The following is a 115,343-nucleotide window of genomic DNA, read 5'->3' as shown; positions in this document are numbered from 1 at the left end:
AATCGTTGGAGATGATTATTCAACAATTCGTTTAACGATCTTTAGAACTTATGGCATGATGGGTAAAGTTGATTTACTATATCGTCCAGGCCGTGCTTCTGGGGAGAAGGTAATTGCTACACCTAATGCTGAATTACATGATGCTAATTTAGAATTTGATTTTGGTGTTAGCCTTGAGGGAAATTCATTCAACGAATCAAAAATTGCTGAAGTTGCCAAAGAGTATAATACCGATCTTCAATTATATGAATATTCAGAATTCTTAAATGGTCGATTAATATTCTGCTTAGAAGAAGTTGAACGAGATCTTCCTCAAACTGATAGCTTCTTGTCAGTTACTGGTGATTTGATCGTTAGCACAATTAAAAAAGCTGAAAACCGCAGTGGTTATATCCTAAGATTGTATAACGCTAATCCAGATAAAGCTCTTAGTGAAAGTATTAAATTTAAAAATGTTCCAACGAGAGTCGAACTGGTAGACCTAAAAGAAGATAAAATTGCTGATCTTTCCATTGATAATAATCAAATTACAATTGAGAAAGTTGAACCAGCTAAAGTTGTTACAGTTTATTTTGAATAGCAATTAATTAGGACAAAGTAAGTAATTTAAAAATTATTTACTTTTTTTGTATTTTCAAAAAGATTATAAAATGTGTGATATTGGAGTTTAATCAAAGTCTTGCATTTAAAGGCTTTGAATGTCATACTTTTTTCGACGTTTATTCAAAATGTGGGGGTTAGCTTGTCATAATTTTGAAAAACGATAATAAATAGGAGGATAGAAAATGGTCGGAATTATTCTTGCAAGCCACGGAGAATTTGCGGCAGGCATAAAGCAATCCGGACAAATGATTTTCGGTGAGCAGGAAAAAGTTGAAGCTGTAACTTTTATGCCTAATGAAGGTCCAAATGATCTTCATCAACACTTAGAAGATGCAATTGCAAAATTTGATCCAGATGATGAAGTCTTATTTCTGATTGATCTTTGGGGCGGATCGCCATTTAATCAGGCAAATTCGATCTATGAAGAGCATAAAGATAAGTGGGCAATCGTAACTGGTTTAAATTTACCAATGTTAGTTGAGGCATATGGGGCAAGACTTTCAATGAATTCAGCACAAGAAATTGCAGCTCACATTGTTGAATCAGGTCGTGAAGGTGTCAAAATTAAGCCTGAGGACTTAGAACCGAAAGGTGATGGGAATTCATCAGAAGAACAGGAAGACACCGCAGTAAATGCAGGAGCTCCTGGAAAGATGACTTACGTTTTGGCTCGGATTGATTCAAGACTTTTACACGGTCAAGTAGCAACTACTTGGACTAAAACGTCAGGAGCTAATCGGATCATCGTTGTTTCTGATTCAGTAGCGAAAGATGATCTGCGTAAGAGCCTAATAAAAGAAGCAGCACCGGTTGGAGTAAAAGCTCACGTTGTACCGATTGATCAGATGATTAAGTTATCACAAGATGATCAGCATTTTGGGGGTACAAAGGCACTGCTTTTATTTGAAAATCCAGAAGATGCACTAAGAACCGTTGAAGGTGGAGTACCTTTAAAAGAGATTAATGTTGGATCAATGGCACATTCTGTTGGAAAAGTTCAGCCAAATAAAGTTTTAGCTTTTAACCAAGAAGATATCGATGCATTTAAGAAAATGGAATCAGATGGAATTAAGTTTGATGTTCGCAAAGTTCCTAATGATAACAAAGATAATCTTGATGCGATTATGAAAAAAGCAGAAAACTTATTAAATGAACAGAAATAGTTAGTTAGGGAAAAGGAGAGTGTGAAAACATGCATTTGAATCTAATTCAAATTGTTCTAGTCCTTGCAGTTTCATTTTTAGCAGGGATGGAAGGAATTTTAGATGAATTTCATTTTCATCAGCCAATTATAGCTTGTACATTAATTGGACTAGTAACAGGTGATTTAGTTCCATGTATTATTTTAGGTGGACAACTTGAAATGATCGCTTTAGGATGGGCTAATATTGGAGCTGCAGTTGCGCCGGATGCTGCATTAGCATCAGTTGCATCAGCTATTATTTTAGTTTTAGGCGGACAAGGCCGAGATGGAATTAATGCAGCAATTGCCATTGCAATTCCATTAGCTGTTGCTGGATTACTTTTAACAACGTTAGTTCGAACTATTGCTACCGTAATTGCTCATATTATGGATAAAGCTGCTGAAGAAGGAAACTTCCGAAAGATCGATATGTGGCAGTGGATTGCGATTTGTTTACAAGGGTTAAGAATTGCTTTACCGGCAGGAATGATTTTGGCTGTTGGTGCTGGTCCTGTTCAGAATTTATTAAAAATGATGCCGCAAAAATTAACTGATGGTTTAGGAATTGGCGGGGGCATGGTTGTTGCTGTTGGATATGCAATGGTTATTAATATGATGGCAACAAAAGAAGTTTGGCCATTTTTCGCAATTGGTTTCGTCTTGGCAACAGTTCAACAATTAACCCTGATTGGTCTCGGCGCAATCGGTATCTCGCTGGCTTTGATTTACTTAGTGTTATCTAAATCTGGGGGTGGAACCGGTACCGGAAAAGGTAATAACAACATGGGCGACCCTGTCGGCGATATTATTGATAATTACTGAGAAGGAGAATAGAAAATGGAAGATAAAATTCATTTAACAAAAAGAGATCGAATTAAAGTTTGGTGGCGTTCGACTTTCCTTCAAGGTTCGTGGAACTATGAAAGAATGCAAAACGGCGGTTGGGCTTATTCCTTAATTCCCGCTTTAAAAAAGCTTTATAAAAGTAAAGAAGATCGTTCTGCGGCATTAAAACGTCATTTAGAGTTTTTTAATACTCATCCATATTTAGCATCACCAGTTTTAGGTGTAACTTTAGCTTTAGAAGAAGAAAGAGCAAATGGAGCTCCGGTTGACGATGCAGCTATCCAAGGGGTTAAAGTCGGGATGATGGGACCTTTAGCTGGAATTGGTGATCCTGTTTTCTGGTTCACTGTAAAACCAATTATTGGTGCATTAGCTGCTTCTCTTGCATTGACTGGTAATATCTTAGGTCCAATTATTTACTTTGTGGCTTGGAATTTGATCAGAATGGCATTTATGTGGTATACCCAAGAATTCGGTTATCGTGCAGGTTCTAAAATTACTGATGATATGTCTGGCGGTTTATTGCAAGACGTGACTAAGACAGCTACAATTTTAGGGATGTTTATTTTAGGAGCGCTGGTTAACCGTTGGGTTTCAGTCAAATTCACGCCGATTGTTTCTAAAGTAAATCTATCAAAAGGTGCTTACATCGATTGGAATTCAATTCCTAGCGGTTCAGCTGGCATTAAAAAAGCTTTGACCTTACAAGGACAAGGCCTTGCACTAGACAAAGTTAAAGTTACAACATTACAGCAGAATTTGGACTTGTTAATTCCTGGTTTGATGGGTTTATTGCTGACATTGTTCTGTATGTGGCTTTTAAAGAAAAAGGTTAGTCCAATTGTGATTATCCTTGGACTATTTGTTGTCGGTGTACTTTTCCATTATATTAATTTGATGTAAAAAAGGATGATTAAAATTGGTTGAGTCAATTAATACTAAATCTGAGTTAGTCGAAAGAGGGACTTCATTACAGGGAATTCCTACTTATGGCAGCATAATGATTGGTGATAAAGGATTTGAATATTATAACGAAAAAAATGTGCGTGATTTCTATCAGATCCCTTGGACTGAAATTGAATATGTTTTAGTATCGGTAAATTTTGGCGGCAGGTGGATTCCTCGTTTTGCAATTCAAACTAAGAAGAATGGAACTTATTCCTTTGCTTCTAAAGATCCGAAAAGAGTTTTACGTCAAATTAGGGAACACATCCCAGCCGATCGGATTCGTAAATCTTTAACCTTTTTACAAGTATTAACTCGACCTTTTAGAAAAAAGAAACATTCTTAAAATGAAAAGCCAGTAATTCTAAGATGAATTACTGGCTTTTTTTCAACACTAATTTAAATTTATAGAAAAAGCGCTAACATTGTGTTAGTGTTGATTTAAAGAGGTGATGATTTTGTCGACGGTTGAACAAATTGAACAAACGATTAAGAGCAATTTTACACCAGATCAAAGATTTACTGCTCAAGAGATTGTAAAAATTACGAAGTTATCAAGAAGTATGGTCTCAGGTTACTTAAATCAATTATTTAAGCAGGGAAGTTTAGATAAAGAGAATACACGACCAACTCAGTTTTGGCTGCCTGATAAAGAACAAGTATTTAACGAAATAGTTGGGTTTGATGGAAGCCTTGCGCAAATTATTGAACAGTGTAAAGCAGCAGTAAATTATCCACCAGATGGGTTACCAGTCATTATTCGCGGGAACAGCGGAGTTGGAAAAAGTTTGCTGGCAAAGAAGATTTATCAGTATGCAGCTGCTCAGCGGGTAATTGAGCCGGATGCACCTTTTGTAACACTTAATTGCGCTGACTATGCGAACAATCCAGAGTTATTGTCTTCAGTACTATTTGGTTACGTAAAAGGGGCATTCACAGGAGCAAATAATGACAAAACCGGTCTGTTAGATGCAGCTAATGGTGGATATCTATTTTTAGATGAAGTGCACAATTTAACACAGGAAAATCAAGAAAAACTTTTCCTTTTAATTGACCAGAAAAAATTTCATCGATTAGGCGAAGATGAAAAGTGGCATCAAGCATCAATTCGCCTTGTTTTAGCAACAACAGAAGATACAAAAGCAGCACTTTTAGCAACATTTCGCCGTCGAATCCCACTAGAAGTTACGCTTCCTGATTTCAAAGATCGGACTCATCATGAAAAATTACAGTTAGTATGGTATTTTTTTCAAAAAGAAGCTAAACAAATTAATACCCCTTTATCTGTTGACGCACATTTTATAGAGAAATTAATTGAGGGAAGTTACGAAGGAAATGTTGGTGCATTACAAAATAAAATTAAGTTAAGCTGTGCGCAGGCTTATAGTCAACAAAGTTCAGAATCAATGGTCTATGTGCCGACAACTGGCTTGTCAGAGTACTTTAATATCTCATTTCGCCAATCTGATCGTTTTAACTCTTTGTCAGAAGATAAAATTGCAAAAATTTTGGAGCAAAACTTTTCTGTGTTGAGCGTTGAAGAAACAGTTAAACATTTAAACCGATTTTTGACATCTATCAAGCCGTATTGTTTGACCGATGATCTTGGTTATAAGATTATTTTGAATAATTTGCAGCACGGAATGGATGAATTATCTTTTTATGGATTAGAATTTTCAGATCAAAATTTGAACGATATTTCTTTATTAATTAACCTGCTATCAGACTACCATCAACCAGTAAAAATAAATCTTGATCAAAGGCATTTATTTAAGTATTTTCAAATCGTTAATGAAATCTTAGATTTAACGCATCAAAGCAGAGCAGATGAGCTATTAATATTATTTTTGATTGCTTATTTTAAAGCAAATTTACCGATTGTAACTAAACGTCATGCATTAATCATTATGCATGGTAAAAATTCGGCAACTAGCCTGGCAAGTGAAGCTAATCAATTAATTGGAGATTATTCTTTTAGTTCAATAGATATGCCGATTCAAGTAAAGACTCAAGAGATTGTAAAAAAGGTAAATGAATATGTGGAACAAGTTGACACGAAAGAAGGATTGATCTTATTGGTTGATATGGGGTCGTTGGAGAAAATGTATACGGAAATTAAAGATAATGTTCAAGGTGACTTTTTAATTTTGAATAATATTTCTACGGCTTTAGCTTTGGAAGTTGGTTTCGCATTGAAGCAAAATCAGCCAATGGAGTATTTTACAAAGTTAGATTATTCGCAATTTAGTGTTCAGAGCCAATATTTTGAAGGAATTGCCCAGACTCAAAATATTGTAATTTCTTGTATGTCGGGTCAAGGAGTAGCTGAAAAAATCCAAGAAATTTTCACTAAATTTAAATCTAACAATCCGGTAGAAATACTAACATTAGACTATGATAAATTACAAAAATTAAAGAATTTACATCACCAATCAACTTTTAAGAATACTTATTGTATTATTGCAACTTCTCAAATCACAATTCCGGGAGTTGAGTGCATTAACATCGAGAGAGTGGTTAATGGAACTCAGAGTCTTTCGTGTCTAAATAATTTATATTCAGATCAGCAGCTCGAACAGTTTACTAATGAGTTAATTAAATTATTCACCATTGAGGGTGCAAGCTCTAGGCTACAATTTTTGAATCCCGATAAGGTAATTAACGAAATCTCTGAAATAATTACCGCTTTGGAAAATCAATATCATGTGGTATTTAAAAATTTTATTCGAGTTAATTTATATTTACATTTGTCTTCAATGATTGAGCGAATTTTGACAGGTGATACAGAAGATGAACGTGTTAATACCAAGGGGAAAGAATTTAATTTGTTTGTAAAATCGTCTGAAATAATTTTTCGGCCTATAAAAAGCAAATATAATATAAAAATCCCATTGAGAGAGTATGAGTATGTATATCAAATTATCGAAACTCAGATAAATAATTAGTGTTTGTATAAGATAACTAGTGTTGGCATTAAATCCACACTAGTTATTTTTTTTACTGCTAATTTAAAGGGAATTTTGGATTTTCAATTGGCATAATTATTGCTTATACAATAGTGTAGGAAAAAAGGGAGGGAACAAGAATGCATGTTAATGATGTATTTAGCAGTTTTAAAATCATAAAATCAAAAAATTAAAATAATTTTTAAATTAGGAGAAATGATCGTTGAAAATATTTTTGGTAAGTCATGGAAAATTAGCGGATGGAATGAAAAATTCAATTGAAATGATTAGTGGCAAACACACTAATCTTCAATCTTTTTCTATGAGTGAAGGTGATAGTCCTGATATATTAGGTGAGCGGGTAAAAAAAGAAATTAACAAGTACAATAATGAACCAATATTACTAATTTCAGATTTTCCGGGAGGAAGTATCAATACAACTTTGACTAAGTTTATTAATGATCATGTCTTTTTAATTTCTGGAATGAATATAATGATGGTTTTGGAATTGATTCTAAATAAAAGTAATTCAAATGTCCAAGAATTAATCAATGCAGGGATTAAAGCAGCTCAAAAATCGATTGTTGTTATTAATTATATTAAAGAAGATAGTGAAACAGAATTAGGAGATGATTTTTTTGATTAGTTTAATGAGAATTGATGATCGGTTAATACATGGTCAAGTAGCCGTTGTATGGAGTAGATATTTAGGAGTAAACAGAATTGTAGTTGCTAATGATGAAGTAATTAATAATCAAATGCAAATGATGGCTTTAAAAATGTCTGTGCCAGATGGAATTAGACCCTTTTTTGTTAGTGTTAATAAATCTATTGATCTTTTGAATAACCCCAAATCTAAATCTTTAAAAATATTAGTTATTGTTGATAAACCCTTAGATGCATTAAAAATAGCTAAAAATGTTACAGATATACCTCTTATTAATTTAGGAAATTATGGGAGAGTAAATGGGGAAAAAATGAAAGAAAAAAAACAATTAAGTAAAAATGTTTTTATTAATAAAAACGATGAATTAATTTTGCACCAGCTTTTAGATGTTGGAATAAAAGTAAATGTCCAACCGATTCCAACGGATGCAGATATAAACTTAAAAGAAATTTTGTAGGGGGAATTTATGTTTGGAGCAGCGCTTAGTGTCGCATTTGTAATGTTTCTGGGAAATATTTCGGATAGCGGTTTGTCCGATCTTATGATTAGACGTCCTTTAGTAATGTCAACGATTGTAGGGTTACTTTTAGGTAATTTACAAAAGGGAATAGTTATGGGGGCATCCTTAGAGGTGATATTTTTAGGTATGAGTGGGATTGGCGGTGCGATGCCGTCTGATTATATGACTGGATCTATTTTTGGTACAGCATTTGCTATTTTAAATCATCAAGGTACTTCAGTAGCATTGTCTCTAGCAATTCCAATCAGTCTACTTGCTGTATTTGTTAATCAATTGGTTATCTTTATAAGAGGATTATTAGTGTCTAAATTTAATGATTTGGCCGATAAGGATAATATCAAAGGGATTGAATATCTCCATTATGCAAGTATATTTTTTGGCCCCATAATTTATGGAATAATTGGGTTTTTAGGTATTTTTTTAGGAAATTCTTCAATATCACTGTTAGTACATTCTATTCCTAATTTTTTCATGGAAGGATTAACAGTATTAGGAAAAATATTACCTGCTTTAGGAATTGCGTTGTTAATTAATATGATTCATGAAAAAGGAAATATGCTTTATTTACTTTTAGGATTTTTATTAGCAAGTTATTTGAAATTGCCTTTAATAGCAATAGCTTTATTTGGAGTTATTTTAGCTGTAATTATTGCTACAACAGATCGACAAATTTTAAATAATAAGAATTTAATCACAGATACGAATTTTCAAAATAAAGAATCAAATAGTAATTTACTTGAGGAGGATTTCTTTAATGAACAATAAAAAAATAGAAAAAAGCAATAAGAAGTTATTAAATCAAATGTTTTGGCGTTCATTTCTTCTTCAAGGTACTTGGAATTATATTAACGGTGCAGGTGTAGGTGCATGTTATATGTTAATTCCTTTTATTAAAAAAATTTATCCTAATCCAGAAGATAAATCTAAACGTACAGCGGCTCTAAAAAGGGAGCTAGGATATTTTAACATTACTCCTGCTCTTTCTACATTTCCTTTAAGTATAGCGGCAAGTATGGAAGAAAAAAATGCTAAATTGCCTGATTTCGATGCAACTTCTATTAATGCTGTAAAAGCAAGTTTAATGGGGCCGTTATCAGGTATTGGAGATTCTTTATTTTGGGGTACAATTCGAGTTATTGCAGCTGGTATAGGTATTGGGTTAGCAAAAACAGGGAATATTCTTGGTCCAATTTTATTCTTATTGATATACAATGTTGCTAACATAGGAACACGTTATTATTGTTTAAATTTAGGATATAACCTTGGTGGAGAATTTATAGAAAAAGCTTATAAAAATGGTTTAATTAAGATACTTACTAAATCAGCAGGGATACTAGGTATGATAATGGTTGGAGCAATGACATTTTCAACGGTAACCCTAGGAACACCATTAAAATTTAAAATGGGCTCTATGACATTTAAACTGCAATCCATTTTAGATCAAATTATGTTGGGGATTATTCCGCTTTCATTAACTTTAGGTTGTTTTTATCTAGTTAGAAAAAAAGTTAGCCCAAATAAAATAATTATTCTAATGGTAATAGCTGCATTTATTTTAAGTGCATTTCATATTGTTGGATAATTATTATGGAAAAATATTTATTTAGACCTGATAATTGTTTTTTTGGAGATTGTATGCCATTTTATAATTTTAAAAATGAGTCATATTATCTTTATTTTCAAAAAGATACAAGAAATCCTGTTCCTTTTGGAGAACCTTTTGGATGGCAATTAGTTATTACGAAAGATTTTGTAAATTATCAGTCATACGGGGAAGTTTTAAATAAAGGAAATGATAATGAACAAGATCAATTTATATATGCTGGAAGTGTTTTTTTAGATAAAGAAAAAAAACTAACTGCATATTATACAGGTTATAACCAAAATTGGATTAATAAAAAAAGACCATCACAGGTTTTGATGAAAGCACATAGTTTGGATGGTATTCATTGGACTAAAGAGGGCATTATAAAAAGCTTATCTCCTAGGACAGGATATGATAATGATGATTGGCGTGACCCAAATGTTGTTTGGGATGAAAAGTCACAAGAATACTTATTGATTTTAGGGACAAGATTAGAAGGTGATAAAAAATGTAAAACGGGAAGAATTGTTTACTTTACTTCTAAAGATTGTTCAAGTTGGAATTTTAAAGGAGATTTTTTTTCACCCAATATTTATACGATGATAGAAATGCCAGAACTAATAAAAATTGGTGATTGGTGGTATTTGATTTATTCTGAATATGATTTTAAAAAAACAACCCATTATTGCATGAGTAAGGATTTATATGGTCCTTGGATTATACCGTCTGTTGATACTTTTAGCGGAAGAGCCTATTATGCTGCACGTATTTGTAGTAATGGGAAAAAATTTTATTTGTGTGGATGGGTTCCATCTAAAGAAGCCGGTAAGGATACTAATAATTATTTATGGGGTGGTACTTTTTTGCCATTGGAAGTAGTATCCACAAGTAATGGCCTACTAGAAACAAGGTTGATAGACAGTATTACTGAAAGTGCAAAGCCGAAATTGTCAGCACCTAAAAAAATTATAAAATCTTTAAATAAAAGATCTGAATTTATGATTAATAGTAATTTGAAAAAAAATTATTTGTTTTCGATGGACTTTTTATTTAGAAAATCAAAAGGATATTTAGGAATTATTTTTTTTGAAAGTCAAGATACAAACGAGGGTTATGAGTTAATTATATCCATTGATGATCAAGAGATTTCTATTAATAGAACTCCAAATTTAAGATGGTTTCAGCTTTTAAATATTGGTTTAAATAGAAAAATTAATATCTGCAAAAATAAATGGTATCACTTGGATTTACTAATTGATGATACAGTTATTATTTTAAGTATTAATGGAACAGTTCTTAGTTGTAGGGTGGAAAAAACGAACAAAAGTTGTCTTGGAATTTCTGTAACTAATAGTATTTGTGAAATTAAATAAATAATTTACGTTATACACCTTAAAAAGCTTGTTTAAATGCAGCAAAAAATTTAAAGTTAAAATATAAATAATTTGCAAATGAGGGTAAAGACAAAATCGTTTGAAGGTTTTGTTTTTACCTTTATTGCTTCTCAATTTTCCAACCGTTTTCTTTCTGTAATAATTCATGATTTACTAGTGATTTTCTAATTTAATCTTTTTTATCAATTATTGATCCGATCCTCTGTAAATCGGTTACAATAAAGTTAGAAAGAAAATATAGCAGGTCTAATCATGGCATTAAAACAAAGTTATCAAATAAATCAGAAACAACTTCATAGATTAGCTTTGACTCAAAGCATGAAACAATCGATTTTAATCCTGCAGACTAATTTGTTGGACTTAACTGACTATGCGCAAGAATTAAGCATGGCTAATCCATTGTTTGATGTAAATCCTACTATTTCAAAGCAAGAAGTAGAGATGTCGACAGCAGCGGATATCGGTTCCAATGAACAGCAAACCGTCTACAGTTATCTTTTAGATCAAGTTCACTTAACGATGAGAGATACGCCATTACGTAATGTTGTTTTAGATTTGATCGATTGTTTAGATGAGCATGGGTACTTGATATTTTCCGATCATGAATTATTGAATAAATTATCAATTAACCGAATTACTCTAATGGATGCTAAAGAATTATTGTATAATTTAGATCCGCCAGGAGTTGGTGCCCAGTCGCTGCTTGAATGTTTGTCATTACAATTACAATTTAAAACTGCAACACCGGGAACTACTCTGGCTTTAGATATTTTGGAGCATTGTTACGATGAATTACTTGATCATAAATGGGATGAAATTGCTAGTAATTTAAATGTGTCGCATGATGAAGTAAAGTCTGCTTTTAAAATAATTCAAACTCTAACCCCATACCCATTTACCGAAGATTTCAATCAGAATAATTACATTATTCCTGAACTAATTTTAAAAATAGACGGCGATAAGTTATCGCTGGAGGTAACTAAGTATGGATACCCTAACATTGTTTTTGAAAAAGAGACTTATGATGAGTTAAAGAAAAGCACTGATCAAGAAGTGAAGTCCTATTTAAAACTCAAGTATGAGGAGTATCAAACTTTACAGCGAAATCTTAATCGAAGAGTTGAAACAATTGCAATGATTGGACGTTGTATTGTTGAAGCCCAAGCACAATTTTTGATGCAAAAGTCAAAAACTCTTAATCCTTTATTGTTAAGGGATGTTGCTCAAAAGTTAAATATTAACCAATCAACGGTTAGTCGCACAATAAACGGCAAATATTTACAGACAGATTTTGGCGTATTTGAGTTAAAATATTTCTTTACCAAGCGCAGTAATCCTGACTCCGGTCAATCAGTTGGGCAGGTTCAAGAAAAAATAAAGAAATTAATTGATCAAGAACAAAAAGCTCATCCTTTAAGTGATCAAAAAATTTCTGAAGCTTTAGCAGAACAAGGAATAAAAATTGCCCGTCGAACGGTAACAAAATATAGAGAACAATTAGGAATTAATAGTGCGAGTAAAAGAAAAACTCTTGAATAAATAATTTGAATTGAACTAAGACGTCGATTGAAATAATTTGACGTCTTTATTTATCTAAATTTTTGGAAAGGTTTATTGATGAAAATTTTGGTAACAGGATTTAACCCTTTTGGTGATGATAAAATTAATCCCGCAATTGAAACTGTAAAGAGGCTTCCGGAAGTCATTAAAGGTGTAGAAATTATTAAGTTGGAAATACCAACGGAATTTAATCATTGCGCCGAAGTAGTAAAAAAAGAAATCGAAAAAATAAAGCCAGATTACGTTTTAAATGTTGGTCAAGCTGGCGGAAGATACTCGATTACGCCTGAAAGAGTTGCGATTAATCTCGACGATGGTCGAATAAAAGATAACGCAGGGTATCAGCCTTTAAACCATCCAATCCATGAAGATGGGGCGCCAGCGTATTTTACTCAGCTTCCTATTAAAGCGATGACGCGGGCAATTAGAAATGTTGGATTACCTGCTGAAGTATCAAATACAGCAGGAACTTATGTTTGCAATCATATTTTTTATCAAGTTCAATATATGCGGGATAAATATTTTCCAAACATTAAAGCGGGTTTCATTCATATTCCTTTTTTACCGGAACAAGTTGTTAATCGCGCGCAGACTCCTTCATTATCATTAGATGACGATGTTAGAGGGATCACTGCAGCAATTGAAGCAATTGTTGAAAGACATGGAAGAAACGATATTGAAACAATTGAGGGAACTATCGCTTAACTTAACGGTATTAGCCGGTTTTTTTATTATCTCTTGACATCTAAAAGAAAATCATTTATATTTTACTTGAATACTTGAACAGTTGTTCAAATGAACAATTGTGAAATCAGAAAAGGAATATACATGATGAAACTTTCAAAGCCTGTAAAATTTTATATAGTCGGACTAATCATATTTTTCTTGGGACTTTTAATTCCCATAAATCAACTTTGGATCAGAAATACTCTTTTCTTAGGTGCAGTAATTTTATCGGGGTATCATGCAATTTGGGAAGGCATTGAAGATACAATTAAAACTTCCAAAAAGAAACATAAATTCATCCCTAACATTCACATTTTGATGTCTTTGGCAGCACTTGGGTCAATTATCATCGGAAGTTTTGAAGAAGCTGCTTTGTTGATTTTAATTTTTGCGGGAGCAGATTTCTTAGAAGAATATGCAGAAGACAAGAGCCGTAAGGAAATTACGTCACTGTTAGAGATGGCACCCGTTGAAGCTCAGAGATTTACAAATGATGGTGAATTAGAATCAGTACCAGTGAGCGAATTAAAAATTGGTGATGAACTGCAGGTGTTAAACGGAGCCCAAGTGCCAACTGACGGGAATATAACTAAGGGAAATGCAAGCATTAATGAATCGTCAGTTAGTGGAGAAAGTATTCCGCGAGAAAAACAAGCTGGGGATGAAGTTTTTGGCGGAACAATTAATGGTAATTCCACATTTGAAATGACGGTAACTAAGAACAGTTCAGATACAGTTTTTGCAAAAATCATTCAAATGGTTGAGACAGCGCAAGAAACTCCCACTAAAACTGCAACTAAAATTCAAAAATTAGAGCCAATCTATGTCAATACGGTTTTAATTTTATTACCTTTTGTTTTAATAGCAGGGCCACTTTTATTACAATGGAGTTGGTCGCTTAGTTTTTATCGAATGATCGGATTTTTAGTCGCAGCTTCTCCTTGTGCACTAGCTGCAAGTGCTATACCAGCCACTCTTTCTAGTATTTCTAATTTGGCTCGTAATGGAGTACTTTTTAAAGGCGGCGCATACTTAGCTAATTTATCAGGTTTAAAAGCTATTGCTTTTGACAAAACTGGAACATTAACTCAAGGCGAACCAACAGTCACGGATAGTTATTTTAGCTCAGAAATTAATCAAGAAGAGTTATCTAACATTATTGTTTCAATGGAAAAGCAAAGTAATCATCCACTTGCAAAAGCAATCGTAAGTGGTTTTGAATCGAATGAAAAATGTCGTGACTTGGTCTGCGAGAACAAAATTGGTCATGGATTATCAGCCGAATATCAAGGGCATCAATATTTAATTGGTAAAGAAGACAATTTTTCAGAAATTGGCTCGATTTATCAAGATAACTATCAGAAGTGGAGCAATGAAGGAAAAACTGTAGTTTATATTGGACGCGATAATCAAGTTGTTGGAATGATTGCGTTAATGGATTTGCCTAAAGAATCCGCTAAAGAGGCAATTCAATATTTCAACCAACATGGTGTAAAAACAGTAATGATTACAGGAGATGCTAAACAAACTGGAGAAGCGGTAGCAAAAAAATTAGCAATTAGTGAAGCTGCAACCAATGTCTTACCTGAACAAAAAGTTGAAGTAATCGATCGATTGAAGAATCAAAATGATGAAGTTGCCATGGTTGGTGATGGAGTTAACGATGCACCGGCGCTAGTTAATGCAGATATTGGGATTGCAATGGGTTCAGGAACTGATGTAGCAATTGATGTAGCCGATGTAGTTTTAGTTAAAAATGATTTGTCACGCTTGACCTTTGCCCATCGAATGTCTAAAAAAATGAATGCAATCGTGATGGAAAATATTATTTTTGCATTAGGTGTTGTGGTATTATTACTATTGCTTAATGTTTTACAAATCACGAATATTGCATGGGGAGTAGCGCTGCACGAAGGCAGTACGCTGATAGTGACTTTTAATGGCTTACGGCTGTTATTAGTTCGACGTCCAAAAAAGAAAACAAGCCTCAAAAAACCATTATTCGGTATGGAGGTAAAGGAAAATTACGGTAGTTGATTTAGATAGCAATGATTTTGATTTACCGTCAAAAGAAGAATTACAGCCTATTATTGAAGTGTTTAAGTCGATGAGTGATCCGACCCGGATGAGAATTATTTTAACAGTTGCGCAAGGACCGATTACAGTTTCTGATATTGCTAATAAATTAGATCTATCGGTATCAAATGTTTCTCATCAATTAAGACTTTTGAAACAAGAACGTTTAGTTACGGGTGAACGTTTGGATAAACAGATATTTTATCGTTTAATCGATGATCATGTAATCCAAATTTATTCGTTAACTAAAGCGCATATTGAAGAAAAGAATGATAAAAAGAGCCAATGAAAATTAAATTTCATTAGCTCTTTTTCATATGGAGAGATTTTAAACAACTAAACCGCGTTTATCACTATACTTCTCATAGCTCTTAGATGACATGATGTCTTCAAGGATTTCAACCATTTTGTAAACTTCTTGATAAGATGTATACAAAGCAATTGGTGCTAAACGAATTACATCAGGTTCACGAAAATCTGGAATCACACCTCGATCTTTTAAAGCAAGAGATATTTGATAGCCATTTGGATGTTCTAAGCAGACATGTCCGCCTCGTTTGTCATCTTCCCGCGGATTACCAACTGTACAGCCATACTTGGATAATTTCGTATCGATTAGATACATTAAGTAAGCAGTAATTTTTAAAGATTTAGTTCTAATTTTATCCATGCCAATACTGTTGATCAATTTTAAAGTACCTTCTAGGGGAGCCATTGAAAGCATTGTTGGAGTTCCAATTTGCCAGCCAGAAACATCTTGTTGATGCTGAAATTGATGCTTTAATTGAAATTGAGTATCATCGCGGTTTCCCCACCATCCGGCAAGTCCAGGTGTTTTATCAAAATGCTTCTTGTTTAAGTACAGGCCGGCAATTGATCCGGGACCACCTGATAAATACTTATAAGTACACCAAATTGCAAAATCTGGTTGTACTTTTTGAAAATCCATTTTAATAGCACCGATTGCGTGGCAAAGATCCCAACCAATGAAAATTCCCCGTTCATGAGCAGCTTTAGTAATTTTTTCCATGTCAAGAATTTGTGCTGAACGATACAAGACTGTTGGCAGCAAAATGAGTGCAACATCAGGAGTCATTGCTTCAATTACTGCGTCTTCATCAATATATTTGCCGTCAGGACTTTTTACAACTTTAACGGCTTCTTCAGGAGTATACCCTTTAAGACGGACATCGCTGTCAACAGCATAACGGTCAGTAGGAAAATTAAGATCATCAACTAAAATTTTGTAACGGTCTTTGGTTGGATGATATAAAGTAGTGACGCACTGATGAACATTGGAAGTTGTGCTGCCGGTAATTAGGACTTCATTTTTCTCAGCGTTGATTAATTTTGCACATTCATCACCCAATTTTTGACCATAATGAAAGTATTCATCCCACATGTTAATGCCTTCAGTTTTCCAAACATTCATCATCTTATTGAGGGATTCTTCGGCATCTTTTGAGGCTAGTCCTAATGAATTGCCATCCATATAAATTTGATTGGGTTGGATATAAAAATGATTACGGATATCTGATAATACGTCTTCCTGATCTAAAGTTTGAGCTTGTTTTAAATCATCTGAAAATTCATATTTCATTTTGTTTTTTCCTTTCTATTACTAAATATTATAAACATAAAAATGCATAATGTCCCTAGGAGGCAGATGCCTCCCAAAAGCCAACTTGCAGCATACCAGGATATTCCAATCATATCGGTAACGATTGGAGTTCCAATTATAATACCAATATAATATAAAAAGTTAACAAATGAAACAGCATAGCCAACTTGTTGAGGTGAATTTACTGTTTTAGGAGCTAAAACCATTACGCATGATGATGCCATCATGATGGTTGCAGATAAACAAAATACTTGAAAAATATAAGAGAAAGTTCCGTGAAGCATTAGCATTGGTAGACATGATACAGTCATTAAAATAAAAGAGATTAGAGTAATTATTTTTCCTTTGAGAGGAAATCTGTCCATTAAGTAGCCAGCTAGAAGGCCAAAAGGCACTCCGAAAAGTCCAAACAAACTGCTAAGAAAATTAGCCTGATTATCTCCAATATGGTAAAAATTAGTAAAAAGTAAAGGATACAGCGTGATAAATGAATAAAGCACAAACGCCATTGATCCTTGAGCAATTGCTAACATCCAAATTTTTTTACTTTTAATAATTGGTTTAATTTGCTTAATAATTGAGGTCGTGTTCTTTTGTTGATCGACCTGAATATCGTTTTCAAAATAAAAGATATATAGAATTAAAAGAATAATCCCTAAAAGACTAACTAAAATCCAAGGAGAACTTAATCCGAATTTAGCAGCTAGGGGCTTAAATAAATTCATGGCAATTAAGGAACCGGCTGCTGAAAATGTACCCCAGATACCGGTTGCTAATCCGCTATTTTTATCAGGGAACCATTTATTAATAAAAACAATTCCGACCATAATAATCATAGAAAAAGGAATTCCTTCGATAAAACGAGATAACAGCAGAACAAAATAATTAGGCGCAAAAAATCCTAATAAATTTCCAAAAATCAAACATCCCATCAGACCAATTAATAATTTTTTGGGGCCTAATTTACTGACAATTCCACCGCCAGGGAGAGCTAAAAAAACAGCAGAAAAGGTAAAAACTGACATTAACCAGGCAGAAGCAGTTAATGACATATCAAATTTTTCATTAATTTGAGTTAATATCGGAACAATTTTTAATTGACTTAAAGAGATGGTTACACCACCGAAATAAAGGAGAAAAAATTTAAACCATTGTCGTTTTTGCATTTTGACCTCGCTTTTTGACAATTACTATGTTAATTATACCTAAACTTTTAAGAAGAAGTATGTTTATAATTAAATGAAAAACTTTTAAGGGGAGTCTAAATGACATCTATTTTAGTAGCTAGTCACGGACATATGGCTAGCGGAATTCAAAGTTCAATTGATATTTTAACGGGAAGAGGAGATGAGATTAAAACAATCGATGCTTATGTTGATCAGCACGATTACATTCCAGAAATTAAGGAATTTATTGCTAAATCTTCAAAACCTTGTGTGATATTTACTGATCTAGAAGGGGGCAGTGTTAACCAAAAAGTAGTCATTGAAGCGGCTGAACGGGAAAATGTTTTTATTGTTACTCAGGCTAATTTAGCAGTAGTATTATCAGTGTTGTTGGATGGCGAAAAGTTAACCAGTGAACATCTGGATGAATTAATTAAAGAATCACAAGTTAAAAGAGTTCAGATTCAAGAATCAGATGATGAATCAGATGATGATTTTTTTTCGTAGAAAAAAGGGGGAATAGAAAATGATTGCACAATTAAGAATTGATGATCGGTTAATTCACGGCCAAGTGGCTTTAGTATGGACTAAAGAGCTCAATACGCCAGGAATTGTTGTAGCAAATGATAATGCAGCTAATAACGAAACGGTAAAAATGACGTTAAAAATGGCAACGCCGACGGGTAAAAAGTTATTAATTAGAACAGTTGATGACGCTATTAAAGTTTTTAATAACCCAAAGGGCAAAGATATGAGAATGTTTGCTTTGACTAATAACGTTAAAGATGCCTTGAAGATTGCCCGAAATGTTGAAGATATTGATGGAATCAATGTTGCTAACGTTGGAAGATTTGCCGAAAATGCAGATCAGTCAGTGCAGTTAAGTTCGACATTAATGCTTGATAAAGAAGAATTAACAGCTTTAAAAGAATTGGTTAAGCTAAGTATTCCAGTTTTTAATCAAGTAGTTCCGAGCAATAATAAAACGGAAATTAGTTCTTTATTAAAAAACGTTGAATAGTTAGAGGGGGAGAAATGTTAAAAACAGCAATTTTAGCTGCACTAAGTGTATTTATTTGTTTTGGCGGCAATTGGCTTTGGGGTCAGACTATGATCGAGCGTCCATTAGTTGTTGGTTTAGTCACAGGTTTAATTTTTGGTGATGTTAGAACTGGCGTAATGATGGGTGCATCCCTTGAAGCTATTTTTATGGGTGCAGTTGATATTGGAGGAGCCCTTTCAGCAGAGCCAGTTACAGCTACAGTATTAGCTACAACATTTGCGATTACGCTTAATGTTAATCAAAAAGCTGCTTTGGCGATTGCCGTTCCAATCGGTGTATTTGCAGCGTTTATATCAATGTTTATGAAAAACGTTGTGATGAATCTTTTTGCTCCGATTATTGATAAATTAGCGGCCGCCAATAACCAAAAAGGGTTAGTTTGGGCTCATTTTGGGATGTGGTTTTTAAATTATTTTGTTTTTTCTTTGGTAACATTCTTTTCTGTTTTAGCAGGGGCAAAACCAGTTCAACACTTAGTAAATTCTATTCCTAAAAATTTAATGGCTGGTTTATCAGCTGCAGGAGGATTATTACCAGCAGTTGGTTTTGCAATTTTAATGCGGATGCTCTGGAGTAAGAAACTTTCTCCTTACTATTTCTTAGGTTTTGTTTTAGCAGCTTATATGCAGCTTCCATCTATTGCTGTTGCAGCAATTGGAATTATTATTGTTGTTATCCAGTGGCAGCGGGATAAACAAATTATGGATCTTGAAAATAAACAAAATACTCAAGGGACATTAGCGACTGAAACTAATATTAGTACTGAAGATCAGGAAGAGGAGGACTTTTTCTCATGAAAATAACCAAGAATGTTTCTACTGAAGACCGAAAAATGTTAAATTCTATTTTTTGGCGTTCATTTACTGTTTTTGCTAGTCGTGCAGGGGCGACAAAGGCACATGCTCCAGGATTTATGTATTCCATTTTGCCGGCAATTGATAGATATTATAAAGACAATGATAAAGCTCAGGCTGATGCATTAACTCGCCATACAACTTGGTATAATATCACTCAAAATGTTGGAACATTTGTGATGGGTTTAGTTGCTTCAATGGAAAAGAAAAATTCTGAAGATCCTAATTTTGATACAGAATCAATTGTGGCTTTAAAGACCTCGTTAATGGGACCTTTATCAGGAATTGGAGATTCAATTTTCTGGGGTGTATTAAGAGTAATTGCGGCTGGTATTGGAATTAGTTTGGCTAGTCAAGGTTCAATTTTCGGACCAATTCTGTTTTTATTAATCTACAACATCCCAGCGATCTTGACTCGTTACTATCTTACATATATGGGATTTACTCTTGGTGATACTTTTATATCAGATATGTATAAAAGCGGCAGCATGCAGCTTCTTAACAAAGCAGCGTCCACCTTGGGTTTAATGATGATAGGCTGTATGACTGCAACAATGGTAACTTTTAAGAGCAAGTTGTCGATTCCAATCACTGGTGGAAAACCAATTTTAATTCAAACTTATCTCGATCAGTTATGGAAAGGTTTAGTTCCGCTGGCAGTAACCCTTGGATGTTATTGGCTTTTAAGTAAAAAAGTTAATGTCAACTGGATTTTATTAGGAGTTTTGGTATTAGCGATTGTCTTAGGATTAGTTGGTTTTGTCTAAAAGATGAGTTAAGCACTTTGCTGAATGGTGAAGTGCTTTTTTAATTTGAATTTTTATTTAAAATAAAAATTCTCTGCCGCCCCTATTAAATTAGCATCATTATAAAAATGAGCCGGAATTACTGCAGGCACGTAATCGATCAAATTAATTTCTTTGACCAATGTTTTTAATGCTGAATTTAATTGATCAAAGAAGTAGGAGTTTTTTGAAACGCCACCGCCAATCACAAATTTTTCAGGATCAAGAGTAAATTGTAAATTATAAATACCTTGGGCAAGACATTCAAACATCTCATCTGCTAACTTTTTAGCACTTGGTTCAGACTTTTTAGCCAGATCAAGAACTTCCTTGCCAGACAGATTAGTGTGGCTTAATTTATTATATTTACTAGCTAAGCTAACTACTGTTCCCACGCTGCTTAGAGCTTTACCTTTAACAAGCATCATTCCAAATTCTCCGCCATATAAATGATTACCGATAATTAAATGGCGGTTAAGCACAGCAGCTCCGCCAACACCTGTTCCAATTACTAAAAAAAGAACATTCTTAACGTCTTTGGCAGCGCCATCAGTAATTTCAGCAATAGCAGCGCAATTAGCATCATTTGCCATGGAAATTGGTAATTTAAATCTTTTCTCCAGTTCTTTTTTAATTGGAAAATTGTGAATATAAGGAACCGCACTGATTCCTTCAATAACACCTTTTTCTGAATTTACTGCACCGGGGAAACTAAATCCAATTCCTTCAACATTGGAGTCAGAAAATTTACTGACAATATCTTCAATGATTTGATAAAAGTCGGTTAATTTTTTGGGTGTATCGACTTGACCTTGTTGACTTAATTTTTTAGATTTTTGGTTCCATAATCCGTACTTAATAGACGTACCGCCAAGGTCAATTGTGATTAATGATTTCATTTGATTTCTCTCTTCTATGTTAAATCTTCACCATTAGAGTTTATTACTTTTTTAAGCCAATGGTAACTAGCTTTAGGAACCCTTTTTAAGTCTTTAAGATCGTGATTAGTTCGATTGACATAGATAACGCCATACCTTTTATCCATATTTCCCTGAGAGCTGGGAATATCAACAAGCCCCCAACCAAGATAACCAATAATGTTTGCGCCATCTTGGACCGCTTTTTTTAAAGCCATCAAATGATGACGATGATAATTGATTCGATATTGGTCATTAATTTCGTGTTTACCATCCCATGATTCACGAACTCCAATTCCGTTTTCAATTGGAAAAATCGGTAAATTAGTGCGATTATAAAGATCCATTAACACGCTGTAGAAACCCTGAGGATCAATTTGCCATTGCCATTCATTGGTAGCTAGATAAGGATTATGAACGGTACCTTTTTTAGCAAAATCATTAGGAATTGTTCCAATCGGGATTTTAGTGCTGTCAAGACAAGTGGTGCTGTAGTAACTAAAACTGATAAAATCACTGCGAATTTTGAAAATTTCCGCAAGATCTTGTGAATCTAAAATGTCATCTAAATGATGATGTTTCATGAATGAGATAACTTCATTAGAATATTTTCCCTTTGTAAAAATTCTTAAAAGATTATAATTGGTAAATTCTTTATATCTTCTAACAGCTTCAAGATCTTGAGGATTAGGACTAGCTGGGTAAACTTCTTGAAATGCCAGCATACCCCCAATCAACAAATCAGAGTAATTTTCATGAATATAATTAGCAACTTTTGCATGTGCTAAAGCAATATTATGTTGAATTTGGTATAAATCGCGAATGGTTTGTTTTCCGTTTAGATAACCGCTGCATTTAAAGGCTTCATTAATGCTGTAAAGATTCTGTTCATTAAACGTGATCCAATATTTAACTTGATTACCAAATTCTTCGACCATTTTTTTACTGAAATCAACAAAGTGTTCGACAACATCTTTGTTAATAAAACCGTTGTAGTGCTCAGCTTGATAAAGCGGCATATCAAAGTGATATAAACAAATCATAGGCTGAATTTTACTTTTCAAGAGTTCGTTTATTAGATCGTGATAAAATTGGATCCCTTCAGGATTAAATTCCCCTTCACCTTTTGGCTGGACACGACTCCATGAAATTTGAAAACGATAAAAGTTCATTCCTAAGTCTTTCATTAACGAGATATCTTCTGGATAGCGATGATATTCGTCAATTGCTACTTTCCAATCTGAAGAATTTTTTTCAGCAGGACGATTATCATAAACGGAAGGCCCCTTTCCGCCTTCATTATAAGCTCCTTCAGTTTGCATACTGGAAGTAGAATTCCCCCAAAAAAAATTTGGATTCAAAACAGTCATAATTTTCTCCTTGTTCAATTTACATATAAAAGAATATACATTTATAATAAAAAGTAAATACATTTAAAAGAAAACAAACGAAATTTCTTTTATAATAGATGTAAATTAAATTAAAAGTGATTATAAAAATGTTGAAATATCGCGAAATCGAAAATATTTTAAAGAAACGGATTCAAAATGAGACTTATCCAGCAGGATCCCTTTTTCCAAAACAAAATGATTTGGCTAAAGAGTTTAACACTAGCCGCGTGACCATCCGTAAAGCGCTGGATCATTTAATTCAAATCGGTTTAATTTATCCTCAAAGAGGAGCGGGTACTTTTGTGCGCTCTACGGCTAATGAACTTTCCCATTTTGAAACAGATGTGGATCAATATATTGGAACTACCAAACTCTTGGGAGATAAACACCTTGTTGAAAGTAAAGTTATCAATTTTGAAATTCGTTATCCTTCTGAAAAAGAAATTGCAGCTTTGACAATCGAAACTGGAGATCTAATTTACGATATTAAGCGGTTAAGAATCGTAGATCATGATCCTTATGCACTTGAATACACCATTATGCCAGTTAATATTATTCCTAAAATTGATAAAACAATTTTAGGAGGTTCGGTTTATGCTTATATTGAAGAGGTTTTACGGCAAAAAATCGGATCAGCTTATCGTCGAATTAGTGCAGCTAAACCAACTGAAGATGACAAAAAGTATTTATCATGTAAATCTGATGATCCTGTCCTAAAAGTAAATCAAATTGTTTCGTTAGAATCCAACATTCCGTTTGAGTTTTCAGAAACTCATCATCGATTTGATAAAGAAAGTATTTCCGTTTATCTTCCAGGAAATCGTCGTTAATTAAAAGAAAAGCTCTATTTGACAGCGCATTCAGGGTTTGTTATAGTGAAATACGTCTTAAGCAGGTGTTATCTATTTTGAGCATGACTGCCCGGATATTTTGAAATGATGGGCTAAATGATGCTAATTCAAAGAATATTGAATAATAATGCAGTGATTGCCCAGAAGCCACACAATCAGATTGTGTTGGTTTTAGGAGCTGGAACCGGTTACAGAAAGAGTATCGGTGAAGAAGTAGATGATAATCTAGTTGAAAAAGTGCTAGAAATTCACGATCCTGATACTTTTAATCGATTTACTGATCTAGTAATTAAAGTTCCGGAAGCGGAAATCACTGTTTCCGAAAAAGTTATTAATTTTGCCAAAATTAAGTTGGGTAAGAAATTAAGCGAAGTAATTTACGTTGATCTAACCGATCATATTCATTCGACCATCGAACGCCACAATGAAAATTTAGTTTTACGTAATTCTCTGAAATGGGATATTGCGCGTCTTTATCCAGATGAATATGAAGTTGGCCAAAAGGCTCTGCAGATTATTCAAAAGGATATAGGGATTAAGTTAGTTGATGATGAAGCAGCTTTTATTGCGTTGCATTTTATTAATGCGGAATCAGGTAATGATTTAGCTGATGATATTGTTAAAATTGTGCGGGAAGTTGAACAGATTGTTAAAGATTATTTTCACACAGAACTAGATGAAAATTCTTTAAGTTATTACCGCTTTGTTACTCACTTAAAATTTTTTGCGCAGCGTTGTTTATTAAAGCAACATTATGATGATGAAGATGAGGCATTGCTGGAAATTATCCAGCAGAAGTACGCTAAGTCGTATAGCTGTGCTCAAAAAATTCAGGCGTTTATTAGTAACAAATATCGTTATCGGATTAATAATACAGAAGTTTTATACTTGACTGTTCACATTAATCGATTAGTTAAAAATTTATACTAGGGTGTTATCAAAAGAGCATGACCTAAACAGAATTTCTGTTTAGGTTTTTTTAGTTGATAGGAGAAGAAATGGATTATAAAAAATCAGCACAAGAAATCTTTAAGGCAGTTGGGGAAGATTCCAATATTAGTTCGTTAACTCACTGTATGACAAGATTAAGATTTAGATTAAAAGATGAATCTAAAGTTAAAGATGATGAAGTAAAACAAATTCCTGGGGTTGTTGGGATCAATCATCAGTCAGGACAATACCAAATTATTATCGGAAATGATGTTTCCGAGTACTATAAAGAATTGAAAAAATTGACTAATTTAGATGAACAAGCATCAACGGACCCGGGGGCGAAAAAAGAAAACTGGTTTAATCGGTTTGCTAATTTTATTTCGTCTTGTATGTCACCGCTAATTCCTGCCTTAATCGGCGGCGGAATGATCAAAGTCATCTTAATATTATTACCGCTTTTGGGATGGCTGAGTGAAAAAAGTTCGACCTATGCGTTTTTAAATATCTTCGGAGATGCACCATTCTACTTTTTACCGGTTATGCTGGCGTTCACCAGTGCTAAGTATTTTAATGTTTCACCAATGTTAGCCGTAACGGTTGCAGGTATAATGATTCATCCTAATTTTTCAGCAATGGTTACAGCAGGGAAACCTGTATCTTTAATGGGATTGCCAGTCACATTAGCTACATATTCTTCGTCAGTTATTCCAATTCTTTTAATGGTTTGGCTGATGAAATATCTGGAAGCAGGAATTGACAAAATTTGTCCGGCATCAATGAAGAGTATCTTGAAGCCATTATTAATGGTTTTCATTTCAGGCACTTTAGCATTGGTTGTGGTTGGACCGATTGGAACTTATGCTGGAAAGCTTTTATCTGATATTATCTTATTCATTCAAAGTAAAGCTAGTTGGCTCGCAATGCCGTTGATGGCAGCATTCATGCCTTTAATCGTTATGACTGGAATGCATTGGGCATTTTCACCAATTTTCTTAGCAGCTTCCGTTGCAACACCTGATTCATTAATATTACCTGCAATGTTAGCAGCTAATATTGCTCAAGGGGCAGCTAGTTTAGCAGTTGCTTTTAAAACTAAGAACAAAAATACAAAACAAGTGGCAACAGCTGCAAGTATTTCGGCACTTGTGGCAGGAGTTACTGAACCATCTCTTTACGGTATAACTTTGAAATACAAAAGGCCGCTATATGCTGCAATGGTCTCGGGTGGTATTACGGGACTATTTATGGGAATTGTTAATTTAAAATCTTACGCCTTTGCGGTACCGTCGATTGTGTCCTTGCCACAGTTCGTTAGTAAAACTAATAGCAGCAATTTAATTAATGCAATAATTGTACTGGTTGCATCATTTATAATCACATTTGTTCTGACTCTTATTTTTGGTTTTGATGATGATCCAGAAAGTGCGTCAACTCCGACGGTTGATTCAAAAAAAGAAGCCTTACCAACGGCTACAACAAAAATTTATGCACCGCTTACAGGTGATTTAGTAAATTTAACGGAAGTTTCTGACCAAACTTTTTCAAAGAAACTTTTAGGTGACGGAGTTGCGATAGTTCCTAATAACGGAAAAGTCGTAGCACCTTTTGATGGTGAAGTCGTTACAGTTTTTCCTACGAAACATGCGATTGGGTTAAAAAGTGATACTGGCGTTGAGTTATTAATCCATATTGGACTTGATACAGTTAATTTAGAAGGAAAACCTTTTACATCTCATATTAAAGATGGAGATCGGGTGAAAAAGGGTCAGCTATTGATGGATGTAGATTTAGAGGCAATTAAAAAAGCAGGTTATGAGGTCACTACACCAATCGTTATCACAAATACAGGCGATTTTAGTGAAATAACACTGCTTGATGAGAAACCGGTCTCAGATGATATAGTATTAATGTATACAATTAAATAACTAACGGAGGTAAATAATGGGAAAAGAATTTCCTAAAGATTTTTTATGGGGTGGTGCGACAGCGGCAAATCAGTTGGAAGGCGCTTATCAAGAAGGCGGCAAAGGATTATCTTTGCCGGATGTTTTGCCTGGCGGTAAAGAAAGAATGGACGTCGTAAATAGTCCTGATTTTGATTTTAAAGTTCATGAAGACAAATATTTTTATCCAAATCATATTGGCATCGATCATTATCATCATTTTAAAGAAGATATCGCATTATTTGCAGAAATGGGATTTAAGTGCTATCGCTTTTCAATTGCGTGGTCTCGAATTTTTCCAAATGGTGATGAGGAACAGCCAAATGAAGCAGGATTGAAATTTTATGATGAGATGATTGATGAATGTATCAAACATCACATTGAGCCAGTTGTTACAATTTCACATTATGAATTACCTTTAAACTTGATTACTAAATACGGCAGTTGGAAAAGCAAGAAATTAATTGAATTTTTTGAAAGATATGCGCAAGTTGTTCTTAATCGTTATCATGATCGGGTTAAATATTGGATGACATTTAACGAAATTAATAGTGCTGCTCATTTTCCAATCATGAGTCAAGGACTGACCAATGCTAATGGCGGGGCAGATAAGAAGAATATCTATCAAGCATGGCATAATCAATTTGTTGCAAGTTCAAAAGCAGTTAAAATTGGACACGAAATTGATCCAAACTTACAAATTGGCTGTATGATTTTATATGCAACAACTTACAGCTATGACTCAAATCCAGTCAATCAAATGGCAGCTTTAAAAGCTAATCAAGAAAATAATTTCTTCTGTGCCGATGTTCAGGTTCGCGGTCATTATCCAGCTTACACAAAGAGTCTTCTTGCTAAATATAATATTAAGCCAGAAGACATCGACTACACGCAGGAAGAGCTAGATTTATTGGCTAAATATCCAGTTGATTACATTGGTTTTAGCTATTATATGTCGACAGTTGAAGAGGTTACCAGAAATGATCTTAATAGTTCTAAGGGAAATTTAATTGGCGGTGTCACTAATCCTTTCTTGAAATCAAGTGATTGGGGCTGGCAGATTGATCCTGAAGGATTAAGAATTGCTTTAAATGAATTATCAGATCGTTATCAAAAACCACTCTTTATTGTAGAGAATGGTTTAGGAGCTTTTGATAAGCCGGATGATAATCACTATGTAGCTGATGATTATCGAATTGATTATTTACGTGAACATATTAAAGCGATTAGTGAAGCTATCGATGATGGTGCTGATGTAATGGGATATACTCCTTGGGGCTGTATTGACCTTGTTAGTGCTTCAACCGGTGAAATGTCCAAGCGTTATGGATTTATCTATGTTGACGAAGACGATCATTGCGAAGGAACATTTAAGCGTTATAAGAAACAATCTTTTGATTGGTATAAGAAAGTCATCGCTTCAAACGGAGCTGATTTAGATTAAAAAATATTTTTGAGAAAGTCATCAACCTTTTTTAGGGGTTGGTGATTTTTTTTGCAAATTAATTTAACCGATGGTGTTGTTTTAAATTTTTTCAAAAAAATACCTCTGTTCTAATCAGAGAACAAAGGCATTTCCGTAGTAGGCTCCGTAGAGTATCTACCGCTCTTCTTTATGAATTCTAAATATTAGTTTTGTTTTAGTCAATAAATTTTACCATTTATTAAAACTGAGAGATTTTTAAGAGTTCAGTATTTTGTACTTTTTCTATAATTATCTATTTACAGGTGTTAAAATAGCTTCATTGTGTTTAAAGAGGATTGAAGTATGGATAAAAATAAAGCTGATTTATGGCAAGGCAAATGGATTAGTTCGCCTAAAGCAATAGTAAGTGAAGAGCCAGAATTTACACTTGAAGAAATGTTTTCTGGCCAGTTGAAACCGCAATTGCCTGTCGATGAACGGCTACACCCAGTTGTTTATTTCAAAAAAATATTTGAATTAACCCAACCGGTGAAAAAAGCAAATCTTGAAATTACAGCGCAAGGCATTTATCAAGCTTTTATTAACGGCAGAAAAGTGACTGAAGCAGTATTTACGCCGGATTATACCGACTATCATGACTTTTTACAGTATCAAACTTTCGATGTTAGAGATCAATTGATTGAAGGGAATAATAGTTTATGTGTGGAAGTTGCTGATGGTTGGTATGCAGGAAGAATTAGCGTTCAGGGAGGCAGCTGCCAATTTGGTAATCAACTTGCTCTATTAGCTGATTTAAAGATTGAGCTGCAGGACGGCAGTAAATTAGTGATCGGTACTGATAACACCTTTTCAACTGGCGATGGAAAACATCGATATGCAGATATTGACATTGGAGAAAAGCAAGATTTACGTTTAGATGATGAGTGGCTGAAAAACAATCAAGATTTTTCAGAATCAGCAGTTGAAATTACAGCTGATTATAGTCGTCTTTCTGCTCAAGAAGGTCCGTTAGTTTTTCGTAATCAAGCTCTCAGCAGCCAAAAAATCTGGGAGGAGGAAGCTGAATTAGTCGTTGACTTTGGACAAGTTATAGCTGGACGAGTTCGGCTAACTGCGGTTTTTCCACAAAATAAAGAAGTAGTCATTAAACATAGTGAAGTTTTGGATGAAAATGGAAAATTCTTCCAAAATATTATTGGCCGCAATAAAGATCAAACTGATATTTTTATTGGGAATGGGAAAGAAGAGACCGTTGAGCCTGATTTTACCTTCCACGGATTTCGCTATGTTAAAATTTCTGGTTTAAAAAGATCCAATTTAACAAAAATTGAGGCAATCCCAATTTATTCCAATATGTCAGAAACAGGGTGGATTGAAACAAGTAATTCTAAAATTAATCAGCTGTTATCTAACATTAAATGGAGTCAAAGGGGCAACATGCTTTCAATTCCGACTGATTGTCCTCAAAGAGAACGCGTTGGATGGACGGGAGATATGCAGGTGTTTGCTCCTGCTTCAACTTTCTACCTGAATACTAATCAGTTTATTAAACGCTGGTTAAAAAATGTTCGAATCGATCAAAGATCAAACGGTGAAATTATCGATTATTCACCGGCACCCAAAGATGCTGCTAAAAGCGTTGAATTTACAGGGTCATATTCTTCAGCTGGCTGGGGAGATGCAATTATTATGGTTCCTTGGACTCTTTATCAGCGTTTTGACGATAAAGAAGCTTTAGCAGAAAACTATGATTCAATGGTTAAGTGGTTTAACTTTTCTAAAGAGAGTGCTGCCGGGGATAAAACCGATGACCGCAAATATTTATGGGATACCAAATTTCATTATGGAGATTGGATGTTGCCAAGTTTGATGATGGAGTCCGGCGGTAATCCAATGGCGACTTCAAAAGCGACGAAAGAGTTAGTTGCAACAACTTTTTTAAAGCATAGTAGTGAGTTAATGGCTGAAATTTCTGATCTTTTGGGACATGACAGCACAGCGTACCGGCAATATGCAGACAAAGTAAAAGCAGCATTTATCAAATATTACATTACTGAGGATTCTAGACTAGTAAGTGATTATCAGGGCTGCTATGTCTTGGCACTTGCTTTTGATATGGTACCTGCTGAAAAAAAACCTGAATTGGTTGAGCGTTTGGTGCAAAAAATTCACGATAATGGTGATTGTCTTGATACAGGATTTCTTGCCACTCCATACTTGTTGGATGTTTTAACTGACAATGGCGAAACGGAGTTAGCTGCTGAACTATTTTTACAGGCAAAATGTCCATCATGGATGTATGAAGTTGATCAGGGAGCAACCACAATATGGGAAACGTGGTCAGGAATTCAGCCGGATGGAAAAGTTGGTCAGTTTTCGTTTAATCATTATTCAATGGGCTGTGTTTTAGATTGGTTTGTGCGCAAAGTTATTGGCATGAATTCTACTAAACCAGGATTTAAAGAAATTAAAATTTTTCCGCAAGTTCAAGTTTGCGATCAACTAAAAAGCATCTTTGATTCGCCAAATGGTTTAATTAAAGTTGAAATCAATTATCAAAATCGATTTGACCTGACAGTAAGTCTGCCTGAAAAAATGAAGGCAATTATTTGTTTACCTTACAAAAATGAAGAAATGAAAAAAGAAATCATGCACAAATATTCAATGGGCGTATTAAATTCTGCTTCTAAATGTGTAGAGGTTGCAGTTGAAGCAGGCAAGTATCATTTTGCATACTAAAATTTGATAACCGAAGCTAATAATAGTATTTTAAAAATTACTACTTTTGTGCGAATTATTAGTAATATGTTTTATTGGATGTATTTTTAACATATTTGACCTAAAATGAATGAGAACCTTTAGGGGGATATTTTATTTTGGAGGTAGAAAATGTTTTCTTTTTTAAAGCCGGCTGCTGATGCGAAGGAAAAAGTGCCGGCTGATAAGGTTAAAAGTACATATACGAAGTACCAAATTGGTGCTTTTATTGCAATTCTTGTTGGTTACAGCGGGTATTACGTTGTACGACAGGTTTTTACCGTTGAGCAGCAGGACATAATGCACGTTTATCATTTTTCAACATCTCAATTTGGGGTAATCCTTTCGTGTTTTGGAATTGGTTATGGGATTTCGAAGTTATTTATGGGTGCATTCAGTGATAAAAGCGATAGTAATCGTTATCTAGCAACTGGATTAATTGTTTCATCAATTTTAAATTTTCTTTTTGGGACAACACGTAACTTTTTCGTTATTTGTCTTCTAATGATAGTAATGGCAGCAGCTCAAGGAATGGGAGCAGCGGCTTGTCAAAGAATTATTCAATTATGGTGGGGTAAGACACGGCGTGGTTTCGTTTATGCGGTATGGAATACGTCAAAAAGTTTTGGATCGTTAATTTGTGTTTCGGCAATCCAGTTAGCTGCTTTTCTTTTTTCACATTCAATTTCGATGGTATTTTTTACTACAGGAATTATCGGAATTTTTATGGGAGTAATTGTTTTAATATTTGGTAATGATCGTCCGGCAGCTGTAGGGCTACCAAGTATTAGTGAATACACGGGGGATGAAGTCGTACTTGATAGTGGTAAAAAAACTAACGAAGAGTTAACCGATTTAAATGTAGTTCAAATTTTAGTGCGTTATATTTTAAAAGATAAATTAGTTTGGGCTGTAACTCTGACTTCAATGTTTTTGTATTTGGTTCATTATGGGGTTATTAGCTGGATTCCTAGTTATTTGATTCAATTTAAAGGATTTAGTCCAACATTTGCAAAATGGTTAGTGGGAATTTTTGATTTAGCAGCAATTCCAGGAATCATACTAGGTGGATTTTTGTCCGACATTTTTAAAAATCGACGGGCAGCCGTCTGTGCGGTCGGTGTTGTAGGTGTTATCTTATGCCTAATCTCATATCTGGTAAGCAATAATCACGCTGTATTGGTAGTGACGTTAATCCTTTTAAGTAACTTTATGGTGGCGCCAATTAATTTAGTTGGTTTAATTATCAATGAAGTAGTACCAAAATTTGCCGTTAGGACCTCTACTGGTTTTATGGGATTCTTTCAGTATATTGTTGGTGAAACAGCTGCAACAGCAATGATTGGTTTTTTAGTTGAAAAATTTGGCTGGGGGATGAACATCACAGTACTTTTCGTGGCAGCCGGTTTTGCTTTATTACTTTTGCTTTATATTATGTCTACAGAGAAGAAACTGGAAAAGGCATGATAATGGTTAATAATAAAAGGAATGGTGAATTAGTGATGTCAAAGAATAATGAATCCTTACAAGAGACTTTGAGAGTGATGACAAATTCTTATTTGTTTTCGAAAATAAAACGTGGTGACGAACAATTTAAATCAGGTAACTATAAAGTTCATGATTTAGAAGAAGAATGATTCAGCTCGCGATCATTATTAAAAAGCACTTTCTGGTGCTTTTTTATTTGATATGATTTAACTAAATAAGAAAAGGAGAGTTACCAATGTTATTGCTTAGTAAATCTGATATCCAAAAATTTTATAGCCTTAAAGAATGTATGAGTGCAGTAGAAAAGGCTTTTGAACTTTTTTCAGCTGGTGAAGTTGAAGTACCTTTGAGAACTCAAATAGTGAAGCATGATCAAAAAAGTAGTTTTTTGTGCATGCCAGCTTTTTGCGAGAAAAAAGAAGCATCTTGTGTAAAAATTTTAAACATGTTTCCGGATAATATTAAACAAAATCTTCCTTCGATTAATGCGCAAGTTTTAAATATTGATGCAAATACAGGGGTTATTAACTGTATTATGGACGGTAATTATGTCACCCAGCTAAGAACAGGAGCTGCAAGCGGTGTTGCTTTAAAATACTTAGCCAATGAGAATTGCCAGATTGGAGCATTAATTGGGACCGGTGGACAGGCTGCCGCGCAATTAGAAGCAATGCTAATCGCCAGAAAATTAGATGAAGTCAGAGTTAGTGATATCAATTATGATCGAGCGAAAGATTTTGCTGCCAAAATGAATGAACAATTGGCTGAATATGGCTCAAAAATTGTTGCAGCAAAAGATCCTAATGAAGCAATTGAAGATGCTGATGTGATTATTTCTGTTACTACTTCCAAAAATCCTGTTTACGATGGCAATAAAATTAAAGCTGGGGCTACGATTTGTGGGGTTGGATCATATCAGCCGCAAATGGAAGAGACGCCAGTAGAATTATTAAAGCGCTCTTCCAAAATTTATTTTGATTCAAAAAGTGCAGTCTTAGCCGAATCAGGTGATATCTTGATACCTTTAAAAAATAAAGAAATTAAAGAAGATCGTTTCACCGGTGAACTAGGTCAGGTAATTAACGGCAGTTTAAGAGGACGCGAATCCGAAGACGAAATCATCTTTTTTGAAACGGTAGGAATTGCCGCACAAGATTTAATGACAGCCAAGTCGATTTTTGAAAAATCACAAGCAAGTAATTTAGGTACGAATTGGTAACTTAAACTTAAAAAAATATTTCAAAATTTATAAATTTAATAAATTAAGCGATTCAATTTTTGAAAAGAATTATTACAAAAATTGAATCGCTTTTTTATAATGCCTGTGGTTACTGGATTTATACCGTACTGTTTAAATATACAGTAACAAGAAAAAAAAAAAAAAACAATCTTTTTTCGCCGTGATGATATAATCTCTTCAGAAGATAATTTTTATTAAATGAATGATTTTTTAGTTAAGGAGCTGTGAAGTGGATTTGAAATCAAAAAAAAGAAACCGCCGAATTAAGAAAATATTTCTTTGGCAAATTCTAATTTTAATGATTATTCTGTCTTTATTTGAAATTCATCAAAATATGAAAACTAAAGCAGACAATCCGAGCACAGATCTTAGTTCAACAAGCTTAACTGCCAAGTCATCTCCAGTTCAAAGTGAGAGCAAAGGGGTCTCAGATCAAGCAATAAGTCTTGATCAGAAGAACTATTATCCCGGCCAAAAAGTAATTACAGGAGCGATTAAAAATCCGTCTGCCCAGCACTTAACAATAACTTATCAAGATCAAAACGGACAAAAACACGACAATGTTCCTTTAACGATCCAGTTAAAAAGCAATTTAAATCAGCAGAGCTTAAGAACTCGTGATATTGATGAAACTGAATTTCAAGCTCAATTGCCAGCAGATCTGAAAGTTAGCAGTCAACCAGTTACGATTACAGCACAAGATCAAATCGGAGCAAAGAAAGAATTTATTCTCCAACCTCGTGATAGTTGGTGGGAAGTAGTTGGTGGAGTACTAACTATTCATCCACATGATTTAAATGCTGATAGAGATGCTTATATCTATAATTGGCCATGGACTAACAATTCGAGTATTAAGAAATTAGTAGTTGAACCAGGAGTTACTGGTTCTGGTTCAATTAAAAATGTATTTGGGGACTTGGTAAATATGACTTCAATTGAAGGATTAACTAATCTTGATACAAGTCAAGTTACTGATATGAGTCGGATGTTTAGATTTTGTCAAACATTAAATGCTACTCTTGACTTGAGTGGTTTTGACACAAGCAAAGTAACTGATATGAGTCAAATGTTTTATGGTGCACCATTGGGGGTGGTTTTATTGGTTTGGATCACTTCGATACAAGCAGAGTAATAACAATGAAAGAAATGTTTTATAATTGTTATGTGGCGAGTAGTATAGATGTTACACATTTTGATACCAGTAATGTTTATGATATGACCAGAATGTTTTACGGTTGTAGAAATCTTTCTATTTTGGACCCATCTAATTGGAATGTCAGTAATGTTCAAAATATGACTGAATTATTTCGAGATTGCGGTAATTTAACAAATTTAGATTTAAGTAACTGGGATACCAGTAAGGTAAGGGATATGTCCAAAATGTTTTTAGTTTACTATACCCTTCCTAGTAAAAACGTATTTGGTTCATTAACTAATCTTAACTTAGGCGGTAAATTTAGTACGGCTAATGTTCAAAATATGAGTGAGATGTTTTCTTTTCAAAGAAAATTGACAACTCTGAATCTGAATAATTTTGATACAAGTAGTGTTATAGATATGTCTAAAATGTTTTATGGCTGCTCATCAATACCAAGTATAGCTTTAAATACCTTTGATACCAGTAAGGTTACTGATATGAGTCATATGTTCGATTCTTGTACGTCATTAACTAGTCTTGATATTAGTAATTTTGATACTAGTAACGTGATCAATATGAGTTATATGTTTTCTAACTCGTCGCTATCAACGCTTGACCTTACTAGTTTTAATCCAGTTAAAGTTACTGATATGAGTTTTATGTTCAACTATTGTACATCATTAACTTCTGTAGATTTATCAACTTTTGATAATAGTTCTAGTCTTACTACGATGGAGTCGATGTTTAGTAATTGTGAAAAACTATCAAGCCTCGATTTTACTCACTTTAATACAAGTAACGTTATTAATATGCAAGAAACATTTTCTAATTGTAGTGCATTAACGAGTATTGATGTATCGCATTTTAATACAAGTAATGTTATTAATATGAAAAAAATGTTTTCTGGTTGTAGTTTGTTGCCAAGTCTTGATGTGACAAATTTCAATACAAGCAAAGTTACCGATATGACTCAGATGTTTGGCTATTGTTTATCGTTACCAAGTCTTGATGTTACTAATTTTGATACTAGTACTGTTACCAGTATGCGTGATATGTTTTCTGGTTGTAGTTTGTTACCAAGTCTCGATGTGACAAATTTTAATACCAGCAATGTTATTTATATGGCTGGTATGTTTTCTGGTTGTAGTTCTCTTTCTAATCTCGATGTAACAAGTTTTGACACCAACAAAGTAATTGATATGAGTTCCATGTTTGCTAATTGCTCATCAATACCGTCAATTGATTTATCTCACTTTAACACCACTCAAGTTTTAAACATGTCTTCAATGTTTTCGGGTTGTTCATCACTTTTAGCTCTTGATCTGACAAATTTCAATACTAGCAATATTGGAAAGGTGAGGTTACCAGGTTCTCAATTTGGAAATATGCGCGAAATGTTTAAATCTTGTACCAATTTAACAAAATTAAACATTAGTAGTTTCGATGCTTCAGCAATTTATAATAGTACTACGGGAATGTTATCTAATACTCCGAAACTTTGGCAGATAACAGTGGGACCTAAGAGCTTTAAAACTTATACTTCAACTGATTCTGGTTTAATTGATCCAACGCCAGGGAGAAGAATTAATGATATTGATAATCCATTAGGCGAATATTATTGTCGAAATGGAAAATGGCAAGAAGTTGTTGGCCTAGGTTCAGTCCATGATCCAACGGGAGTATCTAGAAGTGCGCAGGAACTTTTAGATGATTTAAGAATTAATGGTGGCACTCACACTTATGTTTGGGATCCAAATGGTAAGTTAGAATTTACGGTGCCAAGTGAAATTGATTTTGGCAGCCACGTTCCATCTGTAAATATTGAACAGTATTTGAGTACGAATCAAAGAATAACCGTGACTGATAGCCGTAACATAAGAACCGGAGCTAGATGGCAGGTAGATGTGGCTGCCAGCAGCCTAGCAAAAGATAATGATACTAGTATGGTAATTGCGGGAGATCCGCTTTATATTCAGGATAATAACAGTTTGCGTCATTTAGACACTTCATTTAAATTATTCGAAGGGACGAGCACTGGAGTTGGTTATCAGGATCAATCTGACTATGATTGGAAGCTCATGTATCAATCAGCACCTAGATCTGTCCCTGCAGTGGGGAACTATAAAGGACGTTTAACGTTCACTTTGATTGCTGATACCCCTTAAAGTTCACTAACTGTCCACACTTCCTATAGTGGACGCCTGACAATTACTAAATGTAATTTGTATCATTAAGATTTTCTGGCAAGTCTCATAAGAGGATAGCTTAATCATGTGTACCTTTAAAAATCAAAAATTAACAAGTTAGATGTTGGTTTATATTAAATTGTGATATAGGCATAATTATATTTAAAAGTATCTTTTATTTATTTCTTAAATTCTATTTTATAATTTTTAGGCATTTGATTTTTCATAAATTAAATTAAGTAATATTTCAGTGTAAATAATAGGAATTGATTGTAAATCTATTATTGATTTTTTTGAATTTATATTTCCCGGCAGCGTGATCGTATTTGAAAAATATTTTGATAATTCAGCTTGGGGATTTAAAGTAATTAAATAAGAATTTAAGGGCAGCTCATCGATAACACCTGACAAAAAATGAGCTGTATTTTTTTTTGCGCCGTCAATCGAATAAAACACTATTGTTGATGAATCACTCAAGTTTGTAGTTAAATGTTCGGCTTTCATAAAATCGTCAGCAAATAAAGAAATATATCCAAGGTCGATTAATCCATCACTTAAAAGTTTGGCGGGTAATGAAGAATAGTGAATTCCTAATATATAATTAACATTTTTATTAATTAGGTCATGAGCCAATTGTTCCATTATGTGAATATCACAATTTCGTAATTGGTTAAGTATCCGCTCATAAATATTTAAGTATTCATCAATAATATCGTCATTTCTTTTTGATTTTCCAATTGTATGAATGTAGTTAATCATGTTAAAGCGAAAATCTTTATAACCCTGGTATCCCAGAATTTTGCAGAATCTTAAAACAGCACCAGTAGAAGTGTGGGCTTCGTCAGCTAATTTAGTAATTGTAAAGAGTTCGACACTTTCAGGGTGTTCAATAATATAATTTTCTACTTTAACTTCAGATCTAGAGAAATCTTGATGATGATTTTTAATGCTTTCGATGATATTCATATAGAATCCTATTCATTTTATTACTAATAATTTTATCAAATTTTTAAAAAAAAATTTCAGAAATGTTGTTAGCGATTTCAAAAAATGATAGAATATTTTTTGTGAAAATTATCAAAAACATTTGATTAAATTATCAAAGATAAAATAGATGGGGGTATTTGATGGATTATGAGAAATTAGCTAAAGATGTTGTTAACGATGTTGGTGGTGTTGATAATATTGAGGTCGTAACTCACTGTATGACGAGGTTAAGATTTAATTTAAAAGATGTATCACTTGCAAATAAAAATGATTTAGAAAATTTGCCTGGTGTTTTAGGAGTAGTTTATGCCGGAGAACAGTATATGGTTATTTTGGGTAAAAATTTACTGCCAGTTTATGAACAAATAACTAAAGAATTTAATTTAAAAACTTCGGATCCGATTGATGAGAATTTAGATCATCCAAGGAAAGAACCTTTAACTTGGAAAAATGCAGGCAATAAAATTATAGGTTTCATATCATCATCTATTACACCTTTAATACCAGGGCTTATTGCTGGTGGCATGCTTAAGGTTGTTCTTCTGCTGATTGTTACATTCATCAATCAGCCATTTTCAAAAACCTCGGGTTATCAGTTAATCTCAGCAATTGCAGATGCGCCTTTTTACTTTATGCCAATAATTGTGGCCTACGGTGCTGCTACAAAACTTGGTGCTACTCCTGTTTATGCAATGGTAGCAACTGCCTCACTGTTGCATAATAATTTTCTAACATTGGTAAGTGCTGCAAAACCAATTACTTTATTTGGAATTAGTGTTCGTCCGTTGAGTTATGGTTCTACTCTTCTTCCAGCACTTCTTATTGCGTTAGTTTGTTATTATGTTGAAAAATGGCTAAACAAAATAATTCCCGGTATTTTTAAATCGATTTTCGTAGGAATGGGCACAATTTTTATTGCGGGATCTTTAGGGTTCTTAATTCTTGGACCAATCGGTAATATGCTAGGTCAGGTAATTGCGGCAGTATTTATGTTCCTTAATGCAACAGTTGGGCCGTTGGCAGTAGGTCTATTAGCAGCAGCTTTGCCATGGATGGTAATGGCTGGCATGCATACAGCCTTGATTCCATTTATGACCCAAATGATTTCAAAACCGGGATACGATCCCATTATTCGACCAGCTTTTATTCTTCATAATATGTCTGAAGGTGGCGCTAACATCGGCGTTGCATTACGTTCAAAAAACAAAGAATTCAAAAGTGAATGTTGGTCTTTAGCTATTGGGTGTATCGTTGCAGGAGTCACTGAACCGGCTATATATGGTGTCAATTTAAAATTAAAAAAGCCAATGTACGGGGTTATGGCTGGAGGATTTGCCGGCGGTCTAGTTGCAAGTCTTTTAGGAGCACGAGCTTACCTAATGGGATATTCAAATGTTCTTTCATTACCAATTTTTGAAAATACAATTTGGGCGATGGTTGTAGGAGTTATCGTTTCGATAGGAGTATCTGCAATCGTAACATTTATATTATATCGAGATGATGAAGAAACAAAATCTGTAACTAAACCGGTTAGTATTAATCATTCTGATGATGATATTGTCGCAGTTTCAGATGGAAGCTTAATGGATATTTCACAAGTTTCTGATGAAGCATTTGCTAGTAAGGCTTTAGGCGATGGAGTTGCTTTAAAATTAGCTAACGACTTTATTTGTTCTCCAGCAAATGGAACCTTGGTGACGCTTTTTCCGACTGGACATGCATTTGGCGTGGTAACCAAAGACGGAGTAGAATTACTCGTTCATATTGGAATTGATACGGTTAAAGCTCAAGGTAATGGGTTCAATGTTTTGATAAACCAAGGTGATGAAGTAAAAGCAGGGCAACCCGTTGTTAAAGTCGATCGAGATAAGTTGGAGAATGAAAATTATGATTTAACAACGATTTTAGTAATTACCGATGACAAAGATAAAAATATTGAATTAAAGAGGACAGGTTTTGTTAAATCTGGCGATAAAATAAATTAGGAAGGAACAAAAAATGTTAAATAAAAAATTACCAAAAGACTTTATGTGGGGCGGAGCGACCGCTGATTTTCAATATGAAGGAGGTTTTAATGAAGGAGGAAGAGGTCTTCTTTCACATGACTATGAGACAAATGGTTCAATTGAGCATCCTCGCCATCATACAATGAAAATGCCAGATGGCTCACTTATTAATCCTAGAAGTTCGTTTATTGATGCAGAAGACGTGCCGGATGAAGCAATGCCAATATTTATTGATGACCAATATTACCCAAGTCATCAAGCTGTAGATTTTTTTCATCGATATAAAGAAGATATAAAGTTAATGGCGGGAATGGGGTTCAACGTATTTCGCTTTTCAATCTGTTGGAGTCGTATTTTTCCAACAGGTGAAGAAGAAAAACCAAATGAAGAAGGTTTGAAATTCTATGATGATGTAATTGATGAACTAGCTAAATATAAGATGCAACCATTAATTACGATTTGTCATGATGAACTTCCAATGGAATTAGTGCTCAAGTATAATGGTTGGGCTTCACGTAAAGTCATTGATTATTATGTAAAATATGCAGAAACGCTTTTTGAAAGGTATGGAGACCGCTGTAAATATTGGTTAACTTTTAATGAAATAAATGCAATCAGGGGGTTTGGACCAACAGGTGTTAGAAAGTCTAATGGTCAAGATCGTTATCAAGCTGCTCACAACATGTTTGTTGCTTCTGCAAAAGCCGTTCAACTAGGACATAAAATGATGAAAGACAGTCAATTTGGAGCAATGTACGCGATGAGTGAAATTTATCCAGCAACATGTAAGCCAGAAGACATGTTCTTTCACCTACAAGAACATCGGGAAAATTGGTATTTTATCGATATAATGGGCAGAGGATATTATCCTAATTATGCACCAGAAGTTTGGTCTCATCATAATGTAAAAAATATTGAAATGGCTCCTAATGATAAAAAGGATCTCATGGATGGACAACTGGATTTTATTAGTTTTAGTTATTATCGTTCTAATACTGTAAAAGATGGTGATAAATGGTTTAACGTTGGAGGTTCCACTAATCCTTATTTAAAAGAAACGCCATGGGGCTGGCCTGTTGATCCACTTGGACTGCGTTATTGTATGAATGAAATTTATGATCGAATTCAAAAACCAATTTTTATTGTTGAGAATGGAATGGGTGCAATAGATCAGCCTGATGATAATTTATATGTTTGTGATGATTATCGAATTGATTATTTAAAAGAACATTTATCAGCAATGGCAGATGCAATAAACATCGATCATGTACCATGTCTTGGATATACTATGTGGGGTCCAATTGATCTGGTATCACTATCAACTGGTGAAATGAAAAAACGTTATGGTCTTGTTTATGTTGATATGGACGACTTAGGAAATGGTACGTTAAAAAGGGTTCCAAAGAAATCATATAATTGGATGAAACGCGTTATTGAAACTAATGGATTGGCTTTAGAAGAATAAAAATAAAAGCATCCCGTAATCGTTGGAATAAACGATTATGGGATGCTTTTTTGTAATTTATTTAGTTGTTTATCTGTTGATCCTGTTCAATTTTTAATCCGATTATCCACATTATTACTAAGACGTAATTTTCAATGGATCCAACTAAATTGCTATAGTTAGCATTATTCGCAAGAAATCCCAGTAAATGATTAGTTCCGAACCCGATTCCGCCGATAATTAAAGATAAAACAACGATTTTAATAAAGAAGTAATCGTATTTATAATTAACGCCAATTAATATTGGTAGAATAGCGAGATTCCAAAAGCCAATTTCTCTTTGCCAGTAAATAGATAATCCGTATTGAGAAGTTTCTCCCAGTAACTTTGGCATAAAAATTTGAATAATAGCGGCCCCGGCAATTCCAAGCATCGCTATGATAAATGTAAAACGTAAGAATTTGTTCATTCTATCCTCCTTGAATTTCTAACTTTTTTCTGAGGTGGATCTTATATTTTAACGGAGGATAGTTTCATTCTATCATAGTTAAGTTTAGTGCTTATTTTTTGCTGGATAATACAAAGCTGCTTGAGATACATAGGAAGGATTATTTTCAAATAACTTATATGCAGTCTCCATGTCATAGGTCTTTCCGTCTGATGAGAAAACGACTGCAAAACGATTTTTACTTGTATCGGTACCGTCAGTCATTTCTTTATCAGTTTGCCAATTCTTCTTTACTTTAATTCCTGCCGGAGCAATCAGCATACTGATGTGAGTTTTCGTCTGAGGGGAACTAAAGTTAATTACCAGACTGCCATCCGGATGGAGTAAAACCTTATCAAAATTATAGGTCTCTTTAGGACCTCCACCAGCTATGTTGAATGTAAATGTTTGCTTTTTGAAATCCAAAACATTTGGATTAGGATTGTCAGCGGCAGGCGAGTCAGTGTAAAGTCCGCTTAAATAGTCATAATGATTGATATTGGTAATTTCAACAGTTGTTTTTGGCAGCGAAGAATTAATTTTTTGAGATGAAGAGCTATTACTAGAACTTTTACTGCTCGTTGATGACTTAATATCCGGTTTACTTTCTGATTTTGCCGATTTTTTAATGACACTGGAAGATTGAATGTGGGACTTTTGTTGGGACAATTGTTTATGATCATTTTTCAATTTAAAGACAAGAAAAATAATCACAATTAATAGGACGATAATTGAGATAATTGCAATCGGAGTAAAATTTCTTTTCTGTTGTTTTTCGGGTCTTCTGTACATTTTATTGTTCTTCTTTAATTGCCTTTACCATTGTAAGTGAATATATGAGAACCATAGTTTTGTGAGGAATAACCATTTGTTTCAAAATCTTTATAAGCTGGAGTCATGTTAAATGTTTTCCCGTTATCATTTGATCCGGCAATTGAAAATCTGGCCACTGATTTATTAGTTACATCGTTTATTTCATCACCTGTTTGCCAATTTTTTCTAATTGTATTACCCGGAGGAGCCAGTAAAATGCTTTGATACATTTTCATGAACTTGTCTCCGTTTCCATCATATGCGTTGTAATGATAATCACCACTCACATTAATTACGATGCTTTGATCAGGATGACGCATTACTTTATCAAAATAATATACTTGTTGTTTGCCAGGAGATTCAGAAGTGAATCTTTTTTGGTCAAAATTTAAAGTGCATTCTGCGTTTTCTGCTGTTTTATAGATACCGTTCATATAATCGTACTGAGAGAGATCAGTTACTTCAACCGAGGTTGGAGTTTTAGCTGGATTAACTTTTTCTTCTTTAGGCTGAGAGCTGCTGCTTGCTGCTTGTGAACTGCTCGATGAGCTCTTTGAAGATGAAGATGACGAAGACTTAATTCGGCTTAAAGATTCTGCCGTTCTTGAACTAGAAGCTTCTTCAGCGTTTTGATGTTGAACTGTTTTCAATTTGATCGCAAGTAAAAGAACAATTACTGCGAGTGCAGCAATAATCGTGATAATAATAAAAGAATAATCATTTTTTTTCTTTTTTGGACGTTGATACATTGTTAAATAATCCCCAATATCTTTGATTTAAAAGAACTATATTAATAACGATAGCACTTTTAATGGAAAATATTCAATATGTAATGCAAAATAAAAAAGCCGCATTTTGACCTACGACTTCTCATTTTAAATGCGAGATTGCATATTCAATTTGCTGATCTGAAAATGGTTCTCTGTCATCCATCATCCATTTTTTTGTTTCTTTAGCTGAATGAGTTATATTTTGATATTCACGCGCTTTTTGTAAAGCTAATTTGTTCCAGTCCACTTTAACATGCTTTATGGCATAATTTGCCTGCGAAGAAGTAAATCCTTCATACTTTTTTGAACTTAAAAGATTGTAGAGCCCTTTTTCTGAATCAGAAAAGGAATCCAGCTTAACATAATTTTGGGCACACTTTAGAGCCATCTTATTCCAATCAGCCTTGATATGTTCAACTGCGTACTTTGCTTGGGATGACGTGAATTTAGATCCATCTTTAAAAGTCAGTAGTTTATAAATTCCATCCTTAGATTTTGCAGAAGTATCTCCCAGATAGTTATTCGCAGATTTTAATGCTACTTGATTCCAGTCAATATTAGCTTCCTTGATGGCTTTTTTAACAGTTTCCTTACGATAGTTAAAAGAATCTCCGGTTAAAAATTTATAGGTTTCGTGTTCGGACATTCCATCGTCAGCAAAATTTTTTACTTCTTTAATTACATCTTCCAATGAAGAATCATCTTTTGAAGAAGAATCGCTTTTAGAAGTTTTTGAACTGCCAAAACTCCAATTTAAATTTGTTTTTGACCCGATAGGAGCAACGCTTAATATGGCTAAAATTAAAATTATCCAGAATTCCCAATGGAGATAAAATCTTTTATGAGCTTTGGTATTTATTCTGCTGGTATCTTTGAAACGATAAAACTGAGAGTTATCGCTCGAGTTCTCTTGAGAGTAACCGTTCATTTTATCATTATAATTTGATGTTTCCTTTGTATTTGGTAATTTTATGTTGTTTATTTTATTCATAGTTCATACTATATTCTTGCTCTAATCGAAGGGTCAAATTTCTTAATATCCATTTTGCTGATGTCAATTAAATAATCAGCTAATTTGTTGGGATCTCGATAAGATAAACGGGCAGAGTACGCTTCAAGCAGCATTGAAAGATTCAAACCAGATAATAAAGAGCGATTCTTAGGATCTTCAATTACAATTTCTGCTGCAACATTATAAGGAGCTCCGCCAAAGATATCGGCCATGAAAAGGAATCCATTTGAATTTATCAAATTTTTAAGTTCATGTTCAAGTTTTTCTTTTAAATCAGATGGACCAATCTCGGGAGTATAACTTATCGTTACAACATCTTTTTCTTTGCCGAAAATAATGTCAGCAGCATTCTTAACTCCAGCAGCTAAATCACCGTGAGAGACTAAAATTAGACTTATCATTGATCCTCCTTTTTAACTAGATCATACTTGAACCAACAAAAAAGGGCAAGGAATTAAATTCCAATGCCCTTTAAAATTATTCTTCAGTAACTGGTTTTCTCAGCATTCCTAGAATTACACCAGAAATAACAGCACCAATTGCAATATATAATATGTATAGAAGTGGATTAGTAGTTAAAGCAATAACGAAAATTCCACCGTGCGGAGCCAAAAGTTTAATTCCTGACATTCCGACTAACCCACCAGTTACTGCAGATCCAATAACAAATGAAGGGATCGCTCTGGCAGGGTCACTAGCGGCAAATGGGATTGCTCCTTCGGTAATAAATGAAAGTCCCATAACGATATTTGTTAAACCAGCTTCACGTTCTTGTTTAGTAAATTTGTTTTTAAATAGAAGAGATGCAACAAAGATTGCAAGTGGGGGTGTCATCCCACCGGCCATGACAGAAGCCATTGCAACACTTCCACCACTGGCAACGGTACTAGCAAGTGTAGCGGTTCCGAAGACGTATGCAGCTTTGTTGAAAGGACCACCCATGTCGACTGCCATCATTCCACCGACGATTAGGCCAAGAATTGCTGCATTTGCGCCAGTTAAGCTTGTAAGGAATCCATTTATTCCTTGATTGATCCAGCCCATTGGAATGTTAATCACCAGCATAATAAATCCAGTTAGGATTACACCAAGAACTGGGTAAACTAAAATTGAGATAATTCCTTCAATTGAGCGGGGTGCGCCTTTGAACCATTTCTTTAAAAGGATCATTAATCCACCAGCAATAAAACCACCAACTAAAGCACCTAAGAAACCTGAAGGGATCGTCGCATGTTTTGGATCTAATCCAACGTTTGTTAAATTATAACCGCTAGCCGCTAGTGATCCAGCTACAAATCCGGCTACTAGCCCAGGCTTTTCTGCAATTGAATAGGCAATATAACCCGCCAGAACAGGTAACATAAAGTTAAAAGCAGAATTACCAATTTGTTTAAAGAAGGCAGCTAATGGATGATACGTACCCAATTGTGAAAGAGCATTTTGGGGAACTCCCATGGTCTGATCGATTAGAAAAGCAAGAGCAATTGCAATACCACCACCGATAACGAATGGCAGCATTGCTGAAACACCACTCATTAAATGCTGATAAAATGCACCTCCGACTGTTTTCTTTTCACCATCGTTAGCTGAATTATTGCCGCTATTATTAGCACCGTGAAAAATTGGAGCATTGCCGCTTAAAGCTTCAGCAATAAGGTTTTCGGGTTCCCGAATTCCAGCAGCTACTGGTTTTTGAACCAAATGTTTTCCGTCGAAACGATCCATCTCGACTTTTTTATCAGCTGCGACAATAACTCCGACTGCTTTTTTAATTTCAGCAGGAGTTAATCGATGTTCAACACCACTTGCACCATTGGTTTCAACTTTGATATCAATGTTTTCTTTGGCAGCTTCTTTTTTCAGAGCTTCTTCTGCCATATAAGTGTGAGCAATTCCAGTAGTACAAGCAGTAACAGCTACCAGATAAGGACGATTTTCGTCGCTGCTTGTTTCAATTGAAGGCTCTTCCTCTTCTTCTTCGTCATCGATTTTAGTGTTTTTAAATAAATCGATCACGTCTTGGGGAGTGTTAGTTTTACGAAGTTCACTAACAAAACCATCTTTCATTAAATAACGTGATAAGGATGCTAAAGCCTGCAAGTGAGTGTCATTAGCACCCTCAGGAGCTGCAATCATAAAGAAGACATAAACAGGCTGACCGTCTAAAGCTTCATAATCAATTCCATCATTACTTTTGGCAAAAAGCACAGTTGCTTTGTTAACGGCAGAATTTTTGGTGTGAGGCATTGCAATTCCTTCACCTAAACCAGTTGATGTTTGTTTTTCGCGCTTCCAAATTCCTTCCTTAAATTGCTCAACATTGTTGACAATCCCGCCTTTTTCCATTGAAGCGGCCATTTCGTCAATAGCTTCAGATTTATTTTTAGCTTTAAGATCCATAATCATTACATTCGGATCTAAAAGATCAATAATATTCATGAATTCCTCCTAAATTTCGTTTATTTCAGCTTTTTCAAGCATTTCTTTAATCAACGGAGCCTGTGCTAGATCCTCTGAAGCAGCGGTTGCAGATCCACAAGCAACACCTAACCTAAATGATTCAAGAGCATCATTAGTTTGATGATATTTACCTACAAAACCGGCGACCATTGAGTCTCCTGCACCAACTGAGTTTTTAATGGTAATTTTGATTGGAATCGAGTGGTAGACCTTGTCGGGGGTAATTAAAACTGCACCGTCGCCACCCATTGAGACAATCACGTGTTGAGCACCTTTGTTTAAAAGTTCTCTTCCGTAATGAACAATGTCATTTAGATTATCTAATTTAACGTTGAACATTTCTGAGAGTTCTTCACGATTGGGCTTTACTAGAAGAGGATGGTAGGGCAAAATATCGATTAATGCCTGTCCAGTAGTATCAACAACAAATTTAGCCTGATGATCACAGACCGTTTTGACAACTTCTTGGTAAAAGTCTTCGCCTAGTGCTGGTGGAACTGAACCAGCAGCAACGACAATGTCATCTGAAGTCAGCACTGCAAAATTACTCATAAATTCTTCTTTTTCTTCTTTAGTAATTTTGGGACCGAGACCATTAATTTCCGTTTCTTGTTGGGCTTTAATTTTAACGTTAATCCGGGTATCGTCTTTGATTCTGGTAAATTTATTGTTGAGAGCTGATTCGTTCATTTGATTTTCAATAAATTCACCAGCGGGGCCGCCAATAAATCCTAAGGCAACTGAGTCTAAATCAAGATTTCCTAAAATTCTTGAAACATTGATTCCCTTTCCGCCAGCAAACATATAAGTATTACCAGTGCGATTTATTTCTCCCAAATTTATTTGTTCAAGACTTAACACGTAATCCATTGAAGGATTAGCTGTAATAGTGTAGATCATTTCTACTCCTTTTTATTCATCTTGGAGGAATTCTCCGTAATTAATGGATAGGACGATAATTCAGCAACTTTAATTAAAAAAGATTTACCGGTTTTACTTTTATCAGCTAAAAAGTAAGACTGTTCGCTTTGCTTTAAGACCTGTTGTTTAATGTTGCTTTCTTCTGGATCAGGCGTAGTGTAACCAAATTTTTCGCTCACTCCATTGATTCCAATAAAAGAAAAATTGAAATGAAATTGTTTGATTTGGTTTAAAGTAATTGAACCAATCATTGCGTCAGTTGATTTCTTGATGTGTCCGCCTAACAAAATTGTTTTTAGGTTTTCTTCAAGACTTTTAAGAGCAATGTGAACTGAATTGGTAATTACTTCAACATTTTTGGGTAGAAAATCGATCATCTGCAGGGTAGTAGTCCCGGCATCGAGGTAAATCGAAGTTTGATTTTCTACAAATGATGCAGCAATTTGACCAATTTTTTTCTTACTTTTAATGTTATACGTTAGTTTGTCAGAAAAACTAAATTCTTCATTACTCATTTTTACAAGCTGGCATCCACCGTGAACTCGGACTATTTCTCCTTTATTTTCTAAATAGGAAAAATCACGTCTGACGGTCGCTACACTAGAATGAAGAAGATTGGCAACTTCGATGGTGCTAAGAATCTTTTTTTCTTTTAATAAAGAAATAATCTTTTTATGACGTTCTTCTTTTAACACTAGCGCTCCTTTCCGGAAAGAATTTTATCATTTAATAAGTGCAAAAGCAATCAAAAACGATCAAAAATAATCATTTAAGAAATTGTTGACTTTTATGTACAATGGGATTAATATACAGGCAGATATTAGGAAAGGAGGTGATCGATTGAACGACGAAAGTCAGATACGTTCAATGCGATCACCGCTTGGAAACTTTTAAGCGGTTGATCATAGATTGAGCGTGACCGGTATTCTTGTAAAAGGGGATATCGGTTTTTATTTTGCATTAATAATTAAACAAAAAAGATTGACCATTTTAGTCAATCTTAGTACAAGATACTTTTTAAAGTATCATCTGGATAAAACATTTCAGATACTTTGGGATTTATAAAAACTTCATACATATCCATAAAATCGCCACCGGCTAGTTTTTGTTGGGGGAGTTTTTTAGGTTCGAGCCAAAAGATTTTTCCTTCATCTGATGATTTGATCTCACCAGAAAACTTCTTAGTACGATACAGTAAAACAATGTATCTCTCATCACCTTGAAACCAGTCCTTAACCCCACAGAGCTTTGGTTCAAAAATCGTAAGTCCGGTTTCTTCTTTGATTTCTCGAATCATCGCATCATTTAAGGATTCACCCATTTCAACATGACCCCCCGGAAAAGTAATACCCGGCCATTCTGGGTTCAGCCGGTCTTCGACGAGAACCTCGCCCTTTTCATTAGTAATCATACACATGTTAGTTAATTCAATTGGTGTTGCGCGACTCATATTTTCTCCTTTTAGTAGTGAGAACCATTACCGTCAATTGTCAGACAAAACAGTTCAGAAAGCTCAGGATTTTTGAAAACTTGATAAATTTGGCTGAAGCCTTGAGTGATGTTTTGATTTAATAACTGATCTTCGTTAACCCAAAAGATTTTGCCTTCACTAGAAGATTTAATTTGACCAGAAAATTTAGAAGTTTCGTATAATAAAACAATTAGGCGTTCGTCACCGCGAAGATAGTTACAAACTCCACACAGTTTGGGCTCATAAATTGTAAGTACGGTTTCTTCTTTAATTTCTCGAATCATTGAGTCGTTTAAAGATTCTCCAGACTCCACGTGACCACCTGGAAAAGTAATTCCCGGCCAATCTTGTTTAACACGGTCCTCTACAAGAACTTCGCCGTGCTCATTAGTGATTCTGCACATATTAGTTAGCTCAATTAAACTTGTTCTTTTCATGGTTTTGATTTTACTCAATTTGTAGGGTGAAGACAATGATAATGTTTCATGATTAAAGGATAACAATGGTCTTTAGTTTGAGTTCGAAAGAAATAAATTTCTGAATGATGAAAAAAGTATTTGAATTTTCAATAAATGATCTTGTACTTTAACATAAAAAAGACCTCAGCACTTAACTGAGGTCACAATTTTATTCATTAGCTAAGCTTTCGATTGGATCAAGTCGTGCGGCTCGTCGACTTGGGAAGAACGCAGCTAAAAGCGAGATGATGATAGCAATGACAAAAGCGAATATTATATTGCCAGTAGTGATTGAAATAATTCCTCGGTATTTAATCATTCCATAAGTTGCATTGTTAACTAGTATTTGTAGAATGAATGACATTACGAGTCCTAGAATTGCTGCAAAAATTCCGATAAAAAGTGATTCGGAAGTGAAGAGGCGCCGGATGTCTTTCTTCCTTTGACCAATTGCACGTAAAATTCCAATCTCTTTGGTCCTCTCGGTAACTGACATATACATTGAAACAATAATCATTAATGCACTCACAAGAAGTGAAATTCCAGCAATCAGTGCCAGAACAAAGGTCACAATTGAAGTAATTTGCGTAATATTATCCAAAATCACCCCAACTCCGAGGAGATTATAAAGCCTTTTGCCTTTGCTGTTTTTCAGTTCGCGAATTTTATTCTTTACATTTTTAACGTTATTGACATTGTCAACGACAATTGTTGCGTAATTAGGTTCAAATTTCATTCCATTACTTTTGAACATCTCACCTATAGTATCGTAAGAAACTGAACTCATTGCTTGAGAAACACCGCTGACAGTTAAAGTTTTAGTAAGTACTTTCGGCTGACCGTGAGAATCAATTACATTTAAATGGAGAGTAACTGGTTTGCCGACGATTTTCTTCCAGTTCTTTTTACTCCAACCTTGAGCAATTGAACTTTTATCAACAACTATTTCATTTTTCCCCGGTAATTTACCAGGTTTAATGCTGTCACTGCGAAAACTACTGTTTTTACTTTGCAGGATTTGGCTGCTGTAGTTTTTTTGACCAATTTGAATTGAGAATGTTTCTACATAATAGCTTTTTTCGACTTTTTTAACGTGATCAAGTTTCTTAAGCGTATTTAATTGCTTATCGGTCAACTTCATATTTGCTAAATCGCTAGTATTATTATTGCTAAGATGTTTAGAGACTTGTAAAACGCGCGGATTAGCCAGCGAGTCAACGGTTTTATTCATATACTTAGTTGCACCGTGACCAAGACCTAAGAAAAACATGACTGAAAATAAACCTATCGCTGTTCCCAAGATAATTAGAAAATTACGTCCAAAATGGAACATCAAATGTTTAAAGGCATTTTTGTAACTATCAAGCCAAGGCAAACTTCTCGATTTAAAAGCTTTTTTATCGTCAACAACAGGGTAGGGGGCTTTAAGATGCTGATCTTGATCGATCTTACCATCAGTCAAGTGAACAATTCGTGTTCCAAACTTAGCAACAGTCTCACTGTGAGTTACCACAATAACTAATTTGCCATTTTTGGCAATACTTTGAAGAATATCAAGAACGTCCTGCGTGTTTTTAGAATCAAGGGCTCCGGTTGGTTCATCAGCAATAATGATTGAAGGATCACTGGCTAAAGCACGCGCAATTGCGACACGTTGCTTCTGTCCGCCGGATAATTGTCCTGGGAGTTTATGGATATGTTCAGATAGTCCCACTTCGTTTAAAAGTTCTTTGGCTCTGTTTTCCCGCTCACTGTGACTTAGTGAAGTCATATCGAGACTGCTTAAAACATTATCCAAAACTGAAAGATGACCAATCAGGTTAAAGTTTTGAAAAATAAAACCAATCGTATCACGCCGATACGCATCCATTTGGTTTTCGGTCGCATCTTTAAGTGACTTTCCATCAATTACTACATCTCCCTGATAGTTATGATCAAGGCCCCCAATAATATTCATCAGGGTTGATTTTCCACCGCCAGATTCACCGAGGATTGAAACAAATTCTCCGCGATCAAAATTGAGAGAGATACCTTTTAAAACTGGAAATTCCTCTTTAACTAAAAAATATGATTTATGAATGTCGTGTAATTCGAGATAGCTCATTGTTTTCTCCTTTGAATTACATAATCATATCATAATCATATTTTAAAAAGATGGTACTTAAGGTTTATTTTTATTATTTGTTTTTTAATAAACTTGCTGCCGCCTGGTCAATAATGACTGTTACATCATTATGATTTTGAAGAACTGAAGCTGGAACGTGGGTAGTAACACTGCCTTCAATAGTGTCTTTAATTGCTTGAGCCTTTGATTCGCCGTAAGCAAAAAGAATAATTTTCTTAGATTTCATGATGCTGCCGATTCCCATTGAGATTGCTTGACGAGGAACAGCATCCTTATTTTCAAAGAAACGAGCGTTTGCTTCAATGGTTGAAGGGGTGAGATCTACAACATGAGTGGTAATGTCGAATGGAGTACCCGGTTCATTGAATCCGATGTGTCCATTGCGGCCAATTCCTAAAATTTGAAGATCAATTGGATTGTCGTCAATGATCTGGTCATACCTTTTAGTTTCAGCAGCAAGATCTTTTGCCATTCCATTCGGTAAGTAGTTAACTTTAAAAGGTTTTTTATCAAATAAATTAGATTTCATAAAGTAAATGTAGCTTTGGTCATTATTGCCATCGAGCCCGACATATTCATCAAGGTTAATTGATGTAGCTTTAGTAAAGTCAATATCGCTATTGACAGCTGCTTCATAAAAAGCAATTGGTGAACTTCCAGTAGCTAATCCAAAAACTGAAGCATTATTTTTAGCAAGCTGGTCTTGAAAAATTTTTAATGCGATTTGTGCGCCTTCTTCTTGAGATGAAACAATTTTTACGTCCATTTGAGTACTCCTTGTTATTTAATTGGTATAGACCTATTTTAGCAAGTAAGCGTCTTTATTTCAAGGAATAATTATTTATGTTAAAATAGAACAAATGTTCTTTAGGAGGTAAAAAAGAATGTATGATGAATACTATTTAAAAAAGAAACCAATTAAAATTCAGCAGCAAGCAATTGATCATTTGATCGAGAGATATAAACCGATTTTGAATAATGATATTTATTCTGTTGATCCGGATCCCAGTAAATATTATGCTCAAAATTTTTATCGGCGAACTTTTGATAGTCTAGTTTCATCTTCGTATATGATTTCAAGAATTCCATCTGAGTATGAAACGATGATAAAAAAATGTGAGCCAGTAATTGAAGATTTAAATGAATTATTTGAAGGGGCATTCGTATTTAAAATGGCAGTAGAGAATAATTACTTAGTAATTAAAGACCGACGGCTAAAACATTTTGAAATAATTTAAGATCTTAAGGTGAATACGGTTACTTTAGCGGTATAATCAACTTAGTTATTGTAAATGTTGAGAGGGGTTTGATACTATGGCAGATAAAAATACACCTTTAAAATTAGGACAGAGACTTTGGATCATTATTCCTTGGGGATTCGAGCCTTATGAGTACGATCTTCTTAGTACTAAAATTACGGATATCAAGGAAACAGATGTTGGAGAACGATTAATTTATACAGAAGGGCAAAGTGAAGAAAATCGAGAATGGAGCAGTCAATATTTAGGAGCCAAGGGCATAGGAAATATCAAAATTTGTCTTAGCTTAGAAGATGCGATTGCAACTATTCGAGAGTATGAACGAGGTTACAAATAACTTAAGCGGTGTCATTCCGCTTTTTATTTTATTAAATTTCAGGAATGTTCATTGACTTAAATAATTATTTCTATGATACTGAATAACAACATTAATAAGCCATTATAAAGGAGCAATTTATGAAGAAGAAAAATGATGGTGTAATGGCAATTATTGCCAAAAACATTTTTACGTACTTTAATGCAATCTTTCTTGGTATTTCAGTTCTTTTGATCGTGGCTGGTTCATATCGAAATTTAACTTTTCTACCAATTGTTATTGCCAATACATTAATTGGAATTTATCAGCAGTTAAAAGCTAAGAGAATTCTTGATAAACTTTCACTAATTTCAGAAGCTAAATATCAGGTTTTACGAAATGGTAATAAAGAAGAAGTTGTAAGAGGTGAATTATTACGTGACGATGTAATTTTTCTTGCAAGTGGACAACAAATTCCCGCAGATGCTGAAGTAGTAGAAGGTAAAATTTCGGTTAATGAGGCTCTTTTAACAGGAGAATCAGATGAAATTGAAAAAATTCATGGTACTCACTTAATGTCAGGGAGCTTTGTTGTATCGGGAAATTGTCGAGCTCGTTTAACAGCCGTCGGAGAAGACTCTTACATTGCTAAACTGCAGGCTAAAGCAAAAGAAGTTAAAGAAAAGCCTTCCGAAATGGTCGGTGACATTAATTTAATCGTTAAAATTGCCGGAATTGCGATTATTCCAATCGGTTTAATTTTGTTCTTTGAAGGCATCTTCCTTAAACACGAGGCCTTTAACAACGTAATTGTTTCGATGGTCGGGGCTTTAATCGGGATGATTCCAGAAGGATTATATCTATTGGTAACGGTGGCATTGGCATTATCTGCAGCTAGACTTGCAAAACATCAAGTTCTTTTGCACGATATGCGCAGCACCGAAACTCTAGCTCGCGTTGACGTGCTTTGTGTCGATAAAACTGGAACCATTACTGATAATAAAATGAATGTAACTGAAATTTTTGATCCAGTGGGTGCAACTCCTGATGAAGTTAAAAATTCAAAAAATTTACTGGCATCATACGTTGCGACATCGCCGGATAATAATATTACAGCGCAAGCTTTAAAGAAATATTACCCGGATGGGCAGAAATTAGACACAGTTAATGTTATTCCTTTTTCTTCGAAACTTAAGTATTCAGAGATCGAAACTGCTGATGCACATTACTTTTTAGGTGCACCTGAATTTGTTTTAGGAGATCATCAAAATTCTAAAGATTTAGTTAATATTGATAATCATGCTGCCAAAGGTGAGCGAGTTTTAGTTTTTGCAAAAGAAGAAAACGAGAATAACAAAGCACTTCTTTTTATCAGTATTGCCAATGGAATTAGACCAAATGCGAAAGAAACATTTAAATATTTTGCCGAACAAGAAGTGAAAGTGATGGTCATTTCGGGAGATAATCCAATAACGGTTTCGAAGATAGCAAAAATGGTGGAAATTCCAGGTGCTGAGAAATATATCGATGCAACTACTTTGAAAACAAAAGAAGATTTGCGGGATGCAATTAATAATTACTCCGTCTTTGGTCGAGTAAAGCCCGATCAAAAGCGAGAAATTGTAAAGGCCATCAAAGCTAATGGTCAAAGAGTAGCAATGACTGGGGATGGGGTTAATGATATTTTAGCAATGAAAGAGGCTAATTGTTCAATTGCAATTGGTTCAGGAAGTGATGCGGCAAAACAATCTGCTCAAGTGGTTTTGCTAGACTCAGATTTTTCGCATATGAAGGAAATAATTTCTGAAGGACGAAGAGACATTAATAATTTGACGCGCTCGGCCACCTTATTCTTATATAAAAATATTTTCTCGATGCTTTTGGCAATTTTTGCAATTATTGGAGTGATTTCATATCCGCTCCAGCCTTCACAAATTTCTTTGATTTCAATGTTTAACATCGGAATTCCTGCATTTGCTTTAGCTTTTGAAGCAAATGATAAGAAGCAGCATGGACGTTTTATCCGGGTTACGTTTTTAAAATCGTTACCGGCTGCAATCACATCGTTTTTGGCAATCGCTTCTTTGGTGATTTTTGGAATGGTATTCTCGATTAAGTCAACTGATGTAAGTGTTGCAAGTACGTTTTTGCTTTCCCTAGCTGGTTTTATGCTTTTATTTGAAATTTGTAAACCGATGAATGGTTATCGAAACTTTGTATTCTACGGGTCAATTATCGGCTTAATTGCCTGCGCATATTTCTTCCATTATTTATTTGCAATTAATTCGATTTCTTATCAGTGTGTAATGTTAGCAGCAGTGTTTGCAGTTGCTCAAGAATCAGTGATGAGAAATCTGACATCTTTCTTTGGACGATTTCAAAAATAAAAATCGATTTAATTAAAAAAGGTAAAAACAAAATCTTTAGTGGTTTCGTTTTTACCTTTTTTGTCCTCTTAAAAATTATGCTGGTAGAATGTTTCGATCAACTAAGATGGTCAAGTATTTATGCGCTTCCTCCAACGATGTTTTATGACGTTCTAAAAAAATCCAACGTAAAATAATCAAAGCAGAGTTACTATATTGCTGAGCAAGAATTTCGATCGGAACTATTGTATTTTGTTTACCAATGGTCTCGTTTAGTACGTGTTCAAGAATTTTTGAAAAATGATTAATAAAATTTTGTACCAATCTGCTGTTTAGTGGATTGTTTTTTACAATGCCTAATAGAATTGTTTGGTATGAGGAAAAAAGTTCATAAATTTGATCGAAAACTTTGAAAAAAGAGTGTCGAACGTGATGTGAATCAATCTGATCTAAGTGAATATTTTGACTAATTGAATTCCAGCAATAGTCTAAAAGGTCGTATTTATCATCGAAGTAATTATAAAAAGTTGCTCGCGGATACATTGCTTCTTCACAAATTTCGCTAACTGAAATTTTTTCAAATGCTTCTTTACTGAGCAGCAAAAACATCGCATCTTCAAATGCTTTAAGGGTTCGTTGAACTCCCAAAGACTGACCTTTAGCTGAAGTATATTTCATTTTCCCTCCGAAATTTATACACTTTTTAATAATTTGTAAAAAGTTAGACTGTTATAGATAATTTGCCACTTGTATCTAAACCAAAACCATTTTAGGATATTCTTTGTAATTTTACAACTGTCAATTTTTTAACAGTTGATGAAACGCTTTCAATTCTTTTTTGGAGGAAAAAATGTCCAAGTTTATGAAGAAACATGTTCCAGCCTTAATTATCTGGATCATAATTGTGGCAGCAGCATTAATTATGATGCCTAATGTCTCACAGTTGACTCGTGAAAAAGGAGCAATCAAACTCCCAAGTAACGTCGAAAGTCAGCAAGCAGAACAAATTGAAAAAAAGTCGAACGGCAATAAATCTGTTCGTACTTATATTGCAGTTTTTAATCGCAATAAAAAAATAACAGCTGATCAAAGTGATCAGATTAAAGACAAATTATCTGATTTAAAGAGCAGTAAAGATATTTCGGTTACCAACATTATGGGTCCTAATGATAATGCTCAAACTAGAAAGCAGTTGATTTCTAAAGATAAAACAACTCAGTTAGCTCAAATTACTGTTAAGACGAATCAGTCTGTTACTAAACAAGTAGATAAATTACAGAACAAGCTTAAAATAACCGGTTTAGATAACTATGTTACTGGTATTGATGCAATTAATAGTGATTTTGATACGGTTGCTGAAAAAGGGATTCAAAAAACCGAAGTTATAGCAATTGTTTTTATCTTTATCGTTTTAGTAATTGTTTTCCATTCACCAATTGTTCCAATTATCTCATTACTTAATGTAGGGGTAGCGTTTATAACTTCATTAAGTATCGTCATGAATTTGGCAGAAAAATTTGATTTTCCAATTTCTAACTTTACGCAAGTATTTATGGTTGTTGTTCTATTTGGGATTGGGACTGATTACAATATTCTACTGTACAATTACTTTAAACAAGCACTGTCGGATGGATTATCGCCTGAGGAGTCAACTAGAGTTGCTTTGAAGCATGGAGGTAGAACTGTCCTTTATAGTGGAGTTTCAGTTTTAATTGGTTTCTCAGTTTTGGCTCTAGCTAAATTTTCATTCTATCGAAGCGCCGTTGGAGTTGCCGTTGGAGTTCTCGTTTTACTGGCAGTCTTGTTGACGTTGAATTTCTTCTTCATGACAACGCTCGGTGCCAAAATGTTTTGGCCAAGTAAGATTAAAAATGGAGTTAAAGAAAGTCCACTTTGGCATGGCTTATCTAAAGCAAGTCTTGCTCAACCAGTGATTATTCTTGGAGTTTTAATCATTGTTGCCTTACCTGGAATTGTGAATTTAAATACCCATTTAAATTTTAATAACGCTGATGAAGTTCCAAATGATTATCCAGCTAAAAAAGGGTATGTAGTGATTCAAGATCATTTCGGCAAAGGGATGTCTGCCCCGGCGACAATTTTTATTGAAAGTGATAAGAAGCTAAATACTCAGGCAAGTCTAGCAGCAATTGATGATTTAACTCAATATCTTCAAAAAGAACCTGGTATTAAATCAGTAAATTCTGCAACTCAGCCAGGTGGAAGTAAAGTAAAACAATTATATTTAAGAGATCAGTTAAAGACGATCAATGAGGGAATTGACACCTCTAAAAAGGGATTGAAGAAAATTCAATCAGGTCTTAATGATGCCAACAAACAAATGTCTGCAGTTGATATAAATGGAAGTATCGATAAAGTTCAACAACTAGCTGATGGAACAAGTCAGTTGGAATCAGGAACTAAACAACTTGCGAGTGGCGTTGATCAATATACGTCTGGTGTTTCGAGGGTTAATGATGGAGCACATACTTTAAGCAGTCAACTGCCAACTCTTTCAAGTGGTGTTGGACAATTAAGTTCAAGTTCACAACAGCTTGCTAATGGAATGGGACAGCTAAAACAGGGTGTTAATAACTTTGTTGGTCAAGCCAACAAATTATTAGATTCAGCTGGCAACTTAAACGCTGCTGAAATCAAGAAAAATTTGAACACTTTAAATAGTTCAGTAAATCAATTATCTACTGGATCGAGTCAGTTATCAGGCGGCATCGGTCAGCTGCAAGGTAATTTTCCAGCACTCACTACAGGAATTGACCAATTGAATACCAATTCTAAGCAATTAGCAGGGGGCATGGGCCAGTTAAAACAAGGTATTGATAGTTTAGTTCAACAGTTAACCCAGTTGTTGCCGCAGATTGAAGCCCAAGATCCTAAACAAGCAGCGACAATAAAAGAAGAACTTACTAAACTTCAAACTTCTACAGCACAGCTCAATCAAGGTTCTACGGGAATTGCAAATGGATTAGAGCAAGTTCAAAATAAGGTTCCGGCTTTAAATAACGGTGTCGGGCAGTTAAATACTAATTCTCAAAAATTAGCTCAAGGTATGAGCCAGCTTAAACAAGGTGTCAACACTTTCTCAAGTCAGGCCAATCAGATTTTAGCAGCAATTGGCGGTGAAAATCCGCAGCAAGCAGCTGTTATTAAGAATCAAATTAGTCAATTACAGAGTTCAGTTGAAAAGCTTTCTAATGGTTCATCAATGCTTTCTGGCGGTGTTGGACAGTTGGATAGTAAAGTTCCCGCACTTACTAGTGGAGTAAATCAGTTAAGTAATGGAACAAGTCAATTAGCATCTAATGGAAGTCAGCTTTCAAGTGGGGCTCAAACCGCGGCTAACGGAACTAATCAAGTTAATGATGGTGTTCAGACTTTAAATAACCAACTTAAAGGCATGGCTTCGAAGGTTACAGAATTACAAAATGGATTGACTTCTGCTAATAAAGGACTTGACCAACTAATCAAGGGAAGCGATCAAATGCAAGATTATTTGGTTCCACTGCAGAAATCTTATATGGGTAAATCTTTCTATATTCCAAAGAATATGATCAACGGTAAGGATTTTAAACCTGCTCTTGATGCTTATATGAGCGATGATCGAAAGATTACTAAAATGATGGTAATCTTTAAAGGAAATCCAACCTCTGAGAAAGCCTCACAACAGTTAATTGATCTACAGAAAGATCTCGATGCTAAGGTTAAGCATGGTGAATTGAAAGATGCTAAAATTGCGATCAGTGGTCAAACATCTCAAAATAACGATTTAAGAAATCTTGCTAACAGTGATTTTATTAGAACTGCAGCAATTATGATTATTGGAATTGGTCTTGCATTAATGGTAGTTACAGAATCAATTTTGCAGCCAATGACAATTATCACAACGTTGATCCTTACTTATGTATCTTCTCTGTGGCTGGCACGAGTTATTTCTAAAGCAGTTTTAGGCGATGCACTTTTAAGCTGGAATACACCATTCTTTAGTTTCATTATGTTAATTGCTCTTGGTGTAGATTATAGTATTTTCCTGATGATCCACTTTAAGGATGCAAAAGAAATTCCAGATCTCAAGGATCGAATGTTAGATTCAGCAAAGGTTATTGGACCGGTTGTCATTTCTGCAGCAATAATTTTAAGTGGAACGTTTGCAGCATTAATGCCGTCTGGTGTCACGACGTTGATTCAAGTTGCATTAGCAGTTATTATTGGTTTAGTTATTTTAGTAATTGCTTTGCCAATGTCGATGTCAGTGTTGATTAGTTTGACTGAATGGCATAACGAGCGAATGTATCAGAAATCAATGTCTGATAAAAAGTAAATTTAAGATCCAACGATTTATGTAATATCAAGTACTAGTTAATCATGACTAGTGCTTTTTTGTTTAATCATTTTTAGCTATATTTATTTATAACTTAATGTTTTTAACAATAATTAAATATATAATTCCTTTTAAAATCAATAAAATCCATTAATAATTGATAAACAAATTGATAGTTAATCTTTTCTATAAAAATATTATTTAAACTGAAATTGTTAAAACAATCTTTTTGATATACTTATTTCAACTCGGCAGAAACAGATCGATTTAGGGAAATGAGTTTATGAACAAGATAATTAAAAGGATAGGATATTTAATAGTAGCGATTGTAAGTATTGCTACTATTGGGGTTGTTTTAAACAATAAACAAGATAGCAAAGCAGCAGATTTTCCACATAGTGCTTCAATTGAAAGTAATGGGATCATTTCTGGAAAACGAGAAGATTCAAATAAGCAGATAAGCTCTAATTTCCTAGATTTAACTTTTCCTCAAAATGCTCCTTATAAGCAAAATGGTAATCTAGTCAGGCAAACTGCTCAAACCATAACTGCTCGTGATGCGGGTTCAGTTGTTCAAACGGGTGATTTTCGTTTGATTGCTGAAAGTCAGTTCAACAATGGGCAAAGTTTAGTGAACTTAAATTGGAGTGCTGTTTCAGGCGTTACTGACGGGTTCTTTGTCGAGCGGACACTTAATAATAATTTAACTCAATGGACAGTTCCGCCAACTAATTATGGTAAACATATTAAAATTTTAAACGTTTATCCCCCAAATGGTAACTTTTTACAAATATGGATGAATCAAGATAATGGTTCAGGTCAACCGGTATCAATGGGATTGATTGATGTTACTCCAGTAGCTTTAGAAACATTTAATGCTAATCCGGGTGCGTATTTAAAAGATAGTAGCGGAAAATATGTTTATGATGGAATTTATTTTGGATCGGCTGATGGTAATGGAGGATTATTTCCCCCTGAAACGTGTGACTTAACAGCATCTTCTTATGCAATGGTTGCTGACTTTGGAAATACAGGGCGATCTTTAATTTTCGGACACGATACTTTAAATTACTATGGACATCCCTATTTTAATAAGTTTGCTGATAAAGTAGGTTTTATTTTATCAAGTGTTAATCCATCATTGATGTTGCCTGGTTATCATGTTGATGCAGATCATTTTACAGGGTCAACTCAAGTAAAATTTTCTGTTGACGGATTTTTAAATCGATATCCTTATAATATGGATCCAAGTATTAACTATACAATTAAGGCTGCTCATACGAGTGGACAATATTTTAATTATACTTCAGGGGCAACTAGATGGATGCAGTTTGTTCCCCCTTTAACTCAATTTGGTGGTGGAGGTACGGCGTATGCTGCTGATTCGATGTTTGATCCTCAGAATAAAAAAGTAGGTGATAGTAACAGTTATTTAGTTACAAAGAATAACTACGCGATGATTCAAACTGGTCATTCAGTTGTAAATGGAATTGGGGCTTGTACTCCCGATGAAGCAAAAATAATTGCAAATATGACTTATTATACTAGTAATTTAAATATGACAACTCACGGTGAAGATCATACGGTAAAGGACAGTGCAGCACCTGATGTGCCGACAATAGATCCAACGAGTGCGACAGGGAATACATTGAACCTAAAATTTAATAGTAAGGATAATGCAACTGATCATTACTATCGAGTAAAAGCCAACGTTTCTTTATCAACTAAATATTCAGATACGTTAAAAGTACCAGTGATAAGCGGTTTTAAAGGATATGTTTATCAAATTGATGATAATCCGACAGGGAGCCCAACAGTTAACAAAGATCCAAGTTCAGGAACAGTGACTAATATCAACCTTAATCCAACATCGGCTACTGATAATCATGGCAATCTTAGTTTAAATCGGGTCAATGCAGCGGGGAAGTATTTACACATTGTAGCAGTTGATAATGCAAATAACGTATCTGCTGCAAAAACAGTTAACTTGTCTGACTACCTTTGGTGGAACGTTGATAGTAATAATGTATTGACGATTTATCCCCATGAGCTCAATTGGGATCGAGATCATGTTAATTATTATGATATACATAATATTTATCAGAGTGCATGGCCTTGGTATCAGAGCTATAACACTATTACAAAAGTAGTGGTTAGTCCTGGAGTCACTGCTCAAGGCTCGCTTTATCGATTGTTTTATAATCTATCATCAGCAACTGCAATTGAAGGATGTGAAAATTTGGTTACCACCCAAGTGACTAATATGTCTGAAATGTTTAATTCCTGCAGTAGATTAACAAGTGTAGATGTGTCAAAATTTAACACTAGTGCAGTGACTAACATGAGTTTCATGTTTTCTTATTGTGGATTTTTAAATAATTTAGATGTAACTCATTTTGATACTAGTAAGGTTAATAATATGAATTATATGTTTAACGGGTGTTCTAGATTAACAAGTCTTGACGTAACGAATTTTGTTACTAGTTCTGTGACTAATATGGGTTCCATGTTTAATAGGTGCAATCAGTTGACAAGTCTTGATGTAACCCGTTTTGATACTAGTAGGGTTTATGACATGAGTTATATGTTTAACTCTTGTTCCCGTTTAACGAGTCTTGACGTGACTCATTTTGTCACGAATGTCGTCATTAATATGAGTCATATGTTTTCAAATTGTTTTTCTTTACCCACTATCGATGTAACTCATTTTAATACCGGTATGGTTAATAATATGAATAGTATGTTTGCAAATTGTTCTCTTTTCACAGGTCTCAATGTGACTAACTTTGATACTAGTAAGGTTACAGATATGTCTTCCATGTTTTATAGCTGTTCGAAATTATTAAATCTTGATATTAATAATTTCGACACTAGTCAAGTTACTAATATGTCTTCCATGTTTTCTAATTGCAGCGCAATGACTGATTTGAAGTTTGATCTCGACAAATTTAAGACTAGTAATGTTACAAATATGTCAAATATGTTTTACAGTTGCAGTGTCTTAAAAAGTTTAGATGTAAGTAAATTTGATACTAGTAATGTAGTCGATATGAATGAATTATTTGCTTCGTGCTCGTCCTTAACTAAGCTTGATGTTAGTCATTTTAATACTGCTAATGTTTCTAATATGGTTAGAGTTTTTGCTGCTTGTGAGGGTTTAACATCGATTGATGTTAATGGTGCTGGTTGGAGTACTAATAATGTGACCAATATTTCTGGTTTATTTAATGGATGTAAGAAATTAACGAGTCTTAATTTAACTAAATTCAATACGAGAAACATCGTTAGTACTAATATAGTGGGCATATTTGCTAATACTAAATCACTTTGGAAAATCACCATGGGTCCTGACTTCGTATTTTTCGACAGTTATGTCTCTAATCAATTGAAAGATCCTGATTTAAAAGCACAAATCAATGATATCGACAATCCAACCCCAATTTACTATGTGACTAATCCACAATGGCGAGAAGTGGGAGCAGGAAATCCTCACGAGCCACAAGGGCCAGCGCTGACGGCACTTCAAATTATGAACGAGTCCAGTACTCGTCATGTTCTTCGGACTTACGTTTGGGATCAAGTTGGAACGCAGACATTAGCAGCAACTCCGGGAAGCATTAATTTTGGCACCTACGCAAGCTACTTAAGGAATAAGGAATACGTCAGTGCAGTACAGAACCTAAAAATTACGGATAACCGGAACGTGAGAACAGGTAAACGTTGGCATGTGGAAGCGGCTGTAACAAATCCGTTTAAATTAACGACCAATCCAAGCAAAGTGATTAGGGGAAATCCCTTATATTATAAGGATACAACAGCAGGGACGATAACACATCTGACATCAACGGGACAGACTATTTATAATGGGACAGGAACAAGTGATTATGAGGATGTTAAAAATTATCCGTGGACATTAAGGTTTAGGTCAAAACCTAGTGATATACCGAAAGCTGGGAGATATAACGCAACGGTAACATTCACTTTAGTGAATAATGCACCATAAAATGATTAAGCGACTAATAGCCAATAAGACGGCTGTTGATCGCTTTTTTGCTAAAAATTTTATGAAAATTAGAATTGAAAAAACCCACTTTTTGATATAATAAATCTAACTTTGTATAAATAAATCAATTTAGGGAGTGAGTTTATGAACAAGTTAGTCAAAAGATTAGGATATTTAGCTGTACTTATAGTAAGTATTGCGACTATCGGGATTCTTTTAAATAATAAACAAGCGAGTAAGGCAGCAGATTTTCCACAGAATACCGCAAATGTAAATAATGGTAGCGTTTCCAGGGGGGGGGCGTTTAGTTAATAATGTTGGATCTAGTTTTGTAGATCCATTTCAAAAAGATTCACCCCCTAAGACCAAACCAAAAAATAACCTAACACCGCGTGAAGCAGGCACTGTTGTTAGTGCTAATAATTTTCGTTTAACGGCAAATAGTCAAATTGTTAATAATCAAAGTTCGATAATATTAGATTGGGATGCCGTACCAGATGTTGCTGATGGTTATATTGTAGAACGTACAAATGACGGAGTTAATTGGATTAATCCTCCAACGAATTATGGAAAAAGGATAAATATTCTTAATGTTTATCCAGTTAATGGTAATTTTTTAAAATCTTGGATGGATCAAATTGACCCCAGTACAGGTCAACCTGTTTCAATGGGATTAATAAATATAATCCCGGTAGCTTTGAGTGATTTTATTACTAACCCGGATGGTTATCTAAAAGATGCTAGTGGCAATTACAAATATGATGGAATTTATTTTGGCTCATCTGACGGAAATAACAATGAAGATATTAATACTCCTACCGTTACGGCAGTAAAAAACTTCGGTCGTACAGGCCGTTCAGTAATTTTTGGTCATGATACAGTCATGAGTGCAGTTCATCCATATTTTAATAATTTTGCGTCAGAACTAGGAATCAGATTATTACCTAATATTGATGATATGTCCCAAAATGATGATCGTTTTGGTTCAAATGTTGTTAAGTTTTCTGATAAAGAAAAAAATGGTTATTTAGCCAAATATCCTTATTTATTAGATCCTGATGCTGAATATCATATTCAGCCTTCTCATACAGGAGGACAATTTTATCTGTATTCAGGTGGGGGAACGAGATGGATGGAATATTTGCCTCCTTATTATATTTATGGGAGTTCAGGAGTTCCTACAGTTGAACATTATTTAGATACAGGAGGCAATCGAGCTTGGAGTGATAACGGACAACGAATTGGTGATAATAATGCTTATTTAATCACAAAAAATAATTATGCAGTAATTCAAACGGGGCATACAACAGGTGCTTGTACCCCGGACGAAGCCAAAATCATTGCAAATATGGTTTATTTTACGAGTACTTTAAATACAACAACTCATGGAGAGGATCATACAGTAAAGGACAGTTCTGCGCCAAATGTTCCTCAGATTACAACTAATTCATTTGTGAATGATCAATTAGTGGTTAATGTAAATACAGCGGATAATCCTACCAATTATTTCTATCGGATTAAGGCCAAAACTTCAACAGCAGATAAATATTCTGATTTAGTAAAAGTACCGATTTTATCAGGTTTTAAAGGATATGTTTATTCTATAGATAATAATCCTGTAGGATCACCAACAGTAAATAAAAATTCATCTGGAGAAGTAACAAACATTAATCTTAATCCAACATCTGCAACAGATAATCATGGAAACATTACGTTTAATCGTAATTCAGATGCAGGGAGGTATCTTCACATTGTAGCAGTAGATAAAGCAGATAATGTTTCTGCAGTGAAAACAGTCAGCATTTCAGATTACTTTTGGTGGAAATATGAAACGGGAACGTTAACAATCTATCCGCATCAACTAAATGCAACAGTTGATACAACAACTCAGGATTGGGATTCGATTCCTGGCATCTTTTATCGCTTATGGCCTTGGGAGCAATATAGATCAGACATTACTAAGGTTGTGATTAATCCAGGAGTCTCAGCGGTTGGAAACATGTCACATTTCTTTTATAATTTTAACAATCTGACTTCGATTGAAGGTCTGACAAATCTTGATACCAGTCAAGTAACCAGTTTTGACAGCTTTTTTTCTAAATGTTATAAACTTACGAGTATTGATGTCTCTCACTTTGATACAAGAAATTGTATTGATATGAGTTTGATGTTTAATGAGATGATGTCTCTGACTAATCTGGATGTCAGTCATTTTATTACGACAAAAGTTACTAATATGCGGGCAATGTTTCAAAGTGCAACATCTTTAACTCAACTTGTGTTAAATAATTTTAATACAAGTTCTGTAGTTGATATGGGTCACATGTTTAACAACGATCATTTATTGAAGAAGATCGATATGAGTAGTTTTAATACTAGTAACGTTGAAATAATGATGTGGATGTTTGGTCATTTAGATAATATTACTAGTTTAGATTTATCTAATTTTGATACTAGTAAAGTTACTACAGTATATGAGATGTTTAAATCTGATCCTAAATTATGGAAGTTGAAATTAGGACCTAATACCAAACTGTATACGGGAGAAGATTTAGGATTAGATGATCCAAATCCGGGGACTCAAATTGATGATTTAGACAATCCAACACCAGTATACTATGCAACAAATAAACAGTGGCGGGAGGCGTTAACGCCGACATCAGTTCATGCCCCAACAGGAGCAGCAAGGACGGCACTTCAGATTATTAATGATTCGCGAACGAGACATGATGTAAGGACCTACGTTTGGGATCAGGTTGGAACGCAGACATTAACTTCAACACCAGGAAGCATTGATCTAGGTACCCACGCAGGCTACTTAAGGAATAAGGAATATGTCAGTGCAGCACAGAATCTAAAAATTACGGATAACCGAAACGTGAGAACTGGAAAGCGGTGGCATGTGGAAGCTGCAGTCACAAATCCGTTTAAGCTGACAACAGATTCAACGAAGGTTATTAGAGGTAATCCATTGTATTATCGAAATACAACAACGGGGGCAGTGACGCACCTCCTTTCAACAGCACAAACGCTTCACAGCGAGATCGCTACGAGTAACTATCAAGATATTAAAAATTATCCTTGGAGCTTAAGATTTAAGGCAAGTCCAAGTGATATACCGAAAGCTGGGAGATATAACGCAACAGTTACGTTCACCTTGGTAAATGATACTCCTTGATCGATCAAGATAAGAAGAATTAAACAAAAAATCAAATTATTAATTTATCAACTTTGGTTTTGTACGATTATAGTACGTATATTAAATCAAAACATTTGAATATATTGTGATCACTATAGAGATGACATTCTGACTGAATTTTTGCGTCAGAAGTTTCAATTTACTTATTACGTCTTTGACAAAATAACAATGGAAAATAATCAATTTTCTTTGAAAATGATTTAGTTTTTCGATCGAATCTTTCTATTTATTGAGGAAAGTATCTATTTCAAGTGCCAAAAAACTAGAAGATAGGTTGAACAAAATAGAGACCATATTTGCAGGATAATATAAAAAAAGCTTCATTAAGAAGCTTTAATTAATAATTGAATCAATTGAGGGTTTATTTAGATCTTTATATTCCCAATATTGGTAAAGAAGGAGTTCCATGATAATAATCATTGAAACATTTGAGGTCATTTCGACTCCTTGAATCGTGATTTCATCAGTGAACAAATATAAATTAATATCACTCAAATTTTGAATCGTGTTGTTATTTGCACCAGTAATTGAAATTATTGAGGAATAACTAGTTTGAGTTTTAATTTTTTGAATTATTTGGATTAACTCTTTATCTTCCCCAGTATAGTCAAAGATGAAAATTAGATCATCTTTTTTGATATTTCGATAAGCCCATTGCCTTTGTTCATGGTTATGAGGCGTTACGACAATAAAATCATTTAGGGTATACAAATATTCGATATAAGATGTTGTATTTTTACTTAATCCCTTGGCGTAAAAGAATAATTTAGGATTTAATGATAGTTTTTTACAGATTTGTAGTAGTTTTCTTTCGTCTAAAACCCGAACGGTTTCTTCAAGATTTTTGAGGTATTCATTTCGGTATTTAGATTGTTTTTGGGTAAAAGTAACACTCGTCTTATTGTAATCTTTATTATTTAAAACCGTATATTTGATGACAGTTGAAAATTCACTGTACCCTGAAAAACCAATTTTTCGAACAAATCTTAAAAAAGTGGTGGTAGATACAAAACATTCTGCTGAAACTTCACGAATACTTTTATGCTGGACATCAGTTAAATTTTTAACAACATAGTCTAACAGTGAATATTCGCTTTTTGTAAGTTTATTTATATTTGGCTGAATAACTTCAAAAAAGTTCAATATTAGATCCCCCTCATTTCGGTACACCAAGAACTATTGAGTGAATGTTACCACCACCTAATAAGAGTTCTCTTGTATAAATAGGTTCAATTTTGCGGTCAGGAAAAAGTTTTTGATATTGATCAATTGCTTCTTGATCGTGTGGATCATCAAAAATAGGAAGTATTACAGCGTCATTTGCTAAGTAGCAATTGATGTATGAAGCAGTTAATCGATCTCCTGGTTTACGCGGGAGAAGGCCATTGACTGGATCAATGTAATTGTTTTCAGCTTCATTTGCTAAAAGAATTTTTGGCAATTGAACTTTGTTAATTTTAAATTTACGCCCTTTTGCATCAGTTTCTCTGCTTAAAATATCAAGGGCTTCATTAGTTATTTTACACATTGGATCAGTTAAATCATCTGTCCAGTTAAGGGCAATTTCACCGGGTCGAATAAAAGTGGCTATATTATCGATATCACCATTAGTTTCATCCATAAAATATCCGTGTTTAAGCCAAATTATTTTGGTAACATTTAAATATTTTTTGAGAATCGTTTCAACTTTAGCTTTAGAAATTTGGTTATTGCGCCCTTCGGACAATACAGATTCTTCAACTGCAAGAAGTGTCCCTTCACCATCTGTTTGATATCCGCAGCCTTCTAATACAAAATTAACATCATAGTAATCTAACTCATCTAATTCGCTGAGTTTTTGGGTAACTAGGTCGTCTTGGTCCCAAGGGAAATACAGACCATCGACTAAACCCCCCAAGCATTAAATTTCCAATTAACAATTCTTGTTTTTCCTTTATTATTAGTAAGATAAGTTGGTCCAATATCTCTAATCCAAGCATCATTGTAACTCATTTCAATTAGACGTACTGAGTCAGGCAGCATTGAACGCGCATTTTTATATTGGTCTTGTTGAACCAACATGGTTATCGGTTCGTACTTGCTGATAGTTGAAGCAATTTCAGCAAATAATTTTTGGGCAGGTTTACCGCCTTTCCGCCAATTATCAGGGCGTTTAGGCCACATCATATATGATTTAGAATGGGGATACCATTCGGGTACTAAGTAAAAATTATCTTTTTTTGGATCAGAGTTAATTAATTTCATGAATTCCTCGTAATTTATTGATTTGCCCTTATAAATAAATAAGGCTGGAAAATATCCAACCTTATTTTAATACATTTATTTAGCAGTTATTTTGGTTCCTTCAGTTCCTTTAATTATTTCAGAAACATCTTCCAAAGCTCCGATAACTGCTGGATTACCAGTTTGATCAACGAAATCAACAGCAGCTTGAACTTTCGGAAGCATACTTCCTGCTGCAAATTCATGAGCGTCAATATGAGTATGAAGTTCAGAAGCAGTTACATTTTTGACTTCTTTTTGATCAGGTTTGCCAAAGTTATAGAAAACACCACCAACAGAAGTTAAAATTATTAATTCGTCTGCTTTAACCAATTGAGCAATTTTAGAAGCACTAAAGTCTTTGTCGATTACCGCTTCTTTGCCAATTAGCTGATCTCCGTGTTTTACAACTGGGATTCCGCCGCCGCCGGAAACGATAGGAACGATTCCAGCTTCAACAACCTTTTGAATTGCTTCATATTCATTTATTACAAGAGGTTTAGGGGAGGGAACAACTCTTCGATAACCGCGTCCTGAATCTTCGACAAGCTGCCAATCCGGATGATCATCTTTAATCTTCTTAACCTCTTCCTCAGTATAAAAAGGACCAATTGGTTTTGATGGCTTTTTAAAAGCTGGATCATTTTCATCAACAATTGTTTGAGTAACAATTGAAATAACATCACGTTTGATCTTATTTTCAGCTAATTCAGTATTTAGTGCATTTTCAAACCAATAACCAATACTTCCCTGGGTCATTGCCCCACAAGTATCAAGAGGCATTGCTGGATTATTCTTACTATCAGAGTTCATCTGCTGAAGTAACAAGTTTCCAACTTGTGGACCATTACCATGAGTAATAATTAATTGGTCACCATTTTTAATAAAATTAACAAGTTCATGAGCAGTTTTTCTAACTGCTTCCATTTGTGCTTTAGCAGATGCATCGCTTGAAAGGATTGCATTACCGCCTAATGCTACAACAATTTTTGCCAAATTTTTCCTCCTATTCAGCGTTCGGTACTTGTTGAGTAATACAATGAATATTTCCGCCGCCTAATAAGATTTCGCGAGCAGGAACCCCAACGATTTTACGATCAGGATATGCTTTTTGCAGTGTTTCTTTTGCTTTTTCATCATTTGGATCACCAAACAATGGGAAGACGATTCCACCATTAGCAGTGTAATAGTTAACATAACTAGCAGCAAGACGATCGCCCTCTTGTCTAGGTAATGTACCATCAACTGCATCAACGCCTTCACTTTCTTCTTTAGTGATCAATACTGGTTTTGGAACGTAAAGTTTGTCGACTTGGATTTTTCTTCCTTTAGCATCAGTAGAGTTGGTTAAAATATCATAATTTTCTTTAGAAATTTCATACTGAGGATCATCCTTGTCATCAGTCCAAGCTAAGAGAATATGTCCTGGTTCAACGTAATTGGCGATGTTATCAACATGTCCGTTAGTCTCGTCGTTGTAGATTCCCTTTTTCAACCAAATAATTTTTTCAAGATTGAGATATTCTTTTAGAATATTTTCAATTTGTTCTTTACTCAGTTGAGGATTCCTTCCTTGTGATAAAAGACATTCTTCAGTAGTGATTAATGTTCCTTCACCATCAACATGAATAGATCCGCCTTCGAGAGTGAAATCATCTAAACGATAACGATCAGTTCTTTCAATTTCGGTTACTTTTTGAGCAACACGGTCATCTTTATCCCAAGGGAAGTATAATCCGTCAACTAAACCACCCCAAGCATTAAAATGCCAATCGACACCGCGCATTTTACCGTTATCATTAACAACAAAAGTTGGTCCACAATCACGAATCCATGAGTCGTCATTTGAGATCTCAACAACTTCAACTTCATCAGGAAGCATATGACGAGCATTTGCATATTGTTCGTCAGATACACCAACAGTTACATGTTCAAATTCAGAAATTGCTTTTGCAACATTTACGAATGTGTGCTGTGCAGGTTTTGCACCATCACGCCAGTTATCTGGACGTTCTGGCCAAAGGATGTAAACTCCTTTATGAGGCTCAAATTCACCAGGCATTCTAAATCCATCTTTTTTTGGTGATGATTGTAATGTTTTCATTTTGTTACCTTTCTTTAAATATTGGTTCTTTTACGAAACTATAATAAATCTGACTTTAACGAAGAAAATTAAAACTTTGGCATTGTTTTAAAAGAGATATTATTTTGGATAAATTATTAAGGAGATGTTTTTTATAAAATTGGTTTTTCTTGTTAATTGACTTATTTAGTTTCTTTAATAAATTTATTTTTGGTAAATAATTTTACCATTAACCATTGTCATAACAGCCTGAGTTTTATAGATGTCTTCAGGCTTAGATTCTAAAATATTTGTATCTAAGACAGCGATATCAGCTAATTTTCCTGATTTTATGGTTGCTGTCTTAAGCACCGTAAGTTTAATTGATCTTGATAATTAGTAAATGTCCCATCTTTAGGTCAAAAGTCAACTTTAATATTTTTATAACTATCTTTTAATTAGGATAAAACACATTGGTATTAAAAATTTAATTTAGTATCTAACATTAAGAGGTTTGTTTTAATTATGAATGTAAAAGTAAGTAAATGGTACAAGTAGTTTTAAAGAGGTGACCTAAAACATAAGTGAGCACAACATGATTTATATAATAATAAATTCTCCCCCAATTTTTTATCAATTAATTTATGCGTAATTCTTTCACTTCTTTTTTTAAATTATCAATTTCTTTTTTCCACAAAATTAATGAAACAATAAATACAATTACGTCTGCGATAGGTTGACTATACCAAGCCCCGTTTGCTCCAAATATGGCGTTTAAGATTAATAAAAGCGGAGTGGCAATAATTAAAAATTTTATGATTCCTAAGAAGTTTGAAATTTTAATTTTATTAATAGCCTGATAGTAACCAGACAAAATATTAACAGTCGAACCCAAAGCCGTGAATCCAACCATAATTATTGATGTTGACATAGTCATCTTCATTAATTGAGTATCAGATCCCGCAAAAATAGTTACTAAAGGACGCGAGAAAACAGCGTAAAGTAAAGTAATTGCAGCAATTACAACAATATTAGACAAAATACTAATGTTAAGTAACTGACGAACTCGATCAAACAGTTTTGCACCGTAGTTATAGCTAGCGATCGGCTGCATCCCTTGGGTTAATGAAACAGTAATAGTATTGAAAATGTAAAAAATATAACCATTGACAATACCAAAAGCTGCAACATCGACACTTGTACCATTTTTTCCTAAGATAATATTCATCACCCAAGTAAAAATAGAGCTTGAAATTGTAATTACAAAATAAGGAATCGAAATTTTGATATCATCGAGAATTGTTTTCCAATCAAAGTTAAAATCAAATTTAATTTTCAATTTTGTTTTTGAAAAAATGAAGTAAAAAATTCCTGTAAAGAAAAGACCGATTGACATACCGTAATAAATTCCAACAGCAACGATGCCCCATTTAGCTATAAAAACTCCGTAATACAATTCGAGAATTGAAATTAAAGCAGATAATGACATAATCCAACTGCTTAATCCCGGCTGTTCATCAACTCTAAGCATACTAACAATCATTTGACCTGTTATGGAAAAAGGATATCCTACCATAAATATTCTGATAAATGTTGCAGCTGCTTGGTGAGTTTCAGCTTGAGCGCCTAAAAGACTAGCAATACCAGAAGCATTAAAGCCAATTATCAACGCAAGTAAAATTGAAATAATTAAAGTGAACCAAAAACCGTCGGAGAAGACTTTTTGTGAACGTTCAACATTTCCTTTTCCTTTGTCTAAAGCAGAAACGGTGCTGACACCAATCCCTAAACCTCCGCCCAATCCAGTACTCAGTAATTCTAAAGGCATAATTACACTGACAGTGGCTAGACCTAAGGATCCAAGTCCTTGCCCAATGAAAATGCCTTCTAAAATAACCATGATGGCTTGGGCTATCTGTCCGATTAATGTGAGAGAACCATACTTGAAGAATAATCTATTAATGCTGCTTGTTGCTAATTCTTGGTTATTTAGCGCCCCATTTTCGTGATCAAGCTCATTATCCATAGTTATCGTTCTGCTTGAATTTAACGAGTTGAGTTATCAACTAAGTTTAAAATCATTTCCTTTAATTTTGGATCATTTAAATCATCGAGCTGTTTTTCAGTGTAGTTCATTGATGGAGCAAGTAAATAAACTAGTAATGCACGAATTGATGTCAAACGATTTTCTGCTTCATCCCAAGCAATAGATGCAGGTGAATCTAAGACTGCATCAGTAACTTCTTCACCGCGGTTTGCTGGAAGACAGTGCATGAACATTGCATGACTTGCTGCTTTTGCCATTAATTCTTCGCTAACCTGATATTTAGGATAGAAGATTTTCATTCTTTCATCATATGAAAGTGGTGATTCATATAAGCCATACCAAACGTCAGTATATACAAAATCTGCATCCTTCATAGCTTCATCAGCATTTTCTGTTACTTCAACAGTTCCGCCTGATAATTCACAATTTTTCTTCGCAATTGCAAGACTTTCTTCTGGAATTTGGTAGCCTTTAGGTCCAAATTGAACGAAGTGCATTCCCATCTTAGATGCGATAAACATTAATGAAACACATACTTGAGTAGCGTCTCCGACGAATACTACTTTACAATCGCTTAATTTCTTACCAGCAGGTAAGTGTTCAGCCATCGTTGTTATGTCTCCAATTTCTTGAGTTGGGTGATTGTAATCGCTCATACCATTTAAAACTGGGACTGTAGCAGTTTCAGCTAATTTTTGAACGGTTTCATGTTTAGCAACACGAGCCATTAAAACATCAACTAAACGTGATAGTACAATTGCCGTGTCGCCTAATGATTCACTTTCAGCACTTCCCAAGTGAATTTGGCCTGGAGCAAGATATTGTGAATGACCTCCTAATTGAGTCATTGCAGTTTCAAAAGCAACTCTAGTTCTAGTTGAGGATTCTTCAAAAATCATTCCCAAAGTTCTGTTAGGTAAAAGGTTAGGATAGTTTCCTCTTTTGATATTACGTTTAATTTGAATTCCAAGATTAATTAAATATTGGATTTCCTCTCTCGTATAAGTATTAGTATCAATAAAATCGCGTTTCATAAATAAATCCTTTCAAATGTTTTCGTTAAGACCATTTGTTTTCTTAACCATATTTAATATAAAATGTGAAAGCGATTAAATAAAGGTGATAACGCTTAATTGAATTCAAGCAAAATAATCATGTAGTTTGTTACATTTTGCGTAACAAACAAAAATAAGTGCATATTCTGCTTGATAATAAGATTTATTTTAAAAAATGTATCAAATTCCGCAAAATAAAACAAAATACATGGTAGTTGTTATTTGATCAGAATCAAAGAAAGCCCTTTCTGTTGGAGGATAGATTATTTATACTTTATAACTGTATTTAGTTTGCGATCGAGTTAAAAAATATGCAGACTGTTTGAAAGGGGAACTCAAAGATATGCCTAAAAAGAAAAAATTTAGCCTCATGAGTGCTGTTTTATCAGTTATTTGTGTGGTTTTTGTTGCTGAAGCAGCAGCTCCTGTGGCATCGATAGGAAATTCACAATTTTTTTGGTGGATTTTTCTATTAGTATTATTTTTATTACCATATGGTCTTATTTCTTCCGAACTAGGGACCACTTATATTGGAGAGGGTGGTTTATACGATTGGATTACAAAGGCATTTGGGCATAAATGGGGATCAAGAGCGGCTTGGTACTATTGGATTAATTTTCCGCTTTGGTTAGCATCACTAGCTGTCATGTGTCCGGGGTTAATTGAAACAATTTTTGGTATTAAACTAGGAACTTGGACCGGTGTTTTAATCGAATTAATTTTCATTTGGCTGATTATTTGGATTAGTTTCTATCCAGTTAGTGATAGTGTTTGGATTCTAAACACTGCGGCAATTATTAAAATGACATTAGCTATTTTGATTGGTGTTTTAGGAATTTACACGGCCTTAACTAAAGGAATGGCTAATCAATTTACTCTTAAGAGTATGCTGCCAACTTTTGATCTGCACAGTTTATCTTTTGTTTCAGTAATAATATTTAATTTGTTAGGATTTGAAGTTATCTGTACGATGGCTGATCAGATGGAAAATCCTACCAAACAGATTAAACAATCAATTATTATTGGTGGGATTGTAATTGCGGCAATTTATATTTTTTCGGCATTTGGAATCGGAGTAGCTATTCCAACCGATAAGATTAATACCGGAAGCGGTTTGATGGATGCCTTTAAATTATTGCTTGGAACAGATACTGGCTGGTTCATTAGCATCATTGCACTGCTGTTCATGCTGACTTTATTCGGTAATATGATTTCTTGGTCATTTGGGGTCAACAGTGTTGCTTCTTATGCAGCAGAAAACGGAGATTTGCCTAGTGTATTTGCTAAAAAATCTCCAAAGAATCAAATGCCAAACGGGGCTTCGATTATGAATGGTGTAATTGCGTCAGTAATTGTTGTAGTAGCGCCACTGTTGCCTAGTCAAGATTTATTCTGGTCATTCTTCTCATTAAACTTAGTAATGTTAATGTTAGCTTATATTCCAATTTTTCCAGCTTTCTTAAAACTTAGAAAAATTGATCCAGATACTCCAAGACCTTTTAAAGTTAGTGGAAATAATACGTTCTTACATATATTAGCTTATGTTCCAGTTGCATTAATTGTCATTGCATTAATCTTTACTGCAGTTCCATTAGACTTTAGTAAAAGCAGTCTGACAGAGCAGCTGCCTATATTTATTGGAACAATTATAATGGTAATTATTGGTGAGATAATTATTAAAGTTAAAAAGGTTACAAAAGAGGGAAATACTAGAGAAGACATCAATGACGACTCTAAATAATAATTTTAGTTTTTAAAAATAACAAAGCAGCTAACAGCAAGAAAATTGCGAGTTAGTTGCTTTTTTTTTGAAAAAAATTTTATGAAAAACAGAATTGATAAAATCCACTTTTTGATATAATAAATTTAACTTTGTATAAATAAATCAATTTAGGGAGTGAGTTTATGAACAAGTTAATCAAAAGATTAGGATATTTAATAGTCGCAATAGTAAGTATTGCAGCTATTGGAATTGTTTTAAACAATAAACAAGCGAGTAAAGCAGCAGATTTCCCACAGAATACCGCAAGTATAAATAATGGTAGCGTTTCCAGGGGGGGGCGTTTAGCTAATAATGTTGGATCTATTTTTTTAGATCCACTTCAACGAACGTCACTTCCTAAACTTCAAATTAAATCGAAAATCACAACTAAAGATGGCTCTAACATACTTAGTTCTGGAGAGATTGTAAAAAATGGAGATTTTAGCTTAACTGCTGAAGGTCACTATAATCCAACTCAAAGCTGGGTTCATTTGGAGTGGGATACAGTACCTGATCGAACAGATGGATACGTTGTTCAGAAAACAACTAATCCAACAATTCCCTCTGATGATACCTCTTGGGATATAGCCCCAACTAATTACGGGAAGCACATAAAAATTTTAAATGTTTATCCAGAAGCACCTCGTGAAGGTAATTATTTAAAGTCTTGGATGGATCAACTTGATCCAAATACCGGACAACCGGTATCAATGGGATTAATTGATGTTACTCCTGTATCATTATCTCAATTTAACGCTAATCCAGATGGATATCTAAAGGATTCCACTGGTAGTTATAAATATGATGGATTGTTTTTTGGATCGTCAGATTATAATGGTAGTTTAGAACAAGATATCAACGTTGCGGCACAGCAAGCGACCGCTAGTTTTGGAAATACTGGGAGATCTTTGATTTTTGGACATGATACGGTTTTAGGTAATGCCGGATGGTCTCATCCTAATTTTCATAAATTTTCTTCAGATTTAGGGGTAATTTTAGATACAGATATACTTGTTGCTGGTGGAAGTTATGAAAACGACATGTATTTATCAAATCGGGTAAAGTTTTCGACATACGGTCCACTAGGAATTTATCCTTATAAATTGGATCCTAATGCAATTTATGATATTACTTGGAGCCACACTGCTGGACAATACCTTCTCTCCACTGGAGGTGCAACTCGTTGGATGCAATTTACTCAAAGCACAACATCTCCAACTTTAAATCCGCCAGGATATGCATATGATAGCAGTCATAAAATTATCGGTGATAATAATTGGTATTTAATAACTAGAAATAACTATGCAATGATTCAAACCGGTCATACTACAGGGGGTTGTACGCCTGATGAAGCTAAAATTATTACTAATATGGTTTATTATACAAGTACGTTAACGTTGTCATCTCCAGGTGATGATCATACGGTAAACGATATTACTCCACCGGATGTGCCAACAAGTGTTGTAACAAAAACTGGGGATAATTCTATCAATGTAAATTTCAATACTAAAGATAACCCCACTAATTATTTTTATCGAATTAAAGCAAAAACTTCTTCAACTACTAAATATTCAGATGTTGTTAAGTTACCTATTTTAAGTGGATTTAAAGGTTATGTTTATTCACTGGATGATAATCCTACAGGGGCACCCAAAGTTAATAAAAATCCTATAACTGGTGAAGTAACAAATATTAATCTCAATCCAACATCAGCAACAGATAATCATGCGAATCTTACGTTTAATCGTAATCCTGATGCAGGTAAATACCTGCATATTGTTGCAGTGGATAATTCAAATAATGTATCAGCGGTTAAAACTGTCAGTCTTTCAGACTATCTGTGGTGGAAATACGAAAGTGGAACGTTAACCATCTATCCGCATGTACTAAATGCTAATGTAGATGCTGAAGTTACGAGTCCTGATCCTAATGATCAATACGATGACATCGTTAAATGGCCTTGGGATCAATATTTAACGCAAATTAACACTGTTGAGATTAAGCAGGGAGTAAAGGGTTATCATTCGATTGAACATTTATTCTATGGTCAAACAAACTTAAAGAATATTATCGGTTTGACAAATTTAACTACTACAGGTGTATACAATATGAGTGGAATGTTCAATGGCTGCGCAAATCTTGAAAGCGTTGATTTAAGTTCGTTTGATACTACAAGTGTTGCGAACATGTTTAGGTTTTTCTTAAATTGTAAAAAACTAAAAAATATTGTATATGGTCCTAACTTTAAGACAGGTACTGTATTAACATTTGGAGCAATGTTTTCACATTGTACTTCGTTAACAGATTTTAGTGCAGTAGAACATTTTGATACCAGAAGCGGGACAAGTTTTGATTCGATGTTTATGGATTGTCCGGGGTTAACCCATCTTGATCTAAGCGGCTACTCGACAAACAATGTTGAGTTAATGAGGTGGATGTTTTTTGAAGATCATAATCTAGAGAGTATTAATCTAAATGGTTGGCAGACTCCGAAATTAAAACAAACAGAATCAATGTTCAATGAGTGTTTTAATTTAAAGAAATTAAGTTTAAGTAGTTTTGATGTATCTAGTGTTACCAATTTTCAGTGGATGTTTGCGAGCTGTAATAGTTTGACTACTTTAGATCTTCAAAATTTTAATATTCAACCAACAGCTAACACAAATGGAATTTTAAAAAGCATGCCAAAATTATGGCAACTAACGTTAGGTAATGGAACTAGAATTGGAGCTAATTCCTTATTGAATGATCCAACCCCAGGAACGGCAATTACGGATTTAGACAATCCATCACCAGTATATTACGCAACTAATCCACAGTGGCGGGAGGCATTAACACCAACAACAATTCATGCACCAACGGGTGCAGCAAGGACAGCAGCTCAGATTGCGAGTGATTCATTAACAAGAAATGATGTAAGGACATACGTTTGGGACCAAGTTGGAACGCAGACTTTAGCAGTAACTCCGGGGAATATTGATTTGGGTACTCATGCGGGATACTTGAAGAACAAGGAATACACTAGTTCAGCGCAAAACATCAATGTAACCGACAACAGAAATGTGAGAACAGGTAAGCGATGGCACGTGGAAGCTGCAGTAACAAAACCGTTTAAGCACACAACAGATTCAACAAAGGTCATTAGAGGAAATCCGTTGTATTATCACAATACAACAACGGGAACGACGACCCATCTTCTTCCAACAGCACAAACACTTTATAGTGAAACAGCAACGATTAATTACCAAGACGTTAAGAATTATCCATGGACATTGAGCTTTAAGGCAAGTCCAAGTGATATTCCGAAAGCCGGTACTTACAATGCAACAGTAACCTTCACGTTGATTAACGACACTCCTTAAAATGTTTTTATAAATTTATTTAAGATAAAAACTTTGGGAATACACTGTTAATTTTGTATTTGTTGAAACTATGGAATCTTTAAAATATAGTAGTAGTGTATCAACTAAATACGAATTATGTTGATATTGAATTAGTTTTAAAGATTTGAAACTCATTAAAAAATGTAATTACTTTATATCGAAATACCAATTTTATTGATTTTTTAAGTGTTCCCCGCATCCGCGGGGTGTGAGTGTTTAATATGTTGAACTAAGAATTTAAGTGAATAAGCCGTTTAGTTGGTTTATTTTTTATAATATAATATTTAAAGTGTGCTATTAATTGAAAAGAGTGTTGCTTATGGATAAGTTTTATCTAAATTGGTCATTAAAAAGTCTATTCTTCGGTTTGTTTTTATTGTTTGTTATTCTGGCGTATAGTTCCTTTCTTTTAGGTGATCAGTTTGATTTTGGTCAATCGATCGTATCGTATTTTACAAATATTCCTGTTTTGTCAAATGTAATCATTGTTTTTTTGTTAGTAATGTCTGCGAATTTTTTCAAAATCTATAAAGCTCAAAAATAGAAATAAGAAGTTTATCTATTAAGTTTTAACAGTGAAAATTCCTTTATCAGTGGAACATTATAGACAACGTTTACTTATGCTTTTGTTAACGTACGGTAGTAGTTGAAGTGATTCCAATTTAGATATATAATTTAAGTATAAAAAGAGCCGGTGCGCAAACACCAGCTCAATGTAAGCCGCTTTAAAGGCGGTGGCAATAGTAAGAATTAGATTAACCCTTCCTATAACTGGCCAAAGTTGAATAGGACGGGTTTTTTGTTACTTTTCGTTATGTTTCAAGATGGTTGCAACAAGCAAGCCAAACGAAATCATCAACGAGATAGCTTGAAAAACAGTCAAGCTGACTGCGATCCTTTCTAATAAGATTGTTCCGTATTTCCATACAGCACCACCTCCTTGGAAATTCATGCAGCCACCGCCCATAAAACTTCTCACTCGTTAATTATAACAAAAGGAACAAACGTTCGGCAACAATGTTTCACTGTTTAAAAAAATAAATATTATTTCTATAATCCGTTTGATATAACTATACCAATTATAGACAAATGTGATGCAATGATAACCTTCACTTTAGTAATTACGCTAAAATTTTTTATAAATTATATAAGATAAAAACTTTGAAAATATACTGCTATTTTTTTATTTGTTGAAACTAGGTAGTCTTTAAAATATAGTAATATTGTATCAATTAAATGCCAAGTATGTTGATGCTGAATTAATTTTAAAGATTTGAAACTCATTAAAAAATGTAATTTCTTTATGTCGAAATATCTGTTTTATTGATGTTTTTAAGTGTATTCCCCGCACTCGCGGGGGTGATCCTCTGGGACAAATTCCAACACTTCATCTCGTCTTGTATTCCCCGCACTCGCGGGGGTGATCCTATTACAAAGACGGGCAGCACGTTGATGACGATGTATTCCCCGCACTCGCGGGGGTGATCCCGGGAGCACAATTACAAGAGCTACTAGTTAAGGGTATTCCCCGCACTCGCGGGGGTGATCCTACTTGCACCTAGCTCACAAGCTGAGATGATAAGTATTCCCCGCACTCGCGGGGGTGATCCTGACCTATCCAAAAATATCTGACTGTTCAAGCTGTATTCCCCGCACTCGCGGGGTGATCCTAAAAAATTGTGACTTGTTGGTCTTAGACGACTGTGTTCCCCGCATCCGCGGGGGTGTTAGTGTTTAGTATGTTGAACTAAGAATTTAAGGCAATAAGCCGTTTAGTTGGTTTATTTTTTATAATATAATATTTAAAGTGTGCTATTAATTGAAAAGGGTGTTGCTTATGGATAAGTTTTATCTAAATTGGTCATTAAAAAAGTCCATTCTTCGGTTTGTTTTTATTGTTTGTTATTCTGGCGTATAGTTCCTTTCTTTTAGGTGATCAGTTTGATTTTGGTCAATCGATCGTATCGTATTTTACAAATATTTCTGTTTTGTCAAATGTAATCATTGTTTTTTTGTTAGTAATGTCTGCGAATTTTTTCAAAATCTATAAAGCTCAAAAATAGAAGTAAGAAGTTTATCTATTAAGTTTTATCAGTGGAATATTATAAGACAACATTTACTTATACCTTGGTTAACGTACGGTAGTAGTTGAAGTGACTTTAATTTAGATATATAATTTAAGTATAAAAAGAGCTGGTGCGTAAACACCAGCTCAATGTAAGCCGCTTCAAAGGCGGTGGCAATAATTATAAAACGACTATCCGTCCTATAACCTTACCAAAGTTGAATAGGACGGATTTTTTTGCTACTTTTCGTTATGTTTCAAGATGGTTGCAACAAGCAAGCCAAACGAAATCATCAACGAGATAGCTTGAAAAACAGTCAAGCTGACTGCGATCCTTTCTAACTAAGATTGTTCCGTATTTCCATACAGCACCACCTCCTTGGAAATTCATGCAGCCACCGCCCATAAAACTTCTCACTCGTTAATTATAACAAAAGGAACAAACGTTCGGCAACAATGTTTCACTGTTTCAAAATATTTTCACAAAAATAAATATTATTTCTATAAGTCGGTTTATATAACTATACCAATTATAGACAAATGTGATGCAATGATAACCTTCACTTTAGTAATTACGCTAAAATTTTTTATAAATTATATAAGATAAAAAATTTGAAAATATACTGCTATTTTTTATTTGTTGAAACTAGGTAGTCTTTAAAATATAGTAATATTGTATCAATTAAATGCCAAGTATGTTGATGCTGAATTAATTTTAAAGATTTGAAACTCATTAAAAAATGTAATTTCTTTATGTCGAAATATCTGTTTTATTGATGTTTTTAAGTGTATTCCCCGCACTCGCGGAACGTTTCCTTAGTAAAATAGAGCACGATAGAGCACGGGAAAGCCCAATTTTACGGCATTTAGCACGATAGAGTAAGATAGAGAATCGAAAAATTGGCGACAAACTGGCGACGAATTTTATAGTGCTTCTAAGGCTAAAATTGTTCTTTTTGCTTCTTTTTTCTCGTGTTCCTTTAAAAGATGGGAGTAGACTGTCATCGTAATCGAAACGTTGGCATGCCCAAGTCTGTGACTGATGTAATTTATATCGATTCCCTTTAAAATTAAAAAACTTGCATGGGTGTGTCTTAAACCATGAAAGGTTATTTCGGGGCTAATTTTAAGCTTTTTTTGAATTTTACGAAGTTCCGCGTTAGTCACTTTTCCTGTTGGTGGTTCGAGTTTTTTATCCAAAAAAATTTGATTATTTAAGCTAGCATACCCGATACTTTCAAAATATTCTTCCTGCTCTTTTTTCAGTTTTTCAAGCATAGACAAAAGTTCCGAGTCAACATCAATGACCCTATTACTTGAAGGTGTCTTTGTTTTCTTGAATTTTTTTGTGTACTTGTGATCCCAGCTCTTATTTATATCAATAGTCCGATTTTTAAAGTCGATATCTTTCCAGGTGAGCCCCAGAACTTCCGACAAGCGCGCACCAGTCATGATGGAGGTAGCAATCATACCGCAGACAATATCATCAACTGACGAGTTTTCAAAAACATACTTTTTTAGCTTTCTGAAGTCGTCAGCTTCAAGATACTTTAAAGACTCAGGTTTTGACTCTTTCCCACAAAGCTCAATATCCTCAGTAAAATTAAAATCGATTATCCGATCTCGTACTGCTGACCTTGCCATTGCCCGGATGTGACTGTTGACCGCAGAAATGGTCGTACGGGCACGAGTCTCCCCCTGATTATTAATAAATTTTTGCCAGTCACTTCGTGAGATTTGTCGCAGTTTTACTGTGACCCCAAAATACTTTTCAATCTTATTATGGTAAGTTTTGTACTTTTTTTCTGTTGTCTCATCGTGCTTTCCCGCTTTGTAGGCTTCAACCCAGCGATCATAGTAATCCAAAAAAGTAATATCGGGGTTTAGTATTAAGCCCTTTTTTAGCTTCATTTCCATTTCTGCCGCTGCCTGAACTGCTTCACTTTTCAAGTTGAAGCCACCCTCAGTTTTTCTAAGAGGAGTCCCATCTAGGTCTTTATATCTGATGGAGTACTCCCATTTTTTACCACGTTTTCTAAATCCTGCCATTGCTAACCTCTTTTACTTACTCGTCAAAAACCAAATGTAAAACGACTCTGCCTATGATTTTGACATCTTCCATATTAGAAAAAAGATAGGATATTGGTTGGAATGATCTGTCGGTAGAATCAGGTAAAAAATCAACTAATTTTAGCTCTTTATTTATGTAGATCCTTTTTACGCAATAATCCCCGCCATCTGAAAAAACAACAATTTCCCCATTTTTTAAATCTTCTAAGCTTTCTACCTTTTGTATTCCAATCATCGATTTATCAGGCAAAATCCGATTCATTGACTCACCACTTACTTTCATCATTAACAAGTCCTTTTCATCCGCAAATTTTCCAAGCAAATTTTTTGAAATTGCTGACTTTTCTAAGTCATCAGAAGTAAAAGGATCAATACTTGTCGGTACGCCTGCTGATACAGAAGCATCGATGAAATTATAATAATTTTTTGGCGGTTCCGGCTGATCTTCAACTCCAAAAAGGTATAAAACAGAAGTATGCAAAAACCTTGCCGCATCATCTAAGTGATTTACTGGGAAGGTTCGTTTTCCGTTTAAATAGTAAAACATGGCCGATCTGCTAACCCCCATTGCTTTTGCTAACTCTGTAGGGCTTTGACCGTTTTCTTTTAGTAATTGGTTTATAACTTCTACGAGTTCATCATTTGTTCTCACTTGTCGACACCTCCTTTAGCTTTATACCTTTTAGTATATTCTAAGTTCATAAAATGGGCAATAAAATCATTTTTTGTAAAAAATGGTTGACAAACGTGAACAATGGTCATAATATGGTCTTGTCTTAAAAAATAAAAGACAATAAAAAAGAAGGGAGAGGCAAAAAATGCCAGTAAATCTGAAAAGGATTAAAGCAGAACGAATTGCGAAGGGCCTTACTCAAGAGGACTTCGCAAAAGAGCTTGGGTGGACAAGAAGTCACTATGCAAGACGCGAACAGGGAACTTCGAAGCTTTCTGCGGAAGATCTTGAAAAGATTCTTAAATCTTTAGGGTATTCTATTAGCCAAGTAGAGGATTTTTTTTACCCTAGGTGTTCACGAAAGAGAACAAGAAAATCAATTAAATTCACTTTTATGAACAAAAAAGAGGCGGTAAAAAATGCAACAAACCATTAGGCTCGACAGTCTTACGATTCCCATACCTGAGGGCTTCGAGATCTTACCAAAAGCAGAAGTCAACGACTTAAGAAAAAAGGCGGATTTAAGCTGTTGGTGGACGATGGGAGATGTAGAAAAGCGATACCACCGGAAGCGGGAATGGATCAAAAAAGTACTCTACAGCAAAAAATTCCGGCCTCTACTAGAGCATAAGTGCGTTATGTATGCGGGCACGGGTGGCCGAAGAACTTATCTTTTTGAGCCAGTCGGATTCAGCAAGTTCATGAGAGAGTGGTTTCCAGAAATCACGAGAGAAATGGAGAAAGGCGTTAAATGAAATCTTTTTTAATAAGTATGTGCACTACACTAGCGATTTTGTATCTTGATTCACTTGTGGGACTTCAAGTTACTTTTGACATCATCGTAAAAATAATAGCGATCTTTGTACTAGCAATTTTCGCATTTTACATTGCTTTTAGTATTTACGACAAGGTACACGAAAATGATAAAAATTAGTACAGATATCAAGACAAAGCTTAAGAGATACAACTACTACAGAGTTTGGATCTTCCAGCGACGTGGTGCTGACTACATCTACCGAGCGCACAACCTCAACGCGAATCAGAGCGACAGTGACATCTTGAAAGATTTTGAGGATTTAAAAGAGCACTACAAGACGGCAAGTATCAAAGATGCAACGCGATCACTTACGCCGGATGAACTCGACCACTTTATCAATAAATTTTGTAGAAAAGATTTTGTAATTTTTGCGGGAGAAGAAGAGTGCTAAAAGCCGTCATACTTTTTCTGATTTTTGATTGGTGGCTGTCCTTGCTGGTGACTTACGTCCTTTACAAAAAGAAATTAAAGAATTTTGAGGAAGACGATGAAGATGATTTTGATACTTATCCGTATGAATCTTATCTCACTGGAACGTATCTACCTAAAAAGCCCAAAATTTTTTATTACAAGGATCCCCACGATGTACTAGAGCATCCTTTTTTCGTGGTCTACCTAGCGTACGCGCATGAGGATGGATACATATCAGCATGGAATGGACTGACCCTAGATACGACCCTTAAAGAATTTGAGAAAGTAGCAAGGACTAAGGAGGACGAGGTCAAAGACTTTGAAAAAAAGCCACTAAGAACTTTACAAAAATTTATCAATGATGGGCTAGAAAAAGGGTACTACGTGATCGTGATTTAGGAGGCAGCGATGAAGAGTAAAACGCTTGGCGAAAAACTCGGATATGTACTAATGGCGATTGCTTATGTAGTGATTATCTTAGGCATTATCCAGAAAGTTTTAGGGGAGTAAAAAAGCCCGTTTGCGGCAACAAACGAGCAGTCATAAAAAATATAACAACTTTATTATAGCAGGGCTAGCAAGCCCAGAAGGAGTAAAAAATGATAGAAATAACAGTAAAAGGCGAGAATTGGGCCGATCTAGTTAAAAGTGTTGAAGACTTGGCGAGTGGGATGACTGGCGGAAAGGTCGAAGCAGATATCAGCACACCCCCGAAAAAAACAGCACCAAAAGTAGAAAAGGCGACACCAAAGACTGAGCCCGTGGCAGAAGCAGTGCCAGAGGCAAAGCCAACAAAACTCACACTGGATGATGTAAAAGGTGCCTTTGGACCCGTCCTTTTGAAAAAACGCGATGAGGCAATGGCGATTCTTAAAAAGTATAAGGCCACGGGCATTTCTAAGCTCAAAGAAGAAGACTACGCGGACTTTATCCAGGAAGTGAAGGCTCTGGCATGACAATCGAAAAACAATTATTAAGTATGGATAATAGCAAAGCTCAAGATCAAATTGATACTCTTTTCAACTTCATTTTAGAAAATGATCCGAACAGTGAAATCTGTGATCCCTTGCAGCATGAAATAGTAGAAAAGTATCCAAGGTATCCAGATTTACCAAACTCGGCCTTAAATGAGGTTGGAGAAGAACTGGTCAGTTTAATCAGAGAAAGGATTCACTTATGGTAGCACCTACAAAACACAGTTCGCTGTCAGCTTCTAGCGCAGGTAAGTGGATCTACTGTCCACCAACTTTGTGGATGGAGGAAGGACTTCCAGATTTTACCTCAGAATACGCACAGGAAGGTACTGACGCCCACAGACTCGCAGAGTTAAAGATAAGTCTAGCGACTAAAAAAATCACTAAAAGAAAATACAACGCGGAAGTCAAAAAGCTAAAAGAAAACTCGAAGTTTTACAGTCAGGTGATGGAGGAGTACACGCAAAGTCATGCGGACCTAGTGATAGAAGACTACAACTCCTTAAAAAAATCTGCGATTTTCACTGAACAAAAAGTCGATTATGGTCAATGGGCTCCGGGTGGCTGGGGCACATCCGATGCCATCATCGTCAACGATGATACTCTCTCGATTTGGGACTTGAAGTACGGCAAAGGGGTCAAAGTACGGGCAGATCACAATATCCAACTGATGCTTTATGCCTTGGGTGCTTATTACACTTTTGGTCCAATGTATGACTTTAGCACTGTCCGGATGACAATCAACCAACCGAGAATCGGGAACTTGTCGACTTTCGAGATGAGTTTAGGTGAGCTTTTGGATTGGGGTGATACTGTGGTAAAACCCGCAGCAGATCAAGCTTTAAATGGCGATGGTGACTGGGACTTTAATAGGCCCGAAACATGGACTTTCTATAAGGCAGCAGGTTTCGATCGACACCTAGCCGAGAAAAATTTAGAGATTAGAAAGTACAAATTTAAAGAAGCCAACGCACTCACGAGTCAAGAAGTGGCGGACATCTTGGATCAAGCACCGCAGATCAGAAAATGGCTCGATAAAGTTGAGCTTTATGCACTGACACAGATTTTAGATGAGGGCAAAGAGATACCAGGCTATAAAGTCGTAGCTGGACGTAGTCGTAGAGTGATCAGCGACCAAGTTGCAGCTGCGCAGGTACTTGAAAATAGTGGTTTTAAAGATATCTACACTGACCCCACTTTAAAAAATATTACGAGCCTTGAAAAAGAAGTTGGAAAGAAAAAATTTGAAGAGCTTTTGGGAGACCTGCTTTATAAACCCGAAGGCAAGCCGACTGTCGTGGAAGATAGCGATAAGCGACCAGCACTCAATAAATTACAGCAAGCACAAAACGATTTTAAAAATTTTGATGACACGAAAGAAGAGGAAAAATAAAAATGACAAAAGAAAAACAACCAACATACGTAGTAACACCAGAATTAGTGAGATTTTCATACGTACATCTAGACGAGCCATATGCGATCGGAGCTGGTCAAGAGCCAAAGTATAGCGTGATGATCTTGATCCCAAAAACCAGCAAAAAGACTTTAGCTGAGATCAAGAGAGGCCAAGAAGAAGCTTACAAAGCGAAAAAACAAATTTTTGGAAAGACACCTTTTGAAGCAGTGAATACAACTCTCAGGGACGGAGATCTTGAGCACCCGGATCTTGAAGAATATCAAGGAATGTATTTTATGGGTGTATCCAACAAATATAAGCCAGAAGTCGTAGGTACTTTGCGTGATGAAGCCGGAAACCCAAAGCCTTTAGATCCGACAGATCCAGAAGAAATATACAGCGGAATGTGGGGACGTGTCGGGATGAGCTTTTTCGCCTATGACTCGACAATGAAAAAAGGAATCAGTGCCAGCCTTGCAACAGTTCAAAAAGTAAGAGACGGCGAAAGACTTGGAGGATTCCACGCGGACGCAGCGGCGGATTTTGCAGAGTTTGAAGATGACAGTGCCGACGATCTTTTGGCCAATGATCCAGCCATGATGTAACTCTATGGCAAAACAAAGACTGATGATCGATATTGAGACCTATAGCGAACAAGATTTACCAAGAGTAGGTCTATATAAATATTCTGACGACCCAAGTTTTGATGTTTTGATTTTTGCATATCAGGTCAATCACGAGGAAACAGTCGTCTGTGACTTGACGCAAGATGAAATCCCGATCGAGATCGTCGAAGGGATCATTGAACCAGATTTTATAAAAACCGCTTGGAACGCACAATTTGAAAGAGTCTGTCTTACTCACTATTTAAGACGACACGGGATGTATAAATCTCTAGAGTATCTAAAACCGGAGGCTTGGCGAGACCCAATGGTGCATGCAAGAGAGCTTGGTCTACCTGGCTCACTTAAGCAATGTGCGGACTACTTAAAAGTCGATCAAGTCAAAGACCCACGCGGAGCTAGACTGATAAGCTACTTCTCAAAACCCGCAAAACCTACCAAAGCAAATGGTATGCGCACTAGAAACTTGCCAGAGCATGACCCTGAAGGCTGGAAAACTTTTTTAAGTTATTGTGGTCAAGATGTGAGAACCGAATCCTCGGTCGACGACACAATCGAAGTCCTGGAAACTCCAGAGCACGAATGGAAAATTTGGTTCATGGATCAACGTATTAATGATCGTGGCGTTGCGGTTGACTCAAAACTCGCAAATGGCGCGATTGATATGGTCGAGCAGGGCAACGAGGAAAACGAAAAAAAGTTCAAGGATTTAACCGGCGTGGTCAACCCGCACTCTTTACTACAAGTTAAAAAGTGGCTAGCAGATCAAGGATATCCCTTTGAAAAGCTTGGCAAGGAAATCGTGCAAGACCGACTTGCAAAAGGTGATCTGCCTGACAACGTCGCGGAAGCTTTAAGACTTAAGCTTAGCTTTTCGACGTCATCAACAAAAAAATATCTGATGATGCGTGACGCAAAGTGCTCAGATGATCGGCTTCATGGCTTGCTCCAATTTTATGGGGCAAGTAGAACGGGCCGTTGGGCTGGGCGTCTGCTTCAAGTCCAGAATCTTCCAAGAAACTATTTGTCAGATTTGGACACCGCGAGAGAGCTCGTCCGAGAAAAAAGGCTCGATGATATTGAAATCTTATATGATGACGTACCTGACGTCTTAAAACAGCTGATTAGAACAGGCCTAGTCGCGAGTGAAGGTCATCGCTTGATTGTCTGTGACTTTTCAGCAATTGAAGCACGGGTGATCGCATGGTACGCGGACGAAAAAGAGACACTCGAAATTTTTAGAACTTCGGGGAAAATCTATGAGTCAACTGCCAGCAGAATGTTTAAAATTCCGATGGATAAAATCGACAAAGCAACTCGTCAAAAAGGAAAAATCGCAACTTTGGCTCTTGGCTATCAAGGTTCAGTTGGGGCGATGAAAGCTATGGGTGCTTTAAAGATGGGCATGAAGGAAGAAGAGCTTCCCGAAATCGTCGACAAATGGCGCGAAGCCAACTTCAAAATTGTGAAATTTTGGAGAGACTGCGAAACCGCGGTCAAAACAGTTTTGACCCGTGGTGGTGTTGTCCACCTACAAAAGGGGCTTCGCTTTTACAAGTCGAAAGGCTTTCTTTTCATCAAGCTACCGTCTGGAAGATCACTGGCGTATGCAAAGCCAAGGCTAGAGCCAGATCAGTTTGGCAGTTCGAAAATTGTGTATGACGGTCAAGGTGACAAGGTCGGCTTTACCAAGCTTGACACTTACGGCGGAAAGCTGGTCGAAAACATCGTGCAAGCGACAGCTCGTGATCTGCTCGCAGACGCAATGCTTAGAGTCGAAGAAGCAGGTTATCCAATTGTTTTCCATATCCATGACGAGATTGTGACTGACGTACCAAATGGCTTTGGATCACTCGAAGAGATGCGCGATATCATGTGCCAGCCCGTTGACTGGGCCGAGGGCTTACCACTTAACGCAGCGGGGTTTGAGAGCCCATATTATAAAAAGGATTAGAAAAATGAAAGCAAAATTTTATGATCCGCAAAAAGTAAAAGAATTTTGTGAGGAACAGACAAAAAAAGAGACTTGTGAAAAAATCATACTTTTTATGGAAGAAGATGAACGCTGGGGTATAAAAACTATCTGGATGAAGGATCTGGGCTACTTGATAGATCTTGATCAAGACTACATCTATGTAGCGGGAGCGCCTGGCAGCATCTGGGGCACACCTTGCATAAGAGCTGAATTTCAAATGAAGAATGACATGCAGGATTGCTATAAAGAAGAAGAAGTTGGAGAAAAAGTGGCAAAAGAACTTGAAAATTACAGTGTACTTAGTGGCCTGTATAGAACAGCACGAGGTATAGACAGGAAAAAAACAAAAAAGTTACTGAAGTGCTTTAAAATCGAAAATCCGCGATTTCTTTCTCCGTCAAAATGGGAAGATTTTGCGGACGGACTAAGGACGATCATCAATAGGGAGTCTATATCCAAAAAAGTTCTTTTAAGTAAAGACTCGAATCTCGCAAGAGATCAAGTATGGAAGCTCTATGAAATAGCTTGTACTTCTAATCAGATGTGGTATTCACGCCCAGATGTAGACGCGCTTATACAAAAATATAGTGCTTATGCAGATGATAAAGATCTTTCGAGAAAGGGAAAAATTTGGACTATCCCTTATAAGAGTTTAGAGCCATTTGCTCAGGAACTTTTAGGGCTGATCTGGCACGACGAAGAGGAGGACGATGATGACGACTAAGAGCAAGTATCTTATACAAGTGACAGACAGCGAAAATAACAAAGTTTACTTTGAAAGAGAAGAAAAGTGGCGTCTTTACTTTAGCTCTGCCCTTTTTATCGCAAAGCTTTTTGACACGTATGAAGAAGCAGAGAAAACAGCAAAAGTAGTGAAAAAGAGCGTCAGGAAGACATCAAAAGTTGAAATCACGTATACGAAGGAAGAAAAATGTTAGCAAAATTTTATGATCCTAAGCAAGCAAAAGCTTTTTGTGAAAAGTACACAAAAAATCCATCGTGCGAAAAAGTGCAGCTTTTTATGGAAAAAGACGAGTTTTGGAATCGCGAAGACATCTGGACGCGTGAAGATGGCTATCTGATTGATCTGGATCAAGAGTACATCAAAATAGCTGGAATCCCAGGGAGCATCTGGGACACACCATGTATCCGAGCTTGCGCCAAAGAGCTTGATGTATCTAGTACTTGCTACAAGGAAGTAGAGGTAGGCGAAGAATGACAAAAAAAATTATTTTTTACTGGGGGCTAGACGACAAAGCACCTTATCTAAGAATTGGGTTAGTTAATGAGCCCACACATGATAAAGCTTTATCTAGACATGAAGCTTTGGACTTTATCAGTGAGCTTGCAAAAAGTCCTTACTCGATCGAGCAAGACGAGGATATGTCAAAAGATGACTCACTGATAAATATTCAGACGACCAAAAGCTCGATGGAGGCCTTAGAAGAAGTTCGAGATGAGCTGGTAAAGCTGGCTTTTAGTAAGTATATGTATGTCTATAAGGGCGATATTTTACGAGCTTTTGAAAATAAGATCATGGTGACGATGGCTTTAGCAAAGGTCATCACTGCTCTAACGAAAGAAGATTAAAACCCAAAAAAATTCTAAAAGAAAGGAGGTAAAAGTTGGAAAACAAAGTGATAAATATCGATCCAAACCCTGAGATCCATATAGCAACTGCGAGTAAAAGAACTCAAAAGAGATGGAAAAACGAAACTCTCTCGTGGTCAGCTCTATTGGATCGTTTGTCAAAGCCGACTGTGACTCCTGAGACGCCAGCCGAGTGGACGAAGATGACGCTATCACAGCAAGACGATGTGAAAGATGTCGGCGGTTTTGTCGGTGGCTGGCTGAAAGACGGCAGGCGAAAAGCGGGCAATGTCCAAAACAGGACAGTTCTGACGCTCGACGTCGACTTCCCGACCAAAGGTCAAAATTTGTTTGAGGACGCCACGATGATCTGGGACTTTAGCTTTGCGGTGTACAGTACACACAAGTACACGCCAAGCAATCCGCGAATCCGCTTCGTGATCCCACTAGCACGCCCAGTGACGTCAGATGAGTATGTACCGATTGCCCGAAAAGTTGCGGAAGAGCTTGGCATGGACCACTTTGATGACAGTACTTATCAGCCTGAGCGTCTGATGTACTGGCCGTCACATAGCAAAGGTGCAAAATACTTTTTCGACTACCAGCAGGGAAGATTGCTTGATCCGGACAAAGTTTTAAGCGAGTACGACAGCTGGCAAGATTCATCTTTCTGGCCGACGAGCTCGCGTGAAGCTGAAGTACACCAGCACGAAGCAAAAAAAGCGGGCGATCCGCTGACAAAAAGGGGTGTGATCGGGGCATTCAATCGAGTCTACCCGATCCGTGAAGCAATCGAGAAATTTTTGCCAGACGTCTACGAGCCAACAGCTCACGATGATCGCTACACGTACCTGCCAGGATCGACGACAGGCGGACTCGTCCTTTACGATGACGTCTTTGCCTACTCACATCATGGGACTGACCCGACGGGTGGTGAGCTGACCAATGCTTTTGATCTCGTGCGGATCCATAAATTTGGTGATCTGGACGGCAAGGTCAAAGCGGACACGCCAGTGACAAGCTATCCGAGCTATAAGAAGATGAGCGAGTTTGCACTCGAAGATCAAAGTGTTTACGCGGAGTGGCAGGACACGGCGACGGGAAATGCCACTGATGATTTTTCTGATTACACCGAAGTCGCAGAGCCTAAAAAGGAAGAAATTCATTGGCTGAGTATCAGTAAAAGTGGCGCGACTATGGTCAACACGTACGATCTAGCAAGAAAAGTTATCCAGGATTATCAGGTTTTCAACAACGAGGAAAATTTCTTGCGCTATGACCCAAAAACGGGAATCTGGAAAAGTGATGCAGAAAATTTCCTTGCAGGAGTGCTCACAAAAAATTATCTAAAGAAGCTGTATAAGGGCGCCATTGTAAAAGACACCGTACAAGCAGTCAAAAATCTTTTAAATACGGATGATGATTTTGAAGATACCGATATAAACAAAATTGTTTTAAAAAATGGCGTATATGACATCATGTCTGGCGAATTCTCGGATACTTTTGATCCTGGACTACACGCTCGTGCGTCTTATCCTGTCGAGTATGATCCAGACGCGACCTCGCCAAAATTTGAGGGCTTTGTGAAGTGGCTACTTGACGAAGAAGCACTGGCATTTTTGTACGAGTGGATCGGATATATGTTTTATCGAGACTATCCTGTCCAAAAATTACTTTTTATCTATGGGCCTGGTGGTGGTGGTAAATCGACACTGATCAATATCATCAGAAAACTTGTAGATGGTCGGGCAACGTCATCAGTATCACTTGATGCTTTGATGACCAAGCAGTTTGCCCCAATCGTTCTCTATAGGAAAACCGCAAATTTTGATTCTGAGGCGAAGGCAAAATATCTGGAAGATGCCACAACTTTAAAAGCACTGACAGGAGAAGACTTGATATATGCGGATGACAAGTATGGAAAACCGATTCAATTTAGGAATTATGCAAAATTGACTTTTACGATGAACCGATTGCCCGCGATGCGCGATTTAACGGGTGCTATGGAAAGGCGTGCGGTCATTTTAAAAGTTGATAAGAAAATTACGCGGGAAGTAAAAAAGAATTTTCCTTATAAAGAAATCTTGAAGGAAATCCCGGGTATCTTCAACAACGCGATGGAGGGACTCCGCATGGTACTTAAAACCGAAAGCTTCACGGAAAGCGATGCGATGCGAAGCGAGCTCAGAAAGTGGATTAAAGGAAATGACCAGGTTGGTCGCTTTATCGATGAGGTTTTGACAGTAGACGAAAAAGCTTATACCAGTGTTGAGGACATGTATATCGCGTACACCGATTTTACGGAAGAAAATGGCGAGAAGGCATTAGGCAAGTACAAGTTTGGACAGCGTCTCGAAGACATGGGATACAAAAAGAAACAGGTTCGTGAAAGCAGCAGACAATTTTGGGCATGGATAGGGTTGAGCATCCCAATCACTGATTTTGATCAGTTGTGACAGAATTCTGTCACAAATTAAAAATTTCTGTCACACTCGAAAAGCGCACCAGCCAAGGGCTCAGGACAGTTTTGTGACAGAAATTACTATTTTTTCTATATATATACACGTAAGAAAAATAAAAAATATAAAAGAATATAAAAAATAAAAAAACATATACATATATATAACTAATGTTTTGATAAAAACCCGGATTTCTGTCACAAACCATTAAAAAGTCCTTGGTATGCATGACTTTGGGCTGTGACAGAAAATCTCAGAGGTGACAGAAATTCAAAGAAGGGAGGACAAAAATGCCAAGAGGTAAATTTGACCTAGAAACAGTCAACAAGCTTTTAGGGGTTGATGAGTCATACAAAGCACCAGACAAACTTTTAAAAATTATGTTTGATAAGAAAAAACGCGAAAAACTTTTTCGGGAATTTCTAGATGTCTCGACGGACGTGTCATACGACTGGTTTCACGAGTATTTTCAAGATGAGCAAGCGGAACGAAAAACTAGAAAACAAGATTTTACTCCGACATCGATTTCAAACATACTTTCGATCCTTATCAAAAATCCAGAAACAGCAAAAAGTACATATGACGTGGCAGCAGGAACGGGTGGCATGACAATTGTGAGTTGGTGGAATGACATGATTCAAGAGAGTCCGTTTTTCTATCTACCGCAAGAGCACCTTTTCTATTGTGAAGAGCTATCAGATCGAGCAATGCCTTTCCTTCTTTTCAATCTTGCGATCCGCGGGATGAACGCAGTTGTGTGGCAAGGTGACTCACTGGCACGAACGTGTAAAGGAGTTTTCTTGATCGAAAACCCAACAGATAATCACATGGGCTTTAGTGATATCAACACTATGCCACGTACAGATGACGTAAAAAGATATTTTGAGATTGATAAGTGGGTCGGTGATCCGTACCCAGAGCATATCGAGACAGATATGTTTGATTGGGCTAAGGCAATGGACAAGTCAGTACAAGACAGACAAAAGACTTTTGAGAAGTATAGTAACGCATTTAATTACGTAAAAGAGAGGACAAAAAGTGCGGAATAAAAATGAATTGAAAAATTATTTTGTAGAAATATGTGAAAATCACCCAATTTATTATCAGCAATTAGCCGACTATAAACCCAATAGTCCGAACTTTTTCATTTGTTATAAAGGACTTGTGTATTTTGCTAGGGTCGCAAATTCCCGGAGAGGTCGGCCAAAACGTCGAAGACCTTGTAATGATTTTGATTCAAATGGGGGAACAGTCGATTTCTTGTACTCAAAAGCACAGATCAATCAATTTATGTGGGACATTTGGAGTCGCTGGATCCTTGAAAATGACATTCCAATTCAGACAATTATTAATACCAATGCTACTGAGTATGACTACTTGGATTAAGAGGACTAAAAAATGCAAAGAGAAAATGATATCGAGCGCTATCTTGTAAAGCAGATGAAAGACCTTGGAGCGCTTTGCCTCAAATGGACATCACCAGGAACGCGTGGTGTTCCCGACCGAATCGTAATTTATGCGAATCATGTTTACTTTGTCGAGCTAAAGGCGCCAGGCAAAAAGCCGAGAGCTGATCAAGTTTTGATGATCGAAAAAATCAAAGATCGTGGTGGTGAAGTTTTTGTGATTTCCACAAAAGAAGAAGTGAAGAGGTTTGTTGATAATCTCGAAGATGACAGAGAAGAAGCAGATCGCGAGTATTATGACTGGATCGATGAGAGAGATCAAGACGAGTGGTTTGCGGATGAAGAGGACTAATATGGAAGAAAAAAAATTATCTTTAAAAGAACTGTTTTACGATATGGCGAAGGATCGGGGAGGACTTTGTGTCGAGCTTTTGCAGATCTTGATATATGTCGAAAATGGCGAAGTTTGGTTTGTCTATTTTAAGAAAAAACCTTTTTCAGCTGTTCAGCTCAAAGTTAGTGGCGCAAATGTCTTGATTGTCAAAACAAAAGACGACATCGACAAGCTTTTTTGGGCACTTGAAGAGAAGCACCCAGTAATAGAAGAGCCATGAAAGCCGAGCTTAGGCCCTATCAAAAGTACGCCGTAAATTTCATCTTGGAGCATCCGGCGGCTGGACTTTTCTTGGACATGGGCTTAGGGAAGACACTTTCGACTTTGGTCGCGGTTGACGACTTGCGCATGCTTGATGAACTTGGTAAGACTTTGATAATCGCGCCAAAATCCGTAGCTTTAAATACTTGGCCAGCCGAGATTCAAAAGTGGGACGACATTAGTCACTTGACTTACTCAATTGTGGTTGGAAAAAAAGCTCAGCGCGAACGAGCACTTTTTAGAGATGTGGATCTTTATATCACGAATCGCGAAAACATCGTTTGGTTGGTTGAGTTTTATGGCAAAAAATGGCCATTTAAAACTGTCATCATTGATGAACTTTCAAGCTTTAAAAGCCCAACAGCAAAACGATTTAGGGCTTTGCGACAAGTTCGCCCGCTGATGAAGAGGGTCGTGGGCTTGACAGGAACACCCGCACCAAATTCACTGTTGGACCTTTGGCCAGAGATGTACTTGATCGATCACGGCAAGCGACTCGGTAAAACAATCACTGGATTTAGACAGCAGTACTTTCATCCGGGTCAAAGATCAGGCTACATCGTTTATAATTGGTTGCCAAACCCAGGATCAGAGCAGATCATCTACTCGAAGATCAAAGACGTGGCGATCTCAATGCAGTCAAGCGATTACCTAAAATTGCCACCTAGAACAGACAACACCATCGAGGTCGAGATGAGCGACAAAGAGAAAAAAATTTACAAGAAATTTGCTAAAGATTTTGTCTTGGATTTATCAGATGGTGAAAGTGGGACGATCACGGCAAGCAATGCAGCTATCTTACAGCAGAAACTGACACAGCTAGCAAATGGCGCGATTTACGATGATGACGGCAAAGTGATTGAGTTTCATCAGCACAAGCTTGATGCATTGGAGCGGATCATTGAAGAAGCACAAGGACAGCCAATTTTAGTGTTTTATTGGTTCCAGCATGATCGCGACAGAATCTTGAAAAGATTTCCAGAAGCGCATGTGCTTGATACTTCAAAAGATGATGTTGACCGATGGACTAAAGGTGAGATTCCGATTTTACTCGCACAGCCGGCATCTGCTGGACACGGACTCAATCTCCAAGACGGTGGGCACATAGTGGTTTGGTTTGGACTGACCTGGTCACCAGAGTACTATCAGCAAGCAAACAAGCGTTTGGACAGGTCAGGACAAAAAAGCCCAGTGATTATTCATCACATTTTAACCAAAGGCACGGACGATTATCGCATGCTAGATGTAGTACAAGGGAAGATGACAAAAGAACAGGCGTTAAAAGACGCGGTAAAAGTAGTTATGGAGGAATAAAAAATGTCAGAAGTAACACTTAAGACAAAAGACAACAAGGCAAGTATCGACATAAATACGACGATCGCAGTCTTGCATGAGCTATACGAGACATACATTAAGCTACAGCTTCGATCTGAAGCAAAGAAAGTAAATGCTGTGATCGCTGATCTGGATTTTTGTACACATCAAGACACGGCAAAGCTTTATGCGCAGAGTGAATTGTTTGAGGAGTGAATTTGAAAAAGCATTATCACCTTTAAGAAGGATCAAATGCTTTTCGTATGCTAGCGCGCGATTAAGCAACCTAGCGCCACACGGGCTTGAGATAAGAGTACCGCGTGGCTTTGTAAAAATCAAGGAGGAAAAAGATGATACTTACGGTAAATTCAGTCGGTTGTAGCACTAAGCAACAGCTAGGCGTGGGCGTGATACAACTTGATGATCATGGACGAATCCTAAAGCTAGGATTGAATAGTAATCTTAGACACGCCACATATTTTAGTAAAGAAGAAATTGGAAAGTATGAAAAAGCTCTGACGGATTTTGGATTCTTTGTAAAACCAAAAGAGAGCGAACTATAAGACACTTGGGGGTACAGTATCACGCAAGATAACTATCAGCTTAATAAAAATTTTCTTTGGCGATACCGAGAGCTTTGTCAGAAGATCAGGTACTTAGAAGAAAGGATTGAAGACAAAGAAAGAGATTTGATGAAGATAAAAGGATCAAACTTATCCAGTGAACCAAAGTCTAGCCTACCTAATCGCAATCGTCTTGACGATCTGATATCGGAAAAGGCAGGACTGGAGCAAAGACTAAGACATCAACTCGAAGCTTCTTGGCAAATGCGTGATACTATCTCAAAATCAATCGATACTATTGAGGACTCCACATCATGCCAGATCATCGAGATGTACTACGTTGATTTAAAAGAGCTTGACGACATCGCAGATGAGTTACATATATCTATACGTACAGCCCAACGATACTATAATCAGGGTCTTCGTCGAATGCATCGAGTTGAGGAGTGACATTTTTTGGCAAAAAATTGGCGAAAGTTTGGCATAACTTTGGCAAAAAGTTGGCGAAAGATTGGCGTCAACTTTCCCTGGATTCCATGTAATAATGGTAGTGTCAAATAATCCAACAAAATAAATACTCCTTTTGAATTATCTAAAAATAAATATTTCATCACTGTTATTTGACACTAGAAAGACGGACTTAAGGCTCCGTCTTTTTTTGTAGAAAGGATTGAAGGTAATGCCAAGAGTAAGACGATGCCGACAGCCAGGTTGCCACGAGCTTGTATCAGCAGATCACTACTACTGTCCAGCACATCGACAGCATGAAGCTGAGTACTTGGCGAGTCGACAGAAGTGGGCGCGGTCAAGAGACGAGGGGTATAGACACAGATATGATCAGGTCACTCGCAATCGTAGCGAGGCTAAGACAGAGCAGTACAAATTCTACAAGTCAAAAGCCTGGGCTGGCTTAAGAGCCCAAGTACTTGCCCGTGATGATCATATTGATCAGTACCTAAAACTACTTGGGATCTATGAAGTGGCAGACACAGTCGATCATATCGTTCCGATCGAGTTCGAGCCTGACCAAATGCAAAACCCGGACAACCTTATAAGTTGTGGGCGGCATACACATCTGATCAAAACCCGATGGGAAAAGAAATATTATTTTGATCGCGGGGGGCAACCAAAAAGTGTCGAGCCAATACGCGAAATTGGAAAAATTTTGCCGATTTTAGCCCCCTAGGTCTCGACTTAAGAGGAGCGCACACATAATCATCTTCTCGTATAACTCGCAATAAAAAAAAAAAAACAAAGGGGGGTCTATGGGACAACTACCAGAAACAGCCCCGAAGTATTTTGGGGCGACCGCAAGAGCAACTTGGAAGAAAATAGTACCATTTTTAAATGAAAATTCTGATGTATTGGAAGTCGATTCAAACGTTGTTGAACTTTTTTGTACACAGTACGAAAACTTCCGAAATGCTTATGCAAATGTTAAAAAGAACGGCACAATTTTAGAGTTAAAAAGTATCAAGCAATCATCGAAAGGCGATCAACTGGGGACAGAGGTTAGTTATAAGCGGAACCCAGCCACTCAAATTATGAATGATGCTAGCAGCCAAATGCTAAAAATTGCTGGGTCGTTTGGACTGACGCCAAAAGCTCGAAAAGAAATGTTATTAAATATAGATTCGGGGGTTGAAGATGAAGCTGACTTAAGTGCCTTTATGAGTTAATACAAATGGATAGAATAGATTTAACACAAACACATGATGTTTTTGGGGCTTATCAGTCGCAAAGCTATAGTGATATTAAGAAAAAATATACCGATCCGGGTACTCAATATGCTTTCGATGTCTTAGATAAAAAGATTTTAACAAGTTATCCGACTCAATTGGCGGCATTTAGACATCTCCAGGATTTAAAAAGATCAGAGCTACATATAGAAGGGTTTGACTTCCATTATGATATGGATAAGTGTCAAGCCCTTTTAAATTTTGCAAGTGTTTGTCCAGAGGTTACCGATAAATCGAAGCCCGTCCGTTTGATGGACTGGCAAAAATATATTATGTGTATGCTTCAGGGTTGGCGACAAAATGCTGATGACCAAAAGAGATTTACAAACGCAGATATTAGTATGGGACGTGCTCAAGGTAAGACAGAAATAATGGGTATATATACTTGCTATAATTTTCTGTTTGAAATCCGTGGCAAGAGTAACAAGGATCTGTTGATTACAGCTCCAACTTTTGAGCAGTCAAAAAAGTTACTTCGATATATAAAAACAAATTTTAGTACTCTAAAAAAACAAAAAAGATTTTCAAAGCTGATGGATGAGATAGGCTTACAGCCAATGGATAAATCAGTTATTGCTAAAGAAATGAGTAATGTGATTCACATGCTCAGTTACGGTGGTGGTAAGTATGATAGTGATCACTATACTTTAGCGGTTTTTGATGAAATGGGGGATATACCTGATTTAGAAAATGTGGGGTCTATTACAACTGGACAAAGTCAAGAATTTAATCATCAATTTATAAAGATTTCTACAGCCTATAAAGTTCCAAACGTTCCATTTCACAGAGAAGAAAAACAAATGATCGAAGCAATGGAGAGGGATTATAAACGTGAATCTGAGCAAACACTTTGTTTGATCTGGCAACAAGATGACTTGTCTGAAACTTATAAGCCCGAAACCTGGTGTAAATCAAATCCTTTGTTAAATCTTCCTGATCAAAAAGATAGTTTACTTAAAGGTTTGTTGAATGACCGAGAGTCAAAAATGCTTGCGGGTTCTTTGTTTGATTTTCAAAACAAAAACTTAAATATGTGGCTTCAGACAAAGACAAACAGCTTTCTGAAGCTGGACGAGGTTGGTTCAGCTGTGATTGATGATTTTAATATTGAAGCAAAGCAAGTTTATATTGGATTCGATGACTCCATGTTTTCTGATAATACTTCAATTGCTTTTGTATACCCTTATATTGATGAGAATGGGAGAAAAAAATTCCATATTGAGCAGCACTCTTTTATACCTTGGCATAACGCAGGAAGTATTGATGCTAAGGAGAAGCAAGACGGTATAAATTATCGTGAACAAGAACAACAAGGTTTTTGTACTATTACCAGTCACCCGGATGGCTTGATCAATCCAGATCAAGTTTACGAGTGGCTTTTAAATTATGTCGAGGATCACCACTTAGAGGTGATCATGTTTGGGTACGATTTTTTTAATATGTCTGAGTTTGTAAAAAGATTAGATCTAAACACAAGCTGGAAGTTAATGCCAATCAGACAAAGAACCAGTGAACTGAAAGACCCGACCAAATTTTTACAAAAAGTTTTTATTGAGAGATCGGTAACGAGACTAAATGATCCAGTCATGGAAAAGGCTTTGCTTAATGCAGAAATAAAAGAGGATTCTCTTGGAATACAAGTAGATAAATCAAAAGCAACTTATAAAATCGACGTTGTCGATGCACTGATCGATGCTTTTTATCAAGCAATGTATCATTTTGAAGACTTCTCACTGGCAAATGACAAGAGTACAGAGGTAGAGCGGATGACGCCGGATCAAGTGGCGGAAGAAATCAGTATGAGATTGAATGTGTGGAAAGGAGGTGAGAAAAATTAAAATATCGGAAAAAATAAAACAGTTTTTTAACTGGCAGTCGGGCGATCAAAAACAGAGTTTACCGATTGAAGGCGATTTTGGGTGGTCATCACTCGGAATTAATCCCTACCACTATGTCAGTGCGCAGGAAGCTCTACGGAACAGCGATATTTTTTCGCTGGTTTCACAGATCTCGGCAGATCTAGCCATTGCGAAATTTACAGCAGACTCGCCACGAGTTCAAGCGCTAATTGATGATCCGTCAGTGATGACTAATGGGCACGCGTTTTGGCAGTCGATGTACGCACAACTTTTACTTAGCGGTGAGTGTTTTGCTTATCGTTGGCGAAATGTGAATGGCGTTGACCTTCACTGGGAGTACTTAAGACCCTCGCAAGTCCAACCTTTAAGGCTCAACGATGGCTCAGGAATGCTTTACAACATCTCTTTTGATGAGCCAGATATTGGAAGAATGGAAAGCGTGCCAGCTAGTGACATGATTCATATCCGGCTGATGAGTATCGACGGTGGGCTGACTGGTATGAGTCCACTAAATGCTTTGAGTAATGAACTAAACATCAAGAAAGCATCCAACGACTTGACAATGAAAGCATTAAATACGTCGATCGCGTCAAATGGTGTTTTATCAATCACGAATGGGTCTAAAGTTAGCGATCGGGATAAGATCAATCTATCAAAATACTTTATGGAAGTATCGAGAGACCCAGATGCTGGGCCAATCGTACTTGACGATCTTACAAAGTACACACCGCTAGAAATTAAATCGGACACGGCTAGTCTTTTGAAGCAAGCGGATTGGACGGGTACGCAGATCGCAAAAGTATATGGCGTCCCGGACAGCTACTTAAATGGGCAGGGCGATCAGCAAAGTAGTATCACACAGTTGCAGGGTATGTATGCTAATGCTTTAAACCGATTTTCGCAAGCAGGAGCGAGCGAACTAGACGACAAGATGAACGCACATATCACGGTGAATCTTAGACCTGCTTTGGATCCATCCGGCAATAATCACGCGACTATGATTCAAAATCTTACAAGTTCAGGAATCTTGCAATCTGATCAAGCGGTTTGGCTTTTAAAGCAGGACGGATTTTTACCTGAAGAAATGCCAAACGTTAAGAAAGCACCACAGCCGGTGCCGATGCCACCACCGGCACCCGATGATGACGAGTCTTCAGATGAAGAAGATGACTCGATGAAAGGAGGTGAGACTTAAAAATGACAGAAATTAATATTAAGGGCGATGTTGTCGATAGCAACTCGTCCTCTTTTTATGAGTTTTTTGGAATGAGCTACATCAGCCCAAATGTCGTAGAAGATACTTTGGCAAATGCTACTGATGATATCACTTTAAATGTGGCGAGTAATGGCGGTGATGTTTTTGCAGCATCTGAAATTTACACACTTTTAAAAAATTATTCTGGTGGAAAGATCACTGCTAAAATTCAAGGCTTAGCTGCTTCGGCTGCTTCAGTAATTGCAATGGCGGCAGACAATGTCGAGATTTCTCCGACAGCGCAGATCATGATTCATAAAGCATCAGTCTATGGTGTTGACTATGGCAATGCTGATGATTTCCAGCATCAAGCAGAAGTACTTGACGGTATCGACCAATCAATTGTTAATGCCTATGTAAGTAAAACAGGCATGGACGAGGGGAAGATTTTAAACATGATGACGAAAGAGACATGGCTAACGGCTCAACAAGCCGTGGACTATGGTTTTGCGGATTCAATCATGTTTGTCGATGATAAGCAACCCGTCTTTACAAATTCAACCGAAAGACTTGTTAATCCAGTAGTGATAAATAGATTTAAAACTTTAATGGCACAAGCCCAGAAATATCAAGAATTAATACAAAATGAAGAACCTGAGAAGCCTCAGGACAAAAAAGAATGCCGACTTTTTGATGAAAAGTTGGCTATTTTATTGCACAAAAATGGAGGTGCAGAGTAAATGCAAACAGTAACAATTAATCAATTAAATACAGCTTGGGTTCAAGCTGGTCAAACCGTGAGCGACCTTGATAATCAAATCAATGCCGCTCTTTTTAATAACGAGTCCGACTCTAAGGATTTTACTGCTTTAGTTGGAAAGCGAGACGAAGCTAAGAAGAGACGGGACGCGATTAAGAATCAATTAGATGAGTTGGGTGCAAGTCAGCAGGTACCAAAAAATGAAGAAAAGATTGAACCACAAGTTCCGGTAACACCTATCAAAAATAAGGAAGATAAAAAATTTATTGACGCGGTTAGGGGAATGCTAACTGGTGACCCCAAGTATCGTGACCTAGTTACAAGTTCAGATGATCCAGTTACAGGTGTAGGCGCGGGATTAACTATTCCGAAAGATATTCAAACAAAAATCAACCAATTTGTTCGTCAGTTATATTCACTTCAGCAATATGTTCGCGTTGAAAACGTCACGATGATGGAAGGAGATCGAATCTATGAAAAATTTAGTACGATGACCCCTCTCCAAGACTTGGATGCAGAGGATGCCACAATCCCTGATAATGACGAGCCATCATTAATGAAAATTGTATATAAGATTCACAGATATGCAGGAATCAATACTGTTACTAACTCGCTTTTAAAGGATTCAAGTGAAAACATTTTGGCTTGGTTGATCAGTTGGATTGGAAAAAAAGTTGTTGTGACTCGTAATCAAAAAATTGTTAGTAAGCTGAACGACTCTCCAAACAAACCAACGATTACAACTTTTGATGACATCAAAGATCTTTATGCAAATACGATTGACCCTGCTTTACGCCCTGGGTCGATCTATTTAACAAACGCGACAGGTTTTACGGGCATCTCAAAGATTAAGAATGAGTTTGGTGGGTACTTGATCCAACCAAGTGTAACGGATCCAGATAAATATGTTATCGCTGGAAAAGAAATCGCAGTTATTGCGGATCGCGACTTGCCAGATCTAACCGGAAACAAGCATCCTCTTTACTTCGGTAACTTAGAAGAGGCAATTACTTTATATGATCGCGAGCACATGTCTTTGCTTTCAAGTAATATTGCTGGTGATGCTTTTGTTAAGGATCAAACTAAAATCCGCGTAATTGATCGGTTTGATGTTGAATCAGTTGATAAAGAAGCAGTTGCGGCAGCAAACTTCAAGACAATTGCAGATCTTAAACCAAGCTCTCCACAAGCTCCTAACGGCGGCGGAAATGGTAATCCTTAGTCATGACTATCACGACTGATGATCTAAAGCGATCCTTACGGTTGCTTGATGATGACGTGGATAGTGACAAGCTGGCACAGCTCCAGTCATACCTTGATGCAGCTAAAAGCTACGTTGATGGTGCGGTTGGTGGTGATGATGATTTTTACAACAGCACGGAGAACCAAGACATCTATAAAACGGTGGTCTTAGCTCTCGCAACTGCTTACTATCAAAATCCTTCAGCTGTTACAACTGGGTCAGTTACTAATGTCAATCTTGTTTTAGATAACATCATTATGCAGTTACGAGTGCGACTTTTACGAAAAAGGAACAACGAAAATGGTTCAAATGAGTAATCCAATGCGATTGGATCTTAAGCTTAAGCTCGGACACATGGGTGGTGTTGGTGAGGATGTAAATGGTCTGGTCACGGAAGGCTTTGTGGCTGACAAGACTGTTGCTTCTGACCACTGGGTTAGAACTCAAAATCAGCAGATCAGTATCCAGGGAACATCTTTACAGGGAACTAGAATTTTTGTGGTCCATCACCGCGAAGATTGGGACGATCTGAATTTCACGCACGTCCAACTTAAAGACAAAGTCTTTAAAATCGTCACGATTAGCCCTGATGTTGATGACTCACCAACGAGCTATGACCTAGTGACAGTGAGCGAGGTAGAAAAGAATGGCTGACCTATCGAAAGAGCTTAATGATTGGCTCAATAGTCTTCAAAAGCATGTAAATGTAACGCATGAAGAAAAAGCCGAGATTACTGGAGCTGGCGCAAAAGTATACGCAGAGTATCTGAAAAAGAATACCCCAGTATCTAGTGTCAACTACAGCAAAGGCAAGCAGGCTGGACACGCTTCTGAAAAGAAGAAGGCGCACATGCGCGACATGATTACATATGAGCCAGGACTTGACGCAGAAAAAGAGAAAACGGGAAATACAAATGTTGGCTACGATGGCAAGTATTTTAACTTTGTCGCGATGATCACAAACAACGGCAAACGAAAGATGAGTGCTAAAGAAGAAGCCAACTTACACTTCGTGGAGCGATCTCGGAAAGAATCCGAGAAAGCCGTCCAGAGTGCAATGGAAAAAAAGTATCGAGAAATAAAAGGTAACTAAGATGACAGCAGTACAGGACGCAGTACGACTGCTAAGACAACTACCAGAAATACAGAATGCTTACGCGTGGCGGATACCGTCAGACAAGCAATCGGCAACAAATACAACAGACGCTCTGGTAACAGACGTCTTAAATACAAGTATTCACGGATCAGATCAAACGGAGGACACCTTCGAAACGATCGCCGTGAATATTTTTTTAGGCAAAGGATCGAATCTCTCACTTGATCAACTGACAAAGTCAGTCGTTTCAAAGTTTGAGCAAGCGGGTTGGACTACAAATCAGATCAGCCCGACCACCATTGATCCCGATACCAATCAATTTACAAAAATATTTCAGTTCACGGAAAGGACAACAAATTAATGGCAACAAAAGGATTTAAATTCGCACTTGTCGGATTACTCGACAAAGACGGAAAACTTATATCAGACCCAGCGAAAGGGGTTGGAGCGCACGGGATTTTCTCCGTTAACGCGGAAACATCAAAAGGTACTGTAGGTGCAAACATGACGGGCTTAGAGGGTACAGCAACGGCTCTTTATGGATCCGACCAAAAAGTAGACACAACTTACGGACTGGCACAGCCACAGGTCGCTTTCTCGGCAAATGACATGCCGTACGACGTGGTGGAAAAAATGTTGGGGCACGTCGCAAATGATTATGGTGGGTTCGACGCGGTTCCTGGTCAAAAACCAGACGTAGCGATGATCTACGCAACACGATCATTTCGTACAGGAAGGTTTGTGTATAAACTCTTCTTCCATGGATCGTGCTCTCAGCCGGAAAAGAACGAACAGACCGATAATCAACAGGAGAATATCGTCGCTGATGCTTTGACTTATTCTCCATCAGCAAACACAAAAAATGGTGCTCCGTACACGACTGTGTACCAGGATGAACCAAATTTTAATTTGAAGAAAATGCTACAGGCAGTGTATCCAGGAATTGCTGATGGCTTGGTAGATGAAAATGGGGTTACTAGTGACGGCTCTAACTCACAACCCAACACCCCAAATCCAAACACACCTAACCCAAATACACCTAATCCTTAGTAGTAGATAAATAACAGCAACAGAGACGAGAGATGTGAGACGAGAAAGGACAAAAAAATGATTAAAGGAAATAAAGTGGTTTTTGATGCTTCTTTAGTTGGCTTAAAAAAAGTAGAAATTAAGCCGACTCAAGCTATAGCAAAAAAAGCTCTGTCTTTTATGAAGTCAGAGGCAGAGCTAGAGGTAAAGCTAAGAGAATTGAGCGAAGGTACTGAGCCAGAAGCTTTGAAGATGTTAGAAATGATCACAGCTCAAGAAGAACTTTTGGAAAGCACTAACACTTTTGTTTTTGACGTTTTGAAGCTGACAAAAGCTCAAAAAGAAAAATTTGAAGACCTATCTATAGCGGATAGTATCGTTTTTGCAATGAATCTTTCCCAAGCAGTTATGGGTATGGAGGCTCCTGAAAAGGGCAACCAAAAAAGCGAGTAATCCTTGGCAGACGCAAGACGAGCTTGAAAACATGATTGAAGATCTTGAGTACACGAAACAGCAAGCTTTTATCCAGCTTCACATCTTGCCGGAAGACTTTGATGAAATTAATTACATCGATTTCAATCGCATGATGGAAGCTAAGCCACGTGAAAAGCGTCCTAAAGACATCATGGACTTCCAATAAAAAATAAAGAAAGGAGGAAAACTACATGGTAAATACGATTGACACAGAAATACACCTTAACGGGAGTCAACCCGTCCAGACTTTAAAGTCACTTAAAAGCGAAGTAAGCTCTTTGACCTCGGCTTGGAAGGCAGAAGAAATTCAACTTAAAAGCTCAGGCGACAGTTTGCAAGCAGCCAAAGCAAAATACGATGGCTTGTCGCAAGCAGTCAACAAACAAAAGGATTACATCGCGAAGCTTAAGCAAGAGCAAGGTCAGATCGATCAGAGTACAAATCGTGGAGCTGAGAGTTACGCAAAATTTGGTACTCAGATCGAAAATGCGAACCGAAAACTTGCTTCAATGGAGTCACAGCAGACTAGGGCTAAAGACAGTTGGAAATACTACGAGTCAGGTGTCGCTGAATCTAAGAAAAAGCTTGATGAGATCTCAGCGAGTTCAGAGGCTTATGTCAAAAGACTTCAAGCGGAAGGACGAGAGCAGGAAGCCAACAAGGCTAAACTGTCAGCTCTAAAATCTTCTTATTCTGAGATGCAAAATCTTTACTCCAAGCAAGCGGGGGAGCTTGATCGGATTGCAAGAGAATCTGGCAAGGCTTCGGACGCTTACAAGAAGCAGGAAATTAGGGTCAACGAGTTGGGAGCTAAGCTAGCCACCACTAAAAATGACATGACGGAACTAAGTGCGGCGACTAGTAAAGTGAAGTCGTCGCCTTTTTTGCGCTTAAAGGAAGCACTTGGTGGAGCTAGTAAAGAAGCAAAAGAAGGAGCAACAAGCTTCAAGAGTTTTCTAGGTGCTACCGTGATCGGAAATGCGGTTTCAAACAGTATCAGTACCTTCACGAGCAAAGCTAAGGAAGCCTTTAATGTTGGGATGGAGCTCAATAAAACCATTGGTAAGATCAAAGCTACATGGGTCAACATGGGTAAGAGTGATTCTGACATCAACAATCTTATCAATCAGATGGAAAGCCTAAGAATTAAGACGGGCTATTCTGCTGATGAAGTAGGTACACTTCAAAGATCAGTTGATGCCTTGACTCACGGTGATACAAATAAAACTTTGAAAATTACCGAGGGTCTATCGCAGGTGGGTCTGGCGTCTAAGTTGTCAGGAGAGCAAGTCGATGCACTTGGTAAGTCTTTTTTGCGACTTGCAAGTCGTGACAAGATCAATGCAACGGCGATGGCAAAGATTGAAAGTATTGCCCCAACAATTTCTAAAGCGCTAGCAGGTGCAGCAGGAGTTTCAGAAGCAACTTTTGCAAAGATGGTAAACGACGGTCAGATCACGGGTGAAAAGCTACAAGACTTGATGGTCAAGGCTTCGAGTCAAGGCGAGAATGTCTTTACGACTTTTGCCAAATCGGCTGGTGGTGCTCAGGTACAGATCAAAAGACTTTGGGAGGATTTATCTCAACGCTTCTCAGCACCTATTTTTAGTGTCCGTGCAACGGGACTTTCTGATGTAGCACAAATCTTATCAAGTCCTGTTTTGAAAACCGCAGCAAGTACGATGGGTGAAGGACTTAAAAAGATTGCTGATTATGGGATTAGCTTTTTAAATTACCTTAATACACACAAGGCCGTCTTAAGTGGAATTGTCGGTGATATCTGGGATATTACGAAGACACTTGCAAGTGATGTCTGGAAAATTTTCTCAGATGTTTTTAAAAATATTGTTTCATCTTTTAATGCACTGAGTGGTAATGCGGTAAAGTCAAAAGACCCCTTGACACAAGTCAAAACTTTACTTGATAGTATTTCCAAAAATAAAGAAGGTATTGAGCTTGTAGCTAAAGCGGTAGCGAGTTTGATCGCGATCAAGGGAATTACGGGCTTTGCAAGTAAAATTGCCAATGTTGCAGGATCGTTAAAGCAGATATCTAAGACGACTATCGGAAGTGATGGTGGTACTTTGGGAAAGCTGGTCGGGTCTGGAAGCAGTGTAAAAACTGCTGTATCCGAAGGGGCAACAGCCACGAGTAAAGTTGGGGCTGTAGCAGGAGGACTCGGTGTCGCGGTTGGTGCTGGGTTTGATCTTCTAGGCGCTATCAAAGCTAAAAACTCCGACGAAAAATTTAAAAAATATGGAAGTACTTTAGGTGATCTAATCGGAGGTGGTATTGGTCTAGCTTTTGGTGGTCCCGCGGGTGCAGCAATTGGTGGTACAATTGGTCACCTCTTAGGTGATCTTGGTGGTAAGGGAGCTAAGGGCTTTATGGACGGCTGGACAAAAGTAGGGAAAGGTCAAAAGCCAGAAGGTATCCTTCAAACAATTGGCTTTGATGCAAAGAAGCTTCTTACGCAAGTTACAAAAACAATTTCCAGCCTTACAAAACCCGTAACCGAAGCTTTTAAAAAGGTTTTTTCACCAGTAGCAAAAGCACTTAAGCCCGTCCTTACACCGATGCTAAAAGAGTTTAGCTCTTTTAGTAAGAGTGTAGACAAAGCGCTTAAACCAGTAAGTAAAGTTTTTTCAACAGTCTTTAAAGATGTAGGAAAAGCAATTGGTCCTGCTCTTAAAGATGTCAAAAGTTTTATTAAAGACGGTCTTGACGTCTTAGGTAAAGCTTTTCAAGTGACAACTAAACTAATATCAACTGTTTGGAATACCGCTTGGGGACTAATGGGCAAACGACTTAAAGAAGAGTGGGCGATCATCGGTCCTACAGTAAAAGCAGGCATTAGTGTGATCAGTAAAGTTTTGACAGCAACGCTAAGAGTAATATCTACCGTTTGGCTAAGCACATGGAATAACTTAAAAACAGTCGTCAGCGGTGCATGGAACATCATCAAAACAACAGTTAAATCAGCGCTTAATGTGATAAAAGACATTTTTAAGGTTGTATTGGATGTGCTTCGTGGTAACTGGAGAGCAGTGTGGAACGATGTCAAAAAGATCTTTAGTGATGTCTTTAATGGCATTGTAAGTATTGCAAAAAGTATTTTAGGCTCACTCGCAAATGTCATCAAAAGTGCAATTGACGGAATCAAAAGCGTTTGGAAATCCGTTTGGGGTTCTATTAGTGATATTTTCAGTTCGGTCATGAAAGGACTGCGAGGAATCGCGGTTGGTGCTTTTAATGGAGTTCTTGGTGTCATCAACGCCGCGATCGGTGCAATCAATGGTGTCTGGCATTTCTTTAGTGGCCACAATGCTTTAAATAAATTGAGCTACATCAAAAAGGCTAAAGGCGGAACTGTCGGTAAAGAGCATCTGACGATGGTTAACGACGGTCTAGGTAATGACTGGAAAGAGCTAATCCAAAGACCTAACGGAGAACTCTTCATGTCTCAAAAGAAAAATGAAATTATGCCTTTAGAAGAAGGCACCAGAGTATATAACGGTTTTGAAACTAAACAGATCATGCAAACTTTCGGTATCGAGCACTATGCTGGCGGCGGAATTATCGGGGGATTGGTAAGGCCGTTGGTGGAGCAATTGACTGGGCAAAAGGTACAGCCGAAGATGTTGGTAAGTGGATCGGCGACAAGTGGGATGCAATGACGAAATTCTTGAAAGATCCACTTGGGAACGTCACGAAAATGATTAGCAATGCCGTGTCGGGCATGTTCGACAGTCTTGGCAGTTTTGGCGAACTGGCGCACGGTATGATCGACAAAATGCTCCAGCCGGTGGCGGACTGGTTCAAGTCGCACTTGGCTCCACTTAAAAAGAAACACGACGACGAAGAGAAAGAAAAGGCCAGCACAAATGCACCAACGGCAGGAATCGCGATGGGTGCGGAGTATTGGCGACCTTTCGTACTTCAAGCTCTTCAAATGAATGGGTTATCAGAAAGCCTGGCGGGGGTAGTTCTTTCTCAGATCAGTACAGAGTCGGGTGGTAACCCACACGCAATTAATCTCTGGGACAGCAATGCACTTGCTGGACACCCTTCAAAAGGGCTGATGCAGACAATCGACAGCACTTTTAATGCGTATGCTTTTCCAGGGCATCACGACATCTGGAATGGCTTTGACAACATCTTGGCTGCGCTTAACTATGCTAAGCAAAGATACGGAAGTAACTTAGCTTTCCTTGGTCATGGTCATGGATATGCAAACGGCGGGATCGCGTCAACTCCTTCAATTTTTGGCGAAGCGGGACCAGAAATGGCAATACCACTTGACAGCTTGAAAAGCTCTCGTGGCTATGAGCTTCTCGGTCGGACGATGTCGATCTTTGCGAGTCGTGATGGGCTCAACAAGAGTGCTAGCACTGATGACAGCTCACTTGGTGACAAGCTTGACACGGTCATCACGCTACTTAAGCAAATCTTGCTTAACGATCCAGCTCAAACTATTGACGCGTTGGCGGGCAAGATTGATATTACAACGCAGGTCAATCTCGATGGCAATAAATTAGCAAGAGGTATTTCTCAACCAATGCAAAAAATTCTAGCAAAAACGATGGGACAACAGAAAAGAGGCCTAAATGTCTAATACACACTTATTGACGGATTGGGTGGAATTTAATGGTCGGTCGAGTAAAGACTTAGGCTTGACCCTTAATCTTGATGGTTTTGAGTGGGTTCATCCTCAAAAGCAAATTGATTATGTCTCAATCCCAGGTACATCAAACGAAATTGCACACATCGAGGACAAGTACGCGCCCGTGACACAAACTTTTAACTTAGTGATTGAGAGAATGCAAAAAGATATTTTAAAGAAGTCATCTGATGTCGTGGCTTGGGTAAGTGAAGTTGACGACTACAAGAAGCTTCGAACAAATCTCTATCCAGACTACTTTTTCTGGGCGCTTCCTTATAATGTAGACTCCTTGAAAAGACACATGTCGATAATTGGAGATTTTGCACTCACCTTCCATTTAAAGCCCTATGCTTTTGTGGAGGGTAGTGACCAGTATTTACAAGTTGGCGGTGGCGCACAACTGCTTAATAGCGAAAACTATGACGCACTTCCGCGTTTCCATTTAAGTGGAAGCGGAGACTGCTCAATCAACATCAACGGAACGAGTTATAACTTGACGGGAGTGAGTGGTGATCTGTACATTGATTCCACGGCTCGAAAGGTTTGGGACAGCTCAGGGAACTTAGCAACAACGAACATTCAGTTCGAGCACTATCCGTACCTGCCTAAAAATAGTACGATCAGTATCTCAGCTGGTGGTGGGATTAGCAGTTTGGAGGTGATGCCACTATGGCGACGGATTTTCTAGACTACCCAAAACTTTACACTAAAGCAAGCGATGATCTGACCACTGGTGGCTTAGGTGAGTTTGTCGAAGCTACATGGAGCATTAAGGCAGCGTCAGACGGTTTCCCAGTCCTTACGATGAACTATCCGTCATCCGGGAGACTTGCTAAACAGCTTAAGCTCGGATACGTCATCATGGCGGATGCGGGCTGGACTTGGCACCGACAGCTTTTCAGAATCGATAGTATTGAGCCCGTGATCTCGGACGATACTCAGCCGATGTTTACGATCACAGCGACCCACATCTCTGCTGATATCTCAACGGATGTCTTAAGCAAAGACGTCAAGCTGGTCAACTCAACGCCCGATTCAATCTTTCATAATGTCCTGGACAATTTGGCGGAGCCTTTACCACAAGCCACAATCAATACTGATATCTTTGATACGGCTTCGGTGAATTGGCTGATGACGGACGGCAAGCAGATCCAGGATCTGATGTTTGGGAATGATAATGATTCAATGAAGTCGCTTTTTTACGGAGAGTGGTTTTTTGATAACTACAATTACAATTTCAAGCACTCGGCTGGACGCGATACTGGGCTTGTTGTCGAGTATGGCAGTAATGTATTGAGCTATCAAGAAGTAGATCAGCTTACTGATACTTACACGGGTGTCGTACCCTTTGCGAAATTCACGCCCGACCCAGAAACGGACAGCGGGGGTGATCCAAATGATCCCGCCAAGCCTGATCCTAAAAAGATCAAAGACTATGACGGGGTAGCTGATGTCCAGTACGTCGGACCGACGGGTGCACCGATTTACACCACGCCTTTTAGCGATCAAAAGCTGACAGGTCAAAAACTTAAAAACGGCACTTATTACAAGGTGCTTAAAGTAGTCGATGATGGTGGGGAGAAAGGTCATACATGGTACTGTCTTGGCACTAATCAGTGGATTGACGCAGTCTATCTCACTTTTGACAAAGACGGAGCTTACATCGCTACTAAGTGTACAGGGATTGGGACGGTCGGATATAATCTCGACAACCCAGAGAGCAAAAGAAGAGTCACTCGTGATATCGGTGTCCTGACTGTCCAGTACACGGGTCGTGGTGGTGTGGCGATCTGGAACTCGCCTTTTAATCCAAAGTCAAAGACGGGAACTTACCTATCAAATGGTAAGTACTACAAGGTAAGTAAGGAAGCGACCGACGAGAAAGGTCATAAATGGTACTGTCTTGGTACTAATCAATGGATTGATGAACAGTACGTCACTTTTAGCAAAAATGGGGATTATATCTACAATGCGGTGACTGGCTTTGGTACTGTAAGTGCTGACGAAGGAACAGCGGTCTGGACTAATCCAGGACACTACGGTAAGAAAACAAAGCGGGTACTTAAGAAGGGCACGCGTTGGAAAATCTTTGCGATGACAACGGAAGGTGCGGAAACATGGTACAGCCTCGGAAACGACCAGTGGGTACTTGGGAAGGATTTCAGTTTTTCTGACTCACGGGACGTCGAGCCAAAAGCCCCGGATGACAAAGAAGAAGAGAATCCATCCGGCAAAATTCCTGTTTGGACGACACCAGGAAAGTATCAGCACAAGACTGGTCAGTATCTTAACTCCGGGACTCAGTGGAAAATTTTGGCAAAAGCGGAAGCGGGAGATGGTACGTGGTACTGCGTAGGAAAAGATCAGTGGGTCAACGGGAGCTACATCACTTTTAAACAGCCAACTGACGTTGAGCCGAAAGAACCAGAACAAGATCTTACCAACGAAAACAAAAATGCAATCGAAGAAGTGACGGTTACTTTGCCTGAAACCTACATCACA

General features: G+C 36.4%; 106 protein-coding genes and 1 pseudogene (2 of these 107 cut by a window edge). 78 read left to right on the top strand and 29 right to left on the bottom strand.

Annotated features, from left to right (window positions below; genetic code table 11):
- The 15 genes from mngB to R8749_RS07650 all read left to right on the top strand — a co-directional run.
- Window positions 1-580: the final stretch of a mannosylglycerate hydrolase gene (gene mngB / locus R8749_RS07720; RefSeq protein WP_317695637.1), read on the top strand. Its footprint begins 2,093 nt before the window's first position; 580 of the gene's 2,673 nt are visible here — the last part of the coding sequence; its start codon lies beyond the left edge, outside the window; its stop codon occupies window positions 578-580.
- Between the two features lie 205 nt (window positions 581-785).
- On the top strand, window positions 786-1,766 hold the full coding sequence (locus R8749_RS07715) for a mannose/fructose/sorbose PTS transporter subunit IIA (protein WP_317695634.1): 981 nt from the start codon (window positions 786-788) through the stop codon (window positions 1,764-1,766).
- 29 nt (window positions 1,767-1,795) lie between these two features.
- Window positions 1,796-2,608, top strand: coding sequence for a PTS mannose/fructose/sorbose transporter subunit IIC (locus R8749_RS07710; protein WP_317695632.1), 813 nt, complete (start codon window positions 1,796-1,798; stop codon window positions 2,606-2,608).
- Window positions 2,609-2,623: 15 nt separating this feature from the next.
- The gene (locus R8749_RS07705; RefSeq protein ID WP_317695630.1) at window positions 2,624-3,535 is read left to right on the top strand and encodes a PTS system mannose/fructose/sorbose family transporter subunit IID; all 912 of its coding nucleotides are present in this window, start codon (window positions 2,624-2,626) and stop codon (window positions 3,533-3,535) included.
- 16 nt (window positions 3,536-3,551) lie between these two features.
- Entirely contained in the window at window positions 3,552-3,923 is a 372-nt protein-coding gene (locus R8749_RS07700) for a DUF956 family protein (protein WP_317695627.1), read from the top strand.
- 112 nt (window positions 3,924-4,035) lie between these two features.
- Complete coding sequence (locus R8749_RS07695) at window positions 4,036-6,522, top strand: sigma 54-interacting transcriptional regulator (RefSeq protein WP_317695625.1); 2,487 nt, start codon at window positions 4,036-4,038, stop codon at window positions 6,520-6,522.
- Between the two features lie 223 nt (window positions 6,523-6,745).
- Complete coding sequence (locus R8749_RS07690; RefSeq protein ID WP_317695623.1) at window positions 6,746-7,168, top strand: PTS sugar transporter subunit IIA; 423 nt, start codon at window positions 6,746-6,748, stop codon at window positions 7,166-7,168.
- Window positions 7,161-7,646, top strand: coding sequence for a PTS sugar transporter subunit IIB (locus R8749_RS07685; RefSeq protein ID WP_317695621.1), 486 nt, complete (start codon window positions 7,161-7,163; stop codon window positions 7,644-7,646). Before R8749_RS07690 ends, R8749_RS07685 begins: the two co-directional genes overlap by 8 nt.
- A 9-nt stretch (window positions 7,647-7,655) precedes the next feature.
- A complete protein-coding gene (locus tag R8749_RS07680) occupies window positions 7,656-8,474 on the top strand; it encodes a PTS mannose/fructose/sorbose/N-acetylgalactosamine transporter subunit IIC (protein ID WP_317695619.1) in 819 nt (272 codons plus the stop codon).
- Window positions 8,464-9,291, top strand: coding sequence for a PTS system mannose/fructose/sorbose family transporter subunit IID (locus R8749_RS07675; protein WP_317695616.1), 828 nt, complete (start codon window positions 8,464-8,466; stop codon window positions 9,289-9,291). The genes R8749_RS07680 and R8749_RS07675 overlap by 11 nt, the downstream gene beginning before the upstream one ends.
- A 5-nt stretch (window positions 9,292-9,296) precedes the next feature.
- Window positions 9,297-10,667 (top strand): family 43 glycosylhydrolase, encoded by a 1,371-nt coding sequence (locus R8749_RS07670; RefSeq protein WP_317695614.1) that lies wholly within the window; start codon window positions 9,297-9,299, stop codon window positions 10,665-10,667.
- Between the two features lie 273 nt (window positions 10,668-10,940).
- Window positions 10,941-12,227 carry an RNA polymerase factor sigma-54 gene (gene rpoN / locus R8749_RS07665; RefSeq protein WP_317695613.1) on the top strand — a complete coding sequence of 429 codons (1,287 nt, stop codon included), beginning with the start codon at window positions 10,941-10,943 and terminating at the stop codon, window positions 12,225-12,227.
- Between the two features lie 78 nt (window positions 12,228-12,305).
- On the top strand, window positions 12,306-12,953 hold the full coding sequence (pcp, locus tag R8749_RS07660) for a pyroglutamyl-peptidase I (RefSeq protein WP_317698543.1): 648 nt from the start codon (window positions 12,306-12,308) through the stop codon (window positions 12,951-12,953).
- A 126-nt stretch (window positions 12,954-13,079) separates the two neighbouring features.
- Complete coding sequence (locus R8749_RS07655) at window positions 13,080-15,011, top strand: heavy metal translocating P-type ATPase (protein WP_317698542.1); 1,932 nt, start codon at window positions 13,080-13,082, stop codon at window positions 15,009-15,011.
- Window positions 14,998-15,339, top strand: a complete 342-nt coding sequence (locus tag R8749_RS07650) for an ArsR/SmtB family transcription factor (protein ID WP_317698541.1) — start codon at window positions 14,998-15,000, stop codon at window positions 15,337-15,339. Before R8749_RS07655 ends, R8749_RS07650 begins: the two co-directional genes overlap by 14 nt.
- Before the next feature lie 39 nt (window positions 15,340-15,378).
- On the opposite strand, the gene kynU is transcribed toward R8749_RS07650, so the two are convergent.
- Together kynU and R8749_RS07640 are read right to left on the bottom strand one after the other, a co-directional pair.
- Window positions 15,379-16,650, bottom strand: coding sequence for a kynureninase (gene kynU / locus R8749_RS07645; RefSeq protein ID WP_317695611.1), 1,272 nt, complete (start codon window positions 16,648-16,650; stop codon window positions 15,379-15,381).
- Complete coding sequence (locus R8749_RS07640; RefSeq protein WP_317695609.1) at window positions 16,647-17,837, bottom strand: MFS transporter; 1,191 nt, start codon at window positions 17,835-17,837, stop codon at window positions 16,647-16,649. Before R8749_RS07640 ends, kynU begins: the two co-directional genes overlap by 4 nt.
- Window positions 17,838-17,936: 99 nt before the next feature.
- Here R8749_RS07640 and R8749_RS07635 point away from each other — a divergent pair, with 99 nt between their 5' ends.
- From R8749_RS07635 to R8749_RS07620, 4 genes are read left to right on the top strand one after another with little or no spacing between them, the layout of a single operon-like run.
- Window positions 17,937-18,344, top strand: a complete 408-nt coding sequence (locus tag R8749_RS07635) for a PTS sugar transporter subunit IIA (protein WP_317695607.1) — start codon at window positions 17,937-17,939, stop codon at window positions 18,342-18,344.
- Window positions 18,345-18,363: 19 nt separating this feature from the next.
- Window positions 18,364-18,858 (top strand): PTS sugar transporter subunit IIB, encoded by a 495-nt coding sequence (locus R8749_RS07630; protein WP_317695605.1) that lies wholly within the window; start codon window positions 18,364-18,366, stop codon window positions 18,856-18,858.
- 14 nt (window positions 18,859-18,872) lie between these two features.
- A complete protein-coding gene (locus R8749_RS07625) occupies window positions 18,873-19,697 on the top strand; it encodes a PTS mannose/fructose/sorbose/N-acetylgalactosamine transporter subunit IIC (protein ID WP_317695602.1) in 825 nt (274 codons plus the stop codon).
- Entirely contained in the window at window positions 19,694-20,521 is an 828-nt protein-coding gene (locus tag R8749_RS07620) for a PTS system mannose/fructose/sorbose family transporter subunit IID (RefSeq protein ID WP_317695600.1), read from the top strand. The genes R8749_RS07625 and R8749_RS07620 overlap by 4 nt, the downstream gene beginning before the upstream one ends.
- A 53-nt stretch (window positions 20,522-20,574) precedes the next feature.
- On the opposite strand, the gene R8749_RS07615 is transcribed toward R8749_RS07620, so the two are convergent.
- Both R8749_RS07615 and R8749_RS07610 read right to left on the bottom strand, forming a co-directional pair.
- Window positions 20,575-21,438, bottom strand: coding sequence for an ROK family protein (locus tag R8749_RS07615; RefSeq protein ID WP_317695598.1), 864 nt, complete (start codon window positions 21,436-21,438; stop codon window positions 20,575-20,577).
- Between the two features lie 14 nt (window positions 21,439-21,452).
- Entirely contained in the window at window positions 21,453-22,826 is a 1,374-nt protein-coding gene (locus R8749_RS07610; protein ID WP_317695596.1) for a glycoside hydrolase family 1 protein, read from the bottom strand.
- A 128-nt stretch (window positions 22,827-22,954) separates the two neighbouring features.
- On the opposite strand from R8749_RS07610, the gene R8749_RS07605 reads away from it, so the two are divergent.
- The 10 genes from R8749_RS07605 to R8749_RS07560 all read left to right on the top strand — a co-directional run bounded on the left by R8749_RS07605 (window position 22,955) and on the right by R8749_RS07560 (window position 36,788).
- The gene (locus R8749_RS07605; protein ID WP_317695594.1) at window positions 22,955-23,677 is read left to right on the top strand and encodes a GntR family transcriptional regulator; all 723 of its coding nucleotides are present in this window, start codon (window positions 22,955-22,957) and stop codon (window positions 23,675-23,677) included.
- 117 nt (window positions 23,678-23,794) lie between these two features.
- Window positions 23,795-24,628, top strand: a complete 834-nt coding sequence (gene licT, locus R8749_RS07600; protein ID WP_317695592.1) for a BglG family transcription antiterminator LicT — start codon at window positions 23,795-23,797, stop codon at window positions 24,626-24,628.
- 68 nt (window positions 24,629-24,696) lie between these two features.
- The gene (locus R8749_RS07595; protein WP_317695590.1) at window positions 24,697-26,556 is read left to right on the top strand and encodes a beta-glucoside-specific PTS transporter subunit IIABC; all 1,860 of its coding nucleotides are present in this window, start codon (window positions 24,697-24,699) and stop codon (window positions 26,554-26,556) included.
- Window positions 26,557-26,572: 16 nt separating this feature from the next.
- The gene (locus R8749_RS07590; protein ID WP_317695588.1) at window positions 26,573-28,018 is read left to right on the top strand and encodes a glycoside hydrolase family 1 protein; all 1,446 of its coding nucleotides are present in this window, start codon (window positions 26,573-26,575) and stop codon (window positions 28,016-28,018) included.
- Between the two features lie 324 nt (window positions 28,019-28,342).
- Window positions 28,343-30,739 (top strand): alpha-L-rhamnosidase, encoded by a 2,397-nt coding sequence (locus tag R8749_RS07585; protein WP_317695586.1) that lies wholly within the window; start codon window positions 28,343-28,345, stop codon window positions 30,737-30,739.
- Window positions 30,740-30,889: 150 nt separating this feature from the next.
- The gene (locus tag R8749_RS07580; RefSeq protein ID WP_317695583.1) at window positions 30,890-32,224 is read left to right on the top strand and encodes an MFS transporter; all 1,335 of its coding nucleotides are present in this window, start codon (window positions 30,890-30,892) and stop codon (window positions 32,222-32,224) included.
- 2 nt (window positions 32,225-32,226) lie between these two features.
- Entirely contained in the window at window positions 32,227-32,394 is a 168-nt protein-coding gene (locus R8749_RS07575) for a hypothetical protein (RefSeq protein WP_317695581.1), read from the top strand.
- An 86-nt stretch (window positions 32,395-32,480) separates the two neighbouring features.
- A complete protein-coding gene (locus R8749_RS07570) occupies window positions 32,481-33,464 on the top strand; it encodes an ornithine cyclodeaminase family protein (protein ID WP_317695579.1) in 984 nt (327 codons plus the stop codon).
- A gap of 250 nt (window positions 33,465-33,714) precedes the next feature.
- Window positions 33,715-34,617 (top strand): BspA family leucine-rich repeat surface protein, encoded by a 903-nt coding sequence (locus R8749_RS07565; protein ID WP_317695578.1) that lies wholly within the window; start codon window positions 33,715-33,717, stop codon window positions 34,615-34,617.
- A 5-nt stretch (window positions 34,618-34,622) separates the two neighbouring features.
- Complete coding sequence (locus R8749_RS07560; RefSeq protein WP_317695576.1) at window positions 34,623-36,788, top strand: BspA family leucine-rich repeat surface protein; 2,166 nt, start codon at window positions 34,623-34,625, stop codon at window positions 36,786-36,788.
- A gap of 228 nt (window positions 36,789-37,016) precedes the next feature.
- Here the strand turns inward: R8749_RS07560 and R8749_RS07555 are convergent, their stop codons facing one another.
- Window positions 37,017-37,775 carry a MurR/RpiR family transcriptional regulator gene (locus R8749_RS07555; protein ID WP_317695574.1) on the bottom strand — a complete coding sequence of 253 codons (759 nt, stop codon included), beginning with the start codon at window positions 37,773-37,775 and terminating at the stop codon, window positions 37,017-37,019.
- 161 nt (window positions 37,776-37,936) lie between these two features.
- Here R8749_RS07555 and R8749_RS07550 point away from each other — a divergent pair, with 161 nt between their 5' ends.
- Both R8749_RS07550 and R8749_RS07545 read left to right on the top strand, forming a co-directional pair.
- Window positions 37,937-39,781, top strand: a complete 1,845-nt coding sequence (locus tag R8749_RS07550) for a glucose PTS transporter subunit IIA (RefSeq protein ID WP_317695571.1) — start codon at window positions 37,937-37,939, stop codon at window positions 39,779-39,781.
- A 13-nt stretch (window positions 39,782-39,794) separates the two neighbouring features.
- Window positions 39,795-41,267 carry a glycoside hydrolase family 1 protein gene (locus R8749_RS07545; protein WP_317695568.1) on the top strand — a complete coding sequence of 491 codons (1,473 nt, stop codon included), beginning with the start codon at window positions 39,795-39,797 and terminating at the stop codon, window positions 41,265-41,267.
- Between the two features lie 61 nt (window positions 41,268-41,328).
- On the opposite strand, the gene R8749_RS07540 is transcribed toward R8749_RS07545, so the two are convergent.
- The 12 genes from R8749_RS07540 to R8749_RS07485 all read right to left on the bottom strand — a co-directional run bounded on the left by R8749_RS07540 (window position 41,329) and on the right by R8749_RS07485 (window position 52,529).
- The gene (locus R8749_RS07540; protein WP_317695566.1) at window positions 41,329-41,715 is read right to left on the bottom strand and encodes a hypothetical protein; all 387 of its coding nucleotides are present in this window, start codon (window positions 41,713-41,715) and stop codon (window positions 41,329-41,331) included.
- An 84-nt stretch (window positions 41,716-41,799) separates the two neighbouring features.
- Complete coding sequence (locus tag R8749_RS07535; protein ID WP_317695563.1) at window positions 41,800-42,525, bottom strand: hypothetical protein; 726 nt, start codon at window positions 42,523-42,525, stop codon at window positions 41,800-41,802.
- A gap of 14 nt (window positions 42,526-42,539) precedes the next feature.
- Window positions 42,540-43,295, bottom strand: coding sequence for a hypothetical protein (locus R8749_RS07530; protein WP_317695561.1), 756 nt, complete (start codon window positions 43,293-43,295; stop codon window positions 42,540-42,542).
- Between the two features lie 121 nt (window positions 43,296-43,416).
- A complete protein-coding gene (locus tag R8749_RS07525) occupies window positions 43,417-44,307 on the bottom strand; it encodes an Ltp family lipoprotein (RefSeq protein ID WP_317695559.1) in 891 nt (296 codons plus the stop codon).
- 8 nt (window positions 44,308-44,315) lie between these two features.
- Entirely contained in the window at window positions 44,316-44,729 is a 414-nt protein-coding gene (locus tag R8749_RS07520; RefSeq protein ID WP_317695557.1) for a PTS sugar transporter subunit IIA, read from the bottom strand.
- A 76-nt stretch (window positions 44,730-44,805) separates the two neighbouring features.
- A complete protein-coding gene (locus tag R8749_RS07515; protein WP_317695554.1) occupies window positions 44,806-46,767 on the bottom strand; it encodes a PTS fructose transporter subunit IIABC in 1,962 nt (653 codons plus the stop codon).
- 9 nt (window positions 46,768-46,776) lie between these two features.
- Complete coding sequence (pfkB, locus tag R8749_RS07510; RefSeq protein ID WP_317695552.1) at window positions 46,777-47,688, bottom strand: 1-phosphofructokinase; 912 nt, start codon at window positions 47,686-47,688, stop codon at window positions 46,777-46,779.
- A 2-nt stretch (window positions 47,689-47,690) separates the two neighbouring features.
- Window positions 47,691-48,404: a DeoR/GlpR family DNA-binding transcription regulator gene (locus R8749_RS07505; RefSeq protein ID WP_317695550.1), complete on the bottom strand. Its 714-nt coding sequence runs from the start codon at window positions 48,402-48,404 to the stop codon at window positions 47,691-47,693.
- Window positions 48,405-48,709: 305 nt separating this feature from the next.
- Window positions 48,710-49,159 carry an 8-oxo-dGTP diphosphatase gene (locus tag R8749_RS07500; protein ID WP_317695548.1) on the bottom strand — a complete coding sequence of 150 codons (450 nt, stop codon included), beginning with the start codon at window positions 49,157-49,159 and terminating at the stop codon, window positions 48,710-48,712.
- Between the two features lie 11 nt (window positions 49,160-49,170).
- Complete coding sequence (locus R8749_RS07495) at window positions 49,171-49,617, bottom strand: 8-oxo-dGTP diphosphatase (RefSeq protein WP_317695546.1); 447 nt, start codon at window positions 49,615-49,617, stop codon at window positions 49,171-49,173.
- Between the two features lie 190 nt (window positions 49,618-49,807).
- Window positions 49,808-51,742 (bottom strand): ABC transporter ATP-binding protein/permease, encoded by a 1,935-nt coding sequence (locus tag R8749_RS07490; protein WP_317695543.1) that lies wholly within the window; start codon window positions 51,740-51,742, stop codon window positions 49,808-49,810.
- A 73-nt stretch (window positions 51,743-51,815) separates the two neighbouring features.
- Entirely contained in the window at window positions 51,816-52,529 is a 714-nt protein-coding gene (locus R8749_RS07485) for a glucosamine-6-phosphate deaminase (protein WP_317695540.1), read from the bottom strand.
- A gap of 118 nt (window positions 52,530-52,647) precedes the next feature.
- Between R8749_RS07485 and R8749_RS07480 the strand changes: the two genes are divergently transcribed.
- The 3 genes from R8749_RS07480 to R8749_RS07470 all read left to right on the top strand — a co-directional run bounded on the left by R8749_RS07480 (window position 52,648) and on the right by R8749_RS07470 (window position 55,704).
- On the top strand, window positions 52,648-53,001 hold the full coding sequence (locus R8749_RS07480) for a hypothetical protein (protein WP_317695538.1): 354 nt from the start codon (window positions 52,648-52,650) through the stop codon (window positions 52,999-53,001).
- A gap of 76 nt (window positions 53,002-53,077) precedes the next feature.
- Window positions 53,078-53,359, top strand: a complete 282-nt coding sequence (locus R8749_RS07475) for a hypothetical protein (protein ID WP_317695537.1) — start codon at window positions 53,078-53,080, stop codon at window positions 53,357-53,359.
- A gap of 119 nt (window positions 53,360-53,478) precedes the next feature.
- Complete coding sequence (locus tag R8749_RS07470; protein ID WP_317695535.1) at window positions 53,479-55,704, top strand: HAD-IC family P-type ATPase; 2,226 nt, start codon at window positions 53,479-53,481, stop codon at window positions 55,702-55,704.
- A 75-nt stretch (window positions 55,705-55,779) separates the two neighbouring features.
- Here R8749_RS07470 and R8749_RS07465 read toward each other — a convergent pair whose 3' ends face one another.
- A complete protein-coding gene (locus R8749_RS07465; protein WP_317695533.1) occupies window positions 55,780-56,361 on the bottom strand; it encodes a TetR/AcrR family transcriptional regulator in 582 nt (193 codons plus the stop codon).
- Between the two features lie 172 nt (window positions 56,362-56,533).
- Here R8749_RS07465 and R8749_RS07460 point away from each other — a divergent pair, with 172 nt between their 5' ends.
- The 4 genes from R8749_RS07460 to R8749_RS07445 all read left to right on the top strand — a co-directional run bounded on the left by R8749_RS07460 (window position 56,534) and on the right by R8749_RS07445 (window position 67,200).
- Window positions 56,534-60,019, top strand: a complete 3,486-nt coding sequence (locus R8749_RS07460) for an MMPL family transporter (protein WP_425613190.1) — start codon at window positions 56,534-56,536, stop codon at window positions 60,017-60,019.
- Between the two features lie 283 nt (window positions 60,020-60,302).
- Window positions 60,303-64,022, top strand: a complete 3,720-nt coding sequence (locus tag R8749_RS07455) for a BspA family leucine-rich repeat surface protein (RefSeq protein WP_317695531.1) — start codon at window positions 60,303-60,305, stop codon at window positions 64,020-64,022.
- A 144-nt stretch (window positions 64,023-64,166) separates the two neighbouring features.
- Window positions 64,167-64,334, top strand: coding sequence for a hypothetical protein (locus tag R8749_RS07450; protein WP_317695529.1), 168 nt, complete (start codon window positions 64,167-64,169; stop codon window positions 64,332-64,334).
- Window positions 64,300-67,200: a BspA family leucine-rich repeat surface protein gene (locus tag R8749_RS07445; RefSeq protein ID WP_317695528.1), complete on the top strand. Its 2,901-nt coding sequence runs from the start codon at window positions 64,300-64,302 to the stop codon at window positions 67,198-67,200. The genes R8749_RS07450 and R8749_RS07445 overlap by 35 nt, the downstream gene beginning before the upstream one ends.
- Window positions 67,201-67,554: 354 nt before the next feature.
- Here the strand turns inward: R8749_RS07445 and R8749_RS07440 are convergent, their stop codons facing one another.
- From R8749_RS07440 to ptcA, 7 genes and pseudogenes are all read right to left on the bottom strand, one after another.
- Entirely contained in the window at window positions 67,555-68,364 is an 810-nt protein-coding gene (locus tag R8749_RS07440) for a MurR/RpiR family transcriptional regulator (RefSeq protein ID WP_317695526.1), read from the bottom strand.
- 13 nt (window positions 68,365-68,377) lie between these two features.
- A pseudogene (gene aguA / locus R8749_RS07435) lies at window positions 68,378-69,465 on the bottom strand (agmatine deiminase).
- A 75-nt stretch (window positions 69,466-69,540) separates the two neighbouring features.
- Complete coding sequence (gene arcC / locus R8749_RS07430) at window positions 69,541-70,479, bottom strand: carbamate kinase (RefSeq protein WP_317695524.1); 939 nt, start codon at window positions 70,477-70,479, stop codon at window positions 69,541-69,543.
- A 10-nt stretch (window positions 70,480-70,489) separates the two neighbouring features.
- Complete coding sequence (gene aguA, locus R8749_RS07425; RefSeq protein ID WP_317695522.1) at window positions 70,490-71,587, bottom strand: agmatine deiminase; 1,098 nt, start codon at window positions 71,585-71,587, stop codon at window positions 70,490-70,492.
- A gap of 183 nt (window positions 71,588-71,770) precedes the next feature.
- A complete protein-coding gene (locus tag R8749_RS07420) occupies window positions 71,771-71,917 on the bottom strand; it encodes an amidohydrolase family protein (RefSeq protein WP_317695520.1) in 147 nt (48 codons plus the stop codon).
- Window positions 71,918-72,182: 265 nt separating this feature from the next.
- Window positions 72,183-73,571 carry an MATE family efflux transporter gene (locus tag R8749_RS07415; protein ID WP_317695518.1) on the bottom strand — a complete coding sequence of 463 codons (1,389 nt, stop codon included), beginning with the start codon at window positions 73,569-73,571 and terminating at the stop codon, window positions 72,183-72,185.
- A gap of 20 nt (window positions 73,572-73,591) precedes the next feature.
- Window positions 73,592-74,626 carry a putrescine carbamoyltransferase gene (ptcA, locus tag R8749_RS07410; RefSeq protein ID WP_317695516.1) on the bottom strand — a complete coding sequence of 345 codons (1,035 nt, stop codon included), beginning with the start codon at window positions 74,624-74,626 and terminating at the stop codon, window positions 73,592-73,594.
- Window positions 74,627-74,990: 364 nt separating this feature from the next.
- Here ptcA and R8749_RS07405 point away from each other — a divergent pair, with 364 nt between their 5' ends.
- Window positions 74,991-76,388 (top strand): APC family permease, encoded by a 1,398-nt coding sequence (locus R8749_RS07405; RefSeq protein WP_317695514.1) that lies wholly within the window; start codon window positions 74,991-74,993, stop codon window positions 76,386-76,388.
- A 164-nt stretch (window positions 76,389-76,552) separates the two neighbouring features.
- Entirely contained in the window at window positions 76,553-79,771 is a 3,219-nt protein-coding gene (locus R8749_RS07400; protein ID WP_317695512.1) for a BspA family leucine-rich repeat surface protein, read from the top strand.
- A gap of 823 nt (window positions 79,772-80,594) precedes the next feature.
- Here the strand turns inward: R8749_RS07400 and R8749_RS10840 are convergent.
- The 4 genes from R8749_RS10840 to R8749_RS07390 all read right to left on the bottom strand — a co-directional run bounded on the left by R8749_RS10840 (window position 80,595) and on the right by R8749_RS07390 (window position 84,579).
- Window positions 80,595-80,744 carry a putative holin-like toxin gene (locus tag R8749_RS10840; RefSeq protein ID WP_425613189.1) on the bottom strand — a complete coding sequence of 50 codons (150 nt, stop codon included), beginning with the start codon at window positions 80,742-80,744 and terminating at the stop codon, window positions 80,595-80,597.
- A 1,353-nt stretch (window positions 80,745-82,097) separates the two neighbouring features.
- Window positions 82,098-82,178, bottom strand: a complete 81-nt coding sequence (locus R8749_RS10835) for a putative holin-like toxin (RefSeq protein ID WP_425613228.1) — start codon at window positions 82,176-82,178, stop codon at window positions 82,098-82,100.
- Window positions 82,179-82,781: 603 nt separating this feature from the next.
- The gene (locus tag R8749_RS07395) at window positions 82,782-83,906 is read right to left on the bottom strand and encodes a tyrosine-type recombinase/integrase (RefSeq protein WP_317695509.1); all 1,125 of its coding nucleotides are present in this window, start codon (window positions 83,904-83,906) and stop codon (window positions 82,782-82,784) included.
- A 16-nt stretch (window positions 83,907-83,922) separates the two neighbouring features.
- Window positions 83,923-84,579: a LexA family protein gene (locus R8749_RS07390; protein WP_317695506.1), complete on the bottom strand. Its 657-nt coding sequence runs from the start codon at window positions 84,577-84,579 to the stop codon at window positions 83,923-83,925.
- 166 nt (window positions 84,580-84,745) lie between these two features.
- On the opposite strand from R8749_RS07390, the gene R8749_RS07385 reads away from it, so the two are divergent.
- From R8749_RS07385 to R8749_RS07205, 38 genes are all read left to right on the top strand, one after another.
- Window positions 84,746-85,036: a helix-turn-helix domain-containing protein gene (locus R8749_RS07385; RefSeq protein WP_317695504.1), complete on the top strand. Its 291-nt coding sequence runs from the start codon at window positions 84,746-84,748 to the stop codon at window positions 85,034-85,036.
- Window positions 85,020-85,355, top strand: a complete 336-nt coding sequence (locus R8749_RS07380) for a DUF771 domain-containing protein (RefSeq protein ID WP_317695502.1) — start codon at window positions 85,020-85,022, stop codon at window positions 85,353-85,355. The genes R8749_RS07385 and R8749_RS07380 overlap by 17 nt, the downstream gene beginning before the upstream one ends.
- A gap of 165 nt (window positions 85,356-85,520) precedes the next feature.
- Window positions 85,521-85,808, top strand: coding sequence for a hypothetical protein (locus R8749_RS07375; protein ID WP_317695501.1), 288 nt, complete (start codon window positions 85,521-85,523; stop codon window positions 85,806-85,808).
- Window positions 85,809-85,855: 47 nt separating this feature from the next.
- Window positions 85,856-86,227 carry a hypothetical protein gene (locus R8749_RS07370; RefSeq protein ID WP_317695499.1) on the top strand — a complete coding sequence of 124 codons (372 nt, stop codon included), beginning with the start codon at window positions 85,856-85,858 and terminating at the stop codon, window positions 86,225-86,227.
- 200 nt (window positions 86,228-86,427) lie between these two features.
- The gene (locus R8749_RS07365; RefSeq protein ID WP_317695496.1) at window positions 86,428-86,784 is read left to right on the top strand and encodes a PLC family EF-hand domain-containing protein; all 357 of its coding nucleotides are present in this window, start codon (window positions 86,428-86,430) and stop codon (window positions 86,782-86,784) included.
- Entirely contained in the window at window positions 86,781-87,011 is a 231-nt protein-coding gene (locus tag R8749_RS07360) for a hypothetical protein (protein WP_317695493.1), read from the top strand. The genes R8749_RS07365 and R8749_RS07360 overlap by 4 nt, the downstream gene beginning before the upstream one ends.
- The gene (locus tag R8749_RS07355) at window positions 87,005-88,195 is read left to right on the top strand and encodes a DUF2800 domain-containing protein (protein ID WP_317695491.1); all 1,191 of its coding nucleotides are present in this window, start codon (window positions 87,005-87,007) and stop codon (window positions 88,193-88,195) included. Before R8749_RS07360 ends, R8749_RS07355 begins: the two co-directional genes overlap by 7 nt.
- Window positions 88,196-88,197: 2 nt before the next feature.
- A complete protein-coding gene (locus tag R8749_RS07350; protein ID WP_317695490.1) occupies window positions 88,198-88,803 on the top strand; it encodes a DUF2815 family protein in 606 nt (201 codons plus the stop codon).
- A gap of 4 nt (window positions 88,804-88,807) precedes the next feature.
- Window positions 88,808-90,775: a DNA polymerase gene (locus tag R8749_RS07345; RefSeq protein WP_317695489.1), complete on the top strand. Its 1,968-nt coding sequence runs from the start codon at window positions 88,808-88,810 to the stop codon at window positions 90,773-90,775.
- A 4-nt stretch (window positions 90,776-90,779) separates the two neighbouring features.
- Entirely contained in the window at window positions 90,780-91,520 is a 741-nt protein-coding gene (locus R8749_RS07340) for a hypothetical protein (RefSeq protein WP_317695487.1), read from the top strand.
- Window positions 91,507-91,734 (top strand): hypothetical protein, encoded by a 228-nt coding sequence (locus tag R8749_RS07335; RefSeq protein WP_317695485.1) that lies wholly within the window; start codon window positions 91,507-91,509, stop codon window positions 91,732-91,734. The genes R8749_RS07340 and R8749_RS07335 overlap by 14 nt, the downstream gene beginning before the upstream one ends.
- Window positions 91,728-92,015: a hypothetical protein gene (locus R8749_RS07330; protein WP_317695483.1), complete on the top strand. Its 288-nt coding sequence runs from the start codon at window positions 91,728-91,730 to the stop codon at window positions 92,013-92,015. The genes R8749_RS07335 and R8749_RS07330 overlap by 7 nt, the downstream gene beginning before the upstream one ends.
- Entirely contained in the window at window positions 92,012-92,386 is a 375-nt protein-coding gene (locus tag R8749_RS07325; RefSeq protein ID WP_317695481.1) for a hypothetical protein, read from the top strand. Before R8749_RS07330 ends, R8749_RS07325 begins: the two co-directional genes overlap by 4 nt.
- Window positions 92,387-92,421: 35 nt before the next feature.
- Complete coding sequence (locus R8749_RS07320; protein ID WP_317695480.1) at window positions 92,422-94,842, top strand: DNA primase family protein; 2,421 nt, start codon at window positions 92,422-92,424, stop codon at window positions 94,840-94,842.
- Between the two features lie 293 nt (window positions 94,843-95,135).
- Window positions 95,136-95,894 carry an N-6 DNA methylase gene (locus tag R8749_RS07315; protein WP_317695478.1) on the top strand — a complete coding sequence of 253 codons (759 nt, stop codon included), beginning with the start codon at window positions 95,136-95,138 and terminating at the stop codon, window positions 95,892-95,894.
- Window positions 95,884-96,231, top strand: a complete 348-nt coding sequence (locus tag R8749_RS07310) for a hypothetical protein (RefSeq protein WP_317698571.1) — start codon at window positions 95,884-95,886, stop codon at window positions 96,229-96,231. The genes R8749_RS07315 and R8749_RS07310 overlap by 11 nt, the downstream gene beginning before the upstream one ends.
- A 12-nt stretch (window positions 96,232-96,243) precedes the next feature.
- Window positions 96,244-96,603 carry a PDDEXK family nuclease gene (locus R8749_RS07305; RefSeq protein WP_317695476.1) on the top strand — a complete coding sequence of 120 codons (360 nt, stop codon included), beginning with the start codon at window positions 96,244-96,246 and terminating at the stop codon, window positions 96,601-96,603.
- 1 nt (window position 96,604) lies between these two features.
- On the top strand, window positions 96,605-96,865 hold the full coding sequence (locus tag R8749_RS07300; RefSeq protein ID WP_317695474.1) for a hypothetical protein: 261 nt from the start codon (window positions 96,605-96,607) through the stop codon (window positions 96,863-96,865).
- The gene (locus R8749_RS07295) at window positions 96,862-98,220 is read left to right on the top strand and encodes a DEAD/DEAH box helicase (protein WP_317695472.1); all 1,359 of its coding nucleotides are present in this window, start codon (window positions 96,862-96,864) and stop codon (window positions 98,218-98,220) included. The genes R8749_RS07300 and R8749_RS07295 overlap by 4 nt, the downstream gene beginning before the upstream one ends.
- A gap of 3 nt (window positions 98,221-98,223) precedes the next feature.
- The gene (locus R8749_RS07290; RefSeq protein ID WP_317695470.1) at window positions 98,224-98,436 is read left to right on the top strand and encodes a hypothetical protein; all 213 of its coding nucleotides are present in this window, start codon (window positions 98,224-98,226) and stop codon (window positions 98,434-98,436) included.
- 191 nt (window positions 98,437-98,627) lie between these two features.
- Complete coding sequence (locus R8749_RS07285) at window positions 98,628-98,783, top strand: hypothetical protein (protein ID WP_317695468.1); 156 nt, start codon at window positions 98,628-98,630, stop codon at window positions 98,781-98,783.
- A gap of 129 nt (window positions 98,784-98,912) precedes the next feature.
- The gene (locus tag R8749_RS10830) at window positions 98,913-99,233 is read left to right on the top strand and encodes a DUF1492 domain-containing protein (protein ID WP_425613188.1); all 321 of its coding nucleotides are present in this window, start codon (window positions 98,913-98,915) and stop codon (window positions 99,231-99,233) included.
- 815 nt (window positions 99,234-100,048) lie between these two features.
- Window positions 100,049-100,462, top strand: coding sequence for a phage terminase small subunit P27 family (locus R8749_RS07280; RefSeq protein WP_317695467.1), 414 nt, complete (start codon window positions 100,049-100,051; stop codon window positions 100,460-100,462).
- A gap of 5 nt (window positions 100,463-100,467) precedes the next feature.
- A complete protein-coding gene (locus tag R8749_RS07275) occupies window positions 100,468-102,360 on the top strand; it encodes a terminase TerL endonuclease subunit (RefSeq protein ID WP_317695465.1) in 1,893 nt (630 codons plus the stop codon).
- A complete protein-coding gene (locus R8749_RS07270; protein WP_317695463.1) occupies window positions 102,347-103,576 on the top strand; it encodes a phage portal protein in 1,230 nt (409 codons plus the stop codon). The genes R8749_RS07275 and R8749_RS07270 overlap by 14 nt, the downstream gene beginning before the upstream one ends.
- A 2-nt stretch (window positions 103,577-103,578) precedes the next feature.
- Window positions 103,579-104,316 (top strand): head maturation protease, ClpP-related, encoded by a 738-nt coding sequence (locus R8749_RS07265; RefSeq protein ID WP_317695461.1) that lies wholly within the window; start codon window positions 103,579-103,581, stop codon window positions 104,314-104,316.
- On the top strand, window positions 104,317-105,558 hold the full coding sequence (locus tag R8749_RS07260; protein WP_317695458.1) for a phage major capsid protein: 1,242 nt from the start codon (window positions 104,317-104,319) through the stop codon (window positions 105,556-105,558).
- Between the two features lie 2 nt (window positions 105,559-105,560).
- Window positions 105,561-105,896 carry a head-tail connector protein gene (locus R8749_RS07255; protein WP_317695456.1) on the top strand — a complete coding sequence of 112 codons (336 nt, stop codon included), beginning with the start codon at window positions 105,561-105,563 and terminating at the stop codon, window positions 105,894-105,896.
- Window positions 105,880-106,233 (top strand): phage head closure protein, encoded by a 354-nt coding sequence (locus tag R8749_RS07250; protein WP_317695452.1) that lies wholly within the window; start codon window positions 105,880-105,882, stop codon window positions 106,231-106,233. Before R8749_RS07255 ends, R8749_RS07250 begins: the two co-directional genes overlap by 17 nt.
- Window positions 106,226-106,672 carry an HK97 gp10 family phage protein gene (locus tag R8749_RS07245; protein WP_317695450.1) on the top strand — a complete coding sequence of 149 codons (447 nt, stop codon included), beginning with the start codon at window positions 106,226-106,228 and terminating at the stop codon, window positions 106,670-106,672. Before R8749_RS07250 ends, R8749_RS07245 begins: the two co-directional genes overlap by 8 nt.
- Before the next feature lies 1 nt (window position 106,673).
- Window positions 106,674-107,036 (top strand): DUF806 family protein, encoded by a 363-nt coding sequence (locus R8749_RS07240; RefSeq protein WP_317695448.1) that lies wholly within the window; start codon window positions 106,674-106,676, stop codon window positions 107,034-107,036.
- Window positions 107,036-107,725, top strand: coding sequence for a phage tail protein (locus R8749_RS07235; RefSeq protein ID WP_317695445.1), 690 nt, complete (start codon window positions 107,036-107,038; stop codon window positions 107,723-107,725). The genes R8749_RS07240 and R8749_RS07235 overlap by 1 nt, the downstream gene beginning before the upstream one ends.
- 57 nt (window positions 107,726-107,782) lie before the next feature.
- Window positions 107,783-108,157, top strand: coding sequence for a phage tail tube assembly chaperone (locus R8749_RS07230; protein WP_317695443.1), 375 nt, complete (start codon window positions 107,783-107,785; stop codon window positions 108,155-108,157).
- 31 nt (window positions 108,158-108,188) lie between these two features.
- A complete protein-coding gene (locus tag R8749_RS07225; protein ID WP_317695442.1) occupies window positions 108,189-108,344 on the top strand; it encodes a hypothetical protein in 156 nt (51 codons plus the stop codon).
- Window positions 108,345-108,369: 25 nt separating this feature from the next.
- The gene (locus R8749_RS07220) at window positions 108,370-111,855 is read left to right on the top strand and encodes a tape measure protein (protein ID WP_317695441.1); all 3,486 of its coding nucleotides are present in this window, start codon (window positions 108,370-108,372) and stop codon (window positions 111,853-111,855) included.
- Window positions 111,852-112,793 (top strand): lytic transglycosylase domain-containing protein, encoded by a 942-nt coding sequence (locus tag R8749_RS07215; RefSeq protein ID WP_317695438.1) that lies wholly within the window; start codon window positions 111,852-111,854, stop codon window positions 112,791-112,793. The genes R8749_RS07220 and R8749_RS07215 overlap by 4 nt, the downstream gene beginning before the upstream one ends.
- Window positions 112,786-113,529, top strand: coding sequence for a hypothetical protein (locus tag R8749_RS07210; protein ID WP_317695436.1), 744 nt, complete (start codon window positions 112,786-112,788; stop codon window positions 113,527-113,529). Before R8749_RS07215 ends, R8749_RS07210 begins: the two co-directional genes overlap by 8 nt.
- A protein-coding gene (locus R8749_RS07205; RefSeq protein WP_317695434.1) for a phage tail spike protein crosses the window boundary here: on the top strand, window positions 113,511-115,343 show its 5' portion. Its footprint extends 1,464 nt past the window's final position; 1,833 of the gene's 3,297 nt are visible here — the first part of the coding sequence; the start codon lies at window positions 113,511-113,513; its stop codon lies beyond the right edge, outside the window. Before R8749_RS07210 ends, R8749_RS07205 begins: the two co-directional genes overlap by 19 nt.

Origin of the sequence: Xylocopilactobacillus apis (genome assembly GCF_033095965.1) — a bacterium.
Lineage (GTDB): Bacteria > Bacillota > Bacilli > Lactobacillales > Lactobacillaceae > Xylocopilactobacillus > Xylocopilactobacillus apis.
This window is presented reverse-complemented; position numbering and strand designations above follow the sequence as displayed.

Excerpts from the sequence above, each read along its gene's own strand:
- R8749_RS07715 (WP_317695634.1), top strand. The coding sequence starts at position 786 with ATGGTCGGAATTATTCTTGCAAGCCACGGAGAATTTGCGGCAGGCATA.
- R8749_RS07710 (WP_317695632.1), top strand. The coding sequence starts at position 1,796 with ATGCATTTGAATCTAATTCAAATTGTTCTAGTCCTTGCAGTTTCATTT.
- R8749_RS07705 (WP_317695630.1), top strand. The coding sequence starts at position 2,624 with ATGGAAGATAAAATTCATTTAACAAAAAGAGATCGAATTAAAGTTTGG.
- R8749_RS07680 (WP_317695619.1), top strand. The coding sequence starts at position 7,656 with ATGTTTGGAGCAGCGCTTAGTGTCGCATTTGTAATGTTTCTGGGAAAT.
- R8749_RS07675 (WP_317695616.1), top strand. The coding sequence starts at position 8,464 with ATGAACAATAAAAAAATAGAAAAAAGCAATAAGAAGTTATTAAATCAA.
- R8749_RS07670 (WP_317695614.1), top strand. The coding sequence starts at position 9,297 with ATGGAAAAATATTTATTTAGACCTGATAATTGTTTTTTTGGAGATTGT.
- rpoN (WP_317695613.1), top strand. The coding sequence starts at position 10,941 with ATGGCATTAAAACAAAGTTATCAAATAAATCAGAAACAACTTCATAGA.
- pcp (WP_317698543.1), top strand. The coding sequence starts at position 12,306 with ATGAAAATTTTGGTAACAGGATTTAACCCTTTTGGTGATGATAAAATT.
- R8749_RS07655 (WP_317698542.1), top strand. The coding sequence starts at position 13,080 with ATGAAACTTTCAAAGCCTGTAAAATTTTATATAGTCGGACTAATCATA.
- kynU (WP_317695611.1), bottom strand. The coding sequence starts at position 16,650 with ATGAAATATGAATTTTCAGATGATTTAAAACAAGCTCAAACTTTAGAT.
- R8749_RS07640 (WP_317695609.1), bottom strand. The coding sequence starts at position 17,837 with ATGCAAAAACGACAATGGTTTAAATTTTTTCTCCTTTATTTCGGTGGT.
- R8749_RS07635 (WP_317695607.1), top strand. The coding sequence starts at position 17,937 with ATGACATCTATTTTAGTAGCTAGTCACGGACATATGGCTAGCGGAATT.
- R8749_RS07630 (WP_317695605.1), top strand. The coding sequence starts at position 18,364 with ATGATTGCACAATTAAGAATTGATGATCGGTTAATTCACGGCCAAGTG.
- R8749_RS07625 (WP_317695602.1), top strand. The coding sequence starts at position 18,873 with ATGTTAAAAACAGCAATTTTAGCTGCACTAAGTGTATTTATTTGTTTT.
- R8749_RS07620 (WP_317695600.1), top strand. The coding sequence starts at position 19,694 with ATGAAAATAACCAAGAATGTTTCTACTGAAGACCGAAAAATGTTAAAT.
- R8749_RS07615 (WP_317695598.1), bottom strand. The coding sequence starts at position 21,438 with ATGAAATCATTAATCACAATTGACCTTGGCGGTACGTCTATTAAGTAC.
- R8749_RS07610 (WP_317695596.1), bottom strand. The coding sequence starts at position 22,826 with ATGACTGTTTTGAATCCAAATTTTTTTTGGGGGAATTCTACTTCCAGT.
- R8749_RS07605 (WP_317695594.1), top strand. The coding sequence starts at position 22,955 with ATGTTGAAATATCGCGAAATCGAAAATATTTTAAAGAAACGGATTCAA.
- licT (WP_317695592.1), top strand. The coding sequence starts at position 23,795 with ATGATGCTAATTCAAAGAATATTGAATAATAATGCAGTGATTGCCCAG.
- R8749_RS07595 (WP_317695590.1), top strand. The coding sequence starts at position 24,697 with ATGGATTATAAAAAATCAGCACAAGAAATCTTTAAGGCAGTTGGGGAA.
- R8749_RS07590 (WP_317695588.1), top strand. The coding sequence starts at position 26,573 with ATGGGAAAAGAATTTCCTAAAGATTTTTTATGGGGTGGTGCGACAGCG.
- R8749_RS07585 (WP_317695586.1), top strand. The coding sequence starts at position 28,343 with ATGGATAAAAATAAAGCTGATTTATGGCAAGGCAAATGGATTAGTTCG.
- R8749_RS07580 (WP_317695583.1), top strand. The coding sequence starts at position 30,890 with ATGTTTTCTTTTTTAAAGCCGGCTGCTGATGCGAAGGAAAAAGTGCCG.
- R8749_RS07575 (WP_317695581.1), top strand. The coding sequence starts at position 32,227 with ATGGTTAATAATAAAAGGAATGGTGAATTAGTGATGTCAAAGAATAAT.
- R8749_RS07570 (WP_317695579.1), top strand. The coding sequence starts at position 32,481 with ATGTTATTGCTTAGTAAATCTGATATCCAAAAATTTTATAGCCTTAAA.
- R8749_RS07560 (WP_317695576.1), top strand. The coding sequence starts at position 34,623 with ATGAAAGAAATGTTTTATAATTGTTATGTGGCGAGTAGTATAGATGTT.
- R8749_RS07555 (WP_317695574.1), bottom strand. The coding sequence starts at position 37,775 with ATGAATATCATCGAAAGCATTAAAAATCATCATCAAGATTTCTCTAGA.
- R8749_RS07550 (WP_317695571.1), top strand. The coding sequence starts at position 37,937 with ATGGATTATGAGAAATTAGCTAAAGATGTTGTTAACGATGTTGGTGGT.
- R8749_RS07545 (WP_317695568.1), top strand. The coding sequence starts at position 39,795 with ATGTTAAATAAAAAATTACCAAAAGACTTTATGTGGGGCGGAGCGACC.
- R8749_RS07540 (WP_317695566.1), bottom strand. The coding sequence starts at position 41,715 with ATGAACAAATTCTTACGTTTTACATTTATCATAGCGATGCTTGGAATT.
- R8749_RS07535 (WP_317695563.1), bottom strand. The coding sequence starts at position 42,525 with ATGTACAGAAGACCCGAAAAACAACAGAAAAGAAATTTTACTCCGATT.
- R8749_RS07530 (WP_317695561.1), bottom strand. The coding sequence starts at position 43,295 with ATGTATCAACGTCCAAAAAAGAAAAAAAATGATTATTCTTTTATTATT.
- R8749_RS07525 (WP_317695559.1), bottom strand. The coding sequence starts at position 44,307 with ATGAATAAAATAAACAACATAAAATTACCAAATACAAAGGAAACATCA.
- R8749_RS07520 (WP_317695557.1), bottom strand. The coding sequence starts at position 44,729 with ATGATAAGTCTAATTTTAGTCTCTCACGGTGATTTAGCTGCTGGAGTT.
- R8749_RS07515 (WP_317695554.1), bottom strand. The coding sequence starts at position 46,767 with ATGAATATTATTGATCTTTTAGATCCGAATGTAATGATTATGGATCTT.
- pfkB (WP_317695552.1), bottom strand. The coding sequence starts at position 47,688 with ATGATCTACACTATTACAGCTAATCCTTCAATGGATTACGTGTTAAGT.
- R8749_RS07500 (WP_317695548.1), bottom strand. The coding sequence starts at position 49,159 with ATGAGTCGCGCAACACCAATTGAATTAACTAACATGTGTATGATTACT.
- R8749_RS07495 (WP_317695546.1), bottom strand. The coding sequence starts at position 49,617 with ATGAAAAGAACAAGTTTAATTGAGCTAACTAATATGTGCAGAATCACT.
- R8749_RS07490 (WP_317695543.1), bottom strand. The coding sequence starts at position 51,742 with ATGAGCTATCTCGAATTACACGACATTCATAAATCATATTTTTTAGTT.
- R8749_RS07485 (WP_317695540.1), bottom strand. The coding sequence starts at position 52,529 with ATGGACGTAAAAATTGTTTCATCTCAAGAAGAAGGCGCACAAATCGCA.
- R8749_RS07480 (WP_317695538.1), top strand. The coding sequence starts at position 52,648 with ATGTATGATGAATACTATTTAAAAAAGAAACCAATTAAAATTCAGCAG.
- R8749_RS07475 (WP_317695537.1), top strand. The coding sequence starts at position 53,078 with ATGGCAGATAAAAATACACCTTTAAAATTAGGACAGAGACTTTGGATC.
- R8749_RS07470 (WP_317695535.1), top strand. The coding sequence starts at position 53,479 with ATGAAGAAGAAAAATGATGGTGTAATGGCAATTATTGCCAAAAACATT.
- R8749_RS07465 (WP_317695533.1), bottom strand. The coding sequence starts at position 56,361 with ATGAAATATACTTCAGCTAAAGGTCAGTCTTTGGGAGTTCAACGAACC.
- R8749_RS07460 (WP_425613190.1), top strand. The coding sequence starts at position 56,534 with ATGTCCAAGTTTATGAAGAAACATGTTCCAGCCTTAATTATCTGGATC.
- R8749_RS07455 (WP_317695531.1), top strand. The coding sequence starts at position 60,303 with ATGAACAAGATAATTAAAAGGATAGGATATTTAATAGTAGCGATTGTA.
- R8749_RS07450 (WP_317695529.1), top strand. The coding sequence starts at position 64,167 with ATGAACAAGTTAGTCAAAAGATTAGGATATTTAGCTGTACTTATAGTA.
- R8749_RS07445 (WP_317695528.1), top strand. The coding sequence starts at position 64,300 with ATGGTAGCGTTTCCAGGGGGGGGGCGTTTAGTTAATAATGTTGGATCT.
- aguA (WP_317695522.1), bottom strand. The coding sequence starts at position 71,587 with ATGAAAACATTACAATCATCACCAAAAAAAGATGGATTTAGAATGCCT.
- R8749_RS07415 (WP_317695518.1), bottom strand. The coding sequence starts at position 73,571 with ATGGATAATGAGCTTGATCACGAAAATGGGGCGCTAAATAACCAAGAA.
- ptcA (WP_317695516.1), bottom strand. The coding sequence starts at position 74,626 with ATGAAACGCGATTTTATTGATACTAATACTTATACGAGAGAGGAAATC.
- R8749_RS07405 (WP_317695514.1), top strand. The coding sequence starts at position 74,991 with ATGCCTAAAAAGAAAAAATTTAGCCTCATGAGTGCTGTTTTATCAGTT.
- R8749_RS07400 (WP_317695512.1), top strand. The coding sequence starts at position 76,553 with ATGAACAAGTTAATCAAAAGATTAGGATATTTAATAGTCGCAATAGTA.
- R8749_RS10840 (WP_425613189.1), bottom strand. The coding sequence starts at position 80,744 with ATGAATTTCCAAGGAGGTGGTGCTGTATGGAAATACGGAACAATCTTA.
- R8749_RS07395 (WP_317695509.1), bottom strand. The coding sequence starts at position 83,906 with ATGGCAGGATTTAGAAAACGTGGTAAAAAATGGGAGTACTCCATCAGA.
- R8749_RS07385 (WP_317695504.1), top strand. The coding sequence starts at position 84,746 with ATGCCAGTAAATCTGAAAAGGATTAAAGCAGAACGAATTGCGAAGGGC.
- R8749_RS07380 (WP_317695502.1), top strand. The coding sequence starts at position 85,020 with ATGCAACAAACCATTAGGCTCGACAGTCTTACGATTCCCATACCTGAG.
- R8749_RS07375 (WP_317695501.1), top strand. The coding sequence starts at position 85,521 with ATGATAAAAATTAGTACAGATATCAAGACAAAGCTTAAGAGATACAAC.
- R8749_RS07365 (WP_317695496.1), top strand. The coding sequence starts at position 86,428 with ATGATAGAAATAACAGTAAAAGGCGAGAATTGGGCCGATCTAGTTAAA.
- R8749_RS07360 (WP_317695493.1), top strand. The coding sequence starts at position 86,781 with ATGACAATCGAAAAACAATTATTAAGTATGGATAATAGCAAAGCTCAA.
- R8749_RS07355 (WP_317695491.1), top strand. The coding sequence starts at position 87,005 with ATGGTAGCACCTACAAAACACAGTTCGCTGTCAGCTTCTAGCGCAGGT.
- R8749_RS07350 (WP_317695490.1), top strand. The coding sequence starts at position 88,198 with ATGACAAAAGAAAAACAACCAACATACGTAGTAACACCAGAATTAGTG.
- R8749_RS07345 (WP_317695489.1), top strand. The coding sequence starts at position 88,808 with ATGGCAAAACAAAGACTGATGATCGATATTGAGACCTATAGCGAACAA.
- R8749_RS07340 (WP_317695487.1), top strand. The coding sequence starts at position 90,780 with ATGAAAGCAAAATTTTATGATCCGCAAAAAGTAAAAGAATTTTGTGAG.
- R8749_RS07335 (WP_317695485.1), top strand. The coding sequence starts at position 91,507 with ATGATGACGACTAAGAGCAAGTATCTTATACAAGTGACAGACAGCGAA.
- R8749_RS07330 (WP_317695483.1), top strand. The coding sequence starts at position 91,728 with ATGTTAGCAAAATTTTATGATCCTAAGCAAGCAAAAGCTTTTTGTGAA.
- R8749_RS07325 (WP_317695481.1), top strand. The coding sequence starts at position 92,012 with ATGACAAAAAAAATTATTTTTTACTGGGGGCTAGACGACAAAGCACCT.
- R8749_RS07315 (WP_317695478.1), top strand. The coding sequence starts at position 95,136 with ATGCCAAGAGGTAAATTTGACCTAGAAACAGTCAACAAGCTTTTAGGG.
- R8749_RS07305 (WP_317695476.1), top strand. The coding sequence starts at position 96,244 with ATGCAAAGAGAAAATGATATCGAGCGCTATCTTGTAAAGCAGATGAAA.
- R8749_RS07300 (WP_317695474.1), top strand. The coding sequence starts at position 96,605 with ATGGAAGAAAAAAAATTATCTTTAAAAGAACTGTTTTACGATATGGCG.
- R8749_RS07295 (WP_317695472.1), top strand. The coding sequence starts at position 96,862 with ATGAAAGCCGAGCTTAGGCCCTATCAAAAGTACGCCGTAAATTTCATC.
- R8749_RS07290 (WP_317695470.1), top strand. The coding sequence starts at position 98,224 with ATGTCAGAAGTAACACTTAAGACAAAAGACAACAAGGCAAGTATCGAC.
- R8749_RS10830 (WP_425613188.1), top strand. The coding sequence starts at position 98,913 with ATGAAGATAAAAGGATCAAACTTATCCAGTGAACCAAAGTCTAGCCTA.
- R8749_RS07280 (WP_317695467.1), top strand. The coding sequence starts at position 100,049 with ATGGGACAACTACCAGAAACAGCCCCGAAGTATTTTGGGGCGACCGCA.
- R8749_RS07275 (WP_317695465.1), top strand. The coding sequence starts at position 100,468 with ATGGATAGAATAGATTTAACACAAACACATGATGTTTTTGGGGCTTAT.
- R8749_RS07265 (WP_317695461.1), top strand. The coding sequence starts at position 103,579 with ATGACAGAAATTAATATTAAGGGCGATGTTGTCGATAGCAACTCGTCC.
- R8749_RS07260 (WP_317695458.1), top strand. The coding sequence starts at position 104,317 with ATGCAAACAGTAACAATTAATCAATTAAATACAGCTTGGGTTCAAGCT.
- R8749_RS07255 (WP_317695456.1), top strand. The coding sequence starts at position 105,561 with ATGACTATCACGACTGATGATCTAAAGCGATCCTTACGGTTGCTTGAT.
- R8749_RS07250 (WP_317695452.1), top strand. The coding sequence starts at position 105,880 with ATGGTTCAAATGAGTAATCCAATGCGATTGGATCTTAAGCTTAAGCTC.
- R8749_RS07245 (WP_317695450.1), top strand. The coding sequence starts at position 106,226 with ATGGCTGACCTATCGAAAGAGCTTAATGATTGGCTCAATAGTCTTCAA.
- R8749_RS07240 (WP_317695448.1), top strand. The coding sequence starts at position 106,674 with ATGACAGCAGTACAGGACGCAGTACGACTGCTAAGACAACTACCAGAA.
- R8749_RS07235 (WP_317695445.1), top strand. The coding sequence starts at position 107,036 with ATGGCAACAAAAGGATTTAAATTCGCACTTGTCGGATTACTCGACAAA.
- R8749_RS07230 (WP_317695443.1), top strand. The coding sequence starts at position 107,783 with ATGATTAAAGGAAATAAAGTGGTTTTTGATGCTTCTTTAGTTGGCTTA.
- R8749_RS07225 (WP_317695442.1), top strand. The coding sequence starts at position 108,189 with ATGATTGAAGATCTTGAGTACACGAAACAGCAAGCTTTTATCCAGCTT.
- R8749_RS07220 (WP_317695441.1), top strand. The coding sequence starts at position 108,370 with ATGGTAAATACGATTGACACAGAAATACACCTTAACGGGAGTCAACCC.
- R8749_RS07215 (WP_317695438.1), top strand. The coding sequence starts at position 111,852 with ATGACGAAATTCTTGAAAGATCCACTTGGGAACGTCACGAAAATGATT.
- R8749_RS07210 (WP_317695436.1), top strand. The coding sequence starts at position 112,786 with ATGTCTAATACACACTTATTGACGGATTGGGTGGAATTTAATGGTCGG.